Here is a 115,343-nt window from a genome sequence, read left to right as displayed (position 1 = left end):
AGTTGAGCGGAGACTGGAAAACTTATTGGCGATCGCCGGGCGAGGGTGGTGTCGCGCCATCGATAGATTGGCAAAACTCGCAAAACCTGAGCAAGGTTGATTGGCAATGGCCATATCCGCAAAAGTTCGAGTTATTGGGCATTGAGACTCTCGGTTACAAAGGCGACACTTTGTTCCCAATGACGCTGCATATCGACGATATGTCGAAACCCGTCACGATTGATGCAGTGCTCACGCTTTCTTCCTGTACGACGATTTGTGTGCTGACGGACTACCAAATTCAATTGACGTTCTTACCTTCTGAGCTGAAAGTGGACGAAGACGTGATGTTCAGTTACGCCCAAGCGGTGAGTAATGTTCCTCAATCTTCGCCTTTTGTTGAGGTCACGCAAACAAATTGGGATGCGACTCAATCCAAATTACAAATCAAACTAAAGAACACGCAAGGTTGGCAAAATCCTCAAGTGTTGGTAGATGGTGTTGGTGATGCGATTCGTGACTACAGCTTCAAGTTGGATGGACTTCAGCAAGAAGGTGATATCGTCACAGCAAATTACTCGGTTAATACCTGGCTGGGTGAGGTAGAGCTTAATGAACAATCGTTATATGTTTCTATCAAAGATGATAATTTGCTGGTCGAAGAGGTAACACAAGCACAAGCAGGAGCGGTTACATCGTCACTGCCAACTACCTCTTTAGCGAGTATTTTCTTATTTGCATTGTTAGGCGGTTTGATTTTGAACATCATGCCGTGTGTGCTGCCTGTATTGGGGATGAAGCTCAGCAGTATTGTGGCTGCGCATGGTGTAGAGCGCCGTCAAATTCGTACCCAGTTTATCGCTTCTTCTCTGGGGATTCTCACTTCGTTCTGGCTGATAGCTGGATTCATTTTGGTGTTGAAGCTTACGGGTAACGCGATCGGTTGGGGCGTGCAGTTCCAAAGCCCTTGGTTCCTAGGATTGATGGTACTAGTCACTGCTTTGTTCGGCGCCAATATGTTGGGGTTATTTGAAATCCGTCTGTCATCGGGTACTAATACATGGCTCGCATCGAAAGGTGATAACTCTCTAGTGGGTCACTACGTTCAAGGTATGTTCGCCACTTTGCTTGCGACACCTTGTTCCGCACCGTTTTTAGGCACTGCCGTTGCTTTTGCCTTGGGCGCGGACGTATTAACGTTATTTGCAACCTTTACAGCATTAGCATTGGGTATGGCACTGCCTTGGATCTTAGTCGCTGTGTTTCCAAGTATCGCGCTAAAACTACCAAAGCCCGGTCCATGGATGAATGTCGTTAAGATCGTGTTTGGCATAATGATGTTGGCAACCAGCGTTTGGCTACTTTCATTAATGGCAAATCATGTACCGATGTTATGGATTGCACTCATCGCTGTGGTTGCTTTTGTCGTCATGATGGCAAGAATTAAGCGTGTGTATGGTGAGAAAGCACTTGCTGTATCGGGGACCGCATCGTTAGTGTTAATAGCTGGCGGCTTACTACTTGGCAGTGTCACTGCTGACCAATGGGCAACGCCACTTCCGGATGATCTAGCTTGGCAAAAGCTTTCTAATTCAGCGATTGAAGAGCACGTCTATAATGGGCGAGTGGTGTTTGTGGATGTGACTGCGGATTGGTGTGTCACGTGTAAAGCGAACAAGATCGGCGTGATCTGGCAAGATCCTGTCTACTCATTGCTGCAAAGCCCTAATGTGGCGACGTTAAAAGGGGATTGGACGCATCCGGACGGCTCGGTAACGGACTTTTTACGAGCTCATGGGCGTTACGGTGTGCCGTTTAACATCGTCTATGGCCCGGCGGCGCCACAAGGTATCCCGTTACCTGTGATTCTGACTGATGATGTTGTTTTAAGCGCGGTGAAACAAGCGAGTGGGGGATCCATTCAATGAGTTCGACAAAGCAGCGTAGAACAGTCCGATATTGGCTCGTTCAAATCGTACAGATGGTGCTCATTGTCACCGTTATTTCTATCGCGATGGATTGGTATCGCACCAAAGATATTCCCAAACAGGAGGCACCACCATTGAGCTCCGTATTGAGCGATGGTGAATACTTCGATGCAATCGCACAAAGTCATGAACAACCTGTCGTTGTTTATTTTTGGGCGACTTGGTGTCCCGCTTGTAAATTTGTAAGCCCAAGCGTGAGCTGGCTGAGTGATGACTATGCCGTAGTTGGCGTTTCTGGCTCATCGGGACCGAATGAGCGCGTGGCGCAGTTTATGCAGGCAAAAGAATATCGTTTTGAAAACATAAACGATCCTTCAAGCGATATTATGCGTGAATGGAAAATTAGCGTGACTCCAACCATTTATATTTTAAGAAATGGTGAAGTGACCTCTATTACGACAGGCATCACAACGCCGATAGGAATATTGGCGAGAATTTGGTTGGCTCGATAACGAAATAAAAATCCGATATTCAAAATACTGAATATCGGATTTTTTCTTTTTATTTTCTCGCTCCAACGGGAATCATAATGTGTGCGTATGGAGTGCCTTTCCACATTACGTATGGGCCACCATAACTTGGGTCGGTTGGTAGAGAGTCCAGCAACGCTTGGTCTGGGGTAATAATCATCAAGTGTGGTCCTTCCACAATCCATTGATTATCGTCCGTCATCCCTTCTGCAAATGGGTCGGTGTTACTGGCACCGCCATCACCCGCTAACATGTAAGAAATACCTAATGCTTTGGCTTGGAAAGGTTTTTTGTTCATCCAAGCGTCTGCCCATTCCATCCAAGGACCATCCATACACATTGGCGCTGTGCCTTCCAATTGAGGAGGCGTTGGGAAGCAAGTGTATTGGCTAGAACCTTCTTGCAGAACATTATTGTTCCAGTCCATCACTGTTACTTTATCGCGAATAGTCGGTGGTGCAGCACTCAGTGCATCTTCTAAAAGTGCTTTTGAATCATCGGCTGCGAATGCGCCAAAAGCGCAGCTGACCGAAACAACAGCAGTTAAATAAGGAGTTAGTTTCATAAATTAAACCTCAAGTTAATACAACATGAGAATTTGAGCACTTTAATTATAGAATGATATTAAAAGTAAGAATCATTATTTAAATGGAAAATAATAAGCGATAGGTTTGTTATGTTAATTTAAATATTGTTTTTATATACAGCGAATAGAATGATGGAAATAAGATTCGCTGAATAATCGAAGCAGATTATCAGGACATATTTTTCTTTATGCACTTAAAAATTCCATCGGAATCACAGGCCAATACTTTTCAAAATTTCATCTATTTCTACTGGTTAGCGCTGAATAACCAGTCGGTTACGTTTCATAAAAAATTAGCCATTTAATAAGTGCTTAGGTGCGTATTGCGTGTTACATTCGAGCATCGTTCTGGTTATCAAGGAGGAAACGATGAACGTAGCAAAAATGTATGATGATGTGTCGGAGCGCTATCAAAAGTTGGTGGATGACAGCCATTACGTCGGCCCACGTTGGATTTCTGGGAAGTTAAAAACCTTTCCCATCGAGCAAGGCTCGGCACTCGACCTAGCCTGTGCGACAGGCAGTATCGGTCATGTCGTAAAAAATCACTATCCAGATCTCACCATCCATGGCTTAGACATCTCGTCCAAAATGGTTGATAAAGCGCGCCAAACTAACCTCTATCAAAGCGTCGCGGTTCATAACCTCGATGAGCCATTTTCCCCTTTGTTTGAGCAAACCTTCGACCTTATCACCGCACTTGGTTTTACTGAGTTTCTAGCAGAGCCTCAACAACTGCTGGAGTGCATTTCGCGTAAGCTAAGTGCGAATGGACGATGTTTTATCAGCTTTCAATACCACGATCCGGATGGACAAGATTTGCCTCGAAATACTTATAGTGGATCGGTCGTGCATACGGCATATACCGAAAGTGAAGTTGAGCAACTCTGTCAGCAGGCGGGGTTGGAAGTGGTTTCCTTAGAAAATGTGATTGGTTACGTATCTGGTGTTGGTTATGTGTGTCGATACTTGATGCTAGAGCTGAAAAAGTCACACCGCTGAAATAAGTAACAAACAAGGACTGTTTTTGAAAACACAAGATTTAACCGAGTTCGGTTCGGGCATTGAATACGATGCCCAATACGACCAGCATTACCATCACGACATTACTTTCATCACAAGGTTAATCGAAGAAACCAATGCTCGAAGTGTACTGGATGTCTGTTGTGGTTCCGGCATTGTCACGATTCCAGTCTCTGAGCAACTCAACGAAGCCATTGGCATTGATATTTCTGAAGGGATGCTCAAACACGCAAAGGACAAAGCCAAAAGCAGGAGTAACTTGCGTTTTCTTCATCTCGACGCAACCCAGTTTTCGTTAGGTAAGAAGTTTGACCTAGCCATAATGACAGGGAATGCATTTCAGGCCTTTTTAAGTGACGACATGCTGGCAGGCGCACTGAGCTCAATATCAAAGCACCTAGAAAAAGGTGGGCGATTTGTCTTCGATACGCGGTTACCAACGCCAGAGAATCTAGAATTGGATCATGAGATGGCGCTGTGGCAAACCTATGTTTCTCCAACTTATGGTGAAGTGAATTATTTCGGTATGAAGGCCGAGTATGACTTGCAAACGTCCATCATGTATTTGAACAAAGAGCGCCATTTTGAAAGTGGAACGATTGAGCATTCCAACATTGATTTAAAATATCGCCCGCTGGAAGACATAGAGGTTTTCCTTGAACAAGCGGGATTCAGAATTATAGAGAAGTACCAATCTTGGTCAGCGCAAGTATTTGAGGCGAATGCCAACTCGCTTGTCTGTGTGGCTGAGAAAATATAAACCAATGTTGAGGGATACAATGCAAGGGTTTCGAATTACTACATTGTTAGATGACATGGATTTAGGCGTTATCTACGAGTTCATTTCAAACAGTTATTGGGGAAAGGGCATTCCAAGAGAACGCCTTGAGAAGTCATTGCGCCATTCGTTCTGTTTCGCGGTTTTGGATGACGAAAATCAACTCGTCGCTTTTGCTCGGTTAATTACCGATCGCACCACGTTTGCGTATCTTGCCGATGTGTTTGTAGTGGAGGCACACCGTAGTAAAGGCATCAGTAAGTGGTTGATCTCAGAAATTGTTGCTCATCCAGAACTACAAGGCTTACGCCGTATGATGCTTGCAACCCGCGATGCTCATGGGTTGTACGAACAGTTTGGGTTCACTCCTATTGCTCCAGTAGAAAACTTCATGCAAATCTGGAAACCGAATGTTTATCAGAGCTAAACCATGATGAGAGTTGAATCTCAACAAGTGGCAATCAGACACCTCAAAACAACAGACGCTGCTCCTCTGTTTGAAAACTATTTAGGCGATGAGCAAGCATGCCGCTTCCTCAATCGCCAAGCCCACCAAAATGTTAATCAAACCCTTGAAGCTATCGAAAGATGGCGTGCTCAATATGATCAAAAGTCTCCCAATCTATTAGTCTTCACCATTGAAGAACTTACTTCTCAAACTCCTAATAGGCTGTCTGGTGCTGATACCTGAGCAAGACAGCAGTGAAATCCATTTTGGTATTTCTGCTCGCTATCAGGGAAAAGGCTATGCAACCCAAGCCTGCAAACTTGGCGTTGTTTACTTGCAAAGCTTAGGTATAACGCGCATTCGCACTGCCCCGCATATTGGCAACCACGCAAGTATTCGTGTGTTGGAGAAATGTGGCTTTATCAGCCGAGGCATTTTAAAAGCGCATGCGGTTTTTCCTGCTTTAGGACGTGAGGCGCAAGACTGTATGGATATGCGATTGGAGGATACAGAACTGCGCCATTTTGCACGTTGTTCAGAATGAAAAGGGGGGCGGTTGAAACGAGCGGTTACAGAGCTTGTTAGTCGCCATCGTAGACAGCGTCTTTGCTGAATGATTCGTCGAGATTTTTTAGTCTTTGATTGTCAGAGGCGACTGACAAAGCCTTACCAACTGTGACAACCAAACCGCTATTAAAGCAGGATATTATTCCTTCAACTTTGTGTTTTAGGAGTAGTCATTAGACTACCTAATAATTGTTGGAATAAATAATGACGAAACGTTGGCTTGTCTCCGCTGTGAGCATTGCGCTGCTCGGCGGTGGTACGTATTTCTATCTCCAATCTGCCGCTCAACCAGAATTGCTGCCTACATTGATTGTGGAAAAAGGCACGATTGAAAAACAAGCGGTGGCTGTTGGTAAAATTGTCCCTGCACACTCCGTGTCTATCAAGTCACAAATCGACGGTATCGTCGGTGAAATTTACGCGAAAGTTGGTGAAAAGGTGAAGCAAGGCCAGCCGCTGATCAAAGTGCGTCCAAACCCAACCCCCCAAGCATTAACGGATGCATCGGCAGAACTCATGCGTAGTGAAGCCGATCTGGAATCCGCCAAACAAAAACTGTCCAACTTAGAAAGCTTGGTCAAGCAGGACATTATTCCAAGTAACTACGACGAATACGTAAGTGCGCGCTCGGCAGTCAAATCTGCGCAAGCGGACGTATTGCAAAAGCGCCAGAATCTCGAACTCATCCGCAGTGGTGAGGCGTCTATCGGTGATGCGCGTTTAACGTCGACGATCTACGCGCCTATTGATGGCACGGTACTCAACCAGAAAGTTGAGGTCGGAGAGCCGATCATCTCGACTCAATCAAGCCAAGCCGCGACTGAAATGATGTCATTGGCCGACATGAACAGTCTGATTTTTAAAGGTAGCGTCAGTGAGCATGATGCTGCGCAGTTGTCTCCGGGAATGCCCGTTATGTTGACGGTTGCGCCTTATCCTGATGTGGCGATTTCTGGTGTGCTAACCAAAGTGGCGATTCAATCTGAGAACCTTAACTCACCAGAGGGCAATGCTTCTGCAAAAAGTTTTGATAACGGTTTTGAGGTTGAAGTGGGAGAACTCAAGATCCCACAAGATGTGTTGCTTCGTTCTGGTTTTTCATCGACGGCTCAAATCATTCTGAAGAAGTCTGAAAACGTGCTCACTCTACCGGAGCGCGCTCTGCAATTTGATGGTGACGCACCGAATGTTCTGATCCCCGACAGCTCAGAACAAGGGTTTCATAAACAACCTGTGAAACTCGGTCTGTCAGATGGCATCAATGTCGAAGTGCTTGACGGCGTGGAGCTTGATGAAGAGGTTATCGACAACAGCATGATGGGAGCGGCGCATGGTTAAGCTGCAACGATCAACAATCGCCTATGCATTGTTGGCTGCCACGCTCAGTTTGCCGACCTACGCAATTTCTATTGAACAAGCTTGGCAACAAGCAAAGCAGAACGATCCAAATTACGAAAAAGCGAAAATCGGCGTCCAGCTTGGCGAGGTTGGCGTACAGAGTAACCGTAGTGCGTTATTGCCGGGCTTAAGTGCCAGTGCGTCAGCGGATTGGAATGAGTCCTCAAGCCATTCCAACAGTTACGGCGCTACCTTAACTCAAACTATTTGGGATAGCAGTTTGTGGTCGGAACTGGATCAAGCGAATGCCAATTATCTCAAAGTACAGTTAGAGTTATCTCAAGCGCATAACGAGCTTGCGCAAAAGTTGCTCACCGCTTACCTAGATGTGGCAAGCGCACAGGGCGACCTCAAATTGGCGCAGTCCAAGCTGGAGGAGGGGAAAGAACTTCTCAACATCATCGAGAAACGCTATCGAGCAGGCAAAGTGAAGTCGGTTGATGTCGAAGAGATGCGAGCGAATCAAGTCTCTGAGCAAGCAAGTATCCTCAATGCAAAAGCCGATCTCGAAGTGAAAAAAGCAGAGCTTGCGGCGTTAATCAATCAAATGCCGGAGAGTGTCGACCAAATTCGAACGGATTCTTTGATTCAGCCGCCGATGCTGGTGGACTCTCAGGAGCAATGGCTAAAACTGGCGAAAGACAGCAGTCCAGAGCTGTTGGTGGCGGCGCAGATGGTGAAAGCGAGCGAGTTCGCGAAAGATTCAGCTAAAGGTGGATACTACCCAACCGTCAAAGGCAGTGTGGGCTACAGCGATGGTGACAATCGTTCAAACGGCGAGTTTAACGCTGGGATTAGTTTGAGTTTGCCGATTGACCTCAATGGTGCAATGCGAGCGAAAGTGGACGAAGCATCGTTGAACATTTTAAGCGCCAAGCAAGATATGCGTAGAGTGGAAATTGATATTCAGAAACGAGTTATTCAGCAGTTTACGCAGGTCGATATCAATTGGAATCAAGTTTTAATAGCGAACGAGCTGGTTGAGTCGCGCGCCAGAGTGTTGCAAAGCAAAGAGAAACTTTACGACGCTGGTCTGCTTGAAGTGTCGGAAGTTATCAGTGCACACAACAGCTTGTTTGAGGCGAAAAACAGTCTGCAAACCAACTTGTACAGCTATTGGCGTAAGAGAATCGGCTTACTGCAAACCGCAGGGAAACTCGATGACGATACCATGGCGTTGATCTCTCGGGCTTTTCATTCATGAGCAGCCTGTTGCAACAAACTTGGCAAACGTTGATGGCGCACCGCATGAAGAGTGTGCTAGCCATTATCGCGATTGCTTGGGGCGTGATCTCTGTGGTGGTGTTAATCGCACTTGGCGAAGGCTTTTATCGCCATCAGACCCAGTCGTTTTCATTTATGATCAACAATGTGCAAGTGGTGTTTCCGTCGAGTACCAGTAAACCGTGGCAAGGGTTAGCTTCAAGACGACAAATTGATATTCCACAAGAAAAAGTCGACATGATCAAACAGTCAGGCTTCGTGCAACAGGCGTCAAGCGTTTACGCCAAATGGGATGCGAATATCACCAATCTCAAAGGACAGAACTTATCGAGTACGGTCAGCGGTATTGATACGTCTTACTTTCCTTTAGTGCAACGCAAGCTGCAATCCGGTTCGAGAAACCTGTCACCAAGTGATATGAACAACCACACTCGCGTGGCAGTGTTAGGCGATCAAATTGCGCAAATGGGCGGAATCCAAATCGGGGATAGGCTCAAAGTCAATGGCATTCCGTTCTTGGTTATTGGGATAACCGTCGCTGAGGACACTGGCATTTCATTCGGCGATAGCCGCACGGTTTTCATTCCTCAAACAACGTACCGCGATTTGTGGGATGCGAAACCTTGGATGGTATTGATGAAGCCGAGAGACGGGATGGATGCACCGTCGTTTCGACAAAATATCGTGAACTTTTTCGCCAAGCAGCTTCATTTTGACCCAAGTGATAAAGATGCGGTCGAATTACCCGATTTTAGTGAAGGTGCGGCGGTCATCAGTGGAATTTTGCGTGGCATTCAGATTTTTCTCGGAGCGAGTGGCGCGATGACCATGGCGGTCGGTGCGCTTGGCGTTGCCAACATCATGTTTTTATCTGTCACGGAGCGCACGCGTGAAATCGGTTTGCGTTTGGCGATCGGGGCGACTCAAAAATCCATACTCAGTCAGTTTATTCTTGAAGGGTTTATTCTGGTAGCCGTGGGCACGGCATTAGGTCTGATGTTTTCGTATGCAGTGGTGTCTGTCCTAAGCAGCATGGCATTACCGGAATGGATTGGTTTGCCTGTGATCACGCCAGATTCCATTGCTTGGTCTTTACTTGTGACGCTTATCTTGGCATTGATGGCATCGTATTTCCCAGCAAGGCGAGCATCGCGTCTCACGCCAGTCATTGCTTTGAGCGCGAGGGCTTAGTCATGTTGTTACCGATGAGACAAATTTTCCAAGAAATGGCCGCAGAAAAGTTGAGATTGGGTTTGACCATTCTGGCTGTAGCGTGGGCGACCCTCTGTATCGCTGCCATGTTGGCGGTAGGTGAGGGTATTCGTCAGGGCGTATTGAAAACCGCACAAAATGGTAACGGCAACTTGATCTATTTGACCGGAGGGATGGCCACCGTCGACCACGGTGCTTTTCACCAAGGTAAGTTTCTGACATTAAAAATGGACGATTCAGAGATTGTTCGAGCATTACCCGATGTAAAAAGCGTTGCGCCAACTGCGAAGTGGAAAGAGCGCATCACCGTTGGTGACAGAAGCTCGTGGCAAGAGCCGTTAGCGGTCACGAGCGAGTTTCAATCCATGACCAATTTGGTGCCGATGGCGGGGGGACGATGGTTAAATCCACTCGATCAAAAAGAGACGCGCAAAGTCGTTGTACTGGGTTATGAACTGGCAGCCGACTTATTCAACCCGAATGAGGACTTTAGTTGGTTTGCGACAGTCACATTGCAAGTCAACCCTGTGGGGCAAAAGGTAAAAATCGGCAATGAGGAGTTCACCGTTGTGGGCGTATTGGAGAAAAACAGCGCTCAAATAGAACTGGGGGATCTTATCAACTATTCCAGCTTTGTGCCGTTAGCGACGTGGAAGCGATTTCATGTCAACGGTGAAATTAGTGGCATCAATGTGCAGCCACAAGCGGATGTAGACCGAGAAGCCTTAGCAAAGACGATCAGGCAAGTGATTGCCCGTAAACACGGGGCAGGTGTCAGTGATGAACAGGTCGTCCAAGTTGACGATATGTTCCTTAAACAAAAGAGTATGCAGCAGTTTCTGATAGGTTTGCAGAGTTTCCTTGGCATTATCGGCTTCGTGACGTTAGCTGTTGCTGGCGTCGGCATTGCCAATGTGATGTATGCCACCGTAAAGCGATCTACGCGTGATATCGGCGTGCGCATGGCAGTCGGTGCAACCCCAACGGCCATTCGCATGCACTATTTAGTGCAGTCTTTATTGACAATGTTGATGGGGGGCGCGCTTGGGTTAGCCGTGACGTACGCGCTGGTGTCTGCCATCAGTTCCATTCCTTTAGAGGGCAATGCCTTTTATGAACAACTGGGTAAACCTGTCCCTGAGTTGTCGTGGGTCGTTGTCGCGATTGTCATCCTCACCTTAGTGCTCATAGGTGTGGCATCTGCATGGTTACCTGCAAACCGAGCCGCAAAAGTCAGCCCGTTGGAGGCGCTACAAAGTGAATAACAATAATAACTCTGGAGAGAACATGTCGAACAAGCCGCTTGTTGAGCTGACCAACATCTGTAAATACTACTCAAGCGGGGAGGCGGAAGTTCGCGCGCTAGACGGCGTTGACTTAACCATTAATCAAGGCGAGTTTCTTTCGATTCTTGGCCCGTCCGGTTCGGGTAAGTCAACGTTGATGAACATGCTCGGCTGTTTAGATAAGCCCACCGATGGCGAGTACCAACTTGGCGGCCAAAACGTCGCAAGTTTAAGTGCGAATGAGCTGGCTGGCATTCGTAACCAAAAGATCGGATTTGTCTTCCAAAGCTTTAACTTATTGGAATACGCGACGGCGCTCGATAACGTGGCACTGCCGTTGGTTTACTCTGGTATCAAAGCCAAAGAACGTCGCCAGCGCGCCGCTAAATTGCTAGAGCAAGTCGGGCTAGGGGATCGTTTAGATCATAAACCAAACCAGCTTTCTGGTGGTCAAAAGCAAAGAGTTGCGATTGCAAGAGCCTTGGTCAACGATCCGCAAATCATCTTAGCGGATGAACCAACGGGTGCATTGGATTCAAAATCCGGCGCAGAGATTGAAGCCTTGTTCAATCAACTTCACTCCGAAGGTAGAACGCTGATCATCGTTACCCATGATAATGCGTTAGCAGAGCGCACCAAACGCATCATCACCATCAAAGATGGCAAGGTGATTTCGGATAGGGCTCCGGAGGGAAGATAAATGAATTTTTCTTGATTGAGACTGGAGTTACTTTAAGGAAGATAGCCATGGAATAGGAGAAGCTATCTTCCTTTATTTTTATTCGCGATGTTCGCTTTGTCTCTCTTTTATCAAGTCATGCTTCTGTTCTTTAAGTAGAGTGATTGCGAGCTTAGTGTCCTCAATCAATTTACTGTTATCGTTGAGATCTTTGCTCTTCAAAGGCAAAACCAGATAATGAATGCTGCCATCCTCATTCTGTACTCCGGTAGCAATGATGACATCACCTTCAGACGCCGTACCAAAATACTCTGAAACCACTTTGGTTTCGCTGACACCGTAACTATCCAAATAGGATGATTCCGTGTTGTCAAACAAGATAGGAACCCCTTGCTTCGCTAATGTTCGTAATTGTTTTTGCTTTTGCTCGTCGAATGGATAGTCGGTTGTACTGATATAACTTACCTGTTCAGCTTCAATAAAATCGTACAGTTCATTGCTCAATTCATTTAATGGGGCAGATATCCAAGGTGTAGCTGGAATGACGTCGGAAGTAGCGTCATTGTCATTCTGTGGTGTTGGAACGGTAACCACCTCTTGAGCAGCATCGCTCTCAGGAGGGGGTACATTCATTGTCGCAGCATCTTCTGTCTTGATTTGCTCGTCTAGGCTTGCAACAGGTTCGGTCTGGGTATTCTTGTTATTTGAATTAATTAGAAATATGGCGAGTACTGCACCAAGTGCTAGCGCCGATCCAGTCAAGAGTTTTTTATTACTTGTCATGTCTTACCGTTTATTTCATTAGTAAATACGGCGGCCACTTATTCATTCCGTGGCCGCAGGCTAATAAGTTAGTGGTAGAGCGCGTCATTCCAAGAGATAGTTACGGCTCGGCTAGTCTCTGTCCATTGACTGCTATCACGATTTTTCTTCCAGGTATTTTCTGGGGTGGTATACCAGCTACACCAGTCACGACCAAAGTAGTAATTGGTTTTTCGCCAACCTGCAACCAGCTTGACTTCTGACGTATCTAGGCCATCTTGAATATCATTTTTTCGATATACAACACCGACTTGCGGTTTAAAGTCAGAGCGCATCACGACAGGTAATTCGCTATAGTCAATTAGGTTGCCCATGTCACAGCTGGTCCAACGGTACAATAACCAGTCTTTAGGTGGAGTATTGTGGCGGATAGTCTGGTTTTCGATAAGCCAATTAATGCTCTCATTGGTCTGATCAAAATCAGCCACCGTCTGAAATTCTGGTTGATCGTAAGTTACGCGGTTACTCCAGGAGATACCACCGCTAATATTTGGAGAATCAGAAGCACTGAAGCCAAGATTAAAGTCCAGAGACTCACTTACGGATGCTGTTGCAATAGTGTTTTCTGGAGCATGGCTCATATGACGTAAAGGGGCACCATTTAAATAACTCAGTGCCAGTTTAAAGGCGGTTGGGATTGTGTAACGGTAGTCTCCACCGGTGGCAAAACCATAGATCTGCTCTTTATTCGGTACATTAGTCATGTCGAAACCAGAACCTCCGTTTAGAAGCAACTTGGCTTCCTTAGCTCCATTCGGTAGCAAAGATTGATTCCAGACATTTTCTAAGGAGTAAATTAAGCGGATTTTCTTCGAGCGTGCATCGCTATCATCGAGCTGTAGCAAGGTCGAAGTGTAAGCTTTTAATGTATCTTCAGCATGTGCTGGAGCTAGAGAACCAAGTAATGCGAGCGCGATAATACTCGCGGAAAGATGCTGTTTTTCCATTGTTGTTTCCTATTAGTCAGCCCATAAAGGTTATTATTGGGTTTTAACAATAACTCTATGGGTGTTTTATAATTATGGACTGGTTATTAATTAGTGCTCAATAATTGAGCGGTGAAATATTGCATCTTGTTTTTTAATAAAAAAAGGAAAAGTATAGATTCGTGGGATTAATGTCTCATAGTTTTTAAATTCATTACTCAACTATAATAAATAAGAATGTAGTTATTAAGTCTTACCTTTTTAAGTTATTACTTAATTTTTATTTTCTAATGTTATGTTTGAATTTTCTTATTGATAGAAGTGAAATTTATAAGAATTAACCATGCTATTGATGGGGGGGGGTTGTTGTGCCAAACTAAGTAAAGTGTCGTTATGTGGTCATTACAGCTTCCTGAATTTAATTTAAATTAAAACAGTGGTTTATGTTTGTTTTATTATTGGTTTTTTTAGAGATTAATGTAATGGTTGGGTGACAAAGTCCGTCAATGAATTTGTCATATTCGTGTATGAGGATATATGTTCTTTTAAAACAGAAAAATTAAACTTTACGTTTGAGATGGTGAATATAGGAAAAGAAATAAATAAGATGATTAAATAATCATGTTTCCGAGGATATAAAGTATAAGGTACTTTTAATTACACGAATGCTTGAATAATTGATGGAGTGTAAAAAGTGCTATTTAAGCTACGCTGTCCTATATTCCAGGTAGCGTCTTGTTTATACAATGCGTTTTCTAGGCTTAAAACTGGTTTACGTACTGTTAATCCCTTATCAGTTTCTTAATTACACATGTTGGCAATATGCTCGCCAAGTTACGTGTATTGGTGTCAATGAAAAACAGTATCTACGATAGTGCCCTCTGGGTTGGAACTCCCTCTATGAATTTCTTTCATGTTCAATGTGAAGCAATACCAATATTACTCAACTCGTGAAGCAAGTATAAAAAAAGGACTGCTCTGGTGTTAGGCAATGCGACCGTCATTTTTAGAACGAACTGTTCGTCGTAAGTGCTGTTCAACCTAACGATTGGGAAAACCAAAAAACAAAAATGTCCCCATGCACAGAGTTAGGAAAAGTCTGCTTTATCTAAGGAAATAGGATACCAACTCACGATGAATAACGATTTCACATTTACTATCAAAAGCATTCGCTTTGATGAGAATTACCAACCATCAGACAACACGCGAATCACTACCAACTTTGCTAATCTGGCTCGTGGAAACTACCGCCGAGAGAATCTGCGCAATGCACTCCGAATGATCGACAATCGTTTTAATGCGTTGGCATATTGGGATAACGCGCAAGGTGACCGCTACTCAGTAGAGCTTGAAATCATCTCTGTTGATATGGATATCCAAGGCAGTGGCGAAGCCTTCCCTTCGATTGAAGTGCTCAAAACTAACATTGTTGACCACAACACTAACGAGCGCATCGAAGGTATTGTGGGTAACAACTTCTCTTCATACGTTCGTGATTACGACTTTAGCGTTTTGCTGTTGGACCACAACAAAAATCAGCCCCGTTTCAGCATCCCAGCTAACTTCGGTGATTTGCATGGCAAACTGTTCAAAGCTTTCGTTAATTCTGAGTCTTACAAACAGCATTTCAAAAAGCTGCCGGTGATTTGTCTGAGCGTATCGGACAACAAGGTATACCGACGCACCGAAAACCAACATCCTGTTTTGGGCTTTGAATATCAGCCGAACGAATCTTCGTTGACGGAGCAGTACTTCAAAAAGATGGGCTTACAAGTGCGCTACTTTATGCCACCAAACAGTGTCGCACCATTGGCATTCTACTTCTTCGGTGACTTGTTGAACGATTATTCAAACCTAGAGCTTATCAGTACGATTAGCACGATGGAGACATTCCAGAAGATTTACCGACCTGAGATTTACAATGCCAACGCGGTTGCCGGTAATTGCTACCAGCCAAGCCTAAAAAACCTAGACCACTCGCTAACTCAAATCGTTTACGACCGAGAAGAGCGCAGCCAACTGGCGATTGAACAAGGGAAATTTGCCGAGGAGCATTTCATCAAACCTTATCAATCTGTGCTTGAACAATGGTCTGCAAACTACGCGTAATCGACAACGAGAATCTAGAAAGGAATGACGATGAAAACACTATTACCGACTTCAACGGCTGGCAGCTTACCGAAACCTTCTTGGCTGGCCGAACCAGAAAAACTTTGGTCACCGTGGAAACTGCAAGGTGAAGAACTGATTGATGGCAAACGCGATGCGCTACGTGTCGCTTTGCAAGAACAAGAACTAGCAGGCGTTGATATCGTCAGTGATGGCGAGCAAACTCGCCAACATTTTGTGACGACCTTTATTGAGCATTTAAGCGGTGTAGATTTTGAAAACCGTAAAACGGTGACCATCCGCAACCGTTATGAAGCAAGTGTTCCGACTGTGGTTGGCCCAGTAAGCCGCACAAAGCCCGTGTTTGTTGAAGATGCAAAGTTCTTGCGTGAGCAAACTAAGCAACCTATCAAGTGGGCGCTGCCAGGCCCTATGACGATGATCGACACGCTTTATGATGATCATTACGGTAGCCGTGAAAAGCTGGCTTGGGAATTTGCAAAGATCCTCAATCAAGAAGCGAAAGAGCTTGAAGCGGCAGGTGTCGACATCATTCAGTTTGATGAGCCTGCGTTCAATGTGTTTTTCGATGATGTGAACGAGTGGGGCATTGCATGTTTAGAGCGTGCGATTGAAGGGCTGAAATGTGAAACGGCGGTGCATATCTGCTATGGCTACGGCATCAAAGCGAACACGGATTGGAAGCAAACGCTAGGCACTGAATGGCGACAATACGAAGAAGTATTCCCTAAATTGCAGCAATCGAATATCGATATTATCTCGCTTGAGTGTCATAACTCGCGAGTGCCTATTGAGTTGCTTGAGTTGATTCGCGGTAAGAAAGTGATGGTTGGTGCGATTGACGTTGCAACCAACGAAATTGAAACACCAGAAGAAGTGGCGAACACACTGCGAGAGGCATTGAAGTACGTTGATGCCGACAAGCTTTACCCATGTACCAACTGCGGTATGGCACCTTTGTCTCGTGAAGTATCAACCGCTAAGCTCAATGCGCTAAGTGCAGGCGCAGAGATTATTCGTAAAGAGCTTTCTGCTTAAGTTATTCAAAAATTTCCCCCTTAGATAAACAAAAAAACCAAGAGCTCGGTTCTTGGTTTTTTCTTAAAACAGAAGTCGTAACTTCGCGCTAGTTCATTTCTAGCTGTCGAACTTCAGGATGCTTTAGCAACATCACACGAATCCAGTGATGCACTACCCACATCACCATCGCGGTGAGCAAAACCGCGACGAAAATCGAGCTGAAACGGTACAAGATCGAAAAGAACGCGTCTTTTTGTTCTGGCACCAATGAGGTCGTCAGCGGAACCGATAGGGCAGACATGGCAGAAAACGCGATAGCCGCTTTAATTTGCCCCTTTGTGAGCCACAAGCAGAATGGCCCCATAGCAATGGTAAAGGCGAGCCAAAAGAGTAGCCCATGCCCATACCAACTGCCCAATATGAGCTGAACAACCATCCCTGCGATGCAGCCTAGTGCGGTGCCGATGATGCGAATTTTTGCCATGGCGAGCGAGCCCGCTAAAGTCATTGGGGTTAGGATGATCAAAATGGAAGCTTGTGCGGATAGCGAGTCATATAAGTCCGCTACTTGGAATACGATAAACGCCGCCATCGCTACTACCCAACCCATGGCAACTTGGCTGATGTAGTCAATATCGCTTTTCACTGGGGTCGACATTTCAATGTGCTCGGCGGGGGATTTTGGCTCCGGGAACAACCAATACGCGAATGCGCAAACAAAAATATTGCTGAACGCCATCACCCACATGTTAACGTTGAACTCTTCAATATCCATGAAGTTATAGCTGGCAAAGTTCAACACAATTGAACCCACCAACAGCCCCATGTAACCAAACAAATAGGTTTTCTGGTTCATCATTGCAATGCACTTAAACAGCATCATGATTCCGACGGCAACGGTCATTAATGTTGGATGAAACTGCAAGTATTCCAGTAAAAATGTGGCTTGTATGGTTGTCCACACCGCAGAGAAAAACACAATCAATAAAGCCGAAAGATTAAAGTGGTCCATTCTGCCCAAAATAAACAGCGGCATCATGATGGCAAAAAATCCGTAAGACCAACCGAAGATCATGCTTAGCGCGAGCCCTAAAGAGCAGCCGAACCAAATTCGTAAGGTTTTCATTGTCGCCACCTAGTAAATGAAGTGGAACCAGCTTGCGAGGTGAATCTGTGCTTGCGCCATCCACTGCCAGAAAATGTTGTTGTCTGGGTACAAAACAATGGTAGCGCGAGAGCCGACAAACAGTGCTGGTGGTAACTCTTCGCTGCTGGTTAGGTTCACTCGTGTACGCTGCGCATCACGTACCCAGCGGTTGTTTACTTCCACTTTGGTTAGTGCGCCATTAGGCGTTTGTTGTGCGGCTGCTACACCGTAATCGCGGCTAGCTAAATCAAAGTCGTACACCGAACCTGGGTTGGCATCAAATGTGACCAAGGCGTGGAAAGTCTTGTCTACGTTCGCGACGGACTTTTCACGAAAATCAGCGGCTACCCAGAGTGATCCTGTTGGTACAAATGTCAGCAATGGCATGTTGGTGTTTGCCATCGTGCCAACTTCTAGTTGCAGGTTGGTCACGACACCATCACTGGGAGCGAGTACTGCGGTATTTGCCAAATCAAGTTGCGCCTTTTCGATGCCGTTTTTGGCAATTCGAACGGCGGTGCTTTGACCTTTTTGATCGCCTAATTGCGCTTCAATGACTTTTAAGTTTTGTCTTTCCGCTTTAAGCGCTGCATGTGATACCTGATTTTGGGCAAAGGCATTATCGAGTGTCGATTGAGAGATGACTTTCTGCTTCGATAGTGTCAGTAAGCGGTTGTATTCGCGGTGTGCATTATCAAATGTCGCTTGTGCGCGGGCAATATTGGCAAGAGCGGCTTCGCGTTGAGAATACAGCGTTGCTTCTTTTTCATAAGCGGATTGCAGAGACAGCTCCGCCTGTTCAAGTGCTATTTTGTATTTACGATCATCAATCGTAAACAACACATCGCCTTTTTGAACGGACTGGTTATTCTCGATGAGAACGTCGGTCACTTTACCAGATACCTCGGGCGCGACTTGGACAACGTATCCTTGCACTCGTCCTTCGGTCGTTAAGGGGGCGTGGCGGTCAGCAATGATAATGTACAAAAATAGTACGATGAACAGGACAATCAAAGTTCGCATCCAGTGTTTGAATTTTTGGTCAGCCGTCATTACAAGTTCCGTTAAACATATTGGATAGCGGATTATAGAGAAGTCACTCACAATTCAGTAGAATGATAATACGAACATAAATGACCTAAAAATAGGACAATGAACGTTAGTTTTGATGATATTTACCTATTCACTCAGACGGTGGTTCACGGCGGTATAAGTGCAGCGGCAGAGGCGAATCAACTACAACGCTCAAAAGTGAGTCGTCGCCTGCAAGAATTAGAGAAATCGCTCGGGGTACAGCTTTTGATCCGCACAACACGCAGCATTGAGTTGACGGAGCACGGGAAACGCTTGTTTGAGTTGGTGGGGCAGCCTATTGACCATATTCAGCAAGGTTTAAATGCCATGCACGAATATCAACAAGAGCTGACGGGCAAGGTGCGTTTAGCCATTCCTTCCGCATTGATGAGCTCTGCCGCGTTTAACGCGATCATCACCGAGTACACAACGCGGTATCCGGATATTTCGGTCGAGATTGAAAACCATCAAGAGAGTGTCGATCTCAAGCGTCAATCGTTTGATTTGCAGCTTCTTCCTAGCGTGGTCAAAGTCACCGATGACAGCTATGTGCAGTTCAGTCTTTTGCCTTATCGTAGTCACTTTGTTGCGTCAAAAGCCTATCTAGAATCGCATCCGCCAGTAAAAACGGTGGAAGATCTTAAGCAGCATCGCCTTTTAACTAATCGTTACAATGCCGATTTGCTCGATTCAGATCTGCATGTGGCGTTGCGCTCGGATGACCTCAACTTGCTGCGTTCGATGGCGATAGCAGGAAACGGCATCGCGTTTATTCCTCAAATTCATTCCAAGCCTGCACTGAGAGACGGTTTGTTGGTCGAGGTGCTGCCTCAATTTGCGCATCCGAAGCAGCATCTTACTCTGATTTATCCCTCGGCCTTATTTCTGCCTAATAAAGTCAAAGCCTTGATTGAACTAATTCGAGAGAAATTTAAATAGTCAGTTCAAACCACACTTAACTAAGGGCAAATGTGTGAGCGAAGGTCATCTTTCTAGGTTTTATTGCTCTAACATGAAAGGGTTCTGATACATTAACTATTGCTCAACTTGTTGAGTATGGTTTGTGGTCGCGCAATATAGGAGATGGAAATGTTATCGAAAGGAAACACGGGCCTGATTGTGGTGGATGTTCAGGGCAAACTCGCTACATTAATGCATGAAAGCGACGCACTGATTGAAAATATCACGAAACTGGTAAAGGGCGCCAAAGCACTAGATTTGCCTATTCTGTGGCTAGAACAGAATCCAGAAAGGTTGGGCCCAACCGCGGAGCCGATTCGTGAAGTGCTTGAAAGCACGCATTTACCTGTTACCAAGTACACGTTTGATGGTTGCAAAGAGGCGACGTTTAAGGTCGCGGTGGAGAACGCGAAAGTTGATACCTGGTTGGTTTGCGGTATTGAATCCCACATTTGCGTCTATCAAACCGCGGTTTCTCTGCGCCAGTCCGGTTATCGCGTTGAATTAGTCACGGATTGTGTATCTTCCCGAACCGCTGCCAATAAAGCGCTCGCTCTTGCGAAGCTAACCGCTAACGGTGTGGTGCTCACTGGGCTAGAAATGTGTTTGTATGAAATGGTCGAAGATTGCCGAGCACCTGAATTCAAAGAAATTCTGGCGCTCATCAAATAGTGGAATCATTGTAATCAGCAACAACTTTATTTGAACACGCTATTCAAATTCTCGTTGATATCTTGGCAACATCGACTCGTTGCCAAGTAACCCGCCTTGGTGAATGTAAATCACCGTTTTATCTGTGTTCTCTTCCAACCAAGGGGTGAGGCATTGCCACATATACGGGTCGTATAACAGGTCAAATTCGAGGTCGGTTTGCTCAAAGAGTGCTTTCCATGTGATGTAATCTTCTTCGTACAAGCGACCAAAATGGTGTTTGTTGCGCACGGTTAAAATGGTTGGGTGGCTGTTTTCACCGAGCTGGTTGAACTGCTCAGTTAAGTAATCTGCATCGCCTACGCAAGGGCAAGTTAGCACTTCTATGCCGTGTGGGCTTAAATGTTTATGAAGATATAAAGCCGTCGTGCCGGTGCCTGATGGCAGGGCGACGGTAAACTGCTCTTTACCTCTCAATCGCGTCCAATCAAGAATTTCTCGTGCTAACTGTTTGATGCCAGCTTCAGCGAGGTGGGAACGTCCACCCTCTGGAATCAGCAATGTCGACTCATCTAATCTTCGTACCTGGTGGATGTATTCACTAGGGTGGAGTTCGCTACCGATGTCTTGCATGGCGGTGATTTTCATACCCAAATCGAGAGCGCCGCGATAGTTTCCGATGGGGGAGCTTTTTAGCCAAGATGGAATGTGATGAACATAAAACTCAAATGCCCAACCTTTAATCTGGGCGAGAGCCGCTAGCGAGTACATGGCATTAGATTGAGCGGAGCCAAAGCTTATTAACGTGGTGATGTCGGGATTTTGCTCTTCCATTAACTTCATAAACTTACGTGCTTTGTTCCCAGAAAAGTGGGAGTGGAGCATGTCGTCACGTTTAAGAAAAAATTTGTGCCCATTAAAGCTATGTTGGGTGATAGGACTTTCTGAGAGTTTCATGTCGATGCTGACGGAATAAACCGTGTCACCTTTGCCATTTAAAAAGGGCGCGTAGTGTAACGCCATTAAACCCAGATAAAAAGTCTGTGTTTCAGTACAACCATTTCGGTTGTTCCTGATGTTTTTACTCGTGCTCACTGCTGCTGTAATACCATTGCGATGGTTTCACTTCTATCCTTTGGTTGCTTTGATTCCATGGTATTCCATCCCATGACTCGCCTTTCTACCTCAAGCAACGTACACTACGCCGCCTATTTCCATTCAATCAGAAGGCTTGGTTTTGCAGACTCTAGAACAATTAAAAAAAGGACAATTAGTAGGAATTAAACAACTGAAGTTGGCGGAAGGGCTAACTGAGTTCCCTATGGAAATTTTAGAGCTTGCAGACTCGCTTGAAGTGTTAGATTTATCCAGCAACGCACTGTCAGATTTGCCACAAGAGCTGGAACAGTTGACCAAACTAAAAATCATTTTTGCTTCCAATAATCAGTTCACCCATTTACCGGAGGTATTGGGCAAGCTGCCAAACCTTGAGATGGTTGGATTTAAAACCAACAAGATCAAAGTGGTGAGTGAAGCCTCACTACCAAGTCAGTTACGTTGGCTGATCCTGACTGACAACGAGATTGAAACGCTACCAAACAGTCTGGGTGAAAGACCGCGCTTAAGAAAGCTTGCACTGGCGGGGAATCGCATCAAACGACTGCCAAGTAGCATGGAAAACTTAGTTGATTTGGAACTGATTCGTCTCTCGGCGAACCAGCTAGAGCACTTTCCGGATGTGCTGATGAAGCTACCTAAATTGGCATGGTTTGCTTTTGCAGGTAATCCATTCTGCAAACACCCATCTTCGCTAAACAGTGTGCCGAAAGTGACCACAAACAGTTACTCGCTTAATCATGTTCTCGGCCAAGGGGCAAGTGGCGTGATTTCTCATGCTAACTGGACTGACGCTCAATACAACTTCCCGAGAGAAGTTGCGGTAAAAGTGTTCAAGGGAGAGGTCACCAGTGACGGCTATCCTCATGATGAACTTGAAGCGTGTTTGCAAGCTGGGCATCACAACAACCTAGTGAAATCCATCGCGCAAGTGGATGACGGTAAAGAGCTTGCTTTGGTGATGGAGCTAATTCCAAACAGTTACTACAACTTAGGTTTGCCACCAACGTTGGAAACCTGCACCCGAGATACGTTCGCACAAGGGTTTACGCTGACAGTCGAGCAAATGAATTCTATTGTTGAGCAGATGGTGGACGTATTTAATCACCTACACGACAACAAGGTGTGTCATGGTGATTTGTATGCGCACAATACGTTGGTGAACGAGCAAGGGGAGATGATCTTCGGTGACTTTGGCGCGGCGAGCATTTACGGCTATTTATCGGACGAGCAGCAAGCTGCAATCAGAGCCATTGAATCCAGAGCGTTGAAGTACTTTATCGAAGATGTGTTTTCTGTGTGCGAAGCGTCGGAGTCGGCATCGCAAACATTCGAACGACTAGTTGCGCTTGCTGCATAAGATTTCATTCAATCGAATAAGAAAGAGGTATCGAACTGCCCGTTTTGATACTGAGTAAATGAGATACCTCTTGATTGAATCTAGTGCTGAGGAAGTTACTCTGAGCAAGCCTCATGATGCTCTGACGAAAGGTCAATCACTGCCTCACATCCCCCCTCAGGATGTGTATCAATAGTGAATTGCCAGCCATAGCGTCGGCATAAGTCGTCCACAATCATTAGCCCCAAACCATGGCCTTCGGCATCTGGCACGGAAGAGAAACCTTCGCCTTCATCTCTCACCGACAGCGTGGTATCGGTCATGGTGATATGAATTGTTCCCGCTGACGTGGCTGCAATGCCGTTGCGAATTAAATTACTCAATGTAATGTTGAGTACCGCGGTGGTCGCTTTGGTTTGCGGGTGACCCCATATCTGTACATTAAATTCCAGGGATTTTTCATCGGCTTGCGCTTGGCTAAGAGCCAAGATGTTGTGAAGCTCTTGCTCTGAGAGGGTTCGAACGGGGCTGTCGTCGGTATTGCGTTCATATCGAACCAAACCCAACAAAGCATCAACCATGGTCGACATCTGCTGAGTTGCATCTTGAATACGGCCAATCTGACGTTCTTGAAATGACGTACTTGGGCTTCTGGCTAGCAAGCTGCTTGAACCTTTCATCACTGTGAGCGGAGTTCTCAGTTCATGACTGGCATATCGTGCAAAAGCTTGTTCACGTTTAATCACTTGATTGATTTGATGTCGATATTCATTAAGCTGATTTGCGAGCGTTTGGAATTCATTTGCAGAGCCTTCAGGGACAACAAATTTTTGTGTGGTGTCACCTTGATGGCGGTCCAGTTGCGTTTTTAGGGCACTAACAGGTTCAATGAGACGCAGAGAAAGTCTCGATAATAGGCTGCCAAAAATCAAAAGTAACCCGATTACAACCGCAAGCACCATAACGAGAACAAACATGAACTCGTTAGATGTAATTTCTATCTCATCAATCAGAGAGATCAGAATAATAGGATGTTCCTCTCCATCTTGCGTGTAGGTGCTCATGTAAATCATGCGAGTGTCTGGTTCGTCAGCAACTTCAGCGAGAAAGTACTTTTTATCTTGAATGAAGGGTTGATAGAGCTCAGGGACGAGATTGATGTCGTTGTATGCCGTTGTCAGTAAATCGAGTTTGATGATTCCGCTATCAGGATGGTTTCGAAAGTGCTCAATCGCCTCTTTTTTATCGATCATAATACGTCGTTCACCGACGCGATCTTCCGACCATAATAGCGCTCCGCTAACCAATGCGAAGCATAGCAAGCCAATCACAACCGACACTAGAAGGAAGAAGAGTTCAAGGCGTCCGGTTAAGCTTTGTGTATTGTTAAATAAGCGGCGAATCATGCCCCGGGCTCCAATCGGAAGCCGACTTTTGGAATGGTTTTCAAAACGTGCTCTTTGAATGGTTTGTCGAGCTGCCCACGCAATTGATAAATATGGCTACGCAACACATCGTTATTTGGCTCATCTTCTTGCCATAATCGGAAAGCAATCTCCTCACGTGTGACCACTTCTGGCGCGTTTTTCACCAGCATTTCTAGAATCGTGTACGTGGTTGGATTCAACGCCAACAGCTTATCTTGACGGTAGGCTTGATGCGTTTTTTGATCGATAGACACTTCGCCATACTGGAGTTTGGTTGATGCAACCGTACCGCGGTAGCGTTTAATCAATGCAGTCATGCGTGCTTCAAGAATATCGAGATCAAACGGTTTGGTGAGGTAGTCGTCGGCGCCGTGTTGGAAGCCTTTGAGCATGTCGTCTCGGCTATCAAGTGCTGTCAGCATCAACACCGGAGTGTTATTACCTGCATCGCGTAGCTTGTTGCACAGTGTTAGGCCATCCATGCGCGGCAGCATGAGGTCGAGCAAAATGATGTCAAACGCATTATCCATCGCCAGTTTTAAGCCTAGCTCACCGTTGTCGGCATAATCCAGCTGCATGCCAGCACACTCAAAATAATCAAACAACATTCCCGCTATTTCACGATTATCTTCTACCAAAAGTACACGCTTCATTTATTCTTATCCAATCTCGATAAATTCGAATGTTGATCTTAACGAACATTATTCACTATAGGTGTGAAAAAGTTGTCGACGATGATTTTCTCACCTTTGTGTCGGTTTTCAATGTCTAGCTTGAATACCGTCTTATTATCCAAGTAAATCTACGATCTCTTGTTCATATCTATCAATTTCTCTTGATGTATAAATGGGGTGGATTATTTGATTCTGTTAACTCTATATAAAACATGAAGATACTAAATTATTTATGTGACCTTGAGCACATTGTTAGTAATTACTGATTTTTACTGACTCACTCATAGAAAAAGTTCTTACTTCTCTTAAGTCCCTTTTTTAATTATGGTTATTGCTTTTAAATACAAACGCTTAGATTCTCCTTTTTGAGATAATTCAATTAAATCAATGGCTTCATGTATAAGCGAAAACCTGCATTATTTTATTTTTATTAATAAAACTACATTTTCTGTTCTTGCTCTGTTCATAAATGAAAGCCTTCCATTAACTTTACTTGTTTAAAATCCATGATCCTTCCAATGCTTAATGCCAGATAAAAATCAATTTGTGAGGCGATCATGTTTAACAGTATACGCACTCGAATTGCTGTCAGTGCGGGTGGGGCAATGGCCTTCACTCTATTGATTGCAATGGGTATGACAACCAATGCGTTCACGCAAGTGAATGAACAAATCACTACAAAAGTAAAATCTCAACTGACCGAAGCCACCACGACCGACCTGAGCAATACGGCGATTCAGCAAGGGCTGAATATTTCCAACCAGTTAGAGCCAGTGTTGGCGAACTTAAAGCAAGCGCGTTCAATTATCGAATTAAGCGCAGAGACGGCCGCAACGCCAGACATTATTGTTAAACAGTTTATTGCGTCGCTAGAAGCTCAGAACAAAGCTGTGTTTGCTGGTTACATGGTATGGGAAAAGCCATCGTGGGTTGAGCCAACGATTCAAGACAAAAGCCTTGGCTTTAATAGCGAAGGCTACTTAGCGCCATTCTTTTCGCCAAATTCGCACAACAGTTTTGATGTCGTGGCGATGGATAGCTTTAGCAATACTGAATTAAACAACAACGGTGAGCGTAAAGACGATTGGCACTTGATGCCTTACGAAACGGGCAAAACGTTCGTGATGGAACCGTACATGTATCCGGTTCGCGGCAAACAAGAACTGATCACGACCATTAGCCAACCAATCAAGTTACGTGGCGAGATCATTGGTTCTCTCGGTTTTGATTTGTCATTGAACGAGTTACAAAGCCAAAGTGAAGATTACGCGAGCGACTTATTTGATGGACAAGGCCGTATTCTGATTTCTTCGTGGAAAGGCATCACGCTGGCGAACAGCAGCCAAGCGGATCAAGTGGGTAAGAAAGTCTCTCATGAGTTGGCGTCTCAATGGGCACGTATTCAATCCATTGCGAAACAAAAAGGCGCAGGCCTTGTGACGTTTGGCGGGGATGAGTATGCGATTACTGCAATTGAAACCAGCGATGCGCCTTGGATCGTTATGGTGTCGGTTCCCAGTAGCTTCCTTAAAAAGAACGTGGATGACTACGAGCGATGGAGTGAAGAACAAAGTGCAGAAGCTCTTGAAAAGGGAGTGTGGGCAGGGATTATTGCGGCTCTGATTGGTATTGTTGCGATGACGATGATCGCGACCTCGTTGGGTAAAGTGTTAACTAACTTAGTGGAGCGTTTTAAAGACGCAGCGCAAGGCGAGGGCGACCTAACTTACCGCATTGAGGTGAAAGGTAAGGACGAAACTGCCCAACTGGCGCACTGGTTTAATACCTTCCTCGCTCGCATTCAGGAAATGCTTTTAACCGTAATGGCGACGGCAGACCAAGTTGATAAAAACGCAAGTGAAGGCCAAGCTCGCGCGGCGGCTTCGAGAGATCAACTGAACGTTCAAGTGAACGAAGTCAACTCGCTAGCAACGGCGATTAATGAGATGAGCGCAACCGCACAAGAAGTGGCAAATTCTGCGGTACAAGCAGCAGCGGCGGCAAGCCAAGTTCAAAGCAATAGTGCGAATGGCATGTCGCGTATGGACAATGCTGCAAGCGCGGTGGATAACCTCGCTTCGCAAGTGAATGATGCACAGCACCAGACGCAGAATTTGGTGGCTTCAAGCACGGCGATTCAGGGTATTCTGAGTGAGATTGGTGGCATTGCCGATCAAACCAACTTGTTGGCTCTGAACGCTGCGATTGAAGCTGCGCGTGCTGGTGAAGCGGGTCGTGGTTTTGCTGTGGTAGCCGATGAAGTCCGCAACCTTGCAACGCGGACACAAGGCTCGACAGAAGAAATTCGTGCAATGTTGGCTCGTTTGGAGCAAGAAACGCAATCAATCGTCGTGTTAATGGAGCAAAGCCAGAAGCAAGCGGTGGATACCAAAGAAGAAACACAAGCAGCGCAGTTGGCGTTGGCCGAAATAAACCAAGCTATTGAAGTGATTAATGATATGAATAATCAGATCGCTTCAGCGGCAGAAGAGCAAAGTTCGGTGTCGGAAGAGATCAACCGTAATGTGGTTGTGATTAATGATACGGCGATGGAAGTGATGGATACCATGTCATCTTCTGTAGCGATCAGTAACGAACTGACAGTAAAAGCCAGTGATCTTCACGGCGAGTTGAGTAAGTTCAAGTTGTCTTAATCAAGTAAGTGAGAGAGTTTAACCCAACTTAAAACGTTTACTTCTCACAAAACAAAAGGCTCCAGAGTTACCTCTGGAGCCTTTTTTAATGCTTGCTGCAAACTATGAAGCGGGACTTGCTGGCTGTTCACCAGCCGCTTTTAAGCGTTCGATTTCCGATTCGGTTTGCCACTTGCCGTTGTAAAGGTATTCACGCTCAGGAAGCGGGGCTTTTGAAGCCCTTAAATCAAATACCTCATCGGTTTGATATTCTCTACTACAAACCGGAATACTAAAGAGCCTTGATTCTGGCTTTGCTTCAAACAACTTTTTATGGTCATCGACCTCGGTACAATTCAGTTTGTAGACCTTTGACAGTTGCGCGACCATGGATTCTAAATCCGCTTCAGTTTTAAAGAAAACATAACAATCGAATCGATCTTGTGAGCGAAAGATAGTCTTATGAGCAGTATCTCGATATCTGCATATGTCATGCTTAAAATAGAACTGGATCACTTTCCTTTTCTTGTTGTAGTCCGCAAAAAGCCAATCTTCTCGTTCGCCCACTTTAACTTCTGTTCGTTCATCAGGCTGGCGTTTTAACATACCAAATGAAAGCAAAATGAATGCACCTGCTCCAGCTAATGCCATCGGACCAACCAGTGCTACCATAATCACACACACCACTGCACCTATCCTGCCAACAGCTTGCGTAGCGGTATTTACCCATTTAGGCATATTGCGACGCTTTTTCATCACAAAGCCTTTGCTAGAAAAAATATAGTCATAGCGATAATCGAGGCCAAACAAAAGGTAGCTGAGTCCGTACCCCATTATTAGTACACCAACAGCAACATACCCCATCAGAGGGTCTTGGCCTAAGGTATACCAAAACAAGAAAAGAACCACTGACATGATGGCAATTGGAACTAAGCTGTCAAATATATATGCAAAACGATTCGCTTCCTCGATATCATATTTACGCCATGTTGTTAAATTGTCTCCTGAGAGGATCTCTTGCTCTTGCGCCTCTTGATAAACCGCCAACTCTTCTGGGGTGATATAAAATGGTGAATATGCCAAGGGTTACTCCTGAAAACCTAATGTACCAACAGCGGGTGTGAGTGATTTTTTAATGATGTTTTGTTTGGTATTGTCTGAAATCACGCTATGAGTTGCACTCTGTTTTACGCTGTTTTGGAACCAATACTCACGCTTTGATGGGGCATCATCTTCCATATCATACGCTACTTGCATGGCAAGGTATTGATCGGTCTCTTTAATCGGCAACGTTACCTTATACACCAGTAACTCTTTGCTAGCTTGGCTCTGCGTTTCTAGCGTGACTAAATCTGCGTTTTGATGCCAAGAACCTGACGTCAAATCATCTTCTGTTGCCTTGGTGTTGGTACGCACTGTAACACCATTCGTTGCAGCACGACGTGGCAGCTGAATATGCACTTCCAAGCCAACTAACTCACGATGTGTATAGCCTGGATAAGCCTGAATTTTTTCAATCGGCTGATGGTATACCGTTGGCTGTTGAATAATAGATTGTAAGTCAAACAGTGCTTGCTGCACCAATGCTGAATTGTGCTTCTCTCTTTCGGGCAAACTTACAGATTGGCTCCACTGAGTACGACTCGGGTGATAACCCCAAGGCAGTTTATCTAACCATTTTTGGAAGTCATCTTGTTTCAGTTTGTTGAGTTTATAATTGATGGCTAGGTATGCTAACGTGAGAACAGCTAAAACTGCGGTAACAGGTCCACCAAAGGTTAAGTTTAGTGTTAATTTCCCTGTGAATCCTCCGTACGCTTGGATTATACCGACTATCGACATACCGGTTAATGCAGCAGCATTTGCTACATGCAGATATTTTTCTTGACCATAAGCGTCATCAGCACTCTGCCAAGAACGATATGCCTCAATACCCGCAGCCAACGCTCCTAAAGCCCCAGTAATCGCGAGCCATTTATTAAATACTTTTAAGTCATCAAGAATCAGGTTTTCAAAGCCTTTTGTATTTCGTTCTACTAACTTTTTAAGAGTTTTTAGCGAGTGCTCTCTGAGTTCGTCATTTCCCTTAACTTTATCCCATAACTTCCCTGTTCGAATGCCCGTCCAAGCACCGGCCGTGTAAAACAGCTTTTGTTGAATATCTAAGAAATCATCTTGGGTAATGAGCCCAGTTTTTTGAATACTGTTCATTGCATCAGCAAGTGCGAGGCAGTTAAAAATCAGAGCTAAGAAGCCCAAACCGCCTACATCTTCAAACCGTTTCTTGAGGTTGTTTAATCGGTTATCCCATATGTCTTTACGCATTTGAATTGTTGCCTCAAGTACGTCATCTGGAAGTTCTATGTACTGAGGGTATTCCAACGTCGCAACGGCCAAGCTTTTTTGAAGGTGCCGCTGTTGCTGGAGAACCTTCTTATACTCCGTGTTTGATATAGTTTTATCACCCTTGTTGAAGGCTGCTAACACTTCCTTGTTTTGGTTCGATGCGATGAGTTTTTTATCATGATTGGATTTCCAAGAACCAAAATTTTGTGCGTAGCCTTTGTTGATATTGATTGGAGTGTCTATCGACAAACGTTCTACAACGGCAGCTCTTAGGTAAAAACTTGTTCGGGTGAGCGGTTTTGACAATAGAGATATCATTAAGATAGACGCTTGGGCTGTTAGGCTAACGCCAACCTCTATTACCCCCTTGAGTAAAGCGCTGTTAGTCGCTTTGAATATGCTATCTAGCCCATCGAATCCTTTTGCTATATCTCTTAGAAATTCGGTTTCTGCAGTATTTGGGTTAGAAATAAAGTCCATTACTTTTGCATACATACCCACACGGTTACTTGCTACCGAAACGTAGTCCATAAACTGTTTGTCTGAGCTTTCAGTGTCTGGAACAATTTTGGCGACGTCTACTTCACCTACCTGATTTGAAACTTGTTCAGGAATTAATTTCTCCACTTGTTTAAAGAGACTACGACTAAATCCGGAAGTGTAGAGAGCGAGTAAACTGGTTGGTTTCTCCCATTGGCTTTCTGCCCATTGGCGGTCTTCTTCTTGCACCACCAAAGTAAATGACTCAACCGCTTGCTTATGAAGTTGATACAAGCTGTATTGCGTGTCTTCACTGTATAGGTCGAAGGTTCTTTCGAGATGATGCGGTGTCAAAGACTCCATTACAGCGATAAAGTCGGTTTTTACTGAAACAACTTCGGCAAGCATGGTTTCTTTTTGTTCTGACAGCTCTTGCATCTCGCTCAGCATTTGCTTCCAGTTCAGCTGCTTGCGCCAGCGTTCAGTCGCTATCCATTGTTCGTATTTACCAAATCGGTTTGCTGAAATTCGATATTTGTCCTGTATCGCTTTGGCAATGTCACTTTGAGTATGTTGGTGTGATTCAATCGCTCCGGCAGAAAACTTGGCAGGATAGCCGGACTGAACTGAGTTTTTGTTTTGTTCTGCTAAATCAAGTTGGTGGGAGGAATCATAATACTCAGCCATGTCGGTATAAAACGATAGCTCTTCGCCGTTACGCTTAACGCTAGCTGGCATGTCTATCTCGTCACTTGCCCCGAACATGCACAGTTGCATGGCGGTCTGCATTAAGTTCCACTGGTTTGAAAACTGATCAATGAAAAGGCGGTAGGGGCTTGCTGCGCCAACAAAATGCAGCGACATGTCTTGAATGTCTGCGGCGTAATCTTTTATCGCGACGAAGTAGCCCGATTCTTCTTCTGGAATCGCAGAGGTTAAGTCACTCTCGGCTGCGACAGGTTTAAAGGTAGAACCATCTTCGTCAGCTTTGGTAGCGATGCCAGAATCTGCAAAACGCCCATCATCAACTGCAGAAGGTTCAATATCAGCCACTTGAGTTAACTTATCGATTGGTGCAATGTTGTGCTGATTCTCGTTTGCAGACAGAACAATGGTTTGCATGCGATCGATATGATTACTCGGATTGTTAAGGACGCGCATGAACGTGTGCCATGTCCACCGGTGCTCAGAGAAACAAATCGATAGTACGCTTCCGTTGACGTAAGTAAGGAAAGGCCTTGCATCTTGTGGTGTCCCACGCTGTTCTGATTTTGGGCTTTCTGATTCTCCCAACTTATAGAGCGTGAATTGCGTTCCTTTGATTTCGTATTCGTCTAAGCTTTTGTTAATTGCATCATAGACATACAGCCAACCATCGCGTAGTTGACGCAGGGTGTAGCCAACGGTATTGAGTTTGGCTGGGCCTTGGCCTTTCCATTCTTCAGGCAAACCAAAAGATTGTGTTTCTTCCGTTTCTAGCTGATCGATGGCGTAGCGAACAGGGATGAAGTGTGCCGGTAAAGCCTCTGTTGGTTCTTTCTCGTTTTTTAAATTGAGAGGTTCTGGTTCTGACGGCGGTGGCGGATCGATTTTTTTTGTTTCTCCCTCCCAAAACATACTGCGCTCTGGGGGTGAGCCAGCAAGATCATCGGATTCCGTGGTTGGAACGATATTCAGCGATTTCAGCGTACCATCGCTTTCAAATGCCTGAACGGCCTCCTCATAGGTATAGCTGTTGTCGTGCCAGAACATCGAAGTTTTTGGAGGAAGTGGATTACTCATCGTTAGCCCATGTTTAAGAGTTTTACTCTATTACGCAAATATCGCACCAAAATAAAGTAATTCAAAATCAATGAGTTAGTTTTTTATTATTTTTCTTCAATCAAATAATTGTTTGTTTTTCCAATAAGTTGGTTGGTGTTTACCATTTTTTGTATTGATTGAATCAAAGTTTGAGTTGTGAGTGATACCTCAATGAACCGACAAAACAAAAGGGCTCCAGAGTTACCTCTGGAGCCCTTTCTAGTATTTAAGTGCTGAAGAATTAACGACGCTTTGGTTTACGTTGGCCAGCTGGTTTGCCTTGTCCTTGTGGGCGACCTTGACCTTGTGGCTTGCTACCTGCCGGGCGGTTTGCACCGTTGCCGCTAGGACGTTGGCCGTTGCTTGCAGGGCGTTGACCACCTTTTGCTTTGTCAGAGCCGTTACGGTTGCCAGATGGTTTACCATCTTTTGAACCGCCTTCAGAGCGTTTGTTCAAATGACCACCGAAGCCCGGTTGGTTTTTGGTATGTTTCGTAGCAAAGCGGTTTGCCCCGTGACGACCAGATTTACGACGTTGTGCAGGTGTTTGTGCTTCAATGTCTTCCGCAGGAACGAGACAGCCTTGTTTGTCACCAATCAGATGTTTTTTACCCATGCTGATTAGGGCTTCTCGGATCATTGGCCAGTTTGCTGGATCGTGGTAACGCAACAGCGCTTTATGTAGGCGACGTTGACGCTCACCTTTTGCTACAGGTACATCTTCACGTTTTTTATACTTCACTCGTTTCAGAGGGTTTGTCTCTGAGTAGTACATCGACGTTGCGTTACACATTGGCGAAGGGTAGAAGTTTTGTACTTGGTCACACTCGAAGTTGTTTTTCTTCAGCCACAGAGCAAGGTTCAGCATGTCTTCGTCTTCTGTGCCTGGGTGCGCAGAGATAAAGTAAGGGATTAAGTACTGCTTCTTACCCGCTTCTGCGCTGTACTTCTCGAACATCTCTTTAAAGCGATCATACGTGCCCATGCCAGGTTTCATCATCAGATCAAGAGGGCCTTTCTCTGTATGTTCCGGTGCAATCTTCAAGTAACCACCTACGTGATGAGTTACGAGCTCTTTCACGTATTCTGGTGATTCAATCGCAAGGTCGTAACGTACGCCAGATGCGACCATCACTTTCTTCACGCCTTCAACTTTACGCGCTTCGCGGTATAGATCGATGGTGTGTTTATGGTCTGTATTTAACTTGTTACAGATGCCCGGGAATACACAGGATGGACGACGACAGTTCGCTTCCGCTTTTGGATCTTTACAGCCCAGACGGTACATGTTTGCAGTCGGCCCACCAAGATCGGAAATTGTGCCAGTAAAGCCCGGAACTTTGTCGCGAATTTCTTCAATCTCGTTAATGATTGACTCTTTCGAGCGGTTTTGAATGATTCGGCCTTCGTGCTCGGTAATCGAACAGAAAGAACAGCCACCAAAACAACCACGCATGATGTTCACAGACGTTTTGATCATGTCATACGCTGGAATTTTCGCTTTGCCGTACATAGGATGAGGAACACGCGCGTAAGGCAAGCCAAACACAAAGTCCATCTCTTCGGTCGTCAATGGGATTGGGGCTTGGTTTACCCAAAGTTCACGATCACCATGGCTTTGAAGTAACGCTCGGCCAGAGTACGGGTTTGTTTCTAAATGCAATACACGACTTGCATGAGCATAAAGAATGCGATCGTTTCTTAGTTTTTCAAACGAAGGTAAGCGAACCGCAGTTGTCGCAGCATCGTGGCGTGATGGGCGAATCGTGATTGGTTGTGCAACTGGCTCATCTTTTTTAGTTTCACACTGAGTTTCTACTTCGTATGGGTTCTTTGGTACGAACGCTTCTTTACGAGGTTTTTCAATGCGAGAAGAATCGATAACCGTGTAGCCTTCTGGCGCGGCTGGCAAGTTCACGGCAGTACCACGAATATTGGTCATGGTGCTGATGTCTTCACCATTTGCGATGCGATGCGCCACTTCTACAAGTGCGCGTTCTGCGTTACCGAAAAGTAGGATGTCTGCTTTTGCATCAAACAGTACCGAACGGCGAACTTTGTCTGACCAGTAATCGTAGTGCGCAACACGGCGTAGGCTGGCTTCGATACCACCTAAAACAATAGGCACTTCTTTATAGGCTTCACGACAACGCTGAGAGTAAACCAAAGTCGCTCGGTCTGGGCGTTTGCCACCTTCGTTATTGGGGGTGTACGCGTCATCGTGACGAAGTTTTTTATCCGCGGTGTAACGGTTGATCATGGAGTCCATGTTACCCGCAGTGATCCCGAAGAACAGATTTGGCTTACCTAGCTGCATGAACGCATCTTTGTTTTGCCATTCTGGTTGAGCAATGATACCGACACGGAAACCCTGCGCTTCTAGCAGACGGCCAATGATAGCCATACCAAAGCTCGGGTGATCTACGTAAGCGTCACCGGTTACGATGATAATGTCACAGCTATCCCATCCTAGGGCGTCCATTTCTTTGCGACTGGTCGGCAAGAAAGGTGCCGTACCAAAACACTCTGCCCAGTATTTTTTGTACTCATGAATAGGAGTGATGTTATTGGTCATATTTTGCTCTCTGTTCCAGGGAGCGCGAATTATAGCGATTTGAGGATCAGGTATCTATACCAAACTCATCTATTCAAGCTTAGTTCATCGAGTTTTATTTGGTTTGCAAAAATATCAAGGCTATATCGGCGATTTTATGTCTAATATCACCTTGAAAGCCTCATGGTTATAGGTCGAGTCGTGAAAAATGTCGCAATGTTAATACAACCAATAAGCAATGGTGTGCTTATTAAAAACAACGCCTATAATCAAATTAATGCATAGGAAAATGCAAAAAGCCGAACAAGCTCTGAAAAGGTTCTAAGTCGATTGGCTTACGTTGCCAGAATCTATTTTACAAGAGGATCAGCAGGTCCCAAATGGAATAAGGCACGTTGACTACGAACCCTGAGCATGAGGCTAATTAAAAAGGGGGCTAGGGAATGAGTGACTCAACAACAATAGCACATGAAAAAGTGCAACCGACATCCAATCCGACTCCAGTGATTGAATGGTCTTACAAGATTGATACTCGCGAGTTCGAATGCGATCAGCTAGGAATGGCAAATGCTTTTGGGTTAAATACGCCAGTCACCTGCTTAGATGATTTGTTTGAGCACATGCTGATGGGGCAACAGGAAACACTAAGACAACGAATTTTAGAAGTGGAGCTCCTAGGTGGGCAAGGTCGTTTTTCTTGTTGCATGATGCTTAATGAAGCTCGCTTAATACATGTCACAATTAGCTTTGAAAAACTCAATGAGCGTATTGTTCAAGGCTCTATCATCCCGCAATTGACGATCACTGGCTGCGAAGAGTTAGCGAAAATTCTCGAAACGATTTTTGATTTACCGAATGTAGGGGTTTTAGTCGCGGACGAAGACACCCGAATCTTGGGTTGTAACCGCGCCTTTGAATTGCAAATGGGTTATCAAAACCGTGATTTGGTTGGACTTAAAACCTATATCTTTAGCACATCTCACCATAGTCAGGCGTTTTACGACCAACTCTGGCAACATATTGATGATGAAGGATACTGGAGCGGTAATTTATTGAGTAGAACTGCAAATGGTAGTAATCAGGCACATCATCTTTGTATCTATCGGCTAACGTTTCATTCTGGACGGATTCTTTATCTCGGCTTCTCTACTGACATTTCGGCTTCCTTGTTGTGGATGAAAAATCGCTGTGAACAACAACATGATTGGTCAGCGTTTTTGCCTTCTAGAGAAGAGTTCGAACTGCAATTAGCTAATTTGGCGAACGAAAGTGGGAGTAAAGAACTCAATATCGTCATGACTCTCAGACCAAATTTTTCTGAAAAATGCTTACTTGAACAGCAATTAGGCTTCGCCGATTTTATTATGCGAAGCCGCTACACCAGTATAGCGGGTCAACTTTCTAGGGATGTGTTTGTTGTCTGTTTACAAACTCCTCACTGTCAATGGCTAAGTCCTTTACGTTTGATTCAAATTGCAATGAAAGGGTTCTTCACTGAGCTTAGGAATGAAATGGGAACAAAAATGCATACCACTATCGTCGAGGGACAAACGGGTGTGTCAATCCTCGGCTATGATACAAACAGGCCAAAGCAAGCGTTAGCGCATGCAGCCCAGGCGATGTTGTCCTCACTTTCTGGAGAAGGTGGCTATTTTAATTTTTATAATAGTGAGCTTCATTCTGAGTTAGTCAAACGCCAGCATTTAGAGGCGTTTTTGGAAGCGCAAATCGACAGTGGGCTGGTGGATGTTCATTTTCAACCAATAATTGACAGCCGAACTGGTAAAGTCGTTAAGTTCGAGGCCTTAGCCCGCTTTTATCATGAAAGTGATGCCTATAGCACTCAAGAGATGATTACTGTTATTGAAGATTTAGAGTTGATTGCGGCTCTGGATGATGAGGTTTGTCAAGCCGCGCTCAAACACTTTCCGCGCTTGCAAGACATATATGGAGAGGAAATAGGGTTAACCATCAATCGCTCACTGAATACTAAATTGGATTCGCTCCAGGTTCTTCAGCGTTCGCATGACCTAATTAAAGCCAGTGGTGTCGATCCTAAACGAGTCACGATTGAGCTGACGGAAACAGCGTATTTTGAGCAAGACGAAGAGCATACGCAAGCGCTAGAGCAAGTGCGCAAAGAGGGCATTAAAATTGCGATTGATGACTTCGGTACAGGGTATTCTTCTTTTTCTTACCTAGAGAAAGGGCAGTTTGATTTACTGAAAATCGACCGAAAATTCGTTAAGAACATTCAGCATGGCAATACCAGTTATAATATTGTCAAAATGGTCACTGATCTTGCTCAGCAAATGAATGTAAAAGTGGTTGCCGAGGGCGTGGAGTCAGAACAGGAGCTTCAAACATTGGCTGAAATAGGTGTGGATTACATGCAAGGCTTTTTGTTCTCTCGTGCTCGGCCTGTCGATTTGATGGAGAAAGCGGAAAGTTACGAACATTTGTTTTCGGGTGTTGCTGTCAAACCAAAACAAGATGATGTATTGCAATCACTGAGCCATGAAGAGGTCAGGCACCTTGATCCCGGGGAGCCATTATCGTTGGCGGTGGAATATATGAATTTAAGTCCAAGTTCGCCGTTGGTTGTCATTAACGAAAAGCGCTGTGTTGGCTTAGTTACCAAAGAGCAAGTTAACTTACACCTAACGCCTTCCATGGGGACAGAATTAGAGACTGAGCGAGAAAATTGGATTTGGAAACGCCCGGTGAACCAGATAATGAGCACGGAGTTTGTGCTCGTCAATGCGCACTTATCTGTCGCTGCTATTCGAGAGCTAATCAAAACAGGCATTCGCTTCCCGTGGGTTTTATGTGATGAAAAAGAAGAATACAGAGGCGTGTTAACTCAAGAAGATGCGTTGAAGTATCTCGCTTCTTGTTGAATAAAAAGTCTCGCTGTTCTAGTACATTTGGGGATAGACTTTCGGTGGTTTGACGATCGGTGATTTGATATTATCGCCACCCCAAAATGACTTTTGAGCGTGCATTTAACATGATTCAACAATTGCTGGTTACTTTTCCTCCGATGCTATTTGGCGCGCAAGCGCTACTGACTTTACTTCTCATCAAGGGCGATATTTGTCCGGGTCAGAGAGGCCGTCTTCATAAAATGTTGCCAGCAGTGGCGTTATTGTGGCTTGCGGTTGCTTCTCTTCGCATTGAAGCATTTATGATCGTGTTCGCTATTTTCTATTTCTACTCTCAGGTTCAAACCAAGAAAACGCGTGAAAAAGGCCCTCTTTGGGCGATGCATTTAGCGAATGGTTTGGCTTTTGCGTATGTAAGTATTCAAGCATTTGAACAGCCAAGCTGGCCTGCGTCTATTGCGATGGCAATAATGATATTTTTCCTTGGGGCGTCATTTTCTCAATTGCTTCTGACTATCGCTCGTAGCAGATTGCAGGCATTTCACCGCATTTTGCCAGTTACGGGCATTGTGTCTGGAATGCTGCTGGTAATCGCAACGCTATTTGCTTCTTACCAGTTAAATGAAGCGACATTGAGCGCCGCAACACAACCAATTTTATTGTCTTTAGCCATGCTCATTTCTTCAATCATTGTTTGGTGCTGGCATATCTTCACACATAAAAAACCGGAAAAGGTTCAACTGAGCGTCGCCCTGTTGCTCGCGCTTGCGTCAATGACGAGCCTACAAGGTTTATTCTCTCTGGCGGCTTAATCGCGAGTCGAGAAACAGAGCAATACTGCTTGTACTCAAGTCCTTTCTAGGTTGCTTGAGTACAAGGCACTCACGTTTTGGATCGCGCTCACTTTAAATTCACGTGATTACGTCTACGCTTGTTTATATACCTTGTCGAAGAGGAGAGTCGCGATGGATTTAAGCAATGTAGGTAATTTGGACAGCATTATTTTGCTAGGTATCGTCAATGAAAAGCTACGTTTAGAGTGCGACAGTTTTGACGAGTTAGTATCGGTGTATGAAATGGATGTAGAGTCCGTTGTAGGCAAGCTTGATATGCTTGGTTATCAGTACGATCCATTGACCAACCAATTTAAAGCATATCAACGCTAAACCTTTCTTTATCCATATCCCTAAGCCATCTTGATTCCGTCAAGGTGGCTTTTACATTGTAGCCTTGCGGTTGCGAAAAAGGCTTGTAAGTAACGTTTATCTTTCTCTGAGTGACGCGTTGCAGCAAATAAGCGACGCCATAAGCCTTGGCCAAAAGGTTTACTGGTAATAAGGCCTTGGCGCGAAAATTCAGAAATCGCCCAATTTGGCAGTGCTGCAACCCCTAATCCTGCGGAGACCATTTGCACTAACATCAGAGTATTGTCGGCTTGCTTCCATTTGGCGGGCTCTACACCCGCTGGCTGCAAGAAGTGTTTTACGACGTCTAGCCTTTGTTTTTGAACCGGATAAGAGAGCATGGTTTGATCTGCGAGATCTTGCGGATCAATAACTTCTTTTTCCGCCAGTGGGTGGTTGGTCGCGGTAATTAAGCGCATTTCAAAGTCGAATAAAGGTTCATAATGCACTTCAGAACGAGGTTGAATATCTGACGTGATAACGAGATCCAACTCGCCAGCTAACAGTGCAGGAAGTGGTTCAAAGCCAAAACCTGATGAAAAATCCAGTGTTACGCTAGGCCAGGCAAGTTGATATTCCCTAAGAGCAGGCATGAGCCATTGGAAACATGAGTGACATTCAATCGCCATATGCAACCGACCATTGACGTCTTCTTTCAAGCTTGCCAAATCATTTTCTGCTCTTGCGAGTTTGGGAAGAATATCTTCTGCAAGACGCAATAGGATTTCTCCCTCTGAAGTGAACTTCACCGGACGAGTTTTTCTAAGGAATAATTGTCCCCCAATCCGTGCCTCTAAATCTTTGATCTGGTGAGACAAGGCCGATTGAGTGAGATGCAACGCGGTCGCGGTCGCGGTTAGAGAGCCGGTGTCTCGAAGCGAAGTGAGTGTCCGCAAATGTTTTAGCTCTATCATGAATTCCTTTCATCCTTTGTTGCTCGCTATGAACAGAATAGCAATCGTATAAATAACTTAACGACAAAAAATGGATATGTAAACGTCTAGACGTCTGTTTGTTGTGTTTATTTGCGAATCATGTCGCCTCATGATGAATTTTTTTAATAAACAAGTTGAATAAATGGACGTTGTTCAAACCGCAGATGAGAGCGATAGTTTAGCCATCCAGACATCTTTAATGACGAAAGATGCTCTGACTTAAACAAATTGAACAAGATTGAAAAAGGAATAGGGACATGGCTACAACAACGCACGTACTAGGTTATCCACGCATCGGTGAAAAACGAGAATTAAAATTCGCTCAGGAAAAATACTGGCGCGGAGAAATTGATCAAGCAGAGCTTAAAAAGGTTGGAGCAGATCTGCGCGCTAAAAACTGGCAAACGCAAACAGATGCTGGCTTGAGTTTTACCACCGCTGGCGATTTTGCTTGGTACGATCATGTACTGACGACCACGTTGTTACTGGGTCACGTGCCAAAACGTCACGCAGACGGTTTCCCTGATTTGGATACGCTATTCAAAGTGGGTCGCGGTCAATCTCAAGCGGGTTGCGGCTGCGCAGGAGCAGCAGCATCGGATATGACCAAGTGGTTCAACACAAACTACCACTACATCGTACCTGAATTTAGCAAGGACGATACATTTGAAGTGAGCTGGCCTCAACTGTTTGAAGAAGTCAACGAAGCAACCCAAGCTGGGCATAAAGTGAAGCCAGTTTTGCTTGGCCCAGTCAGTTATCTTTACTTAGGTAAAGAGGTAGAAGAAGGGTTCGATCGCCTGACGCTACTGCCACGATTGCTTACGGCTTACCAAGCTATTTTGGCAAAGCTCGCGAGTCAAGGTGTTGAGTGGGTTCAGATTGATGAGCCAATTTTGTCACTAGAGCTTGAAAGTCAGTGGGCTGATGCGTTCAAGCTAGCGTACCAAGTGATTCGAAGCGATGTAAAAGTGCTGCTAACGACGTACTTTGACTCTATAAGCGATACGCTAGACAAAATTGTAAAGCTACCAGTGGATGGTTTACATATCGATTTATCTGCCGCGCCTCAGCAGCTTGACGACGTGGTTGCCAAACTACCGGAGGGTTGGGTGCTGTCTGCTGGCGTGGTCAACGGTCGTAACGTGTGGCGCTCGGATTTGAGTGCGCAACTTGAACGCCTACAGCCAGTAAAAGAAAAACTGGGCGACAACCTTTGGGTGGCGAGCTCATGCTCTTTGCTACATAGCCCGGTTGATCTGGAACTGGAAACAGAACTAAGTGAGGAAGTGAAAAGCTGGTTTGCGTTCGCAAAACAAAAAGTAACAGAAGTCGCCTTGCTTGGCCGCGCACTCGATGGTGATCAAGATGCGATTCTCGCTTGTGATACCTACAGCCAGCCAATCAAAGCACGTAAAACGGCAACGCATGTGAATAAGCCACAAGTTCAAGCACGTTTAAACAGTATTACTGCGTCACTTGCCGAGCGCAGCGCACCTTACGCGGAGCGTGCTGCGCATCAATCTGAAGTATTGGGCTTGCCTCTGTTGCCAACCACGACAATCGGTTCTTTCCCTCAAACGGGTGAAATTCGTGTTCAGCGCAGTGCTTATCGCACTGGCCAGTTATCTGAGTCCGACTATATCCAAGCACTAAAAGGACATATTGCGGATGCCGTAAAACGTCAAGAAGCCCTTGACCTAGATGTGCTTGTGCATGGTGAAGCAGAACGTAACGACATGGTGGAATACTTCGCGGAGAACTTGGCGGGCTTCCAAACGACGAAATTTGGTTGGGTACAGAGTTATGGCTCTCGCTGTGTGAAACCAGCCATTGTGGTTGCCGACATTGAGCGTGAAAAGCCGATTACGGTGGAATGGTCGACGTACGCACAATCACTAACCAGCAAGCAGATGAAAGGTATGCTGACGGGCCCGGTAACGATTTTATGTTGGACGTTCCCGCGTGAAGACATCACACGTCAAGAAATCGCCCAGCAACTGGCACTGGCACTGCGTGATGAGGTTTCTGATTTGCAAGATGCTGGCATCAATATCATTCAAATCGATGAGCCTGCGATTCGTGAAGGTCTGCCGTTGAAAAAGCGCGATCACAAAGCGTATTTAGAATGGGCGGTGGATGCATTTAAGATCTCGGCAGCGAGTGCAAAACCAGAGACTCAGATTCACACTCACATGTGTTACAGCGAGTTCAATGAAATCATCGATTCAGTCGCGGCGCTCGATGCGGATGTGATTACCATTGAAACATCACGCTCAAATATGGAACTGCTTAAAGCGTTTGAAGAGTTCAATTACCCGAACGAAATCGGTCCAGGTGTTTATGACATTCACTCACCAAACATTCCGACGGAAGAGTGGATTGAAGGCTTAATCAAGAAAGCGGCAGAAAAGATTCCGGTACAACGTTTGTGGGTGAACCCAGACTGTGGTCTGAAAACACGTAACTGGGCAGAGACAGAAGCGGCATTGGCGAACCTCGTGTCAGCGGCGAAGAAACTTCGTGCTGAGCTGGCGTAAGGCAACTTTTTTAGCCAATAAAAACGGAGACCGTTGTCTCCGTTTTTCTATTCTTAGCCGTTCATTTTCGTCGTGATACTATCCCGCAATAGCGGATTAATTGCTCGTATCGAAAACAACGCACTCACTGTGACTATTTCATTTGAGTACAAGTTTGCGCGGAAACCAACTCATCTGCCATCAACTGACCGCGAGAGTTACGCACTTTAATACGGTACATTAAGCCCATATCAATTTGCTTACGAACTTCCGGGTTATTGCAATAGGTGTAGATACTAGTATTCAGTACTTGATTTAACGGCTTTGCACCGAGTGCGTCATCGTTATAAATCATCATCATTTCAACAACATTTTTGTTGGATGAGACACGCATTATCTGCAGTGGACCGTATTCCAAAGGGAGACCTGCGGACAAGACTCCCGCTCGGTTTGATGCCAATAGCTCAAGCTGGCGTTGATTATCATCGGTAGATGAACAGCCCGCTAACGCACCAAATGCCAAGAAAAGACACAGTAATTTTTTCATAAATTAAAACACTTTTTTGAACGGTTTCACGATTACATTATCGTAAACACCAGCCGCTACGTAAGGATCGGCTTCTGCCCACGCTTTAGCGTCTTCTAGAGAGGCGAACTCAGCGATGACAGTCGAGCCCGTAAATCCAGCTTCTCCTGGGTTGTCAGAGTCTATCGCAGGCATAGGGCCAGCAGTAAGAAGGCGACCTTCGTCTTGAAGCTTTTGTAAGCGCTCCAAGTGTTGCGGGCGAACGCTCATGCGTTTTTCCAGCGAGTTCTCGACGTCCTGAGAAAAGATGACATACCACATAGCATAGTTCCTTAATTGGTAGGGTAAAGTGTTAATTTAACGCCTTTTTTGTGTCTCTCACAAGTGAACAACAGAAAATGTGAGATCCTTTCTAACAGTTAGCGCTGTAGGTTGACTAATTCTGAACCGGGCGTGGTTTGCCTTCACTGTCAATGGCTACGTAGTTGAAAGTCGCATCACAAACCATGAAGCGCTCGCCGACACCGTGTGCTTTTACCGGCTTGACCCATACTTCCAGATCGACACTCATTGAGGTGCGACCAATCTTAGTGCATTCGCCATAGCAGCAAACGACATCGCCAACACCTACAGGCTTCTTGAAGGTAATGCTGGACACTGAAACGGTAACAACGCGACCAGAAGAGATCTCTTTGGCTAGAATCGCACCTGCTAGGTCGAGCTGAGACATAATCCAACCACCAAAAATATCGCCATTGGCATTAGTATCGGCAGGCATTGCAAGGGTACGAAGCAGCAGTTGACCTCTCGGAGAGCTAATTTCTTGACTCATTGTGACATCCTAAATCTTAAAGGCGCTCAAACTAAGCGCCAACATAGTAAATACCTAGAACCAAAGGTCCTTAAAAAAACCGCAGACACCGGACCAGAGAAAGTTGGTTTACAGCAGCAAGAATGGTCTGATTCCGGTATGCCGTTTGATCGGTTTAGTGATACATGGAGCAAAACAGCGACCCGAAGGTCGCTGCAAAGTGCGCGGATTATAGCAAAACTGAGTTTTTAATCATCAGTCGACACATCGGATGAGTTATTTTTTTGTTCTTTTGGCATGTGTTTGTAAATGTAGAAGCCAGTCGCAATCATGTAGGCAAATGTCGCAATCAACATTCCGAATACTTTGAAGTTGACCCAAACATCCAGTGGTAGCTCGTAAGCGATATAAATGTTCAGACCAGCAAAGAATGAGAAGAAGCCGACCCAAGCCCAGTTGATCTTCGCCCAAATAGCATCAGGTAGTGAAATTTCTTTGCCCAACATGCCTTTGATGGCTGATTTCCCCATTGCGTGACTCGCTGCTAAACCGATAGCGAGAATCACATAAATGATGGTGACTTTCCATTTTATGAAATTGTCGTCGTGGAAGAAAAGGGTCATGCTGCCGAGTATCGTCACGATAACGAACGTAATTAGCTGCATTTTCTCGACTTTTTTATACAGAGCATAGGTGACGACAAGCTGAATTGCCGTTGCAACGATCAGCGCTCCTGTTGCTGCGTAGATGTCGTACATCTTGTACAAAGCGAAGAAGACGATGAGTGGGATAAAATCTAGGATTTGCTTCATGGTGGCAAAATCTACCTAATTAGTGAATTGAAGACAGTCTAACGGAATCTGACAAGATGTGAATACCGTCAAGGTTAGAGGTAAGAGGTAAGAGAAGTAATCCCCTGACTGAATGATACAACAAGCAACATTTCGCAAAGATGAAGTAGTAAATCGAAGGCATAAAAATTGCCGCGATAGAGCGGCAATTGAGTTGATAGAATTTAAGATTCAAGCAACACGTTGATATTGAGAAATAAGCGTTTTGACATCTTCCAAATAGCCTTCACGTAACAGGTTATCAACGGTTGCTTCAAGCTCTTCGAGAGACATCGTAAAGCAAGTGGATTTGCCGGTCATCAGGCTCAAATACTGATGGTATTCTTCTTCTGTATAGTGGCCTAAGCGATCGAGTAGTAGTGCTTTGATTCCATGATGAATCAAGCCGTAGTATGTGTGTCGATGAAGTAACATGGCGATCTCCTTATCAAGCTCATCCGCTAACCATTTGCAGCTTGCTTGACCCTCTGGATAATTCGATTTACTTCAGTAATGCACATCTAGTGCCAGTTTTATCTTCGCAAATTAGAAAGTGTTGGAAGTAGCAAAACTCTCATGTTGCAACCAGCGCTTGATGACGGTTTGGAGCGCATTTAACGTGGTTGGCTTTTCAAGTCTGTCATCCATGAGTTTCGCAATGAGCTCCAGCTCTTTGGCTCCAGACTCTCCAGATAGTGCGATGATCGGAACGGAAGACGCAATTTGCTTAATTCGTTGGCTTGCGTCAAATCCATTCATCACTGGCATCTGTACATCCATAAGCACCAAATCAATCTTGTGCGACTGAAATAGCTCCACCGCGGAAGCGCCATTATTTGCTTGTAAGCTGTTGACTCCCAGCCTTTTTAAGTACATTTGAACCAAAGTACGCTGCACCTCTTTGTCATCAACAATGAGCACTGTTGGTGCATCGTTACTTACTTGTACGTGTTGGTCTGTGCGAGGTTCAGAATGTGGTGCATTTACTTTCCAGCCATTGAAGTCCGGTGTTCTCAAAGTCTCTGGTTTGGGTGCGTTTGGGACGACCGGGAAATACAAGTAGAACTCAGTAAATTCGCCCAATTCAGACTGGCACTCAATTCGTCCGCCAAAAGAGCGCATCACGCGTTGACAGTAGCCCAAGCCAAGGCCGCTGCCGCCACTTTTTTGATACGAGAAGAAGTCGTCAAATATCTTGTGTAAGATACTGCTATCTATGCCAGGGCCACTATCTCTGAAGACCAGAATGTTTTCGTAGGCCCCCGTTTGGCTACGAATCTCAATTTGACTATCGGGATAAGAATCAAAATAGTAGATAGCATTGCGAATCAAATTGAAAATGACAAAGTTAAATAGAGTTTCGTTTAATTTGGCGACAAAATCGTGCTCTTGGGGCAGATTGATCCTTTCAATTATTTGATCGTTTTCAAAGCCATAACGACTGACCGCTTGATCGACAGCTTTATGTATAGACGTAATAGTTAAGGGTTCGTGCTCAGGTGAGCTGTCGCTGACTTCTCGCAAAATAATGTCGATAAGTTGGCGACCACGCTGAATCGCTGCTTCTCCTTTATCAATCTCACCCTTTAACGTCTCAAGTGAAGCGTTTGATTCGATATGCTGTTTTAAAGCTTCAAATCGTAATTGCACTTGAGCGAGAGGGTTACGCATTTCATGCGCAATAGAGTTAGCGAGCGCACGGCTTTGGCGTACTTTTCTATCGGCCTCTATGGTGCTCTGGATGCGAACTAATAAGGTTTGCAATGCTGAAATTTCTTCATTAGAAAACAGCTTATTATCCATTTTGTGTGAAGAAATCAGTAAGTGCGTAACGGACTTTCCACGACCAAAAAGAGGCATTACGAGCGCCGTATTGCTGGATCGCATACGCTCGTAGAGCTTGCGCATTGAGCCTTTAGACGAGGAGGCATAATCAATTTCTTCAGACAGCTCATCAAGCACGAGAACAGACTTGCTTGACGGCAGATAATCTTCATAAAACGTTTCGGTGTAACTGCTGGTGACGAGCTGCAATTTATTATTTGGTATATTCAGTAACGCTGCTAACTGGCGCATTGCATCATCTATTGAGCGTTTAAATTCCTCTTCTAATCCAAGAATTTGTTGAACGGGTGTATGTCGTTTCCCATAAATAAAATAGGACGCGAAACGACTGACGCGTTTGTAAAGCAAGTGCCAAGTGATACCGATGAGTGCGCATAAAGGCACCGCTACAAGCCATTGGTTATCTTCCGAGATAGGAATAAATATTGCGCCCAGCGGGAGGACGAAAATGGCACAGACAAACAGCGCGCTAACGGTTAAGTATGTGAGGTATTTAGCGCTATAAAAGCGAGAGGTAAGCAGGGCATAGCCTACAAACAACATTTCACTAATTGAAAGTGCTGGTGGTAACCAGGTTAAGGAAAAGTCACCAAGGAAGTAAGTCATTCCAAGGTGTATCACTGCAGTTGATAACATGAAGACCAAAATGCCGGCGATCATATAGTTACTTTTTGCCAGCGTGAGTTTGCTGCTGTTCGCTCGCATGGTAATCAAGTTCAGCAGTGTTAATACCACAAATGTCAGCAAACTAATAAAGAAATATGAGGTATGGGGACCAAACTCGATCACGAACTGGCTTGGACCGCTAATGGTGACATTTTCGACAGTAAGGTTTGGTACTAAGTTGATGTAAAGCGAGTACGTTGCTAGTGCCACAAAGACGATTTTTTGCCAGGCTTTGACCGCAGTTTTTTTGATATCAGCCGCTAGCTGGCAAGAAAAATAGAACGCGAATGCAAAGGCAAAGAATGACGCCAAGTTCGCCAACTTAGCCATAAAAATACCGCCAGCGGAGCCCAACTCCGGCAATAAGTCGGTATGGAAGTATGCGTTGCTGCTGATCCAAACGATGATGCAACTAGAATAAGCAATGTACGGCGCATGATGCGAGCCTAAAATCGTTTCACTCTTCTGTTTTAGGCGATAGCAGTAATATAACAACCAAGCGAACACCACCAGTACAGTGGCGTATAGCGTCATTGCTTTTGGATAAAAAAGGCCGTGAAGATGAATATCAAGCATGTTCATTCACCTTTTCATCAATTCTTTTTGTTCGTACGCGGTGTTTGTAGTCGCGAAACTGTATGTCTTGAAATGCTTCAACCATCATACCTAAATTCCAGAAACCGCGGTATGTCTTGGTACCGTCACCGTTAATGTCGCGGTATCCTGAGTGAAAGTAGGCCTCTAAATCAATAGATTGATAGAAATTTAACATAAATATTTGTTCAATAATGGTAAAGCTGAGCTTATAGCCTGCTTTATATAGCTCACTCATCAATGCTTTTTGTGCCAAATACAAAAAGTACAGTTTTTGTTGGATGTTGCCACCCACTGTCAGACGCAGCACTTCGCAAACCGCTTCAGTGTTTTTCAAGTGAGATTGGAACTGCGTATCAAATTCAATAAGAGCCCGTTGGCGAGTTAGATCGTTACCTCCAAAAAGGCCTAATTGATTAAGAGTCATGTAGCCATAATCAGGAAGGCAAAACTGCCATTGCTCACTACTAAATGGTGATGAATAACTGAGCCAGGTATTTCTTTGGTGCCAGTTTTGCACCAAAGCGGAGGAGACCATGATTGGTGTAGATGACTGCTTGAACAATAGCACAAAGTGTTGACCTTTCTGCGAGAGTGATAATAGAGGCAATATCTCAAACCATTGTTCAGTTTGGACGAAGAGCTCAAGATTGCTCAGTGTGATTGCTGCGGAAATCGGCATTAATGCAGCGTGATTTGGCAGTGTTACCTTTAGGTCGCATTCGGCAATATCTTCGATCAATATGCTTGAATAGTCGCGGTCGTCAAACGAGAGCTGAGTTGGTCTTGTCGCTTCATTTAAAGGGTGCTTTTGCTTGATCGCAGCAATCTCACATTCACACCAGAAAACCATCCAATGCGGGTAACAATCTGCGGCAACTTGTTCAAGTAAGAGCGCCTCTTCGGAGAAAGGCGTTGGATACTGCTGTACTAAATTTCGATAATCCATTAATTCAAACAGTACGGACAGACTCTTAGATGCGTATTTAGGAAAGAGGGACTTGAGAAGCTTTATTCTATACAAAGCAACTTGTTGAAAAAGAGAAGACCTTTCTTGCGGTGTAAGAGTAAGAAGAACCGTGTCAACCAGCGCCTGTTGTTTTGACTCGATCGGCAAATCTGTACTGGCGAGGGGCTCCAAAGACAGCTTAAGACTCATGATATAACCTAGTTCTGACGTTTTTTATATTTTGTAATGGTTTATATCATTTTGATAAATTTATGCTATTGGTTTCTATTTATATAGTTACGTAATGCAAGAAAAGACAAAAAAACCGCTCATAGTGAGCGGTTTTTAGTTCATTCGAGAAAGGACTAAGCTTCTTGCTTTTTAAGCTCAGCTTCTGCCGCTTCCTCTTCAATTAGCGCATCAACGATAACTGCACATGCTGCATCACCAGTGATGTTTAGTGCTGTACGAATCATATCGAAAATACGGTCAAGAGCGAATAGCAGTGGTAAACCTTCGATTGGAATACCAGCGGCAAGAAGCACGGCAACCACTAGGAAAGAAGGACCAGGAACACCCGCTTGACCAACCGCACCCAATGTAGACGTTACGATAATTGCAATGTAAGCGCCCATACCTAAATCGATATTGAACAGTTGAGCAAAGAAGATAGCAACCAAGCCATAGTAAATCGCATTACCTGACATGTTGATCGTTGCGCCTAGAGGCAGAACAAATGACGCGGTTGAATTTTTTACGCCCAGTTCTTTTTCACAGGTGTCCATTGTGACAGGCAGTGTTGCCATAGAAGAGGCCGTTGAAAGCGCAACAGCTTGTGGCTTTTTCATTGAAGACAGGAACTTCTTCGCTGATGTCTTGGTGAAAATATGCACCATTGCTGGGTAAACAACGAAACCGAAGATTAGGATTGCGGCAACGTAAACAACGAACAGTTTGAATACCACCATTAGTGCGCCAAAACCGAATGTACCGACTGCTTCTGCCATCAGACCGAACACGCCGATAGGGGCAATGATCATCACTTTGTTGATCATCCAAACCATTGCGTCAACGATGCAGTTAACACCATTAATGATTGGCTCACGACGCTCTTTTGCTTGCTTAGAAATTGCAATACCAAAGAACATACAGAAAACGAGGATCTGTAGGATGTTTGCTTCATTTAGTGATTGGAAAACGTTGGTTGGGATCATGCCAGTGATGGTTGCCCAGAAAGTAGGTAGTTCACCTTTTGAAGCGTATTCTGCTGAGAACATTCCTTCAACGCCAGAGACGTCGATACCCATGCCTGGTTGGAATACTTCACCCATAAATAGTGCAAGCGCAACGGCTAGGGCGGATGTTAAACCAAAATAACCTAGAGTGACGATGCCAACTTTACCTGCTGACTGGCTGTTCCCAAGACCAGCTGCACCAGAAATCAAGGCTACAGCGACCAAAGGAATAACCAACATTTTGATTAAGTTGATAAAGATAGCACCTAAAGGAGCGAACACTGTCGCATCATGACCCATCATGGCACCAACGGCTGTGCCCACGATCATGGCGATTACGACTTGTACGCCAATGTTGTTTAGCAAACTCTTTTCTTTTAACACTTCCATAACCTCTGTGCTAATAAAATGTAAAATCCTAAAATTACCCACTAACCATAAATGGTTTTATGGATAATTATCTCGCCTTGCTTTTTACACTTATCGTTTACAATTGGCAATATGCAGCAAGGTATTATTGATGGATTAATCGATATTTTATTGACGAACGATAAAGTTTTGTTCAATAGCAAACGTTTGCTATTGATTTTTGTTATGACTTTTAGCTGTGTAATTGTTTTTGTTTATTTCTTTTTCTTGTTTGTTTTTTGTTAACTGAGATGAGTTTTGTGTTTGCGAGCGTAGTCTGCGTCTTGCGTGACTTGGATTGATATTTATAACAATTAATTTCTTTCAAGCTCACACTTTTACCAATTAGCTTTGTGAAATGTTAATTGTTTTACATTCTTAGTTTTGATTGCATTGTAAACATAATGTTAATCAGAAATGGGCGAGACAAATATTAAGTACCAACATTTTAGTGTAGGGGAGTGCTCTCTCTGTTAATGCTCCCGAGCCGATAAAACGAAAATCAACAAGTAAGAGGTGAAGCGATTATGATGAATCTTGCTGCTGCATTACAAAGAAATGCTGCGAGTAAACCAGATAAGACGGCGTTGATATGTGGTGATGTCGAGATAACTTATGCGCAGTTTGATGCGATTACCGGAAAGATCGCGGCATCTTTAATCAACAAAGGGGTCGTTCCGGGCGATCGTATTGCGCTCTCATGCCCAAACATTCCTTTTTTCGCGTTTGTTTATTATGCGATACAAAAAGCTGGCGCGGTTGCTGTCCCATTAAATGTGCTTTTGAAAGCGCGAGAAATTAAGTATCACTTAGAAGATTCAAAAGCGAAGTTTTACTTCTGTTTTGAAGGGACAGCAGAACTGCCAATGGCAAAAGAGGGGGTTAAAGCGTTTGAGCAGGCTGATATATGTGAAAATATGGTCGTGATGACTCAATCTCAAAGTGAAAACGAATGGAATGGTGTGCCAACTCTCAATGCGTTTATAGCGGATGCAGAACCATTGTCAGATTATGTACCGCGTAATGCAGATGATACTTGTGTTATTTTGTATACATCAGGGACGACAGGCTTACCAAAAGGAGCTGAACTGACGCAGCAGAACATCATAATGAATGCTCTGGTGGCACAAAACATTATGGGCAGCCAGGCCGATGATATTCACTTAGTAACTTTGCCTTTATTTCATACCTTTGGTCAAACCGTCCACTTAAATGCTAGTGTTTTGGGCGGGGCAACCTTGGTGTTAGTGCCTAGGTTTGAGCCTAAACATGTTCTTGAGCTGATGGAAAAACACAAAGTGACGTTGTTTGCTGGAGTGCCAACGATGTATATCGGCTTGCTTCATGTCCAGCACCAATTTGATACCTCGTCATTGCGTGTTGCAGTAAGCGGTGGTGCGCCATTGCCAACCGAAATCTTTCGAACCTTTGAAGAAACATTTAATGTGCCGATCTTAGAAGGATACGGGTTATCAGAAACAAGTCCTATTGCATGTTTTAATCATTTAGATCAGGAACGTATACCAGGATCGGTAGGTCAACCGATTCAAGGCGTTGAAGTAAAAGTTGTCGACATTGAAGGCAATGCGCTACCGATCGGTGAAGAAGGTGAGATTGTTGTGCGTGGGCATAATGTTATGAAGGGATACCTTGACCGCCCGGAAGTCACTGAATCCGCGCTACAAAATGGCTGGTTCCATACTGGTGATGTTGGCCGTTTTGACAGTTCAGGTAATCTATTTATCGTCGATAGAATGAAAGATCTGATCATTCGAGGTGGATTTAACGTTTACCCTAGAGAAATTGAAGAAGTGTTTATGACTCATCCTGCAATCTCAATGGTAGCGGTGATAGGGATTCCAAATGAAGAGTATGGCGAAGAGATAAAGGCTTATGTTGTGCTTAAACCGGGAGAGTACATTGACGCGGAAACATTACAAAAGTGGGGCAAAGAGCAGTTAGCCTCTTTTAAATATCCTCGTCATGTTGAAATTCGTGAGCATCTCCCGATGAGTGCAACAGGAAAGATTTTAAAGCGTGAATTGAAATCTGAATTGAATGTGGCTTAGTCAATTCAATGAACTTCGGGTCACAGCGCCACTTGTCTGGAGCGAGTGGTGTTGTGCACGTTACTCAAGAACAGAAGATGGCAATCTCTCGCTAGCGTGTACACATGAACTATCTGTTTACTCTATTGTTCGAGTTGTTTTATGTGCGCTTCTAAGCGTTTTGGATTGGTAATGGTCACTGAACCATATTTCAGTTCTAGCATCCCAATACTCTCTAAGTTTTTTAGTACTTTATGAACACTTTGACGCGTTAGCCCCATCATGTTAGCGATATGTTCTCTAGTCACTCTCACGACACACGGCTGAGTATTGATAGCTTGGTTGTGTTGGTATTCAGCAAGCAACAGCAATCTTCTTGCAATCCGCTCTTCGATTCCTCTAATCGCATCATCTTCGATAACAGAAATGGCAGACCATAAGCGGCGGCTAAGTAAGTCGAGAATCGTAGGGTAACTTTGAGGATATTTGGCGAGTAATTGGCGAAATTTATCACCAGGTAGTTCCAGTAAGGTCACGCCCGAATGCGCGGTTGCGCCAAAAATACGGGGCATGCCGGGAGAAAAAACATTGTCTCCAAACCAGCCTCCTGCCTCGAAAATCATTAATGTGACTTCTTTGCCTTTTGAACTCATCGAATTAATTCGTACGGCACCCTGTGCAATGACCATAAGAGAAGATTGAGGTTCCCCTTTATTGCAAATCAGTGCTTTTTCGTCGAAACAGCGAACCTTAGCTATTTGTGCTGCTTCACTAAGTCCTTTCTCGGACAGCCCTGATAATACAGGACATTTGGCTAATAATGCTTTGACTTCTTCCATGTGCAACCTTACTGCATCCTGCTCTAGTTATTATTTGTGCTGGTTAAGTGGCAAAGTTTATCACTCTTTTATTGCTCTGCTTTAGATTGGTTTGGAAAGTGCGGTCGTTGAATAAAAAATGATATGGCATAAACGCCATACAAGAAAACGCCCGCTAAACAGAATGTTAAGCGGGCGCTATAGCGTTACATCAAATGGAAATTATTTCTGAGTGGCAGCTTTCATCGCTGACACAAAATCACCAAGTTTATCGAGCATAATTTGTGGTTGCTCAACGTTCGCTTCGATAATTTTTACAACGGCTGAACCGGAAATTGCACCAGCGGCACCAGACTCTATTGCTTGTTTCACCTGTGCTGGTTCAGAAATACCGAAGCCAAGCAGCGCTGGTGGTGCATCGAACTGGTTTAATCTATCTAACATGTGACCAACTGGCATATTTGCTTTTGTCTCTACGCCTGTCACGCCAGCACGAGAAAGCAAGTAAGTGTAGCCACCACCCAGTTCTGATACTTGCTTCAGTGTTTCGTCACTTGCCGTTGGCGGTGCGATGAAGATTGGGTGAATACCAAACTTCTCTGCTGCTGCAACAAACTCTGCACTTTCATTGGTTGGTACGTCTGCAATCAAAACAGAATCGATGCCTGCTTTTGCACAGCGCTCGTAGAAGTTTTCGACACCGCGTGAGTAAACTAGGTTCGCGTACATCAGAAGGCCAATAGGCAGATCTGGGTATTTAGCACGAATCTTACCAATTTGTTCAAAGCAGATATCTGGTGTAGCGCCTGAATCTAGCGCACGAATGTTAGCGCCTTGGATGGTTGGGCCATCTGCAAGCGGATCTGAAAATGGAATACCAAGTTCAAGGGCGTCTGCGCCAGACTCAACGAGGGTTTCCATGATCTTGTAAGATTGTTCTGCGTCTGGATCGCAAACCGTTACGAACGGTACAAATGCGCCTTGTTTTTTTTCGTTTAGACGCGCAAACATCTTCTCATAACGGCTCATTAAATCACTCCTTTTTCTTCTAGGATGGCGTGTACGGTGAAGATGTCTTTGTCACCACGACCAGATAGGTTTACGACCAATAGTTGTTCTTTCTCAGGATTCTCACGAGCCATGCGCAATGCATGAGCTAGAGCGTGAGAAGACTCTAGAGCTGGGATGATCCCTTCGCTGCGAGCCAGTTCTTGGAATGCCTCGAGCGCTTCGTCGTCAGTTACGTTGTCGTATTCTGCACGGTCAATTGCGTTTAGGTGTGCGTGCTGTGGACCTACTGAAGGGAAATCAAGGCCAGCGGATACCGAGTAAGACTCTTCTACTTGGCCGTTTGGATCTTGCATCAATGGCGCTTTCATACCAAAGAAGATACCCGTTTTACCATGTTTAAGCGGTGCGCCGTGTTGGTCGGTATCGATACCTTTACCTGCTGGCTCAACACCAATTAGGCGAACGCTTTCTTCTTCGATGAAGTCAGCAAACATACCAATCGCGTTTGAACCACCGCCCACACACGCGATAACGGCGTCAGGAAGACGACCTTCACGTGCCAAAATCTGATTCTTCGTTTCTTCACCAATCATGCGTTGGAAGTCACGCACGATGGTTGGGAATGGGTGAGGGCCTGCCGCTGTACCTAGTAGGTAGTGCGCATCTTCATAAGTTGCAGACCAGTCGCGCAGCGCTTCGTTACATGCGTCTTTAAGCGTTGCTGAACCCGAGTGGACAGGAATGACTTCTGCACCCATTAGTTTCATACGGAATACGTTCGGGCTTTGACGTTCAACGTCTTTTGCACCCATGTAAACGCGACACTTAAGACCAAGCAGTGCACACGCTAGTGCGGTTGCAACACCGTGTTGACCTGCGCCAGTTTCAGCGATGATTTCGTTTTTGCCCATGCGTTTCGCAAGTAGCGCTTGACCCAACACTTGGTTAGTCTTGTGGGCACCACCGTGAAGCAGGTCTTCACGTTTTAGGTACAGTTTGGTTTTCGTACCTTTAGTTAGGTTACGAGTTAGAGTCAAAGCCGTTGGACGGCCCGCATACTCTTGAAGAAGTGTCATGAATTCGCTGCGGAATTCTGGATCTTCTTGCGCGTCGATAAACGCTTGCTCTAGTTGCTCCAGTGCTGGAACTAGAATTTGCGGAACGTACTGACCGCCGTATTCGCCAAAGTAGGCATTCAGTTTTGCCATCGTTATATTCCTTCTCGTATTTTTCTCTACGAATAGCTTTAAATTTTTTAGCTGATATCCAGCTTTAGTAGTTGCGAATGGCGGTGAATGCCGCGAGCAACTTCTGTGAATCTTTTTTGCCTGGCGCACTTTCTACACCAGAGTTTAAATCTAATCCCAAGCAACCTAGTGTCGCTGCTTGTTGAGCATTTTCTGGCGACAGTCCGCCTGCTAGCATAATTTGACTTGGGTCACCGATCAGTGACCAGTCGAACACTTGACCAGTTCCGCCAGTTTGGGTGCCAACTTGAGCATCTAATAGATGGCGGTCGATGTGGTCTGCAAGTAGTTCTGGCTTCGCATCAGTCACGCCGTAAGCTTTCCAAATTTCTACTGTTGTTGGCAGTTCGGCTTTGAGTTGGTTTACGTAAGCTTGGTCTTCTTGACCATGCAGTTGCACCGCTTTCAAACCCAGAGAGGTCACGACAGAAGCAACAAAATCGATATCGTGATTTTGGAACACGCCTACATAGTTCAGTGGAGCACCGCTCATGGTTAAGCGCGCACCTTCAAGGTCAACCGCACGCTTAGACTTCTCGACAAAAATCAGGCCACCAAATACCGCACCAGCTTGATAGGCTTTCGCTGCGTCATCTGGGTGCGTTAAGCCACACACTTTGTTTTCGCCTAACGTCACTTTACGTACAGCAAGTTCTAGGTTGTCTTCCGCCATCAGTGAACTACCAATCAAGAAGCCGTCTGCGTATTCCGCTAAATCACGAACTTGTTGATGTGTATAAATGCCAGATTCTGAAATCACGGTCGCGTTTGGTGCTAATTCGCGAATTGTCGGTGCCAGTTCTTTCGTACGATTCAAATCGGTACTTAGGTCGCGCAAGTTACGGTTATTGATGCCGATAACGCGTGCTCCTAGATTAACGGCACGATGAAGCTCGTCTTCGTTGCTGACTTCGGTCAGAATGCCCATGTTCAGGCTGTGTGCTGCTTCTTCTAGGGCTTTGTACTCTTCATCATTGAGGACAGACAGCATTAGCAAGACAGCATCAGCACTGTAATGACGCGCTAGGTAAACTTGGTAGGTGTCTACCATGAAGTCTTTGCACAGAACGGGTTGTTTGACTTGACCACGCACTTGAGGAAGAAAGTCAAAGTTACCTTGGAAGTATTTCTCGTCTGTTAATACTGAAATTGCATCAGCATGGTTGTTGTAAACCGATGCAATGTAATCCAAGTCGAAGTGACCACGAATCAAACCTTTGGAAGGAGACGCCTTCTTACATTCGGTGATGAATGCTGTCTTTTCGCCACTCAGTGCATCGTAGAAGCTGCGGTCCGATGGCAGCAAATCAGACTGAAATGTGCTTAGCGGTTGAGATACCTTACGGTCTGCTACCCACTGATATTTGTCGCGGACAATTTTTGCCAGTACTTCTGCCATTTCTGCTTCTTTCTTAGAAACGTGTTCAGACAGGTTGTCAGCTTGCTGAGTGTTGAAGTCAGTCATCTTCTTCAATTCCTTAAGCGTGTGCGGCAAGTTGTTGTACCAATTGGTACGCCTTGCCTGAATTCATTGCCTCAATCGCTTGTTGCGTGTTGGCTTTTAAATCTTCGTGGCCGAATAGACGCATTAGCAGCGCAACGTTCACCGCCACTGCGCCCAATTGTGCGTCTGTACCTTTACCCGTCAGGATATTGGTAATGATCGCCTTGTTTTCTTCAGGAACGCCACCTTTGATTGCTTCTAACGGGTGCGCTTCTAGACCGAAGTCTGCTGGTGTTAGCGTGTACTCAGTGATCTTGCCGTCTTTGATTTCTGCAACCGTTGTTTCGCCATGAATCGCGACTTCGTCCAAACCACTTCCGTGTACCACTGCGGCGCGCTTCATACCCATTTGTAGCATGGTTTCCGCGATAGGACGAACCAGTTCTTCACTGTAAACACCCATCAATTCGATGTTTGGACGAGCTGGGTTAATCAGTGGACCAAGAATGTTAAAGATGGTGCGTGTTTTCATAGTTTGACGCACAGGCATCGCATGGCGCACACCACCGTGGTATTGAGGTGCAAATAGGAAAGCAACACCGATATCGTCGACCGCTTTGCGCGTATCTTCTGCGCTCATGGCTAGGTTGATACCAAATGAATCAAGAAGGTCAGAAGAACCCGATTTGCTTGAAACGCTGCGGTTGCCGTGCTTTGCCACTTTTAGACCACATGCTGCAGCAACAAATGCCGCGGTGGTTGAAATATTGATGGTGTTGTGACCGTCTCCACCAGTACCTACGATATCTGCGAAATCGTAATCTGGGCGAGGAAATGGGTTTGCGTTTGCCAGCAGTGCTTTTGCCGCACCCGCAATTTCATCCGGTGTTTCGCCTTTGATTTTTAGTGCAGTCAGTGCTGATGCCATCAAAATTGGGTCTAGTTCACCACGGATGATGATGTCAAACAGCTGTTGGCTCTCTTCCTGAGTAAGCGATTCTTGCTCGTACAGTTTGGTAATAATAGGGTTGATGATTGCGTCCATATTTCCTCTCCTAAATTTCTTATGTGCCAAGTGCTTTTTAAGCAGTGAGTGGGTTCACTGAAGTTTGTTCTTCAAGTGCCCATTCAATGGCATTGGCCAACAGTGTTGCTCCGTAGGTCGTCATAATAGATTCCGGGTGGAACTGGAACCCGCAAACTTTATCTTCTTCATGTACAACAGACATCACCAAGTCATCCACTTCTGCCGTGATGGTTAGACTCTCAGGAACTTTGGTCGCAACCAGCGAGTGGTAACGTGCAATCGCAAGTGGTGATGGTAGGTTTTGGTAAATCGCATGGTTTTGGTGCTCCATCATAGACACCTTACCGTGAATGATTTCACCCGCGCCAGCGACGGTGCCGCCGTATGCTTCAACAATCGCTTGGTGACCAAGACAAATACCGATCATCGGAACTTTGCCTTTCATGCGTAGGATAAGTTCTGGCATTGAGCCTGCCTCTGACGGTGCACCAGGGCCCGGCGATAGCAGAACCACTGGGTTTTCAAGCTCGTTTACCGCTTGTTCGATGGTTTCTGCTGGGATGTTGTTTCGGTAAATCTTGACTGAGTGGCCTAGCGAGCGGAACTGATCCACAAGGTTGTAGGTGAACGAGTCAAAGTTATCGATGAATACGATGTTCGCCATGTCTGCTACTCCTTGTTCGTAGGTTGAGAATGCGCTGCTTGAATAGCAGAGATTACCGCTTGTGCTTTACCGCGCGTTTCGTCTGCTTCCGCTTGTGGTTCAGAGTCGAACACAACGCCTGCACCAGCTTGAACTTGAGCAATGCCGTTCTCAACGTAAGCTGAGCGAATTACGATACATGTGTCGAGTGTACCTTCGCCGGTAAGGTAACCCACAGCACCGCCGTAGCTACCGCGTCGTGCGCCTTCTACATCGCGAATCAACTGCATCGCACGAATCTTTGGTGCACCAGTGAGCGTACCCATGTTCATACATGCTTGGTATGCGTGCAGGGCGTCTAGGTCTTCACGCAGTTGACCAACCACACGAGATACTAAGTGCATTACGTGGCTGTAGCGGTCGACTTTTAGTAGGTCTGCTACGTGGCGAGTGCCAGCTTGAGCAATACGAGCGACGTCGTTACGTGCTAAGTCAACCAACATCATGTGTTCTGCGTTTTCTTTCATGTCGGTGCGCAGTTCAAGTTCGATGCGGCTATCTAGGTCGAAATCGATCTCGCCGTTAGGGCGCTTACCACGGCGACGAGTGCCTGCGATTGGGTAGATTTCAATTTGGTTGGTGTCGGTTTCGTACTTAAGCGCGCTTTCTGGTGATGCGCCAAACAAAGTGAACAGCTCATCTTGCATGTAGAACATGTAAGGGCTTGGGTTACTTTGTTTCAGTTCTTTGTAAGCAGCGAGTGGAGAAGGGCAAGGTAGAGTGAATCGGCGAGATGGTACGACTTGGAACACATCGCCTTTCACTACGAACTCTTTTAAGTCGCGAACGATTTGACAGAAGTCATCATCAGATACGCTAGGTTCTACCGTTACGTCGGCGATTTGCTCTGCATTTGGAAGTAACTTTGGCGCCGCACATTGAGCGCTGATTTCTGCGATGCGAGTCTCTAGCGCTAGTTTTTCTGAATCATCCACAAACAATGTAGCTTGAAGCTGGCAAGATTCCGTTTGATGGTCGACAACAAGCAATGTTTCCGCTACGTAGAAAACGTAATCTGGACATTGATTGGTTGCTTTTGCATTACCAAGCGGCTCGAAGTTTGCGACTAAGTCGTAGGCAAACAGACCGCCAAGGAAAATCGCGTGTTTGTCTTGCTGTGAAACATCGAAGCTGTGTTGCACTAAACGTAGCGCGTCAAAAGAAGAAGCTTCACGTAGTCGAGAGTCTTCATCTAACGTGTCGTATGGCTGGCTAAACTCCAAAGTCAGCGTTTCGCCATCGAACTTACTCTCAACGTCACCACGGATGTTCTGGTTTAGGTGAGACAGTAGGTTTTTACCGTTGTTGGTTAACGCCTGCATGTTTACAGTGTGGCCGTAACAAACGATGCGCACCGCTGAATCGACGATTAAAAGTGATTTTAGATTCTGTTTCGAATCAATTTCAGCGGATTCGAGAAGCAAGCTATCTCTTTTGTTCTCACAAATGGTATGGAACAAACGTGTTGGGTCTTGAGTGTAAGGAACCGAAGTCTTTAATACTTCTAGGCATCCAAGTTTCTTGATTTCTATGGCCTTATTCACAAGACCTCCTTGTAGCTGTCTAAATCTTCCTGCCGTACATAGTCGCATAAAGCAAACGTTCCCCCAATCTAGAGTTAGCCATATTCGATTAATGTTTAGGCAGTTGAATGTGAAATGAGCAACAAAACAAAAAAGCCCGCTTAAGTAGCGGGCTTTACAACGTTTGGTTCTATAAACTAGAAGTATACGTTTGCCCACCAAGAACTAGTCCAAGTGCGCCACCAAGCAAGATCTGATGAGTTTGCCTTATTAAGACAAACCGCAACTTTCGCTTTTTGGTTTTGGTTAAATTCTTGTAACATGGTGAACCTTAAATTACGTACTTTGTATTTGTGTACTAGTTAACTAGTGTGAGAGTAAAAAGTCAACCCCAAAACAGCATTAAAACGATAAAAATATGAGAATTGATTTACATAGTCACACCACTGCATCGGACGGTCGGTTAGAGCCTAAAGATTTAGTGGAAAGGGCGCTGAGTTTTGATATCGAGGTTTTGGCGATCACTGATCACGATACGGTTGACGGCTTGGCGTTAGCCAAGCAATACGTTCAAGACAATAATTTGCCGATCAAAATCATCAACGGCATTGAGATATCGACTGTCTGGCAAAACAAAGACATTCATATTGTCGGCTTGAATATCGATCCGGAAAATGAACAATTATCCGCCCTCATCGAGCAGCAGAAGCAGCACCGCATAACAAGGTCAGAGTTGATTGCAGAGCGACTACAAAAAGCAACTCGGGAAGGTGTGCTCGAAGAGGTAAGGCAGATCGCCGGTGATGCGCCTGTCACGAGAGCGCACTTCGCGAAATGGTTGGTGGATAATGGTTACGCAAAAACCATGCAAGTGGTGTTTAAAAAATACCTAACGCGTAATAACCCAGGTTATGTACCACCGAATTGGTGCTCGATGAAAGATGCGGTTGATGCTATCCATGCTGCTGGTGGTTTGGCGGTATTAGCGCATCCTGGAAGATATAAGTTGACAGCGAAGTGGATTAAGCGTCTTCTAGCAGCGTTTGTAGAAGCAAACGGCGATGCGATGGAAGTTGCACAGCCACAGCAAGCGCAACAAGAAAGGCGCAACTTGGCTGATTATGCTATACAATACAAACTATTAGCGTCTCAAGGCAGTGATTTTCACTACCCATCCCCTTGGATGGAGCTAGGAAGGAACCTTTGGTTGCCTGCTGGCGTCGAACCAGTTTGGAAAGATTGGGGTATTGATCCTTCGTTGGATATATCAAAGTAACCTCAAGGTGTGGGTTTCAGCGTCAAACAACTGGAAAGTGTATATATTGCGTCTCAATGTGGCTTTCCTTGTCGTTGGAACTGAACAACACTTTGAATCTTGAAGTCACTTGATAAAGCACAACAAGGCGGCATTCAAGCTCCACATAAGAATATAGAGCCGAGAGGCTCGATAATGAGGAATTACAATGAGCCAGTTTTTTTACGTTCACCCAGAAAACCCACAGGCTCGCTTGATTAATCAAGCAGTAGCAATCATTCGTAACGGCGGCGTTGTGGTGTACCCTACCGATTCAGGGTACGCACTTGGCTGTCAGTTGGAGAACAAACAGGCACTGGAACGAATCTGTCAGATCCGTCGTCTCGATGATAAGCATAACTTTACTTTATTGTGTCGTGATTTGTCGGAACTTTCTCTATATGCGCGAGTGGATAACTCTGCATTCCGACTACTGAAAAACAACACACCAGGTCCTTACACCTTCATCTTCAAAGGCACGAAAGAAGTGCCGCGTCGTTTGATGAACGCGAAACGTAAGACCATCGGTATCCGTGTTCCAGACAATCAAATTGCCTTGGACTTGTTGGAAGCATTAGGTGAACCGATGATGTCTACGTCGTTGATCCTACCTGGCAGTGACGTAACAGAGTCTGATCCGGAAGATATTCGCGATAAACTAGAACATGCGGTTGATGTGATTCTTAATGGCGGTTACTTAGGTGAACAACCTACGACCGTCATTGACTTTAGCGAAGGTGAACCTGTTGTGGTGCGTTTGGGGTCAGGTGACCCGGCACCATTCGAATAATTCGATTAATAGACGTACACCACCGTCAAACAAAATAGGAGGCATCGCGCCTCCTATTTTAGTTTCTTATTATTGAGTATCTCAGCGAACTTCGCTGATTGAGATTAAGCGAAATCGAAAATGTCGATACCATTTTGTTCAGCATAGTTGATGTATGCAGAGCTCACGCCGTTTAGTGTCACTTCAACATTGTATTCATCACTAGAGAATACCGCCCAACCACACTCGTTGTAAGATAAAGTAAGATCATCCGCTGAATCTAAGAACGTATCGCGAATGCCATCATTGTCGGTGTCTCTGCCCATATCGAAGACAAGTTTGTCATGAAAAATATTAAAATCGACAATATCGGCTTTAATATCAATATCGTTGGAAGATACAGGTTGATCGGGTACACCAATAGCCAGGCGGTTTGTAAGCACGAAAGTGTCGTCTCCACAGCCGCCGCTCAGTACTGATTCACCATCGCCAACGACGAGCGTGTCGTTACCCCAACCCCCACTCAAGTAGTTGTTGCCTGAGTAATCAAAAATTGTATCATCGCCACAACCACCAAAGAGCTTGTCACTTCCTAATCCGCCCGATAGGAAGTCGTTGCCAAAGCCGCCAGAAACAAAGTCGTTCCCTCGGCCACCGAGCAAGGTATCGTCTCCCCAGCCCCCGAAGACAACATCATTGCCTCCGTATCCTACGAACTTATCATCACCACAGAAGCCGAAGAAAATATCGGTTGTTTCAGACCCTTTTGTACCGGTCATATCGTCATCTTGAGATGTCCCAAAAATCCAATTTAGGTCTAGATTTAGCATAGACATTGTTCTATTCCTTTTTGTCTGATTTATGCCAATCGCCGAAAATGCAGAGCTAATCTAGCTAGTTAAAATACACGATAACGTTAGTGTCATTTTTAATAGTAAATAGTGACTTACCGATGCTTCTTTCTTGCTATGAGTGCTCATTTATCCACGATGATTGGTATTACTTAGCAGCAAACAGGGACGGCTTATTCTTCGTTGTTTTTAAAGCAACACGAACAGTAAACACACCCCAAGTGGTTATCGTTGTAACCCTGACAATTTTATCAGGTACTGCACGGTTAAAGTGGCTCGGGAAGACCGATATTAGTGGGATTCTCGCTGGGCAATATCAGCATTAAGTAGGAAAAAAGTTGCAGAATAGAGTAAATATTTTCGATGTTTTAAAGTGAATTTTGGGTGTGGAGAATGGCGCCGATTTAGCTTACATTAACTGAGAAAGTTACGTATAATGTCGGACCGAAAAATCCCACTGAAATGGGTAATTAGCAAAATACAGACCAATTCTGGTCTAGACGTCTGTGAAGACGACACATAGGTAGATAAATGAGCGAAAAGTTACAAAAAGTATTAGCACGTGCTGGTCACGGTTCTCGTCGTGAGATTGAATCGTTAATTAAATCTGGTCGCGTTAGCGTGAACGGTGTAGTCGCTAAGCTTGGTGAAAGACTTGAAGACGAGAGCAGCGTAGTTCGTATCGATGGTCACATTGTCTCTGCAAAGATTCAAGAAGAAGTGATTTGTCGTGTACTTGCGTACTACAAACCTGAAGGTGAACTGTGTACTCGTCACGATCCAGAAGGTCGTCGTACTGTTTTTGATCGTCTGCCAAAAATTCGTGGCTCTCGTTGGATTTCAGTTGGTCGTCTGGATGCGAACACTTCTGGTCTTCTGCTTTTCACAACGGATGGTGAACTGGCGAACCGCTTAATGCACCCAAGCCGCCAAGTTGAACGTGAATACCTAGTACGTGTGTTCGGTGAAGTAACTGAACAGAAAGTTCGTAATCTAGTAAAAGGTGTTGAACTGGAAGACGGTTTAGCTCGTTTCGAAGATGTTGTTTACGCGGGTGGTGAAGGCATGAACCACACGTTTTACGTTGTTATCAACGAAGGTCGTAACCGCGAAGTTCGTCGACTATGGGAATCGCAAGAGTGTACCGTTAGTCGTCTGAAACGTGTTCGTTACGGCGACATCTTCTTAGACAAGAAACTGCCTCGTGGTGGTTGGATGGAGCTTGACCTGAAAGAAGTAAACTACTTGCGTGAGCTTGTAGAGCTTCGTCCAGAAAAAGAAACCATGCTTGATCTGAACAAAGACAACACGTCACGCAAACGTGAGCGTGCACGCAGCCAAAAAATTCGTCGCGCAGTTAAGCGCCATGAAGAGCGTGTTAACACGCCAAAAGGTCGCAGTAACAACCCTTCTCGTCGTAAGCCGAAGAAGACTGCTGGTGACCAAGGCGCACGTAACAAGCATCGTTAATCGATAGCAAAACATCAGAAAGGCTTGCCAATTCGGCAAGCCTTTTTCTTATCTGTTACATAGCGAAAGGATCTAAAGCCGATATAGAGAAGGGTGTTTGGATAAACAAATATCGCAGCTAAACAAAAACAGCAGATAAAAAAATACCAGCGCTAGGCTGGTATTTTTTATCATGATGAAGAAACGTTAATCGCGTTTCCAAAGCATATGGCAGAACTTATGTTCAGGGTCTCGGCTGATTAGCATACGAGCAAATACGTCATCAAGAACGTCATTTTCCTCATTTACTAGGCCGATACGAACCTCTGCATATACTTCTTTGTCGATCTCGAAGCCAACATGTTCAACCCAGTCATCACCAGTTTCAACAAGTTCTGCGGCACCACGATCTTCAAATTGCGCAGTAAACAGAATCACGTCAGCAGGCTCTAGATTATCTGGAGCCATTTCAAGGAAAATGTCGTACGCTGCGTCGATGACGTCGTCGTAAGAAATCAAATCAGACATGCTTATGCTCGGCTCATGTATTTACGTTCAGCTGTGTTAATGATAACACGGTCACCAGTTGCAATGTACTCAGGAACCTGGATGACAAGACCTGAAGCGAAGCGTGCTGGTTTAGTACGAGCAGATGCAGAAGCACCTTTGATTGACGGGTCAGTTTCTTCAATCACTAGCTCAACAGAAGATGGTAGTTCAATACCCACAGCAGCACCGTTAACAAGGATAATGTGGATACCTTGTGTATCTTCGTTGATGAACAGCATGTCGTCTTCAACTTCATTGTGCTTGAATGTGTATTGTGAGTAGTCTTCGTTATCCATGAAGATGTGCTCATCGCCGTCAGCGTATGAGTACACAACTGCACGTTTGTTCATTTCTACCGTTTCAACAACGTCATCAGACTTGTAACGCTCATCTACACGTGCGCCCGTGTTTAGATCTGTACAACGCATTTTGTAGATTTTAGCGCCGCCACGACCGCCAGGAGTCGTTACTTCGATGTCTTTAACTAGAAGAGTTTTACCATTAGACTCGATTGCGAAGCCTTTTTTGATTTCACTTGCCTTTGGCATTGTATATTCCTATTCATACTTATTAAGCAAAACTCGGTGATTATAGCGCTAAGTTAGCCGCCTAGCATTAAAATTCATTGCAGAAATTTGTTGTTACTCCCATGACTAAACACCTGAATGGACTTGATTCAGTGAGTCGGCTAAGAGAACATATAGCTCAACTTCTTGAACCATCTGAGATCACGTTTTAAGTCATGTCTCTGCCTGTTATCGATCCTAAACAACCATTTCAACCAGAGTTTGCGCCTTTAATTAGAGAAGTTACCGCTTGTCTCAAAGGTGGACTGGGGCAAAACTTACACAGCGTGTATGTGTATGGTAGCGTCGCTCGCAAAACAGCGGTCGCAGGAAGGTCGAACTTAGACCTGGTTGTCGTTACTCAATCATCCTTTGAGCACAATCGCGCGACTTTACTCAACACGATTAAGTGGCGCGCGCAGCAAAGTCATCCTCAAGTTAGTGGCGTATCGGTCCGCACAGCGTTAGTGAGTGAAGTGGCTAACTTAGATAGCATTTTCACTTGGGGCTTTATGCTTAAGCATTGCTGTGTCTGTGTCTATGGTGATGATCTGGCAGACTGTTTTGGTGATTACGTTCCAAGTTGGGAAATTGCTAAGCACTGGAATATGGATGTGGAAGATTGGATTACGGTGTATCGCAAAAAAATCGTCCAAGCGAAGACGATAGAAGAGCAGGTGGTCGCTCAACGCGTGATTGCTAAAAAGCTACTAAGGGCGTCATACTCTTTGGTGATGTATCGAGATAAACGTTGGTTTGATGACCCTATACAATGTGGCAAGGTATTCTTAACTTATCATCCTGAAAAGCAGCTTGAGATCGAGCGGCTAGAAATTTTACTTTCTGGCCGGGGTATTCCCAAGCGTTCTGTTATCGGGCTAATTGATGCGTTTGGTGATTGGTTAGTCAAACAGTACCAGAAAACAGAGTTTCGTATCGGTTAAAACAACCCCATTTGAGGTGCTGAAAGCCTGTCAAAATCCGTCCCAATGAAAGGGAGAATCGCATCTGCAACGGGTTTGAGTTGTTTATCAATGTAATGTTGATAATCAATCGGGCTATTGAGGTACTCATAAGGTTCAGGACCGTTCACGGTTATAATGTATTCAATTCGTCCTTTGTTTTGATACTGTAATGGGCGTCCAAGCTTGGCATTTATCTCATCCGCTAAACGAGCTGCACGCACTTGTGGCGGGACGTTCTTCTGATACTCATGCAGTTTTCTGCGCAGTCGCTTTTGATACACCAACTGTTCATCAAATTCACCGTTGTTAGTTTTCTCAACCATCTCTCGGACATAGTCGCTTGGATCTTCACCATGGAAAATCATGCTATAGAGTGTATTTTGAAATTTCTGTGCTAACGAGGTCCAGTCAGTACGGGCACTTTCTAACCCTTTAAATACAATCCGTTCTTGCTCTCCTTCACCGATTAAACCCGCATAGCGCTTTTTCGAGCCAGTTTCTGCGCCACGAATCGTTGGCATAAGGAATCTGCGATAATGGGTTTCATATTCGATTTCCAACATAGATGTTAGGTTGTACTCAGAACGCAGGTGTTCTTGCCACCAAGAGTTGATGTAATCAACTAATTGATTTCCAACAGCGTCGGCTTCTACTTGACTGTATGGTCGATTCAACGACACAAATGTGGAATCCGTATCGCCGTAAATCACTTGATAGCCTTGTTCCTCAATCAGCACTTTAGTTTGCTTCATGATCTCATGTCCGCGCATGGTAATACTAGAAGCTAATCGAGTATCAAAGAAACGACATCCCGATGAGCCCAGTACGCCATAAAAGGAGTTCATGATGATTTTGATTGCCTGAGAAAAAGCTTTTTCATTGTTCTTTTTCGCGACATCACGTGCTGCCCAAAGCTTTTCAATCATTTCTGGCAAAAAGTGTTTCGTACGATGGAACTGACCACCGCGAAAGCCAGGTACTGCCTGATCATCTTCTTTACCAATATCGAGTAATAACCCCTCAACCAAACCCATAGGATCAATCAAGAAAGAGCGAATAATCGATGGGTATAGACTCTTAAAATCCAATACTAAAACAGAATCATATAGGTTAGGAATGGAGTCCATCACGTAACCGCCGGGGCTCGCAATCCAATTTTCTGGGTGTAGATTCGGGGCAACATAGCCTGCGCGGTGTATTTGCGGCATGTATAAGTTAGTGAATGCCGCTACCGAGCCACCGACACGATCCAGTTCTACACCAGTGAGGCGAGAGCGTTCAATTGCAAAGTCGAGCAGGTGAGTGTGATTGAAAATCTTGTTCACCAACACGCAGTCTTGTAAGTTATATTTAGCCAGCGATGGTTTGTCGGAGCGGTACATACGATTGATCTCATCCATACGGTCATGAACGTTGTGGATTTCTTTACCTTCCCCCAAGAGTTCTTGAGATACAGACTCTAATGACCAAGATCGAAAGTGGTAAGTAGCCGTTTTTAGCGTATCGATACCATCCATCACAACTCGCCCGGGAATGGAGATAAACCCTTGTTGGCTTTGAGATGAACTTCTAAAAAAGCTGGCTTGGTCTGCTCTGCCAAGCATTAGCTTCATGTTGTGCCATTCTGCTCGTTTGTGTAGCAGACGAAAGTCAAAATCAATGACATTCCAACCGACAATGACATCGGGGTCGAATTTTTTAAACCAATCGATGAGTGCTTCTAGAAGCGCCTTTTCATCCTGGACCCATTGTATCGGTGTATCCGAAGGTTCTGGTTCTCCGATCATGATAACGCGGGAATCCATGACGCTGTCTAATCCGATGGAGTAAAGAATGCCTTTCTCAGAGCATTCTAGATCTAACGAGACAACGTTTAACTTCGGCTCATATTGCCCCGTACGGCATTTTGCGTTCTGGACGCGTTGGTAGCCATTGGTACGAGTCACATTGCCTGTAAACTCAATACTGCCTTTAATAAAACGCTCCATGAGGTAGCGATCGGTGAGGCGAATATCACTTTCGTACGTGGTGATATCTTTTTGAGCGAATGTGTCTTTGAGTGCGAGAGCGTCTCTGGTTACATTGGTATAGCAGGCAGCAAGAGGCGTATGTTCAAACGTTTTGAGATCCAAAAGGCGGATGTCGACGGGTATGTTTTTTTCTCGCGCGAGTGTTTTTGCTTGCTCTGAGTGTTTCTGAGCGATAAAAAATACTGGCTTCTCACCATTAATAAGTAACTGAGTAGGACCTGCTTCTGTCGAAAGCCACAGCTCGATTTGAGTTTGACCTTTGATGTCTCGTGCCTGTCGAGTAAGCAGAAAGCCTTGTTGGATATTCAAATGTGAGAAACCTTAGAAAACTTGAAGAACGCTAGTTTAACATTAAGAACTGTAAAAATAACCAGTAAAGAAAACGGTTCAAATTTTTGCTGGAATTAGTGATTACAAGTTAGCCTTTGGTGCAAGAGGGGCAGTGTCATTTTAAGTTATAGCGTGTTTCTCTGGGCAATATGAAACCTAGTTACTTGATTTATTGTACTTAATGTTGTTAATTGTCTTTTCTTAGATTTCGGTTCTGCTCATCACGCTCTAAAATAATAGAGTGGTTTATGAATAAGTTCTTGCTAAAGTTTGCGTTTCAGCACATATTCATAGAAAGCAATTTTTTGTCGATTACGTTAGTATATAGGCAGTCATACTGATATCCACATTTAACAAATAATGGTTATGTGGGTGCAGAACCAATACAAAGTGTGGAGATACAAGTTTGATAAATGTTTTCCTTGTAGATGATCACGAGCTGGTTCGCACAGGGATACGACGTATTATTGAAGACGTCCGTGGAATGAACGTAGCAGGAGAAGCTGACAGCGGTGAAGATGCAGTAAAATGGTGTCGCAGTAATCATGCTGACGTCGTTTTAATGGACATGAACATGCCAGGAATTGGTGGCTTGGAAGCCACTAAAAAAATTCTTCGCGTGAATCCTGATGTGAAAATCATCGTACTTACCGTTCATACAGAAAACCCGTTTCCAACCAAGGTGATGCAGGCAGGTGCGTCTGGTTATTTAACCAAAGGTGCTGGCCCTGATGAAATGGTGAATGCGATTCGTGTAGTTAATAGTGGGCAGCGTTACATCTCACCAGAGATTGCGCAGCAGATGGCATTGAGTCAATTTTCTCCAGCCTCTGAGAACCCTTTTAAAGACTTATCCGAACGTGAATTGCAGATCATGCTTATGATCACCAAAGGCCAAAAGGTAACGGATATTTCTGAGCAACTTAATTTAAGTCCAAAGACAGTCAACAGCTATCGCTACCGACTCTTTAGTAAATTGGACATTAATGGTGACGTTGAGTTAACTCACTTAGCGATTCGCCACGGAATGCTGGACACCGAGACCCTTTAGCGTGAATCCTCCCTTCGATTCGGCTTCCTTTCTCAAGACAGTAACTCATCAGCCCGGCGTTTACAGAATGTACAACGCCGAAGCTGTTGTCATCTATGTAGGTAAAGCCAAAGACCTAAAAAAGCGCCTTTCAAGCTACTTTCGAAAAAAAGTAGACAGTGAGAAAACTCGCGCGCTTGTCAGTAATATCGCCAAAATTGACGTCACAGTGACTCACACTGAGACAGAAGCGCTCATCTTAGAGCATAACTACATCAAGCAGTATTTACCGAAATACAATGTTTTGCTGCGAGATGATAAGTCTTACCCTTATATCTTTATTAGCGGTCATAAGCACCCACGGCTTTCTATCCACCGTGGCGCCAAGAAGCGCAAAGGTGAATATTTTGGCCCCTACCCAGATTCTGGTGCAGTAAGAGAAACATTGCATTTGCTGCAAAAGATATTTCCTGTGCGTCAGTGTGAAGACACCGTCTATTCCAACCGAACGCGCCCATGTTTGATGTACCAAATTGGCCGTTGTGCAGGGCCATGCGTTGATACCATCATTTCTGATGAAGAATACGCAGAGTTGGTTGGCTTTGTGCGCATGTTTTTGCAAGGCAAAGACCAGCAAGTACTCAAACAACTGATCGAGAAAATGGAAGTTGCCAGTCAGCAACTGCGCTTTGAAGATGCCGCTAAATTTCGCGATCAAATCCAAGCGATTAGACGTGTTCAAGAGCAGCAGTATGTCTCAGAAGACAGCATGGATGATATGGATGTACTAGGGTTTGCTCAGGAGAATGGTATTGCGTGTATTCATATCCTAATGATACGCCAAGGTAAAGTGCTTGGTAGCCGTAGCCATTTTCCGAAAATCCCACAAAATACAAGCCAGCAGGAAGTGTTCGATAGTTTTCTGACTCAATACTATTTGAGCCATAACGAAGCGCGCACGATTCCTTCTCGTATTATTTTGAATCAAGAGTTGGCAGAAGATATTGCGCCAATACAGAAAGCGTTAAGTGAAGTGGCAGGTCGTAAGGTTCATTTCCATACCTCGCCAACTGGCTCTCGAGCAAGGTATCTCAAGCTTTCGAACACGAATGCACTAACGGCGATTACCACCAAAATCAATCACAAGATGACGATTAATCAGCGTTTTCATGCGCTTCGCGAAACATTGAAGTTGGAGTCTATTGCTCGGATGGAGTGTTTTGATATCTCCCATACCATGGGGGAAAGTACGATTGCATCGTGTGTGGTGTTCAACAATGAAGGCCCCGTTAAGCAGGAGTATCGTCGCTATAACATCACTGGGATTACTGGTGGTGACGATTACGCTGCAATGGGACAAGCGTTGGAGCGCCGTTATTCGAAGCAATTGGACGTAGAGAAAATTCCCGACATCATCTTTATCGATGGTGGTAAAGGCCAGTTAAATCGTGCGCATGACATCATTTCGCAATATTGGGGAGATTGGCCAAAGCGTCCCATCATGATTGGTATTGCAAAAGGCGTTACTCGCAAACCAGGTTTAGAAACGCTGATTACAGTCGATGGGGACGAGTTTCATTTACCAAGCGATGATCCAGCGCTGCACCTTATTCAACATATTCGTGATGAAAGCCATAACCATGCTATAGCGGGGCATCGTGCTAAGCGAGGTAAAACCAGACGTACTAGTGCACTTGAAGGGATTGAGGGAATTGGCCCTAAACGACGTCAGGCGTTACTCAAGTACATGGGTGGGTTACAAGAACTTAAACGTGCAAGTGTCGAAGAAATCGCCAAAGTACCGGGAATAAGTCACTCTTTAGCAGAAATTATTTTCCAAGCATTGAAACAATAAGGAAAATCGCGCAACATTAAGCCGCAATGTGTAAGAGAATAATAAAATGCGTTTGAATATCCCGAACATTCTGTCTCTTCTTAGACTGTTCCTAATCCCTGTTTTTGTGGTTGTCTTTTATCTACCTTATTCATGGGCACCGTTTGCAGCAGCAATGGTGTTTTGGGTAGCGGGTTTTACTGACTGGCTTGACGGTATGTTGGCCCGTAAACTTGGCCAAACTTCTCGTTTTGGTGCGTTTATTGATCCTGTTGCTGATAAAGTGCTAGTGGCAACGGCATTGATTTTAATCACGGAACATTACCATTCAATTTGGGTGACCATTCCTGCGGTAACGATGATTGCGCGAGAAATCATTATCTCAGCATTGCGAGAATGGATGGCTGAAATCGGTAAGCGAGCGAGTGTTGCGGTATCTTGGGTTGGCAAAGTAAAAACTGTTTCGCAAATGTTCGCCTTATGGGTGTTGATATGGCGTTACGATGAATGGATGGTTTGGCTAGGCTTTGCGGCCTTGTATGTGGCAACTTTCTTGACATATTGGTCAATGATTCAATATTTAGCTGCTGCGAAAGATGATCTGTTGAATGAAGAGCATCATTAAATTCTGATATTAGAAAGCAGGCTTAATAGCCTGCTTTTTTGTATCTAAGATAATCTACAGCATTTCTTTGCTTCTCACGTTTTTTAATGCTTGCTAACGGTCATGCTTGAAATTTCTATCTGAGTTCCTGTTTCGATAGAATTCCATATGTGATCTAAGTCTTATTTTTGCCCTTGGAGAGTCTCAGAGAAGCGAGTCTCCTGATTGTTAACGCTTCAATACACGTAACGCACGGCCAGCAGTGTAAGGCGTAGCCAAAGTTTTATGATAAACAAGTGTATTTAAGCGATTTTTAGTATTAAAACTAAGCAATCTACCGTCTTTCGCACAAATTCTAGTCAAACGATTTAAAAAAATAAAAATAGTGTTGACTCGATCGCTCGAATCCGTAGAATGCATCCCGTACCCAAGAGAGCGCAGCTCAAAAGGGTGGTGAAAAAGCTTAGCTTTATTCACAAATGAGGCGCCTTGGCAGAGTGGCTATGCAGCGGATTGCAAATCCGTGGACCTCGGTTCGACTCCGGGAGGCGCCTCCATTATTCTTTTGAGAGTGAATGGCTTTCGAGAATAAATGCGACACTAGCTCAGTTGGTAGAGCGCAACCTTGCCAAGGTTGAGGTCACGAGTTCGAACTTCGTGTGTCGCTCCAAATTTTATTGATATGGCGTTAGCGGTATCAGATGGTGTTTTACTTTTCTGTAAAGGCATCACAAAGAATATTTGTGTGCCCTGGTGGTGGAATTGGTAGACACAAGGGATTTAAAATCCCTCGACGTTCGCGTTGTGCCGGTTCAAGTCCGGCCCGGGGCACCATCTCATATTAAACGCGACACTAGCTCAGTTGGTAGAGCGCAACCTTGCCAAGGTTGAGGTCACGAGTTCGAACCTCGTGTGTCGCTCCAGATTTAAGGCCCAGCATGAAAATGTTGGGCCTTTTTTGTATTTCTTCAAATCTTAAATTTCTTCTCTGTGATGGATTTCGTTAAGCACTGAGCTCCTTCAGCTTACTAACTTAACTTCTTGTTAATTTTAGCCATAGCAACGTCACTTCATGGCCATACCCATCCAGCTAGTTTAAGTTTAGTCAATCAAAGTTCTGTGAATAAAGACTCATCGATTTAGGCTGAGCAGTAACGTAAATACTAGCTCTGTTAAATGCCTTGGATACTGAAAATAATGTTCTACGATTAAAGAGTGGTATGTTCATAAACCGTTTTGGTTCATGGCGCTGATATTGTAAGGATATTTGTTTAAATAACAGGTATTTGAGAAAAGAAGAAAAGCGTTGTAGATGAGTATGAATGTACAAATATCACTAGGGGGAACTTTGTTGTGATTTGCGTCACTGTTACTAATATGAAAAATCGTTGCCAGAAGATTTTATTTTGTGATAAATTCGCGCGCAATCTCGGAGCGTAATTAACAACGTTTGATCTCTGGGGGATACGCGTAGTGACCATTCAAGCTGATTGTGACACTGCGTAGGGTAGGTATCGGCAAAGCCTTTTGTCGATAGACGGGATACTAATGCTGTAAAAGCGGCATATTAATGGGAAACCCAACATTGAAACCTTTGAATAAACACACACTAATCAGCTTCATACTGCCGAAATGTCCTGTTTTACAAAACGGGTGCATTACGGAACCTTGATTAATCCCTTTTACATATAAAGTCACGAATATCGTGGCAGATGATCTGTATTTGTCATTTTGCACTGACAAATGCGGAGGGGTATACACACCTCCTGTAACTTCATTCCAATGATTATTAATACAGGATATAGAATTATTATAATTCAAGGGATTATGTAGTATGAGCACTGCCTTTGAAGTCGATAGCAATATCGCAAACATTTTTTCGTCTCAGGTTCCTATCGTTGAGGGAACGTATGACTTAACGCCAGATCAAGTATTGATTGATCAGGCTGAGCATGAATCTGAAGTACGTTCTTATCCACGTCGCTTGCCAATCGCAATCAAACAAGCTTTTGGTTGCTTGGTTGAAGATACACGTGGACAGATCTTTTTAGACTGCCTTGCGGGGGCGGGCACTCTAGCTTTAGGGTATAACCATCCTGAAATCAACCAAGCTCTGAAAGAGCAATTAGATTCGGGTCTGCCATATCAGACGCTAGATATTGCAACATCAGCAAAAACGACGTTTATTCAATCTGTTAAATCTTTTCTTCCTCAAGAGTTAAGTGAGAACAGCGTTATCCAATTTTGTGGTCCGTCAGGAGCCGATGCAGTTGAAGCCGCGATCAAACTCGCGAAGCAGACTACTGGTCGCAACACCATGTTTGCTTTTCGTGGCGCATATCATGGTATGACTAACGGCACAATGGGCATGATGGGCAACTTAGGTACGAAAGCGCGTCGAACTGGTTTAATGTCAGACGTGCACTTTATGCCTTTCCCATACAATCTGCGTTGTCCATTTGGGCTTGGCGGTGATGAAGGTGCGAAAGCAAGCATTCGCTATATCGATCGTCTTTTAAACGATGATGAATCGGGCATTATGAAGCCTGCTGCGATCATCGTTGAGCCAGTGCAAGGTGAGGGTGGTGTTGTTCCTGCGCCAGCATTCTGGCTGCGAGAGTTACGTCGTATTTGTGATGAACACGGTATCTTACTAATCTTCGATGAGATCCAGTGTGGTGTTGGTAAAACTGGCTACAATTTCGCATTTGAAGAGTCGGGAATTGTTCCAGATATCCTGTGTTTATCAAAAGCTATTGGCGGTGGCTTACCAATGTCGCTATTGGTTATCAACAAGCAGCATGATACTTGGAAGCCGGGCGAACACACAGGTACGTTTCGTGGCAATCAGTTAGCCATGGTCTCTGGTGCGAAAGCATTAGAAATCATCCAGCGTGACAATCTGGTTGAGCACGCCAATATTGCGGGCCAGTATTTGCGCTATGGTCTTGAAAGCATTCAAAAGCGCGTGAACTGTATCGCAGAAGTACGTGGCAAAGGCTTGATGCTTGGTGTGGAGATTAAAAATCCAAACGGTGAGCTCAATAAATTTGGCGAACCTCAAGCGGATAGTGAACTCACTCTTTCCATTCAACGCGCAGCACTTGAGCGTGGCTTGATCGTTGAGAAAGGCGGACGTGAAGGCGCAGTAATTCGCTTCCTTCCTCCTCTTATCATCTCGTTTGAGCAAATCGACTTTGCTTTACGTGTATTTGAAGACGCGATTTTAGCCGCCGGCGGTAGTCACATCGAAACTCAGCCACAAGATGAATGGAAGAAGCATTTCATCCACACTGGAGAGTTGGGCAGCAATGAGTTTGCTTCGGTGATGAATCACACTACGACAGCAATGAAATCAGTGTTTGAACAGGTTGCTGCACCATACTCAGGTATGGATCCAAAAGCATTGGAAGCAGCGATCCATGCTGTTGATCTTGACAATAAAAATGCGCCTCTCAAAACGGTTATTGATGATGCAGCCGAGTTGGTCGCGAAAAACGCGATTTTTACTCAACATCCAGATTGTATCGCTCACCTTCATACTCCACCGTTGATGCCTGCTATTGCCGCAGAGGCAATGATTGCGGCTTTGAACCAATCAATGGACTCATGGGATCAAGCTTCATCAGCGACTTATGTTGAACAGAAAGTTGTGAACTGGCTATGCGATAAATACAAGTTAGGTGAAAAAGCGGACGGTATCTTCACGAGCGGCGGCACGCAAAGTAATCAAATGGGTTTGATGATTGCGCGTGATTGGATTGCTGACAAACTCAGTGCGCACTCAATTCAAAAGCTTGGCCTTCCTGAATACGCAGACAAGCTGCGTATTGTATGTTCGAAAAAATCCCACTTCACGGTTCAAAAATCAGCGTCTTGGATGGGATTGGGTGAAAAAGCGGTTATGACCGTCGATGCTAATGCCGATGGAACGATGGATGTCACTAAGTTAGACGAAGTTCTAAATCAGGCAAAAGCAGAAGGTTTGATCCCATTTGCAATTGTTGGCACAGCGGGCACAACGGATCACGGTGCTATTGATGACCTAGACTTTATCGCCGATATGGCAGCGAAACATGACATGTGGATGCACGTCGACGGTGCATACGGTGGAGCTCTGATTTTAAGTAGCCAAAAAGCCCGTCTGAAAGGTTGTGAGCGTGCACACTCCATCAGCGTAGACTTCCACAAGTTATTTTACCAAACCATCAGTTGTGGTGCGCTGTTGGTGAATGACAAGTCTAACTTTAAATTCCTGCTTCATCATGCAGATTACTTGAACCGCGAACACGACGAACTACCGAACTTGGTGGATAAGTCTATTGCTACAACTAAGCGTTTTGATGCGCTAAAAGTGTTTATGACGATGCAAAGCGTGGGGCCAAAAGCCCTAGGCGATATGTACGATCATTTACTTGATCAGACGCTTGAAGTTGCGGACATGATTCGAGATAACAAACACTTTGAGTTGTTGGCTGAACCATCACTATCTACGGTTCTGTTCCGCGCGACACATGAATCAGCGGATCTTGACGAACTGAACAAAACGTTGCGCTTAGAAGCGTTAACACGCGGTATCGCGGTATTGGGTGAAACCATTGTCGACGATAAAACCGCATTGAAATTTACGATTTTGAACCCGTGTCTGACGACGGCGGACTTTGAATCTTTGCTCTCAAAAATCAATACGCTAGCGGCAGAGCTAGTTTAACAAAGGTAACGGAAAACTATGGCAATTCTACAGATTGGTGCAGGCGGCGTTGGCTGGGTAGTTGCACATAAAGCAGCACAAAACAACGACGTTCTGGGTGATATCACAATCGCATCACGTACCGTAGGTAAGTGTGAGAAAATCATCGAATCGATTCAGAAGAAAAACAATCTGAAAGATTCAACTAAGAAACTAGAAGCTCGTGCGGTAAACGCGGACGACGTAGATTCTTTAGTTGCTTTAATTAAAGAAGTGCAGCCTGACTTAGTGATCAACGCGGGTCCTCCTTGGGTGAACATGTCTATTATGGAAGCATGTTACCAAGCTAAAGTGTCATACCTTGATACATCTGTTGCGGTTGATTTGTGCTCTGAAGGCCAACAAGTACCTCAAGCTTACGATTGGCAGTGGGGCTACCGTGAGAAGTTTGAAGAGGCGGGTATCACAGGTATTCTTGGTGCCGGTTTCGATCCGGGCGTAGTATCGGTGTTTGCTGCATACGCGGTGAAACATCTGTTCGATGAAATCGATACTATCGACGTAATGGATGTAAACGCAGGTGACCACGGTAAGAAGTTCGCAACTAACTTTGACCCAGAAACGAACATGCTTGAGATTCAAGGTGATTCCTTCTACTGGGAAAACGGCGAGTGGAAACAAGTACCTTGTCACTCACGTATGCTTGAGTTTGAATTCCCGAACTGTGGTTCACATAAAGTGTACTCAATGGCGCACGACGAAGTTCGATCTATGCAAGAGTTCATCCCGGCGAAACGCATTGAGTTTTGGATGGGGTTCGGTGACCGTTACCTGAACTATTTCAACGTAATGCGCGATATTGGTCTACTCAGCCCAGACCCACTGACGCTGCACGACGGCACGGTAGTCCAACCTCTACACGTATTGAAAGCGCTACTGCCGGACCCAACATCTCTCGCACCAGGCTACACTGGCCTAACGTGTATCGGTACTTGGGTTCAAGGTAAGAAAGATGGTAAAGAGCGCAGTGTATTTATTTACAACAACGCTGATCACGAAGTCGCATACGAAGATGTTGAACACCAAGCTATCTCATACACCACTGGCGTACCTGCGATCACTGCTGCTTTGCAGTTCTTCCGTGGCAAATGGGCAGACAAAGGCGTGTTCAACATGGAGCAGCTAGATCCTGACCCATTCCTAGAAACCATGCCATCTATTGGTCTAGATTGGCATGTTCAAGAACTGGAGCCAGGACAACCTGTTATCCATAAATTGAAGTAAGAATCTAGCGACTCTTATTTGTACGTTTAAGCCGATGCACTTGTGTCGGCTTTGTTCGATTTTATAGTGCCTTTGCTAAGGCGAAGGGACGTAAGGTATCAAAATGCAACAAAACGAACTAAAAACGCCATACTTCATGATCAATGAAGACAAGCTGATTGAGAACCTAGAGAAAGCAAAACAGCTAAAAGACATCTCTGGTGTGAAGCTTGTATTAGCACTGAAGTGCTTCTCAACATGGGGTGTATTCGACATCATCAAGCCTTACCTAGACGGAACAACCAGCTCTGGCCCGTTTGAAGTGAAGCTTGGCTACGAAACGTTCGGTGGTGAGACACACGCATACAGTGTGGGTTACAGCGAAGATGACGTTCGCGACGTGGCGGACATCTGTGACAAGATGATCTTTAACTCTCAGTCACAGCTAGCGGCTTATCGTCATATTGTCGAAGGTAAAGCATCGATTGGCTTGCGACTAAACCCAGGTGTGAGCTACGCAGGGCAAGACTTAGCAAACCCAGCTCGTCAATTCTCTCGTCTTGGTGTTCAGGCTGATCACATCAAACCGGAAATTTTTGATGGTATTGATGGCGTAATGTTCCACATGAACTGTGAGAACAAAGACGTGGATGCGTTTATCGGCTTACTCGATGCTATTTCAGAGCAGTTTGGCGAGTACCTAGATAAGCTGGACTGGGTAAGCATGGGTGGCGGCGTTTTCTTCACATGGCCGGGGTACGACATCGAGAAGTTGGGTTTAGCGCTTAAAGCATTCTCAGAGAAACACGGCGTACAAATGTATCTAGAGCCGGGTGAAGCGATCATCACTAAGACAACCGATCTTGTTGTAACAGTGGTTGATATTGTGGAGAACGTGAAGAAGACGGCGATTGTCGATTCAGCAACAGAAGCTCACCGTTTGGATACGCTTATCTACAACGAGCCAGCGTCCATTCTTGAAGCATCTGAAAACGGTGAACATGAATACGTGATTGGATCGTGCTCTTGTTTAGCTGGTGACCAGTTTTGCGTGGCGAACTTCGAACAGCCTCTCGAGATCGGACAGCGTCTGCACATTCTAGATAGTGCAGGTTACACCATGGTGAAACTGAACTGGTTTAACGGTCTACGTATGCCTTCGGTTTACTGTGAACGCTCGAATGGTGACATTCAAAAACTGAATGAATTTGACTACTCTGATTTCAAACGTTCACTATCTCAGTGGTCGGTGAAATAAAACGTATTGAGTATTAGAACGACAAAGAGCAGCTGAATTGCTGCTCTTTTTTATTGGGGAAGCGTTAAAGGTATGCAGTTAGCTTTCTACAATTACACGAGTGTCTTCACTCAGAGATTCTAACTCATTAGCCACGTCCTCTATCTCTAGCTCGCTAGGCAATTTAATCGCCATTTTTGCGCTGAATAAGCTGGAGCTTACCCCACCGCCGCCTGCAATGAATACGCGTTGGCAATCCATATCTAGAATTGAAATGCCTTGATTATCGAGAACGTGAGTAATTTCATTCACAATACCTGCTCTATCGTTGGCATCTAAGCGAAGCTGAAAGATAGCGTCTTCACGATGCGAGTGAGGATCCGAGTCAACGAACCTAACCACAAGAGTTTGACATGAAGAGAACGCCTCTTTAACGATGTCGGCATTTTCTCTTGGAAGCTCTACTTTGATGACACCTGCAACTTGATCTTCGATAAAGTTTACTTTGCTTATCAGCCATTTACCGCCATTTTCATGAGTAATTGCTGCGAGTTCTTTGATAGTTGCGGGTGACGCTTGTCCGACAAAATTAACAATAAATACGGTGTTCATAATGTCCCCTCCTGGAATAAGGTTTGGACGCAGTACGAATAAACGTGCTACTTAAGTTATTGGAATAAATCCTTTTATTTAGTGTAGGTGCTAGGAGAGGGTTATGTTTGATGAAAGTCAATTTTTGACACGAATTCGTGAAGCAAATAATTAAAACGATGTTTAGGGCACAAAAAAGCAGCCATCATAAGGCTGCTTTTCTACCGAGTATCAACTCAAGTCAAGGCTAAAATGTTACTTTTAGTTCGACACCGTAAAATTGGCTATCGTAGTTGGCACCTGCGTCCATTGCGAATTTTGCGACGTCTTGATTACCAAACCAAGGTGATGAATTAAATTGTAGTTCTGCACTACCGCCCCACGCATCGGTTACCCAATAATGGATATGCCCAACAGGGTTTAGGAAGAAGAGTGATACATCACCGACGGTTTCAGAGCCCATGACTTCGCCGCCGTTTGCTACAATATCTTGCTCAGCAGTGAGCATCATTTCGCCAACCACAGCACCAAAGAATGGTGTGATAAAAATATCCTGCCAAGATGGCACTTCTGCAAATGCCTCTACTCCGTACTCCCAAAAGAATGTTGACATGGTTGCGGAGTACAAGAATGACTGAAACTCGTTATAGCCAGCGTGGCGTGCGGCTGTGTAGTAAACGCCGCCAAAATAAGGGTGCATGATGTAGTTGAGGACATGTTCATCACGATCCCAAACAGGCCCATCAGAGACATTATCTTTCCATTTTTGACCCAGCTTACTCATGTCTCGGTCTTCTTCGTCCCACTTAGTGATACTTTCTGGAAGGAAAGTCATCATACCAACGGTTGCGATACTCAGGCCAAGAATGGTGTAGGTTTGACCCATGAGGTAATCCCAGTCTTTATCTTGAGGGATTATGAGATGTTTAGGCTGAAGCCCTGCATCAAGATTTAATGAATCATCATTATTCTGCTCATACATAACACCGCGATTTTGAGACTCGAAGGTGTACAGAGTCGTCGTTTCGCAGTAACCTGACAAGCAATCAGGTGTGTAAGAAAACTCCGTATGACTGGTCATATCGTACTGACTTGCGTGCGCAAGCGCTGACGAAGTCAAGCAAAGGCCAGTTAGAGTTTTCTTGAACATGGATGATTTTGACACAAAGGTCTCCGAGTTGATGGTGTGATGATCGGGCTCGCAATTATCCCTCAAAACATCAACCATTTAAATACTTGATCCTTATTTAGTCCCAATATATCTCGTCGAGATTCGTCCAAATAAAAAGAAAAATAAGCACTATAACGAATAATAGGATTGTGCTTATGTTCAGGAGTCAGTTGTGAAAATAGCAATGCTTAGTACCGGTGAGGAAGTGCTCCACGGTGATATTGTTGATACTAATGCGGCATGGTTATCTAGCCTGTTTTATCAACATGGATTTGGCTTAACAAAGCGCTCAACGGTTGGTGATAGCCTGTCGAGCTTGGTTGAAGAGTTTTTAATGTTGAGCTTCAACAATGACGTGGTGATCGTGAATGGTGGTTTAGGGCCAACGACCGATGATATGAGTGCGGCCGCCGCAGCGAGAGCTGCTGAGTGTAAACTCGTGCTTTTCAAAGAGTGGTTGCAGCATCTAGAAAGTTTGTATGCTCGACGTGGCATCCCAATGCCAGACAGTAACTTAAAACAAGCCATGCTACCAGAAACGGCTGAGATTCTGGATAACCCGATAGGCACGGCCTGTGGTTTCAAGATGCTGATTAATGATGCCATTTTTTATTTTACGCCGGGTGTGCCAAGTGAATTTAAGCTTATGGCAGAGACGCAAATTTTGCCTGATCTGAGAAGAGCTTTTCCAGAGGTGCAAGGTTCATGTTGTAGTCGAATCTATACGTTTGGCCTTTCCGAATCCGGCATCTCGGACAAGCTTGATCAGCTAAAACTTCCTCAAGGGTATGAGCTTGGTTATCGCTCTTACTTACCTTTTATTGAAGTGAAACTCTTTGGCCCTTCTGACCAGCTTGAACAGCGTTTGAAGTTGGTACAGATGATCAATAAGCATCTTGAAAGCAATACCGTTAGTATTGATTTACCTATGGTTGAAAATGTCGGCCAGCTGTTGGTGGATAAAGAGTTAACCGTGTCGGTTTCCGAAAAAAGCAGTGGTGGATACTTAACTTATTGGTTAAATAGTGATGAAAACGCTGAAAGGCAACTTGGACATGGTTGGGTACTACCAAGCCAGACTCAAGCGATGAGCAACAGCGGAGACCCATTAGCAGAAACGTTTGCTCTGGCAGGAGCGACGCGAGAGAAGTGTGGGACGGATTTATCACTCGTCACTGGCGATATTGAAGAGGGTGTTTTTTCCGTCGCTTTATCGACACCGTCAGGCGAGTGGGGAGCGTTATATAAACTCTCGAAAAAGTATCCGCGCAACGATCAAGTTAAAGTGATCAGCACGGCAGCACTAGACTTGTTGCGTCGTTACCTAGAACGTAAACCGATGTTTGCACATTATGCATTTTTAGAGAAAGTTAAAGAGATGCATCTCCCAGGTAGTGCTTTATAACCAGAGACCTATAACAGCCTGAGAGATAAAACACGTAGATACAAAAAAGCCAAGGTAATCACCTTGGCTTTTGCGTTTTATACCGTCGAGTCACGTTATGCGCGCTGCTTTTCTTTCATCGCGTAGTTAACGCCACTGAGTGACAAATCCGATTTTGCTTTACAGATACAAGGTAATATCTCATCACTTTGCGTGTAAGCCATGGCAAAACCAACATACTCCACTTCACCAGATTCCAACTTGCAGCGACAAGCGCCACAGTGCCCATCACGACAGTTGTATTCTGGTAATAAGCCAGCTTGCTCCATTGTTTCCAAAATTGTATTGGAAGGGTTGGATTCAATACTGATGAGTTTGTTGATTTTGAGTGTTGCCATTACAGCTCGAATCCTTCGAAGTCGTCTGCGCGAACTTCATTGTCAATTTGACCCACAAGGTAAGAAGAAATTTCCGCTTCTTGAGGTGCAACTTGAACGTTATCTGAAGACAACCAAGCGTTAATCCATGGGATTGGGTTGGTTGTTGCCTCTGGATAAGCTGCAGGTAGACCTACTGCTTGCATACGGATGTTGGTGATGTATTCAACATATTGGCTTAGGATGTCTTTGTTTAGACCGATCATAGAGCCATCTTTGAATAGATACTCTGCCCACTCTTTTTCTTGCTCAGCCGCTTCTTTGAATAGGTCAAAACAGTCTTGTTTTGCTTCTTCTGCGATTTGCATGAAAGTGAAATCATCCTGACCGTTACGTAGCAAGTTGATCATGTGTTGCGTACCGTTCAGGTGAAGCGCTTCATCGCGTGCAATCAGTTTGATGATTTTCGCGTTACCTTCCATTAGTTCGCGTTCTGCGAAAGCGAAAGAACATGCGAAACTTACGTAAAAACGAATCGCTTCTAGAGCGTTCACAGACATCAGACAGATGTACAGTTTCTTCTTAAGGTCGTACAGACTAACCTTAACTGTTTCACCGTTAAGGACATGCTCACCTTCACCGTAGCGATGGTAATCATTCGTCGCTTGAATCAAATCGTCGTAGTAGTGCGCGATGTCTTTTGCACGCTTCAGGATGTGCTCGTTCTCAACGATATCATCAAATACCACAGCAGGGTCGTTCACGATGTTACGAATAATGTGCGTGTAAGAACGAGAGTGAATCGTTTCAGAGAAAGACCAAGTCTCAATCCAAGTCTCTAATTCCGGCAGAGACACAAGCGGCAGCAGTGCCACGTTAGGGCTACGACCTTGGATAGAGTCTAGAAGCGTTTGGTACTTCAAGTTAGAGATGAAGATGTGCTTCTCGTGATCTGGCAGTTTGTTGTAATCGATACGGTCGCTAGATACGTCTACTTCTTCTGGACGCCAGAAGAAAGAAAGTTGTTTCTCGATAAGCTTTTCGAAAATCTCAAACTTTTGTTGGTCGTAGCGTGCAACGTTTACTGATTGACCTAGGAACATTGGTTCCTTCAATTGGTCATTCTTTTTTTGGTTAAAAGTACTGTAAGCCATAATGCCTCAATTCCTTTTAAACCTCCCCATAAGGGGAGGTTATCGATAGTCTGTCTTTACGGAGTGTTAGGTGCGGGTAGATTAAATCTTACAACCGCCGCCAGCACAATCGTCATCTTGTGGTTGAACAGCGTCTTTCTGTTCATCTTTTGCGCCATCACGAGTGTTATGGTAGTAAAGCGTTTTCACACCAAACTTGTACGCTGTTAGCAGGTCTTGAAGTAGTTTCTTCATTGGTACCTTGCCAGTCTCGTAACGTGACGGGTCGTAGTTAGTATTAGCAGAGATAGCTTGGTCAACAAACTTCTGCATAATACCCACAAGATGTAGGTAACCGTCGTTCGAACCGATGTTCCAAAGCAGTTCATAGTTGTCTTTAAGTTCAGTGAACTCAGGTACAACTTGCTTCAGAATACCGTCTTTCGAAGCTTTTACTGAAACATAACCACGTGGTGGCTCAATACCGTTAGTTGCGTTTGAAATCTGAGAAGAGGTCTCAGAAGGCATTAGCGCAGTCAGTGTTGAGTTACGTAGGCCGTGCTCCATAATTTCTTTACGTAGGCTGTCCCAGTCGTAGTGCAGCGCTTCGTCACAAATTAGGTCGATATCTTTCTTGTACGTATCAATCGGCAGTAAGCCTTTCGCGTAGTTCGTTTCGTCGAATGAAGGGCACTTGCCTTGCTCTTTCGCCAGTTCTACCGATGCTTTTAGTAGGTAGTACTGCATTGCTTCGAACGTACGGTGAGTCAGGCCATTTGCGCTACCGTCAGAGTATTTCACGCCATGCTTCGCTAAGTAGTAAGCGAAGTTGATCACACCAACACCTAGCGTACGACGGTTCATCGTCGATTTGTATGCCGCTGGTAGAGGGTAATCTTGATAATCAAGCAGTGCATCTAGCGCACGAACAACAAGATCAGATAGCTCTTCGAAATCATCTAGAGACTTGATAGCACCAAGGTTGAAGGCAGAAAGCGTACATAGTGCGATCTCGCCCGAGTCATCTTCAACGTTAGTTAATGGCTTCGTTGGCAGTGCGATTTCTAGACATAGGTTCGATTGACGAACTGGCGCTACTTCAGAATCAAATGGGCTGTGAGTATTACAGTGGTCCACGTTCTGAATGTAGATACGACCTGTTGATGCACGCTCTTGCATTAGCAGAGTGAACATTTCAATCGCTTTAACCGTTTCTTTCTTGATTGAAGGATCGTTCTCGTACTTCACGTATAGACGCTCAAACTCTTCTTGGTTTTCGAAGAATGCGTCGTATAGACCTGGTACGTCTGAAGGTGAGAATAGTGTGATGTTGCCACCCTCAACCAAACGTTGGTACATCAGTTTGTTCAGTTGTACACCGTAGTCCATGTGACGAACACGGTTCTCTTCAACACCACGGTTGTTTTTAAGCACCATTAGAGAGCGAGCTTCGCCGTGCCACATTGGGTAGAATACAGTCGCTGCGCCACCACGAACACCACCTTGCGAACAACATTTGACTGCGGTTTGGAAGTATTTGTAGAACGGGATACAGCCAGTGTGGAACGCTTCACCACCGCGAATCTCTGAACCTAATGCACGGATACGACCAGCGTTGATACCAATACCAGCGCGCTGAGATACGTAACGAACAATCGAGCTTGCTGTTGCGTTGATAGAATCAAGACTGTCGCCACACTCGATCAGAACACATGAGCTGAACTGGCGAGTAGGGGTACGTACGCCAGACATAATTGGCGTAGGTAGAGAAATCTTAAATGTCGATGTCGCATCGTAGAAACGCTTGATGTAATCAAGACGCGTTGCTTTTGGATATTTCGCAAATAGGCACGCTGCTACAAGGATATATAAGAACTGAGCACTTTCGTAAATTTGGCCCGTTACACGGTTTTGTACGAAGTACTTGCCCTCTAGCTGCTTAACTGCCGCGTATGAGAAGTTTAGGTCGCGTTTATGGTCGATGTACGCATCAAGTTCGTCGAGTTCTGCTTTTGTGTAGTCTTCTAGAATATGTTGATCGTACTTACCCATATCGACGAGGCGAGACACGTGATCATAAAGCGTTGGTGGCTCGTATTGGCCATACGCTTTTTTACGCAGATGGAATACCGCTAGGCGAGCAGCTAGGTATTGGTAATCCGGAGTCTCTTCAGAGATCAGGTCTGCCGCAGACTTGATGATTGTCTCGTGAATATCTGTCGTTGTGATGCCGTCGTAAAACTGGATGTGAGCGCGAAGTTCTACTTGAGAAACCGAAACATTATCTAGACCTTCTGCAGCCCAAGTGATAACGCGGTGGATTTTATCCAGATCGATACTTTCTTTACGGCCATCACGCTTGGTGACGGTAAGTTGTTGGTTCATTCTGCTTTATTTCCCTAAGAAAACTGATAAAAGCCGTATTTTTGTTTGTTTATGTGCAATATGAGTAAAGCTTGCGGCGGCTTTGTGATCAAAGTCTATCTATATATTGTCGCTTAAACACAACATATAGGGGTTCATTTGTTTGCGGGTTACAAGATAGTGCTATTACACTGATTTATCAAGGTACAGATCGGGGATGACTTGTGGATAACTGACAAAATGAAAAAAATCAGTAAGTGAACACTAACCGATGAGAAAAGGGCAGACTTGAATGGTTAAAAGCACGGTTTTGAGATCGGTTTAGAAATAACCGCATGCAAAAATATTTTCCTTGATCTTTGGCCGTTTTTATCTACGAAAAATAGGTTGGTTAAAATGGAATCTAGAGCACGAATTTTAGGCATAAAAAGACAAAAAAAGCGGCAACTTTGTGCTACCGCTTTCGATACATTTTCTACAAAAAATGTCAATCACAAAACGCATTTTTTAACATAACGGCGTTCAGTATTTTTTAGTATGAACGATGTAGTTTACATCTACATTACGGCCGAGTTTGTAACTGTCATTAAGAGGGTTGTAATGCAGGCCTGTAATGCCCATTTCTGTTAGGTCTGTTTGGTCTATCATCTTCATCATTTCGGCAGGCTTGATAAACTTCTCGTGCTCGTGAGTCCCCTCAGGAACAATCTTAAGAAGTTTCTCTGCACCGACAATAGCAAACAAGTATGACTTGATGTTTCTGTTCAAGGTTGAGAAAAACACGTGACCACCAGGTTTTACTAGCGCAGCACAAGAGCGGATAACGGAGAGAGGATCTGGAACGTGTTCAAGCATCTCCATACAAGTCACGACATCGTAAGTCCCTGCGTTTTCTATAGCGTGGTCTTCTATTGTGCTCTGAATGTAGGTCAGTTGAGTACCTGTTTCTAATGCATGTAGTCGCGCGACTTCTAAAGGTTCTTTGCCCATATCAAGTCCAGTCACAATAGCGCCTTCTTTCGCCATGCTTTCAGCAAGAATGCCACCACCACAGCCGACATCAAGTGCGCGCTTGCCAAACAAGCCATTTGCTTTTTCAAGTACATAGTTCAAACGAAGGGGGTTAATTTGATGAAGTGGCTTAAACTCGCCTTCTAAATCCCACCATCGAGAAGCCATGTCCTCGAATTTCTTAATTTCACTTGGGTCGACGTTTTGTGCTTTAGTCATAATTGGTTTTATTGCATTCAATCTGAGTCCTTTAGAGGGCGTCAGTATACTCCAACGTTTTATAACCAAACAACCTCGATGTGCTTAGTGAAGGGACATGACAGAGTTCACTGGCGCGGCAACAACAGGTTTCTGTAACTTTGAAAACGCTTGCATTATTTTCGGTTCACCCTTGAACTAGTGCCAGTGACAATACTCTAAAACCTGCATTTTTGACGTTGTGTGGATATATTGGGATTAACGATTTCACCTCGGTTTTATACGTACAGAGTCCGATTTTGCTCAATGTTGACCGAAATATAACCACTAATCAGAAAGATATGGGATGAGTGTGCAAATTCTCGACATTTGATTCATAACCAAGCTCACAACCTGATAAAAGGAGAGGGAAAGTGATGCCGAAGTGATGAATTGTGTGTTATATTTTTGCACCTTACACGTATCGTAATTACGATCAGATAATAGAGGGATAATGGCTCTATGAGCGATTTAGCTAAAGAGATCACGCCCGTAAACATTGAAGATGAGCTTAGAGGTTCATATCTAGACTATGCGATGTCAGTCATCGTGGGTCGTGCTCTTCCAGATGTGCGTGATGGCCTAAAACCAGTACACCGCCGCGTTTTATTCGCGATGAACGTACTAGGCAACGATTGGAACAAACCATATAAAAAATCAGCCCGTGTTGTCGGCGACGTAATCGGTAAATATCACCCACACGGTGATAGTGCTGTGTACGACACAATCGTACGTATGGCTCAACCGTTCTCGCTTCGTTACATGCTGGTCGATGGTCAAGGTAACTTTGGCTCTATCGATGGCGACTCTGCTGCGGCAATGCGTTACACCGAAGTTCGAATGGCAAAAATTGCCCACGAACTATTGGCTGACCTAGACAAAGAGACCGTAGACTACGTACCAAACTACGACGGTACTGAGCAGATCCCAGCGGTTCTTCCAACTAAAATTCCAAACCTATTGGTTAACGGTGCTTCTGGTATCGCAGTAGGTATGGCAACCAACATCCCGCCTCATAACCTTGGCGAAGTGATCGATGGCTGTCTTGCATACATCAATAATGAAGAAATCACTATTGATGAACTAATGGATTACATTCCTGGTCCTGATTTCCCAACGGCGGCGCTGATCAGCGGTCGTAAAGGCATTGTAGACGCGTACAAAACAGGTCGCGGCAAAATCTACATGCGTTCGAAAGCGGACATCGAAGTGGAGAAGAATGGTAAAGAAACCATCATCGTCACTGAGATCCCATACCAGGTAAACAAAGCTCGCTTGATCGAAAAGATCGCTGAGCTAGTTAAAGATAAGAAAGTTGAAGGCATCAGTGCACTGCGCGACGAGTCAGATAAAGACGGTATGCGTATTGTTATTGAATGTAAGCGCGACGCTGTGGGCGAAGTGGTTCTAAACAACCTATACGCTCAGACTCAGTTGCAAACCACTTTCGGTATCAACATGGTGGCCCTAAACAATGGCCAACCACAGCTATTCAACCTGAAAGATATGTTGAAGTGCTTCGTTGATCACCGTCGTGAAGTTGTGACTCGTCGTACTATTTTCGAACTACGTAAAGCGCGTGAACGTGCCCACATCCTTGAAGGTTTAGCGCTAGCGCTTGCCAACATTGATGAAATCATTGAGCTTATCCGTAAGGCGCCAACACCGGCTGAAGCAAAAGCGGGTCTTATCGCTCGTGGTTGGGATTTAGGCAACGTTTCAGCAATGCTAGAGCGTGCTGGTACAGATGCAGCACGCCCTGAATGGCTAGAACCTCAATACGGCATTCGCGATGGTCAGTACTTCCTGACTGAGCAACAAGCACAAGCTATCCTAGATCTTCGTCTACACAAACTAACAGGTCTAGAACACGAGAAGATTCTTGGCGAATACAAAACACTTCTAGAAGAAATCGCTGAGCTCATGCATATCCTTGCAAGCACTGAGCGTTTGATGGAAGTGATCCGCGAAGAACTTGAAGCGGTTCGTGACGGCTTTGGTGATGCTCGTCGTACAGAAATCACAGCTGCGAGCCATGATATCGACATGGAAGAGCTGATCGCACGTGAAGACGTTGTGGTTACTCTATCGCACGGTGGTTACGTTAAGTACCAAGTACTGAGCGACTACGAGTCACAGCGCCGTGGTGGTAAAGGTAAGAGTGCGACCAAGATGAAAGATGAAGACCATATCGAGCGTCTTCTAGTGGCGAATACCCACGATAACATCTTGTGTTTCTCTACTCGCGGTAAAACATACCGTCTGAAAGTTTACCAATTGCCTCTAGCGAGCCGCACTGCTCGTGGTAAGCCAATTGTGAACATCCTTCCACTAGAAGAAGGTGAGCGTATTACCGCGATTCTGCGTGTTGATGAATTCTCTGAAGACAAATTCATCTTCATGGCAACAGGTGACGGTACGGTTAAGAAAACGCCGTTGAACCAGTTTGCAAATGTTCGTTCAAATGGTCTGATTGCGGTAAACCTACGTGAAGACGATTCGTTAATCGGTGTGGATATCACTAACGGCGAAAACGAAATCATGCTGTTCTCTAAAGCGGGTAAAGTGGTTCGCTTTAAAGAAGCAGAAGAAATTCCAGTACTTGACGAAAATGGTAAGCCAGTTCTTGATGAGAATGGTCAGCCAGAGATCAAGTTTAAAGGTGTTCGTCCTATGGGTCGTACCGCCTCTGGTGTTCGTGGTATGAAACTGGCTGAAAATGACCAAGTTGTATCACTTATCGTTCCTTCGCACGAAGGCGACATCCTAACAGTTACAGAAAACGGTTACGGTAAACGTACAGCGCTGAGTGAGTACCCGACAAAAGGTCGTGGCACTCAAGGTGTCGTTTCTATCAAAGTTTCTGAGCGAAACGGCCCGGTAGTTGGTGCTATCCAGGTTGTTGAAGGTGATGAAATGATGATGATCACCGACGCTGGTACACTAGTACGTACTCGTGTGGGTGAAGTTAGCCAGGTTGGTCGTAACACGCAAGGTGTAACGCTTATCCGTACTGCGGAAGACGAATCTGTTGTTGGTTTGCAACGTATTGAAGAAGTTGATGAAGAAGAGCTGCCTGCTGGTGAAGAAGCAGAAGCGTTAGAGTCAACAGACGAAAATACGCAGCAAGATACTCCAGAAGCGCCAGCCGCTGATGATGCAGAGGAAGGTAACGAAGAGTAATCTTTCGTCACTATTCTAATGTAAAAAGCCGAGCCTCAGTTGCTCGGCTTTTTTGTACCTCTATCAACGCAATACAAGCATTAAACCAGTACACTAATACTCAGTTTGTCTAGGGAGCGCGTTATGTCTGTTTGGTTTTTCATTGCCATCACTTTGATGGGATTATTCGTCGTCGTATTATCGCTCAGCGCTTCAAGAGTAAGAGCGGCACAATGGTTCGGTTTTTGTGCTTTGGTACTAGTGTTAACCAGCGCTAGCTTCTTATTGTTGCGTCAATCTCCTCCACAACCTATTCAAGCTGAAGTCTCTCGAATGATGACTGCTCGCGATATCATGCAGGAAATTCAAGACCAATTGCGTGAAGACCCAAACAATGCCGAATTGTGGTTTCAGCTAGGGCAGGGCTACCTGCTAGAGGGAGAATTGGATGGCGCACTGATTTGTTTTGATTACGCCATCCAACTAACTGAGCCAGTCGGTGCCACGCAACTTGCTGCGAAAGCGACGACCTTATACTACATTCACCAGCAATCAATGACGCAAGAAGTCAGTTTGCTTCTAGAACAAGCTTTGCAGATAGAACCGCACAATGAAGCGGCTTTGTCTTTGATCGCCAACGACCACTTTGTTTCATTCCGCTTTCAGGAAGCCATTGATACTTGGGTGCTATTGCTCGACTCGAACGATCCAAGCTTGGATCGAGTACAAATTATTAACTCGATCAATAAAGCGAAAGAGCTGTTGTAGGCGTAGAATCTAATAAGTAATAGAAGAAAGGTGGGGGACGAATGAAGAATAAAGCGTTCGGAATATTGGTGGTGCTGTGCGGCTCCGTGTTAGTGGGTTGTAGCTCTTCCGAACATTCTGGCACCTCATCTACGGTTTATTACTCTTCCGGTTATTACGACCCTTGGTGGTACGATCATGACGACTACTGGATTTATTACTATCCGGGTTGTTGCGACAACGACGATGAATACAAAGAGAAACTAGAAGAGTGGTGGAATGGCTTGGATGAAGAGCAACAGCAATCCATCAAAGACAAAGTCGAAGATTGGAAAGACGATGATATGTCCGCCAATATCGATAACATGAAGCGACAGCTTGACGATCATTGGCAATCGCTGCCTGACGAGCAAAAGCAGGAGATTCAAACCAAGTGGGAGAACCGCCCCGAGCGCATCGAGCCTACGGCTTTACAAGACAAAGCCGTGGCAGAAAAGCTTCAACAAAGAAAAGCATTGCCGGAAACGAAGATTCAGCGCCCAGTTACACGCCCAAATGTGCAGATGCCTAAAACACGTCCACATATTCAGCCTAGGCCGAGACTTCCTCGTCGCTAATCTGTTTTCCTCTGCCTTCTATCAAACAAAAAGGGCGCAACGTGCGCCCTTCGTTTTATCCATTTAAGCTAGTGTAATCGATACTGATCAGTACGTTGCCTCGCGCTCAGCAGCTGCTTTATCCCATTCTGGTGCCACCGTTTCTAAGAAGTGCTTCTTATCTGCATTCATCTTTTCCATATCCATACCTAGTGCTTGTTGCGCTTTTGCTTTGGTCGAGATATCTGGAATTTGAACAGGGTCAGTAATGCCTTTGGTTGCCAGTAAACGAACCAATTTGGTACGGGCGTCAGCAGCGCGATCAACTGCAGTACCTAGCACTTCAAGTGCTACCTCAGGAGCATGCATGTGGACACCGTGAGAAGCAATCGCGTAGTCCCAACGCCATTGTGCATGGCGAATATCTTGTAGGATAGGTTGCATCTCTTCTTCTGTTGCTCCTGCTTCCCATGCTGCACCTGCTTCAAAGTGCGCCGCTACGATTTGCTTCTCGGCGGTTAGCTTCATGTTTAGTACTTGCGCTTTGCGAGTCGAAACGATGCCTTGTAGCTGCTCTTTGGTTTGAGTATGGCATTGCGCACAGGTGTCTTCAAAACGATCAAACGGGTTACCCACTTTGTGGTCGGTGTATACCGTACCGTCTTCTTTGGTTACTTTAGGCATGTGACAGTCCACACACACCACTTTGTTTTTGCCATGAATACCCGCTCTCCAAGTTTCGAAACCTGGGTGTTGTGCCTTGAGCATTGGTGCTTTTGAAACGGCGTGCGTCCAATCTTTAAAGTTCAACGCGTCGTAGTATTTCTCCATATCAGCGACGTTGGTCCCCATGTCCCACGGGAATTTGACTGCTTTAGTCGGACCTGTGAAGTAGTACTCGACATGACATTGAGCGCAGGCTGACGCTTGTTTATCTAAGCGAGATTGTTGGTCAAAATTTTTGCCGATGGTGTCAAAAGCACGCTCGACGTATGGGCGAGTCAGTGCCAGTGCGGGTTCGCCCTTCTTGAAGGCTTCAGAACCCGTATTGTGGCAGTCGGAACAACCGATAGGGTTGACGATTTCTGAGCCCAAGCGCGCCCATTTACCTTCAAAATAGCCGTCTTCACCGCGCTCTTCAATTACGCGGGCGACATCTGGGCTTTTACAACTCCAACAAGCCATCGGCATTGGCCCGGAGTTTTCGTCTACTGGTGCGCCAGTTCTGAGGGTTTGCCTCACATCATCAAGCGCGTAAAAGTGACCGCGCGCTTTGTTGTAGTCTTTAGCAAAACCATAACCAGCCCACAAGATCACCATGTTTGGGTCTTCACTTAAGGCATCTTCAATATGCTCGCTTTCCGATGTGGCTTTCCAAGAGTGATATTGGTCAGGATGGTTTTGTTCAAAGGTATCATTGCGAGGCTCTATGAGACCAGTATCCTCTGCCGCCAAAGGAGCACCAACCAAAAATAATTGGCTGGCGAATAAGGTCGCAACCGCGATAGGTGCGCTCATCCAGTGTTTTATGCTCACGGTGTTATCTCCATATTCGTTTTTATTAGCAGCGTTGTGAGGAGCTATTCCAAATAAGAATCGGAGATCTATCGTTAATATTAATAGTGAATTGAATAGATGAAATAGTGACCGAAATTGGCCTTGTTTTAGATCAATTTATGATAGTGATCTTAATCATGTTTAAGTTCATATACCCCTAAAGTGGTATGCTGTAATCCCCTTTAATCACAGTGTGTTATGGGTATAACCATTCTAAAAATAAGGTGATTAAGGTCGCTTTTTGAACATGTGATTCTACCTCTTAGGAATTATAGAGGTATTATAAATACAGGTTTAGCGTTGTGGCTTTCCAAAATAAGAATTGATGTCATTTGAAGGTGTAAAAATATCTTCAGAGGAAATTAATTGTTGCTCAAATAATAGTTGATAACAGTTATCAATTATTATCGAGCTAAGGAAAGAAAAATATGGGCAATATAAAATTGACCATAGAGACAATGCTGAAATTTCTCTTCATCTTTGCCATCTATGGTTTTTTCATCGCCGCCCATGCGACTTCTTCAGAGCCAGTTGAAGGTGCTCAAGCTGAGCGTCATCAAGTCGAGTTGATCCGTGACCGAGACTATAAATGTCTTCAATGTCATAAGGATGGTAAAGATACTCTGAATCTATCGCATGATTCGCAAGCGTTATTGAGTCAAGGTAAGCAGCTCAATTGCACTAACTGCCATAGCAACATTGGTCCCGACCATCGTGAAGGGGCACCTGATGTGATTAAGTTTTCTGCCGCGCAATCGAAAGAGGTACACGACAAAGTGTTCCTTGATCCAAGCATGATTCTTAAAGCCAACAGCCAATGTGCGGATTGCCATGCACCGACACAACTGAGAGAAAGCCACTGGACGCACGATGTGCACGCCAAAAACCTCACTTGTTCAAATTGCCACGATGTACACGCAGCGAAAACCAAAGCGTTGTCGTACGACAGAAAACAACTGATCAAGCAGTGTGTGGATTGTCACTCTGAATTTGCCGTCGAACCTGAACTTGCCAAAGAAGAGGAGAGATAGCATGAAATGTTCGAGAAGAAACTTTCTAGCCGGTAGCGGCGCGTTGATTTTAACTACAGGCGTTGCAGGCACTTCCGTTGTTAGCTCCTCTCTTTATGCCAGCAACAGTGAACAAGCGAAGCGCATGGGTATGGTTCATGATGAAAATGCCTGCATTGGCTGTACCGCTTGTACCGATGCTTGTCGCGAAGTAAATAAAGTCCCTGAAGGCGTGACGCGACTTAAAATTCATCGCAGTGAACCGATTGGCGAATTCCCAGATGTGGAATACCAGTTTACTCGCGAATCCTGTCAGCATTGCGATAACCCACCATGTGTGTACGTATGCCCAACAGGCGCAGCATACAAAGATGAAGCGACGGGCATTGTGGATGTACACAAAGAGAAATGTGTCGGATGTGGTTATTGCTTAGCGGCTTGCCCTTACCAAGTGCGTTTCTTTAATCCAGTCGATCACTCTGCGGATAAATGTAACTTCTGCCGTGATACCAATCTAGCACAAGGTAAGCAGCCAGCTTGCGTGGAATCTTGCCCAACAAAAGCTCTCATTTTTGGTGATTTGAATGACCCAACTAGTGAGGTGAGCAAAGCCATTGAAAGCCATGTTGTCTATCGCGATAAATCGCATTTAGGTACGAAGCCTAAACTGTACAAAATTCCGCATAGCAAAGGGGAGGTGTCATCATGAACGGCTTCGAAAGTGCATTCCACTTTGACTCGTTAGTCTGGGATTGGATTATTGCGATTTACTTATTCCTCGCAGGGATGTCAGCAGGTGCGGTGATGATTTCTATCTATTTAAAACGCAAAGTGATTGAAGGTGATCCCGCAAACAACGGCATCATGAAAGCGATGGCTTGGCTCGCACCATTTGGCATCATTGCTGGGTTGGTAATTTTGATTTTCCATTTAACCAAGCCTTTAGAGTTTTGGAAGATCATGATCTACTACAACCCAACGTCGGTAATGTCGATGGGCGTGATCTTGTTCCAAGTGTACATGCTAGTGCTGTTTGTTTGGATCGGCGTTATCTTCCGCCATCAAATCATCAGCTTTTGTGAAGGGAAGTTACCAAGCAAACTGCTGGATTTTGCTGATGGCATTTTGATTAAGGCGGGGAAAGCCAACAACGCAATTGAATTATTCTTGGGCTTCTTAGCCATCGTGCTTGCGGCATACACCGGCTTTTTATTGTCTGCATTGAAGACTTACCCAATGCTAAACAATCCAGTACTGCCAATCTTATTCCTATTCTCTAGTTTGTCATCTGGCGCAGCAGCATGTTTGATGTTCGGCATCTTGGTGTTTGAAGAGTCGACCAGCAGCCCTAGCGTATCGTGGGTGCACGGGTTTGAGCGTCCGGTCGTACTGTTTGAGCTGTTTGTCCTAGTGACCTTCTTTACTGGGCTTATCTTTAGTGGTGGGCAAAATGAAGCCGCGGCTTGGAATGCCATTTCGAGTGGATTCTGGGCTCAGTGGTTCTGGGTTGGGGTGGTGCTCATCGGCATGATAACGCCTTTGACTCTTAATTGGTTGACGCCTTCTGAAGTTCGTCATAGGGGAAGTTACGTTTTTGCGGTCACAACGTTGAGTTTGGTTGGCGTACTCATGCTGCGTACTTTCATTCTCTATGCCGGTCAAATGACCATCGTGTAAGGAGGCAAAATGGAGGCTGAGCTCGGTTTCTTTTTGTTGATATTGGTGGCTGTCGCATCGACATGTGCGACGCTGCTGCATTGGGTTTGCTTTACGCTGCGGAAGAAGGGAGTGTTGCCACACCAAACCGCAACGTCTCATATTATCAGCTTAGCCTCCTTAGTTTGTTTGGCGCTTTTGATAGTCTGTTTTATTCAGGATAATTTTGCGCTTGAGTATGTGGTTACACACTCGAACAGCCAGTTACCTATCGCGTTTAAGATTGCAGCTGCTTGGGGCGGCCATCAAGGGTCTATGTTGTTTTGGGTGGTTACGTTGAGCTTATGGGCGTCTTTTATTGCTATCAAGTCGCCAGTTTGCACTCAATATACAGGCGATTGCTTGGGTATCATGAACTTACTTATTGCTATTTTCGCTTGGTTTACCCTCACCACGTCCAATCCTTTTGAGTATGCTCAGACACTAGCGTTGGAGGGACGAGATCTCAATCCGATGTTGCAAGATATCGGGCTTATTATTCATCCACCGCTGTTGTATTTGGGTTACGTTGGTTATGCCGCGATACTGGCGTTCGCCTTAGCTGCGTTATTAGCGAAACGACCTATAAATGAATGGTATGGTGTTGCCCGTAGTGCCGCTTTCTTTGCTTGGGGTACGCTAACAATTGGAATTTTGATCGGTTCTTGGTGGGCATACAATGAGTTAGGTTGGGGCGGGTGGTGGTTTTGGGACCCGGTAGAAAACGCGTCTTTGCTGCCTTGGTTAATGGGTACCGCACTACTGCATAGCGGTGTGTTGTCGAAGCGTAATAAAGGAGCAATTTGGAGCACCTACGCATTGGCTTTTGCGACGTTCAGTTTGAGTATTCTCGGCACATTTGTGGTGAGATCGGGTGTATTAACCTCAGTACACGCGTTTGCGGTTGATCCAACCAAAGGTGTAGTACTTCTTGCTGTTCTCAGCATTTTGGTGATTGTCACCTTTGGTGTGCTCATTATGCGAGGGCTACATATTCCTCGTTTTACGCTCGATTCGTTAATAAGTCGTGCCTACATGGTATACATCGCTATTGGACTTCTCGTTGTTTGTATGGCGATTGTTTTCCTCGGTACCTTTTACCCAATGCTTTATCAACTGCTTGGCTTGGGTAATATATCCGTTGGGGCACCTTACTTTAACAGCCTCGTTTTTCCCCTTACATTACTTGCTCTGACCTTTCTCGCCTTTATGCCCGTGTTGAAGTGGACGAAAGGAGCCAGTCCTCATGCCGTTAAAACCATTGGGTTTGTCGGTATTCATGTTATTGCGGTTAGCGCTATTTTCGTTTTTGCTACTAAAGAGCTTCATATAACGACTTTGATTACTCTGGTATTAGCGACGTGGGTAGTGGTTTCTCATGTGCTATTGCTGTTTTGTGCAGAAAACAAGAGCAAATTAATGCCTATGTTTCTTGCTCATGTTGGCTTTGCGTTGGCTGCAAGCGGGGCAGTATTTAATAGTGACTATTCGTATGAATACAACTTACGGGCAGGGCCTGGTAGCTCGTATCAAAAAGCGGGTATCACCGTTGATTACCACGGGATTGAATGGTTAGTTGGGCCGAACTACACCGCAGAACAGGGGAGTGTTGATCTTTATTTGGAGAGCGGTAAGGCGCTGAACTTTCAACCCGAGAAACGGCATTACCCTGTGCGCGTGATGAATATGACCGAGCCCGCTATTCGATCACTATGGCATGGAGACTACTACATCACTTTGGGTGACAAGCTCGACAACAGCGCCTACGCAATTAAAGTGCAATATCGGGCGGGTATCTGGTGGATATGGTTTGGTGGCGCTTTAATCGTAATAAGTGCTTTGGGGAGTATGACGAATCGAAGGGGAAAAGGTAATGAGATCGAAAAATACGCTTAAACTGATCGTTCTCATATTGTTAGTTGCGATTTTTGTTGTCACCGCGACAATGGCATTGTCCGATAGACCAAACGTGGAGATACAACAAAATCGTGTGTTATCTATCCCGGATTTTACCGCTTACTCACTTATTTCAGGCAATCGAATTACTGATGCAGTACTAGAAAATCAAGGTTATGTGCTATTGAATGTTTGGGCGTCTTGGTGTGGGGTTTGTAAACAAGAACATGATGATTTGCTCAACTTAGCTCGACAAGATGTGCCCATCGTTGGTCTTAACTATCGAGATAAAGAGAGCGCGGCTAAACGCTATTTGAGCTCTTCACACAATCCATATACCGAAGTTATATCCGATCCTAATGGGCAACTGGCGGTTGAACTTGGTGTAATAGGAACACCTGAAACTTACTTAATTGATCAAAATGGCAATGTTTTGATCAAATATAGAGGTAAGTTAACAATAGACAAATGGAACTCGTTATTTTCGGGGTATTTTAATGTCTCACTTTAAATATGCTTACTTCATTATTGTTTTGTTTTCTTTGTGTTCTTCTTGGGTCAAAGCAGAGCAAATTACGCAGCATGTTGATCTGTTTGAATTTCATTCCGTTGAACTGCAACAAAGAGCAAATGCATTAGCTAAGGCTTTACGATGCCCACAATGTCAAAACCAAAACCTTGTTGAATCTAATGCACAAGCCGCTAAAGATTTAAGATTGAAAGTGTACTCGATGGTAAACGAAGGAAGTACGGATCAAGAGGTAAAAGATTATTTGGTTCAGAGATATGGGAATATCGTTTTGTATCAGCCACCATTTAATTATTCGACAGCAGCGTTGTGGATCTTTCCTCTATTACTTTTGATCTTTTTTATCCTATTTTCGATCAAAATGATAAAGCGTCAATAATGTGACCACTATTCCACTATGGGAAATAAATCGTGCAGATAACAAACAGAATGTTATCATTTTTCCGAATTTATGAAGATTCCAGTATAAAGAAAATCAACGATTTGAGCTGGAGGAGTAATAAAAGAACTAAGTAGGTGCACGCAGTGGATTCAGTTATATTACAGTTAAAAAAAGACTTTTATTCGCAGATTCGTGCATTGCAAACCTCGAAACTGCCTCAAGTTACATCGTCTCTTGCCGTATTAACCGAAGAAGAAATTCAAGAACTCGAAGCGGTATGGATAGAGCTTACGGTTTGGAAACGTAGCCAAACACATTAAATCATCACCCCTACATACAACTCATTATCAACCCCAGACAAAATTTGTCTGGGGTTTTTTATTGTAGTTTTTCAAAATTGTTATACTATAACAATTCGTCAGCGCGGGGAGTTGTTCTCTTTGGCTGTCTTTAGGGGATAACTGCTCTCAATTGTGATCTCTATATTGAAAAATGCGGTATCAATCCCCATAGTTGAAGAGCAATGAGTGAATCCCATGAATGCAATAACGAAAACGCATCAAGCGCATCAAGCAATAAATCGAGTGAGTATAGATATGGCGGAAGTACGTGCCAGAGTAGATTTTAAAGTCGGGGCTAAAAGTAATATCGATGCTGAAATCCTGTCTTTTCGTGGCCTGAAGACAGATAAAGAGCATGTAGCAGTTATCTTTAGGCAAGCGGATCAAACGCAAGAAACGCCTTTGGTGCGTATGCATTCAGAATGTCTTACTGGTGATGTTTTTCACTCATCCCGTTGTGATTGCGGCGAGCAATTAGAAGAAACCATTCAACGCATGGGCGAATCTGGCGGTATTATTTTGTACCTACGTCAGGAAGGTCGTGGTATTGGTCTATACAACAAGATTGATGCGTACCGTTTGCAAAGCCAAGGTATGAATACCTATGAAGCAAACAACCATTTGGGCTTTGACGATGACCTTCGTGATTTCACTGAAGCAGCGCAAATGCTCGAAGCATTAGGTGTAAGTAAAATTCGCCTTGTGACCAACAACCCTAAGAAAATCCGTGAATTAGCAGAATACGGCATCGAGATTGTTGAGGTTGTCAATACCTCTGCACATATTAAAGATGGTAATGAAAGCTACCTAAAAGCAAAAGTTTCTCATGGTAAGCACAATCTAAAATTCTGATTTTATTTATTAAATTATCAGTTTTGCATGTTAAAAGCCTCACAATGATGAGGCTTTTTTTGTATCTAGAGTTGAAAATAAATTGTAAATTTGTATTATCTCGTGACTAATAGTGCAAATAAGAATAATTAGCACTACGAATAAAACAAATAAATTGCTCAACAAGGATGCTTCAGATGAATGCAAAAACAGTTTTAGTCCAATCTATTGCTGCATCACTCCTCATTGCCAGTGGTTCTACCGTTGCTGCCCAAGTAACGAAACAACAAGTCGTTGAACATTATGCAGACGTTGCACATGCAGTCTTTGCTGACTCAGTGACAACGGCGAAAACGCTCGACGTAAAAATCGACGAATTCCTAAAATCGCCATCAGCGGATAAGCTTGAAGAAGTAAAACAAGCGTGGCTAGACTCTCGCGTTCCGTACCAACAATCTGAAGTATTCCGTTTTGGTAACGCGATTGTTGATGACTGGGAAGGGCAGTTAAATGCATGGCCACTTGATGAAGGCCTAATTGACTACGTGGCGACAGATTACCAATATGAACTCGGTAACGAAGGCGCAGCTGCAAACATCATCGCAAACACCAGTTTACAGATTGGTGCTTCTAAACTAGACGTTGCAAAAATTACTCCAGAATTGCTAGCGGATCTCAACGAAGTAGGTGGTTCTGAGGCAAACGTTGCGTCAGGTTACCACGCGATTGAATTCTTACTTTGGGGTCAAGACCTAAACGGCACAAACGCAGGCGCAGGTCAGCGCGCTTACACAGACTTCGTTGTCGGTCCTGAGTGTACGAATGGTCACTGTGACCGTCGTGGTGAGTACTTAAAAGCGGCAGCCGATCTACTGGTTCAAGATCTTGAGTGGATGGAAAAACAGTGGTCTGCGGAAGTGAAAGGCAACTACCGTGAAACGCTTCTTAATGATTCTGCGGATAATGGCCTACGTAAAATGTTGTTCGGTATGGGTTCATTGTCTTTAGGTGAGCTTGCTGGTGAGCGCATGAAGGTGGCGTTGGAAGCAAACTCGACAGAAGATGAGCACGATTGTTTCTCAGACAATACGCACAACTCTCATTACTACAACGAGCAGGGCATCTATAACGTTTACACAGGTCTTTACAAGCGTGAAGACGGCACATTACTTTCTGGTCCGAGTATTGCTGACCTAGTGGCTCAAAAAGACAAACAAGCAGCTAAAGAGATCCAGAAGCAGTTTGATGTTACGCGTAATCAAGTTGGTAAATTGGTTACGTCTGCGGAGAAGAACAACCAACACTTCGACCAGTTAATTGCAGCGGGTAATGCACAAGGCAACACGTTAGTGAATGACACCATCATGTCATTGGTTGCTCAAACCGGTTCAATTGAGCGTGCTGCGGGTATCATTGGCATTGATAGCCTAAGCCCTGATACTGCTGACCACGAGTTTTAATCAAAGTACAAAAAATAATTGAAAGGGCTCGTTTGAGCCCTTTACCGTTTTAACTCGCTGTTATCCCACCCCTCTTGTTGTGTTTTAGAGCAATGATATGAAGCCTTACTTAATTTCGGCCTTGGCCGTGATCTTTTCTTCTACTGCTATCGCGTATGATGTGAAATCTGGTGGACAAACGAGCGTCAAAAAAGAAGGCGCCAACGCGTATTCTCTTCCTGCCGCGAACCTTCCTATGAGTAAACGTCTTGATTTTAGCGTGGGCAATAGTTTTTTCCGCAACCCTTGGGTACAAGCGCCAGCGTCTACCGATGCCAGAGATGGTTTGGGACCTCTTTTCAATACAAATGGTTGTCAAAACTGCCACATCAAAGATGGTCGTGGTCATCCTCCAGAGCAAAATGATTTGCATGCGGTGTCCATGTTAGTGCGTTTGAGCATCCCTGCGATGACGTCAGAACAAAAAACAGCGTACATCATAGACGGCGTTATACCTGAGCCGACTTATGGCGGCCAGCTCCAAGACTTTGCCCTGCAAGATCAAACGCCAGAAGGAAAAATCGAAATCACGTACACCGATGTGCCAGTGAAGTTTAAAGACGGCGCGACGGTGACACTAAGAAAACCTCATTTGAATATTACCGATCTAGGTTACGGCGATATGCACCCTGATACAGAATTTTCAGCGCGTGTTGCACCGCCAATGATCGGCCTTGGTTTGTTAGAGAGTATTCCTGACGAAACGCTACTTGCATGGGCTGATGCACAAGATGCAAATAAAGACGGTATCTCAGGTAAAGTAAACAAGGTTTGGGATATTGAGAAGGACGACTTCTCGATTGGTCGTTTTGGCTGGAAAGCCGGGCAACCGACGTTAATGCAGCAAAATGCAGCAGCATTCAATGGTGATGTGGGTCTGACGAGCCATTTATTCCCCAATGAAAACTGTACCTCGAAACAAAGTATTTGTGACGACATGCCAAATGGCGGCAAACCAGAAGTGAGTGAAAATATTCTCGACTTCGTTGAGTTTTACAGCCAGCACTTAGCCGTACCTATTCGCCGAAATATTAACGATCCTAGCGTGAAACTCGGTCAGAAAATCTTTGCTGCAGCTGGCTGTGAAAGCTGCCATAAGACCAGTGTCAAAACGGCGAAGCGACCAGAGTTACCAGCGCTTTCTGAGCAGCTTATCCATCCATATACAGACATGCTTCTGCACGATATGGGTGAAGGTTTAGCCGATAACCGTCCTGAGTACTTAGCAAACGGCCGTGAATGGCGAACGGCACCCCTATGGGGCATTGGTTATACCGAAGAAGTAAACGGGCATACTTACTTCTTACATGATGGCCGCGCCCGTAATCTGATGGAAGCGGTACTGTGGCACGGCGGTGAAGCGGAAACGGCGAAACAAAACGTCTTAGCACTGAATAAAAAAGAACGTGACGCATTGATTGCGTTTCTGAATTCTTTATAAGGAAGCAACCATGAAAAAAACACTGTTAGTGAGTGCGATTGCCGCAACGTTAAGTTTGGTTGGTTGCCAATCGACAGTCGGTTCGAGCTCTGCCAAGCCTGAGAGTACAAGTCATATTTCTCAAGCGGTCTACGAAGTTGAGTTTCAATCTGCGCAGACGTTTTTAGCGCAAACCACAGAACTTGAACAAAGCTTCGCGGATTACTGCACATCAGAGACGAAAGATGATGCGCAAGTAAAACAGCAATGGCACCAAACTATGCTGACGTGGATGGCATTACAAGGTCAAGAGCGTGGCCCTGCTACGGCGTTGGAGCAAAGTTGGAATGTCCAGTTTTGGCCAGATAAAAAGAACACCACCGGCCGAAAAATGTCTGTGCTGACGAAATCTGACCAAGTTTGGAGTGCGGAAAAGATCTCCACGCAAAGTGTTACTGTGCAAGGCCTAGGTGCACTAGAATGGCTGCTTTACGATAAAGCGTCGACCTTATCTAGCAACAGCAATACCTGTGCGACAGGTGTTGCAATTGCTGAAAACCTAGAGAACAAAGCGCAGATCATCGCAGATTCTTGGGCACAAAATCCTTGGAAGTCGTTAGAGATGACGGAATGGAAATCCGAGTACATTTCGCTGCTCTCTAATCAGCTTGACTACAGCATGAAAAAGCTGAGCAGACCGTTAGCTAAAATTGGTCAGCCTCGTCCTTACTTTTCTGAATCTTGGCGTTCAGAGACGTCGCTTTCAAACTTAAAAGCAAACCTTGAAGCAATGGAAGCGCTGTATCTTGCCAACGGTAATGGTCTAGATACTCTACTAAGAGAGCAAGGCCATGCAGGTCTCGCAGACCGTGTTGTTCACCAGTTTGAAATGGCGTTGGAAACATGGCCGGAAGATAAGAGTTTGTTCACGGCTTTACAAAGTAAAGAAGGCTACCGCATGGTACTCGCTCAATATAATAAGCTAGAGCAATTGAAGTACTTGATCCATGAAGAGGTGGCGATCGAGCTTGGCGTGGTTATAGGATTTAATGCAACCGATGGTGACTGATCAAACCCGCCGAACCTTACTGAAAGCCGCACTCTTTGGCGCGGCCGCACCTATGATGCCATTTGGTTGTGCTTCAACACGTTCACGTCAACCAGCGTTGATTGGCTGCTCAATCATCGGCCGAGATAAATACGCAGCGGTAGTGGCCGATGAGCATGGTATGCCGCTATCTTCGTTGCCGATTCCTGAGCGTGGTCATGGTGTGGCGACCAACCCACAAGGTCACGCTGTGGTCTTTGGTCGTCGACCAGGAACTTTCTTCATGGTGTTTGATTATCGCTCTGAGCAGATGATCAAGCTGCAGCTAGCAAAACCGGATCGCCATTTCTATGGTCATGGTGTTTACTCCCATGATGGCACGTTGCTATTTGCTACAGAAGGGGAAAGGGGCACAAGCCGTGGGATCATTGGTGTTTATGATGTGCAGAAGCAATATCAAAAAATCGATGAGTTAACGGGTTTTGGTCTAGGTCCTCATGAAGTGATCATGATGCCTGATGGCGCATTAGCGATTGGCGTCGGTGGCGTACACACCAACGGGCGTGAACCGCTCAATCTTGATAGCATGAGACCAAGCCTGAGTTACCTTTCACAAGAAGGTGAGCTGTTGGATCAAGTCTCTTTACCAGATCATAAGTTGAGCATCCGTCATTTAGCGCATGATGGTGCAGAGACGGTACTGTGTGGTCAGCAATATCGTGGAGAGCCGGATGAATACCCAGCTTTACTTGCGATGCACACTCGTGGAGGCGTGATGCAATCTTTGCATGCGGAACCCGAAGAGTGGGCGAGATTTAATCACTATGTCGCGAGTATCGCGGCGACGGATGAATGGATCCTTGCGACTTCTCCTCCGGGCAGTTGTTATGGGATATGGTCCAAAGCTACAGGGAAGTTGGTTGAGTTAAGTGCTTTGCCAGATGCATCGGGAGTGGTGACGTATGGAAAGGAATTCAGGGTCAGCTCTGGTGCTGGCAAAGTGGTTGAGCAAAGGCCAACAACACATAAAAGCGCTTCTTTTAGTGGTGTTCAATGGGATAACCATTGGTCAAAGATTGTTTGAACCCAAATAGATAAAGAAACTTGATGTTAATTTCGACATCAGATTCTTAATTTTAAACCTGCAAGCTGTGAGATATTTGCCATACTTTTCATTATGGCAAGTAGCGCAAGGATCGTTTCAGTGTTTGCTAGGGTTTTAATCATGACGGCACTTATGGTGCCGTTTTTCAGCTTTTCTACCGTCGTTTCTCTCGAAGCTTCTGCACAAACAGAGCAAGAGGGAGCGGTACAAAAGCTGTCTGTCGAAAAAATGATCCATTATCCAGAGGTGATTGACCAGCTTTATCAAAGTACCAATTACCGTTTGAACTGGGAAAATGAAAGCGATATTGAGCAGTTTCTTTTTCAAGTAAACTTGCTTGCTCTTGCTGGCGTCACGGACGAATTCGAGAATCAACTCCATCGTATAAACCAAGTTCGATGGCAGGGAGATAACCTCGACTTTGATTTGGTGATGACAGATTCACTGTTGATGTATCTCAGCTATCTCGAGCAGCTCCCTGAAGAAGGTATCAATTGGTTATTTGCTAACAAAGCCCACGTGATTTTACCTGCTCCTAGCATCGATACTTTGTCCGTACTGAGTAACGAAATTACGGTTGGCAAACTTGGTCAATTCTTAGCAAGTCTTCGTTCTCCTTTACAAACGGACGAAGCTTTTTATTCCGCTTACTCCTCTTTATCCGAGCATGCTCAGTATCAATACCCACTCTATGAACAAACGGGCCTCGCCCGTGTTGGTGACCAATTAGAAAATAAACCGCTTCTGATTGAGCGTATGGAAGTGGTTGGTGTGGATGTATCGTATTTAGATATCACGACCCAACAGTATGATGAAGAATTAGAGTTAGCGGTGAAAGAGTTTCAGCGTATTCATGGCTTGAAAGAGGACGGGGTGATTGGCCCGAATACCATTCGATGGATCAACTTTTCTCCTCAAGAACGATTGCATCTATTGGCGCTGAACTCAGAACGTTCAAGGATTTGGTCCAAAGACAGAGATAATGTTGTCTTTGTAAATGTACCTGGATACGAAGTAACGTATTGGCACGATGGTCAACCGTTGTTCGAGTCTAAAGTTGTGGTTGGCAGAGCCTCAAGAAAAACACCAATCATGTCGGGGACTCTTGACTCCGTCATTCTCAACCCCACATGGAATGTGCCATGGACCATAATGGTGAAAGACATCATTCCTAAAGTGAAACGTAATCCGATGTATTTGATTAACCACAATATTCAAATCATCCGGTCTTGGACTTCAAACGAAATTATTGACCCTACAACCATCAATTGGGCGACGGTGAATCCGAGAACATTTCCTTATCGTATGCGACAGGCATCGGGCTTACACAATGCATTGGGATTGTATAAGTTTAATATGCCAAACCCCCAAGCTATCTATTTGCATGATACGCCAAGTAAAAACTTGTTCGAACGAGATAGACGCGCATTCAGTTCCGGGTGTGTCCGCGTTGAACATGCCGACCAACTGGCGGAGCTCTTATTCAAAACTCAGGGATTAGAAGAACGCCTAGCGAAAAAACGGGAAAGTACGCGTCGCTCTAACACGTCGGTCCCTTTAGGAGAACGCATCCAAGTGCACATTATTTATCAAACCGCATGGCTAGAAGAGGGAACACTTTACTACCGAGATGATATCTATAAATACGATCACCGTAGTTGAAATCTTTAAGTAAAATTTACAAAACTAAGAATCTTCTGTTTGTTCAATAATTAAGCGTTAATCGCCACATCTTAAAATTAGGGTGGAGCGATTTATGCATTTGACGTGACAAATGTGTTTGGGTAATGTCCGCGACTTGTTTAGTTGTTGAGCATTGTTTTTTGAAATGGTAAGTCGTAATTTTTCCCGCCGAGATTTCCTTAAAATGACCGCTGGTGGCGTAGTATTGGCATCTGCCTTGCCATCGATTTCATGGGCTTCATTCCCTGACGAGCCACGTGAGTTGGCGATGAACAACCTTAATACTGGAGAGCTCCTCGAAACATGCTATTTCGATGGTAGACGCTATCTTGATGATGAACTAAAAAAGCTGAATGAGTTTTGTCGTGATCACCGTCGAAACGAAGTTCATCCGATGGATCGACGCTTGTTCGATCAAATCAGCCAGATTCAAAAGCTGATCGGTACAGATGCAGAAGTCATTGTAATTTCTGGTTACCGTTCGCCTTTGACCAATGCGTCCCTGCGTAAAGGGGCTAGCGGAGTGGCGAAGAAAAGTCTTCATATGGAAGGTAAGGCCATAGACTTCCGTCTTGATGGAGTGAAATTGTCTACTGTACGCGATGCAGCAATTAGCTTGAAAGCTGGTGGTGTTGGGTATTATCCAAGTAGTAACTTCGTCCATATCGATACAGGTGCTGTGCGTTCTTGGTAAGTCAATAGCAAGCCTCAGCAGGTCTTGAAGTCGCATGGGGTTAGTGTCATAGTTGCGCCAGTTTTAACGCAAATTTGTTTGGTAATAGGTTTTCTATGGCTATGAAATACCAAGTTGTCCCAGTGACATCTTTTTCTCAAAACTGTTCTATCGTGTGGTGTGATGAAACGATGAAAGGCATCGTTATTGACCCAGGCGGTGACGAAAAGCAACTTGCTATGCTCATTAAAGAGCTTGGCATCGAGATCGTCAACTTGGTGCTAACTCATGGTCACCTAGATCATGTTGGCGGAACAGAGCCGCTGGCTGCAATGCTTGGTGGTATTGAGATCATTGGTCCTCATAAAGCGGATAATTTTTGGCTACAAGGTCTAGAAGGGCAAAGCCAAATGTTTGGTTTCCCATTGACTGAAGCCTTTGAACCGCATCAATGGTTAAATGAGGGTGACACTGTCACGTTTGGTAATCAAGTATTAAAGGTATTCCACACACCAGGTCATACCCCTGGTCACGTTGTTCTTTATAGTGAAGAAGCGCGATTGGCGTTTGTGGGCGACGTATTGTTTAACGGTAGCATTGGCCGAACTGACTTCCCACAAGGTGATTTCAATACCTTGATTAGCTCTATCAAAGAGAAATTGTGGCCTTTAGGCAATGATGTCACGTTTGTCCCAGGTCACGGCCCTCAATCGACTTTCGGTCACGAGCGTAAAACTAACCCGTTCGTTGCTGACGAGATGCCGCTTTACTAAAAGCGCGTGTACTAAGCATTATTCTGGCTCGGCGGCAGCTAAGTATCGCCGAGTCAGTCCCACAAAATCCTCTGCTTCACGATCTAGGTCACTGGCTGATATAAACAGATCGTAGCCGTAAAATCCTCTTTGATATTTCATACGGTTGGCGAGCATCGCCAGTAAGCCTTTATACTCAATCCCATTGCTGTTTATGTATGGCTTAGGATCAAGCACCATATCTTCAAACTTTTCTTCACACTGATTCTGCTTCGCACCTAAATAAAGTAGTGCGCGTTGGCTAAGGAGAATTTCTGTCGCTATACGAGGGCAGATCGAATCCAAATAAGGTGAGTAGTGTTTTAGACGAATACCAATCCAAGGTAGCGGCTGATGCCACCCTTCCTGCTGGTAGCTACAAATCCCTATTGACTCAATATTTCGCCATCGGACGACCCATCCGCCTTTAAAAAGATGTTGTTGGAAGTGAGAAGCTGTCAGCGTAAAAGTGACTTGGCTTTTTTTGATCATCAAGATGGCGAAACCAACAATTGCAGACATCAAAATGACCGACAACATGGCTTGCTTCCATCCCGGAGAAATGACAACCAAAAACAGGGTTATCAGTGCAACGAGCAACAAAAGTATTCTGTTGATAGGGGAGTCGGGTTTGAAATGTGAATTTGTTAGGTGCAGCGTTTCCATGCTTATAACCTCATCGAATACTTGATCAAAAATGCGTGGATGACTAAATGTGCATTGACTTGCATTTGAAATAAAAGAAACCTCTGTTTTTATACCCAGTATTCAATAAATCCGTTCATAAAATATCTGATTAAATAGTAGACGTTCTATGCTTTGAGCGCATTTTTCATCGCGTTTCGCCGCTAAAACCTACAAATTGCTTGTGAATTTTGGTATAAAACGCGCTTCAAATTTTCATCCCTGCTGAGATGCAGTGAACTGGAGAAATATTCAATGAGACTTGCTCATAAGCGTAAAGTGCAGATGAAACTGCAAAAACGCATTAAAGCGACAGTAGCAAACTTAGCTGCAGCACCTAAAGCAGTGAAGCCTGTTGCCGAAAAAGCAGTAGCACCTTCTGTTGCTGAAAAAGCTGTTGCGGAGAAAGTAGTAGCTGAGAAAAAAGTAGCTGCAGTGAAAACAGTTGATGTTGCCCTTACTCCTAAGCAACAACAAGTATTAGACATCGTTGTAGCAAATGCTGAAGGTATTAACCCTAAAGGCATTGGTCTAGCTGCAGGTCAAGAAGATACTAAAGCGGCATCATGGGCTACTGGCGCACTGAAGAAGCTTCTTGAAGAAAACCTAGTTCAAAAAGAGCAGTTAGCAGGTAACAAAGTTATCTACAAAGCAGTTTAATTACCGCTACCGTTCTAGATTGAATACCTCGGCCAATGCCGGGGTATTTTTTTATCTTCGTATTGAAAGTAATCCATTAGGTATTGATTTTAACGCTGCCAATAAGTGCTTTGTCACATTTTCTTAAATACTATGTAAATTTTTTGGCAGAGAAGTACGTACGTATCATTTTTCTTTTTACATCGTTAAGGGAAAAGTAACTCATTAATTTTATGATGGTTAAACTTGTTGTATAACAGCTGTCCTACGTAGTTATACGTAATACTTAAGGCTAATGTCTTATTGATGAATTACTCGCTTCCGTGTTCATGCCCATTTCGCATTCGACAACATTGTTACATCTTTTATACCGAATACAGCCAATCCTAATGAAATGGATGACAACAATAACCTTGGTGATAAAGGACGTGAACGATGAGTCTAATCCAAAAATCTTTAAAACGAGTGCTCAAAACAACCGCTGTCGTTGCCGCGATGACATTCGTTGTGACTTCTGCAAATGCTGCTGAAAAAGTCTATCGTTTAAAGCTTGCTGAAACTTGGGGACCTAACTTCCCGATTTTTGGTGATGCGACAAAAAACATGGCAAAAATGGCAGAGGAGATGTCCAACGGGCGTCTACAAATCCGTATTGATTCCGCAAACAAGCACAAAGCGCCTTTTGGGGTGTTTGATATGGTTAAGTCTGGCCAATACGACATGGGCCACTCGGCGTCTTACTACTGGAAGGGCAAGGTTCCAAACACACTTTACTTCACTTCTATGCCTTTCGGTATGTTACCAACTGAGCAGTATGCGTGGTTTTACTACGGCGGTGGTATGGAGCTGATGGAGAAGGTGTACTCTCCACATAATTTGATGTCTTTCCCTGGCGGTAATACCGATACTCAGATGGGCGGGTGGTTCCAGAGAGAGATCAAGTCCGTCGAGGATTTGCAGGGTTTGAAAATGCGTATCCCAGGTTTTGCTGGTGAGATCTTGGCAGAGCTAGGTGCAAAACCAACGAATATCGCCCCTGGTGAACTATATACCTCTCTAGAGCGTCGCACAATTGATGCCTTGGAGTGGGTTGGTCCATCATTGGACTTGCGCATGGGCTTCCACAAAATCGCGCCATACTACTACACAGGTTGGCATGAGCCAGCAACTGAGCTTCAGTTCCTTGTTAATAAGCGTACTTGGAACCGTCTACCTGATGATCTAAAAGCGATTTTACAAGTAGCAATGAAAACCGCCGCTTACGATATGTACACGCAATCGAAACACGAAAGTGGCAAAAACTGGGCATCTATCAAATCTGAATACCCAAATGTTGAAGTCAAAGACTTCCCGCCTGAAGTAGTGGCTGCGTTGCGAGAAGCAAACGATCGTTTGTTGAAAGAGCACGCAGAAAAAGATGCTTTGGCGAAAGAGATTCAAGAGTCGCAAGCGAACTACATGAATCAAGTTCGACCTTGGTCAGACATTTCACACCGAGCTTACTTAAACAGTCAAGCTCAACAATAACGTTATGACGCAGGCGACGCCGAGAGGTTTAGCCTGCGAACGAAGCCCAAGAAAACTTCATAATGAATGCTCCGCACCATAGCGGAGCGTATCCAAACGTTCCACGGAGTTCGGAATGAGAAGTCTTATTTATATTGAGCGATTATTTAACCGCTTTAGCGATTTTCTCGGATGGTTGTCCAGCATCCTGTTTATTTTATTGTTGGTGAATGTGGTTTACGACGTTGTGATGCGATATGTATTCAACGATGTATCCATTGCATTCCAAGAAATGGAATGGCATCTATTCTCCGCCGTATTTCTGCTTGGTGTGCCTTACGCGATTAAGTCTGGTGGCCATGTTCGCGTCGACATTTTTTATGAACGCTTATCTTACAAAGCACAATCCATCATCGACATCATAGGCACGCTATTTTTCTTATTCCCTTTTTGCCTACTGGTGGCTTGGTTTGGTGTCGATTTCGCCAAAGAAAGTTACGCGCTAGGCGAGACGTCTGGTGATCCAGGCGGATTGCCATATCGTTGGATCATCAAGGCGATGATTCCGCTGTCATTTTTCTTTATGGCAGTTAGTGGCATTGGACTGCTGCTGCATTCGATCAACAAGATTGTTAACCCTCATCTTATCTATGCCGGTAATAACGGTAAGTCGTAAAAGGAAGTCATTATGATCGGTATAGTGATGTTTTTTGTCGCGCTCTTTGCGCTTTTATTGGGATTCCCCGTTGCCTTTACTTTTGGCGGTATTGCACTGATTTTTGGTGTTTGGGCTGAAGGCATCGAGATGTTTGCTTTCATGCCATATCGTATTCAATCCATTATGGAAAATACGGTGCTAATGGCCGTACCATTGTTTGTCTTCATGGGACTAGTACTTCAGAAGACGAAGCTTGCAGAGCAACTGCTTGAGTCGATGGGACGTCTGTTTGGCGGCGTCCGTGGTGGTATTGCTATTTCGACAGTATTAGTTGGCGCATTACTTGCCGCGTCAACGGGCGTAGTCGGCGCATCGGTTGTTGCGATGGGGCTGATCTCACTGCCTGTGATGCTTAAATACAATTACGACAAAGGCTTGGCGTGCGGGACTATTTGTGCGTCTGGTACCTTGGGACAAATTATCCCGCCTTCTATCGTGTTGATCTTGTTAGGGGATGTACTCGGTGTTCCGGTCGGGGACTTATTCCAAGCTGCAATCTGGCCCGGTATCACGCTCGTCGGCGCCTATGTTATCTACATTCTTATTTATGCGAAGTTGAATCCTCAAGCCGCACAGGCGATAGAGCGCGATGAGTCGATTAGTCGAAAGCAAGAAGTGTTCACCGCGCTGAAAGCCGTTTTACCGCCACTAGCACTGATCATTGTGGTATTGGGCTCCATCTTTGCTGGGATTGCAACGCCAACAGAGTCAGCGGCTCTGGGCGGCGCTGGTGCGATAGTTCTGTCGTTACTGTATAAGCAGTTTAGTTGGTCGATGATTTATGATGCATCGAAAGAAACCGTTAAAGTAACCGCAATGGTCTTTGCTATTTTGCTAGGGGCAACCGCCTTCTCAATGGCATTTACCTACACCGGCGGTGATTATCTAGTCGAAGAGTGGATGTTAGAATTGCCTGGAGAAAAGTGGGGCTTCCTCATCATTACCATGGTGGTGATTCTGGTTTTAGGCTTCTTTATCGATTTCGTTGAAATCTGCTTTATCATCGTGCCAATTATTGCGCCGGTCGCTGAGTTGATGGGTATCAACATGACGTGGTTTGCGATTCTTATCGCAATGAACTTACAGACATCATTCCTAACACCGCCATTTGGTTTTAGTTTGTTCTATCTAAAAGGCGTCGCACCTGCAGGTGTCACTACGCGAGATATTTACAAAGGTGTGATGCCGTTTATCGCGATTCAAATTGTCGTGTTGGCTTCTTTGCTGTTCTTCCCTGGCTTTTATGGCATGAGTTGAACACTCGATAATAAAAGAGATTTTGTGAACTGAGAGTTTTTACCTTTTGAGGCAAGTTGTTAAGCTGCTATTTATGTCTAGGCGGACGAAGTCGAGTTATTTGTGCTGCTAAGATAGTGAGCTGTAAAGCAGCGTTTCATGGAGGAAAGGGATGCCTCTCAAAGCAAAGTTAATTCTGCTGACATTGATACCCGTGGTATTGGTGTCAGCGAGTATCAGTTGGATTTCTATCTATCAAACCAAGACTCTTGGCAAAAGAGAGGTAGAGATCTTTCATCAAAACCTGATCCAATCAAAAGAGGCGGCGTTGAAAGATACGGTCGACGTCGCCTTTGACTCCATTTCTTATATCTACAACGATCCAACCTTAGAAGAGGGCGTTGCTAAAACACGCGTGAAAGCGATTTTAAACCGTTTAAGCTACGGAGCAGACGGCTACTTTTTCGCTTACGATAAATACGGTACCAACCTTGTACATCCTGTTCTCCCAGAGCTAGTCGGGGAGAACTTACTCTATCTTGAAGACGAGAATGGCGATCGTCTAATCGAAGCTTTGTTGTATCAAGCTCAATCAGGTGGTGGATTTCATCAGTACCTGTGGCAAAAGCCATCTACGGGTGAGGTCGTCCCAAAGCTTAGCTACGCCGCATGGCTCGATAAGTGGGAATGGATGATAGGGACAGGGCTCTATATTGAGGACGTCAGTCAAGAAGTCGCCAATATGCGTGCTGCGGTGAACAAAAATATCGAAACGACTTTTTTCTCGGTCGTCGTGATCTTAGCGGTGACCGTTGCTGTAATTATCGTTCTCACTTTAGCGATCAATCTGCATGAACACCGTCTTGCTGATAAAAACCTTAAAGAGTTGGCGCATAAAACCGTCATGTTTCAAGAGGATGAGAAAAAGCATCTAGCGAGAGAGTTGCATGATGGAATCAACCAGTTGTTAGTTTCTAGTAAATGTCATTTGGATTTAATGAGTCATAGACTGGAAGACGAAAAACTCAAATCCCACTTAGATAAATCGCAACGCTCATTGGTCACCGCGATAAATGAAGTAAGGCATATTTCTCATCAACTTCGCCCTAGCGCCCTTGATGATATCGGCTTAGAGGCGGCACTGACCACTTTACTGCAAGACTTTCACTCTCACTCTGGGATTGATATAGAAAGTAATTTTGATACTCAGCAGTACAAACTGACGTCGGAAGTCGCGACGACCTTGTATCGTGTTGCTCAAGAGTCTTTGAACAACATCGAAAAACACGCAAGAGCGAAAAAAGTGACGGTTACTTTGCAAAAAATGGGCAATATGCTGCAATTACTCATACGTGACGACGGTGTTGGCTTTGTGATTAATCAAGCAGTGCACCAACAAGGGATTGGGTTAAGGAACATGCAAGAGCGTGTAGAGTTCATTGGTGGTGAGTTTGAACTGATGAGTGAGCTTGGTTTAGGAACAGAGATTACCGTGCTGCTTAATTTGGATGAATTAGTTTATGGATAAACCGATTAGTGTGGTGATTGTTGATGATCATCAAGTGGTCTTAGATGGCTTCATGGCTCGCTTGGAGTTAGAGCCTGACATTGAAGTGGTCGGTACGGCAAGCAATGGGCTGGAAGCGATAGAAGTCGCAAAGCACCTTCAGCCTGATGTCATCTTGATGGACATTAGCATGCCGATAATGAACGGTATTGAAGCGACTGGGGTAATTAAAGAAGAGCGACCAGAGAGCAAAATACTTATGCTGACCATGCACGATAACCGTGAATACATCATGAAGGTCATGCAAGCTCGCTTACACGTCAGATATCCAACCTATGTAGACAACTAAAAAAACCTTTACTATCCAGTCGATTACTCACAATAATCAACAACTCAGATGTCCATAAAAAA

95 protein-coding genes, 4 tRNA genes, 2 pseudogenes and 1 other annotated feature (1 of these 102 running past the window's edge) are annotated in these 115,343 nt (G+C 44.8%); of the genes and pseudogenes, 61 read left to right on the top strand and 40 right to left on the bottom strand.

The window, feature by feature from the left end; translation table 11 throughout:
• Positions 1 to 1,907, top strand: the 3' portion of a protein-coding gene (locus B7360_RS11245; protein ID WP_085343526.1) for a protein-disulfide reductase DsbD. Its footprint begins 205 nt before the window's first position; only the last 1,907 of its 2,112 coding nucleotides appear in the window; the start codon falls outside the window, past its left edge; it ends in the stop codon at positions 1,905 to 1,907.
• A complete protein-coding gene (locus B7360_RS11240; RefSeq protein ID WP_041852915.1) occupies positions 1,904 to 2,419 on the top strand; it encodes a protein disulfide oxidoreductase in 516 nt (171 codons plus the stop codon). Before B7360_RS11245 ends, B7360_RS11240 begins: the two co-directional genes overlap by 4 nt.
• A 49-nt stretch (positions 2,420 to 2,468) precedes the next feature.
• On the opposite strand, the gene B7360_RS11235 is transcribed toward B7360_RS11240, so the two are convergent.
• The gene (locus B7360_RS11235; protein ID WP_012841605.1) at positions 2,469 to 3,002 is read right to left on the bottom strand and encodes a hypothetical protein; all 534 of its coding nucleotides are present in this window, start codon (positions 3,000 to 3,002) and stop codon (positions 2,469 to 2,471) included.
• A gap of 390 nt (positions 3,003 to 3,392) precedes the next feature.
• Between B7360_RS11235 and B7360_RS11230 the strand changes: the two genes are divergently transcribed.
• From B7360_RS11230 to B7360_RS11190, 9 genes and pseudogenes are all read left to right on the top strand, one after another.
• Complete coding sequence (locus B7360_RS11230) at positions 3,393 to 4,025, top strand: class I SAM-dependent methyltransferase (protein ID WP_025499952.1); 633 nt, start codon at positions 3,393 to 3,395, stop codon at positions 4,023 to 4,025.
• 25 nt (positions 4,026 to 4,050) lie between these two features.
• Positions 4,051 to 4,806, top strand: a complete 756-nt coding sequence (locus B7360_RS11225; protein ID WP_085343525.1) for a class I SAM-dependent methyltransferase — start codon at positions 4,051 to 4,053, stop codon at positions 4,804 to 4,806.
• Positions 4,807 to 4,825: 19 nt separating this feature from the next.
• Positions 4,826 to 5,251, top strand: a complete 426-nt coding sequence (locus tag B7360_RS11220; RefSeq protein WP_085343524.1) for a GNAT family N-acetyltransferase — start codon at positions 4,826 to 4,828, stop codon at positions 5,249 to 5,251.
• Between the two features lie 3 nt (positions 5,252 to 5,254).
• Positions 5,255 to 5,816, top strand: a pseudogene (locus tag B7360_RS11215) (GNAT family N-acetyltransferase).
• 227 nt (positions 5,817 to 6,043) lie between these two features.
• Complete coding sequence (locus B7360_RS11210) at positions 6,044 to 7,177, top strand: efflux RND transporter periplasmic adaptor subunit (RefSeq protein WP_005376722.1); 1,134 nt, start codon at positions 6,044 to 6,046, stop codon at positions 7,175 to 7,177.
• The gene (locus tag B7360_RS11205) at positions 7,170 to 8,441 is read left to right on the top strand and encodes a TolC family protein (RefSeq protein ID WP_085343523.1); all 1,272 of its coding nucleotides are present in this window, start codon (positions 7,170 to 7,172) and stop codon (positions 8,439 to 8,441) included. The genes B7360_RS11210 and B7360_RS11205 overlap by 8 nt, the downstream gene beginning before the upstream one ends.
• The gene (locus B7360_RS11200) at positions 8,438 to 9,652 is read left to right on the top strand and encodes an ABC transporter permease (RefSeq protein WP_085343522.1); all 1,215 of its coding nucleotides are present in this window, start codon (positions 8,438 to 8,440) and stop codon (positions 9,650 to 9,652) included. The genes B7360_RS11205 and B7360_RS11200 overlap by 4 nt, the downstream gene beginning before the upstream one ends.
• Before the next feature lie 2 nt (positions 9,653 to 9,654).
• The gene (locus B7360_RS11195; protein ID WP_085343521.1) at positions 9,655 to 10,938 is read left to right on the top strand and encodes an ABC transporter permease; all 1,284 of its coding nucleotides are present in this window, start codon (positions 9,655 to 9,657) and stop codon (positions 10,936 to 10,938) included.
• Positions 10,939 to 10,960: 22 nt separating this feature from the next.
• Complete coding sequence (locus tag B7360_RS11190; protein WP_101911857.1) at positions 10,961 to 11,659, top strand: ABC transporter ATP-binding protein; 699 nt, start codon at positions 10,961 to 10,963, stop codon at positions 11,657 to 11,659.
• Between the two features lie 78 nt (positions 11,660 to 11,737).
• Here the strand turns inward: B7360_RS11190 and B7360_RS11185 are convergent, their stop codons facing one another.
• Together B7360_RS11185 and B7360_RS11180 are read right to left on the bottom strand one after the other, a co-directional pair.
• Positions 11,738 to 12,421, bottom strand: coding sequence for a topoisomerase I (locus B7360_RS11185; RefSeq protein WP_085343519.1), 684 nt, complete (start codon positions 12,419 to 12,421; stop codon positions 11,738 to 11,740).
• 68 nt (positions 12,422 to 12,489) lie between these two features.
• Positions 12,490 to 13,407 carry a leukocidin family pore-forming toxin gene (locus tag B7360_RS11180; protein ID WP_053809756.1) on the bottom strand — a complete coding sequence of 306 codons (918 nt, stop codon included), beginning with the start codon at positions 13,405 to 13,407 and terminating at the stop codon, positions 12,490 to 12,492.
• Between the two features lie 1,113 nt (positions 13,408 to 14,520).
• On the opposite strand from B7360_RS11180, the gene B7360_RS11175 reads away from it, so the two are divergent.
• Positions 14,521 to 15,495, top strand: a complete 975-nt coding sequence (locus B7360_RS11175) for a DUF1852 domain-containing protein (protein WP_085343518.1) — start codon at positions 14,521 to 14,523, stop codon at positions 15,493 to 15,495.
• A 30-nt stretch (positions 15,496 to 15,525) separates the two neighbouring features.
• Positions 15,526 to 16,554: a methionine synthase gene (locus B7360_RS11170; protein ID WP_085343517.1), complete on the top strand. Its 1,029-nt coding sequence runs from the start codon at positions 15,526 to 15,528 to the stop codon at positions 16,552 to 16,554.
• A gap of 88 nt (positions 16,555 to 16,642) precedes the next feature.
• Here B7360_RS11170 and B7360_RS11165 read toward each other — a convergent pair whose 3' ends face one another.
• Together B7360_RS11165 and B7360_RS11160 are read right to left on the bottom strand one after the other, a co-directional pair.
• Positions 16,643 to 17,662 carry a DUF2955 domain-containing protein gene (locus B7360_RS11165; RefSeq protein ID WP_085343516.1) on the bottom strand — a complete coding sequence of 340 codons (1,020 nt, stop codon included), beginning with the start codon at positions 17,660 to 17,662 and terminating at the stop codon, positions 16,643 to 16,645.
• 9 nt (positions 17,663 to 17,671) lie between these two features.
• Positions 17,672 to 18,736 (bottom strand): HlyD family secretion protein, encoded by a 1,065-nt coding sequence (locus B7360_RS11160; RefSeq protein WP_085343515.1) that lies wholly within the window; start codon positions 18,734 to 18,736, stop codon positions 17,672 to 17,674.
• A 99-nt stretch (positions 18,737 to 18,835) separates the two neighbouring features.
• Here B7360_RS11160 and B7360_RS11155 point away from each other — a divergent pair, with 99 nt between their 5' ends.
• Both B7360_RS11155 and B7360_RS11150 read left to right on the top strand, forming a co-directional pair.
• A complete protein-coding gene (locus tag B7360_RS11155; RefSeq protein ID WP_005494676.1) occupies positions 18,836 to 19,696 on the top strand; it encodes a LysR family transcriptional regulator in 861 nt (286 codons plus the stop codon).
• Between the two features lie 150 nt (positions 19,697 to 19,846).
• Positions 19,847 to 20,389, top strand: a complete 543-nt coding sequence (locus B7360_RS11150) for an isochorismatase family protein (RefSeq protein WP_085343514.1) — start codon at positions 19,847 to 19,849, stop codon at positions 20,387 to 20,389.
• A gap of 39 nt (positions 20,390 to 20,428) precedes the next feature.
• Here the strand turns inward: B7360_RS11150 and B7360_RS11145 are convergent, their stop codons facing one another.
• Positions 20,429 to 21,325: a 1-aminocyclopropane-1-carboxylate deaminase/D-cysteine desulfhydrase gene (locus B7360_RS11145; RefSeq protein ID WP_085343548.1), complete on the bottom strand. Its 897-nt coding sequence runs from the start codon at positions 21,323 to 21,325 to the stop codon at positions 20,429 to 20,431.
• A gap of 280 nt (positions 21,326 to 21,605) precedes the next feature.
• On the opposite strand from B7360_RS11145, the gene B7360_RS11140 reads away from it, so the two are divergent.
• Entirely contained in the window at positions 21,606 to 22,844 is a 1,239-nt protein-coding gene (locus B7360_RS11140; RefSeq protein ID WP_085343513.1) for a leucine-rich repeat-containing protein kinase family protein, read from the top strand.
• A 95-nt stretch (positions 22,845 to 22,939) separates the two neighbouring features.
• Here B7360_RS11140 and B7360_RS11135 read toward each other — a convergent pair whose 3' ends face one another.
• Both B7360_RS11135 and B7360_RS11130 read right to left on the bottom strand, forming a co-directional pair.
• The gene (locus tag B7360_RS11135) at positions 22,940 to 24,229 is read right to left on the bottom strand and encodes a HAMP domain-containing sensor histidine kinase (RefSeq protein ID WP_085343512.1); all 1,290 of its coding nucleotides are present in this window, start codon (positions 24,227 to 24,229) and stop codon (positions 22,940 to 22,942) included.
• Complete coding sequence (locus B7360_RS11130; protein ID WP_048625732.1) at positions 24,226 to 24,903, bottom strand: response regulator transcription factor; 678 nt, start codon at positions 24,901 to 24,903, stop codon at positions 24,226 to 24,228. The genes B7360_RS11135 and B7360_RS11130 overlap by 4 nt, the downstream gene beginning before the upstream one ends.
• Positions 24,904 to 25,481: 578 nt before the next feature.
• Here B7360_RS11130 and B7360_RS11125 point away from each other — a divergent pair.
• Positions 25,482 to 27,578, top strand: coding sequence for a methyl-accepting chemotaxis protein (locus tag B7360_RS11125; RefSeq protein ID WP_024702992.1), 2,097 nt, complete (start codon positions 25,482 to 25,484; stop codon positions 27,576 to 27,578).
• A 102-nt stretch (positions 27,579 to 27,680) separates the two neighbouring features.
• Here B7360_RS11125 and B7360_RS11120 read toward each other — a convergent pair whose 3' ends face one another.
• The 3 genes from B7360_RS11120 to B7360_RS11110 all read right to left on the bottom strand — a co-directional run bounded on the left by B7360_RS11120 (position 27,681) and on the right by B7360_RS11110 (position 34,761).
• Positions 27,681 to 28,640: a hypothetical protein gene (locus B7360_RS11120; protein WP_085343511.1), complete on the bottom strand. Its 960-nt coding sequence runs from the start codon at positions 28,638 to 28,640 to the stop codon at positions 27,681 to 27,683.
• Between the two features lie 3 nt (positions 28,641 to 28,643).
• A complete protein-coding gene (locus B7360_RS11115; protein ID WP_085343510.1) occupies positions 28,644 to 32,165 on the bottom strand; it encodes a T6SS effector BTH_I2691 family protein in 3,522 nt (1,173 codons plus the stop codon).
• A gap of 262 nt (positions 32,166 to 32,427) precedes the next feature.
• Positions 32,428 to 34,761, bottom strand: a complete 2,334-nt coding sequence (locus B7360_RS11110; protein ID WP_048625729.1) for a YgiQ family radical SAM protein — start codon at positions 34,759 to 34,761, stop codon at positions 32,428 to 32,430.
• Positions 34,762 to 35,183: 422 nt separating this feature from the next.
• On the opposite strand from B7360_RS11110, the gene B7360_RS11105 reads away from it, so the two are divergent.
• The 3 genes from B7360_RS11105 to B7360_RS11095 all read left to right on the top strand — a co-directional run bounded on the left by B7360_RS11105 (position 35,184) and on the right by B7360_RS11095 (position 38,791).
• The gene (locus B7360_RS11105) at positions 35,184 to 37,640 is read left to right on the top strand and encodes an EAL domain-containing protein (protein WP_006742639.1); all 2,457 of its coding nucleotides are present in this window, start codon (positions 35,184 to 35,186) and stop codon (positions 37,638 to 37,640) included.
• Positions 37,641 to 37,726: 86 nt separating this feature from the next.
• Positions 37,727 to 38,437 (top strand): hypothetical protein, encoded by a 711-nt coding sequence (locus tag B7360_RS11100; RefSeq protein WP_012841615.1) that lies wholly within the window; start codon positions 37,727 to 37,729, stop codon positions 38,435 to 38,437.
• Between the two features lie 153 nt (positions 38,438 to 38,590).
• On the top strand, positions 38,591 to 38,791 hold the full coding sequence (locus B7360_RS11095) for a DUF4250 domain-containing protein (protein ID WP_005392843.1): 201 nt from the start codon (positions 38,591 to 38,593) through the stop codon (positions 38,789 to 38,791).
• A gap of 20 nt (positions 38,792 to 38,811) precedes the next feature.
• On the opposite strand, the gene metR is transcribed toward B7360_RS11095, so the two are convergent.
• The gene (gene metR, locus B7360_RS11090; RefSeq protein WP_005392844.1) at positions 38,812 to 39,723 is read right to left on the bottom strand and encodes an HTH-type transcriptional regulator MetR; all 912 of its coding nucleotides are present in this window, start codon (positions 39,721 to 39,723) and stop codon (positions 38,812 to 38,814) included.
• A gap of 278 nt (positions 39,724 to 40,001) precedes the next feature.
• On the opposite strand from metR, the gene metE reads away from it, so the two are divergent.
• Positions 40,002 to 42,284, top strand: coding sequence for a 5-methyltetrahydropteroyltriglutamate--homocysteine S-methyltransferase (gene metE, locus B7360_RS11085; protein WP_085343509.1), 2,283 nt, complete (start codon positions 40,002 to 40,004; stop codon positions 42,282 to 42,284).
• A gap of 133 nt (positions 42,285 to 42,417) precedes the next feature.
• On the opposite strand, the gene gspS2 is transcribed toward metE, so the two are convergent.
• From gspS2 to B7360_RS11040, 8 genes are all read right to left on the bottom strand, one after another.
• On the bottom strand, positions 42,418 to 42,810 hold the full coding sequence (gspS2, locus tag B7360_RS11080) for a GspS/AspS pilotin family protein (RefSeq protein ID WP_048625727.1): 393 nt from the start codon (positions 42,808 to 42,810) through the stop codon (positions 42,418 to 42,420).
• A gap of 3 nt (positions 42,811 to 42,813) precedes the next feature.
• Entirely contained in the window at positions 42,814 to 43,110 is a 297-nt protein-coding gene (locus B7360_RS11075) for a YciI family protein (RefSeq protein WP_005392847.1), read from the bottom strand.
• Between the two features lie 115 nt (positions 43,111 to 43,225).
• A complete protein-coding gene (gene yciA, locus B7360_RS11070; protein ID WP_005392848.1) occupies positions 43,226 to 43,621 on the bottom strand; it encodes an acyl-CoA thioester hydrolase YciA in 396 nt (131 codons plus the stop codon).
• Positions 43,622 to 43,848: 227 nt separating this feature from the next.
• A complete protein-coding gene (locus tag B7360_RS11060) occupies positions 43,849 to 44,412 on the bottom strand; it encodes a septation protein A (RefSeq protein WP_085343508.1) in 564 nt (187 codons plus the stop codon).
• Positions 44,413 to 44,622: 210 nt separating this feature from the next.
• Positions 44,623 to 44,865, bottom strand: coding sequence for a hypothetical protein (locus tag B7360_RS11055; protein ID WP_005392851.1), 243 nt, complete (start codon positions 44,863 to 44,865; stop codon positions 44,623 to 44,625).
• A 111-nt stretch (positions 44,866 to 44,976) separates the two neighbouring features.
• Positions 44,977 to 47,517: a hybrid sensor histidine kinase/response regulator gene (locus B7360_RS11050; protein ID WP_085343507.1), complete on the bottom strand. Its 2,541-nt coding sequence runs from the start codon at positions 47,515 to 47,517 to the stop codon at positions 44,977 to 44,979.
• Positions 47,510 to 48,694 carry an acyl-homoserine-lactone synthase gene (locus B7360_RS11045; RefSeq protein ID WP_085343506.1) on the bottom strand — a complete coding sequence of 395 codons (1,185 nt, stop codon included), beginning with the start codon at positions 48,692 to 48,694 and terminating at the stop codon, positions 47,510 to 47,512. The genes B7360_RS11050 and B7360_RS11045 overlap by 8 nt, the downstream gene beginning before the upstream one ends.
• A 155-nt stretch (positions 48,695 to 48,849) precedes the next feature.
• Positions 48,850 to 50,109, bottom strand: coding sequence for a dicarboxylate/amino acid:cation symporter (locus B7360_RS11040; protein ID WP_012841620.1), 1,260 nt, complete (start codon positions 50,107 to 50,109; stop codon positions 48,850 to 48,852).
• A 545-nt stretch (positions 50,110 to 50,654) separates the two neighbouring features.
• Between B7360_RS11040 and B7360_RS11030 the strand changes: the two genes are divergently transcribed.
• Positions 50,655 to 52,196: a long-chain fatty acid--CoA ligase gene (locus B7360_RS11030; protein WP_085343505.1), complete on the top strand. Its 1,542-nt coding sequence runs from the start codon at positions 50,655 to 50,657 to the stop codon at positions 52,194 to 52,196.
• 122 nt (positions 52,197 to 52,318) lie between these two features.
• On the opposite strand, the gene B7360_RS11025 is transcribed toward B7360_RS11030, so the two are convergent.
• From B7360_RS11025 to B7360_RS10990, 8 genes are all read right to left on the bottom strand, one after another.
• Positions 52,319 to 53,014, bottom strand: a complete 696-nt coding sequence (locus B7360_RS11025) for a Crp/Fnr family transcriptional regulator (protein WP_085343504.1) — start codon at positions 53,012 to 53,014, stop codon at positions 52,319 to 52,321.
• Between the two features lie 201 nt (positions 53,015 to 53,215).
• Positions 53,216 to 54,022, bottom strand: coding sequence for a tryptophan synthase subunit alpha (trpA, locus tag B7360_RS11020; RefSeq protein WP_085343503.1), 807 nt, complete (start codon positions 54,020 to 54,022; stop codon positions 53,216 to 53,218).
• Positions 54,022 to 55,212: a tryptophan synthase subunit beta gene (gene trpB / locus B7360_RS11015; RefSeq protein ID WP_085343502.1), complete on the bottom strand. Its 1,191-nt coding sequence runs from the start codon at positions 55,210 to 55,212 to the stop codon at positions 54,022 to 54,024. Before trpB ends, trpA begins: the two co-directional genes overlap by 1 nt.
• A 64-nt stretch (positions 55,213 to 55,276) precedes the next feature.
• Positions 55,277 to 56,716, bottom strand: a complete 1,440-nt coding sequence (gene trpCF, locus B7360_RS11010) for a bifunctional indole-3-glycerol-phosphate synthase TrpC/phosphoribosylanthranilate isomerase TrpF (RefSeq protein ID WP_085343501.1) — start codon at positions 56,714 to 56,716, stop codon at positions 55,277 to 55,279.
• A 13-nt stretch (positions 56,717 to 56,729) separates the two neighbouring features.
• Positions 56,730 to 57,740 carry an anthranilate phosphoribosyltransferase gene (gene trpD / locus B7360_RS11005; RefSeq protein WP_085343500.1) on the bottom strand — a complete coding sequence of 337 codons (1,011 nt, stop codon included), beginning with the start codon at positions 57,738 to 57,740 and terminating at the stop codon, positions 56,730 to 56,732.
• 37 nt (positions 57,741 to 57,777) lie between these two features.
• Positions 57,778 to 58,386: an aminodeoxychorismate/anthranilate synthase component II gene (locus B7360_RS11000; RefSeq protein WP_074191540.1), complete on the bottom strand. Its 609-nt coding sequence runs from the start codon at positions 58,384 to 58,386 to the stop codon at positions 57,778 to 57,780.
• Positions 58,387 to 58,391: 5 nt separating this feature from the next.
• Positions 58,392 to 59,969, bottom strand: coding sequence for an anthranilate synthase component 1 (locus B7360_RS10995; RefSeq protein ID WP_085343499.1), 1,578 nt, complete (start codon positions 59,967 to 59,969; stop codon positions 58,392 to 58,394).
• 126 nt (positions 59,970 to 60,095) lie between these two features.
• Positions 60,096 to 60,199: a sequence feature (Trp leader region), on the bottom strand.
• Entirely contained in the window at positions 60,146 to 60,271 is a 126-nt protein-coding gene (locus B7360_RS10990; RefSeq protein ID WP_005376787.1) for a trp operon leader peptide, read from the bottom strand. Its footprint overlaps the feature before it by 54 nt.
• A 95-nt stretch (positions 60,272 to 60,366) precedes the next feature.
• Here B7360_RS10990 and B7360_RS10985 point away from each other — a divergent pair, with 95 nt between their 5' ends.
• Together B7360_RS10985 and B7360_RS10980 are read left to right on the top strand one after the other, a co-directional pair.
• Positions 60,367 to 61,224: a PHP domain-containing protein gene (locus B7360_RS10985; protein WP_085343498.1), complete on the top strand. Its 858-nt coding sequence runs from the start codon at positions 60,367 to 60,369 to the stop codon at positions 61,222 to 61,224.
• 187 nt (positions 61,225 to 61,411) lie between these two features.
• The gene (locus B7360_RS10980; RefSeq protein WP_005376791.1) at positions 61,412 to 62,032 is read left to right on the top strand and encodes an L-threonylcarbamoyladenylate synthase; all 621 of its coding nucleotides are present in this window, start codon (positions 61,412 to 61,414) and stop codon (positions 62,030 to 62,032) included.
• Between the two features lie 104 nt (positions 62,033 to 62,136).
• On the opposite strand, the gene B7360_RS10975 is transcribed toward B7360_RS10980, so the two are convergent.
• Positions 62,137 to 62,847, bottom strand: coding sequence for a calcium-binding protein (locus tag B7360_RS10975; protein WP_085343497.1), 711 nt, complete (start codon positions 62,845 to 62,847; stop codon positions 62,137 to 62,139).
• A gap of 546 nt (positions 62,848 to 63,393) precedes the next feature.
• On the opposite strand from B7360_RS10975, the gene rluB reads away from it, so the two are divergent.
• Positions 63,394 to 64,332, top strand: coding sequence for a 23S rRNA pseudouridine(2605) synthase RluB (gene rluB / locus B7360_RS10970; RefSeq protein ID WP_005376798.1), 939 nt, complete (start codon positions 63,394 to 63,396; stop codon positions 64,330 to 64,332).
• A 186-nt stretch (positions 64,333 to 64,518) separates the two neighbouring features.
• Here the strand turns inward: rluB and B7360_RS10965 are convergent, their stop codons facing one another.
• Entirely contained in the window at positions 64,519 to 64,839 is a 321-nt protein-coding gene (locus B7360_RS10965) for an HI1450 family dsDNA-mimic protein (protein ID WP_005376800.1), read from the bottom strand.
• Between the two features lie 2 nt (positions 64,840 to 64,841).
• A complete protein-coding gene (gene yeiP, locus B7360_RS10960) occupies positions 64,842 to 65,408 on the bottom strand; it encodes an elongation factor P-like protein YeiP (RefSeq protein ID WP_005376801.1) in 567 nt (188 codons plus the stop codon).
• 194 nt (positions 65,409 to 65,602) lie between these two features.
• On the opposite strand from yeiP, the gene B7360_RS10955 reads away from it, so the two are divergent.
• Positions 65,603 to 66,370 (top strand): nucleotidyltransferase, encoded by a 768-nt coding sequence (locus tag B7360_RS10955; RefSeq protein ID WP_074191536.1) that lies wholly within the window; start codon positions 65,603 to 65,605, stop codon positions 66,368 to 66,370.
• Here the strand turns inward: B7360_RS10955 and B7360_RS10950 are convergent.
• On the bottom strand, positions 66,367 to 68,730 hold the full coding sequence (locus tag B7360_RS10950; RefSeq protein ID WP_085343496.1) for a DNA polymerase II: 2,364 nt from the start codon (positions 68,728 to 68,730) through the stop codon (positions 66,367 to 66,369). The genes B7360_RS10955 and B7360_RS10950 overlap by 4 nt on opposite strands.
• Before the next feature lie 427 nt (positions 68,731 to 69,157).
• Between B7360_RS10950 and uvrY the strand changes: the two genes are divergently transcribed.
• The 10 genes from uvrY (at position 69,158) to nspC (ending at position 79,430) form a co-directional block, all read left to right on the top strand.
• Positions 69,158 to 69,802, top strand: a complete 645-nt coding sequence (gene uvrY / locus B7360_RS10945) for a UvrY/SirA/GacA family response regulator transcription factor (protein WP_005386783.1) — start codon at positions 69,158 to 69,160, stop codon at positions 69,800 to 69,802.
• A 1-nt stretch (position 69,803) separates the two neighbouring features.
• The gene (uvrC, locus tag B7360_RS10940; protein ID WP_085343495.1) at positions 69,804 to 71,636 is read left to right on the top strand and encodes an excinuclease ABC subunit UvrC; all 1,833 of its coding nucleotides are present in this window, start codon (positions 69,804 to 69,806) and stop codon (positions 71,634 to 71,636) included.
• A gap of 46 nt (positions 71,637 to 71,682) precedes the next feature.
• The gene (gene pgsA, locus B7360_RS10935; protein WP_005394805.1) at positions 71,683 to 72,240 is read left to right on the top strand and encodes a CDP-diacylglycerol--glycerol-3-phosphate 3-phosphatidyltransferase; all 558 of its coding nucleotides are present in this window, start codon (positions 71,683 to 71,685) and stop codon (positions 72,238 to 72,240) included.
• Positions 72,241 to 72,702: 462 nt separating this feature from the next.
• A tRNA-Cys gene (locus B7360_RS10925) sits at positions 72,703 to 72,776 on the top strand.
• A gap of 37 nt (positions 72,777 to 72,813) precedes the next feature.
• A tRNA-Gly gene (locus B7360_RS10920) sits at positions 72,814 to 72,889 on the top strand.
• 77 nt (positions 72,890 to 72,966) lie between these two features.
• Positions 72,967 to 73,053, top strand: a tRNA-Leu gene (locus B7360_RS10915).
• A gap of 13 nt (positions 73,054 to 73,066) precedes the next feature.
• A tRNA-Gly gene (locus B7360_RS10910) sits at positions 73,067 to 73,142 on the top strand.
• A gap of 911 nt (positions 73,143 to 74,053) precedes the next feature.
• Positions 74,054 to 76,930, top strand: coding sequence for a pyridoxal phosphate-dependent class III aminotransferase (locus tag B7360_RS10900; protein ID WP_085343494.1), 2,877 nt, complete (start codon positions 74,054 to 74,056; stop codon positions 76,928 to 76,930).
• An 18-nt stretch (positions 76,931 to 76,948) separates the two neighbouring features.
• On the top strand, positions 76,949 to 78,193 hold the full coding sequence (locus B7360_RS10895; RefSeq protein WP_012841628.1) for a carboxynorspermidine synthase: 1,245 nt from the start codon (positions 76,949 to 76,951) through the stop codon (positions 78,191 to 78,193).
• 103 nt (positions 78,194 to 78,296) lie between these two features.
• Entirely contained in the window at positions 78,297 to 79,430 is a 1,134-nt protein-coding gene (gene nspC / locus B7360_RS10890) for a carboxynorspermidine decarboxylase (RefSeq protein WP_005394797.1), read from the top strand.
• A gap of 78 nt (positions 79,431 to 79,508) precedes the next feature.
• Here nspC and B7360_RS10885 read toward each other — a convergent pair whose 3' ends face one another.
• Together B7360_RS10885 and B7360_RS10880 are read right to left on the bottom strand one after the other, a co-directional pair.
• Positions 79,509 to 80,021, bottom strand: coding sequence for a glycine cleavage system protein R (locus B7360_RS10885; RefSeq protein WP_085343493.1), 513 nt, complete (start codon positions 80,019 to 80,021; stop codon positions 79,509 to 79,511).
• A 226-nt stretch (positions 80,022 to 80,247) separates the two neighbouring features.
• Positions 80,248 to 81,150 carry a DUF3943 domain-containing protein gene (locus B7360_RS10880; RefSeq protein ID WP_085343547.1) on the bottom strand — a complete coding sequence of 301 codons (903 nt, stop codon included), beginning with the start codon at positions 81,148 to 81,150 and terminating at the stop codon, positions 80,248 to 80,250.
• Positions 81,151 to 81,343: 193 nt separating this feature from the next.
• Here B7360_RS10880 and B7360_RS10875 point away from each other — a divergent pair, with 193 nt between their 5' ends.
• Entirely contained in the window at positions 81,344 to 82,576 is a 1,233-nt protein-coding gene (locus B7360_RS10875) for a CinA family nicotinamide mononucleotide deamidase-related protein (protein WP_053808905.1), read from the top strand.
• 95 nt (positions 82,577 to 82,671) lie between these two features.
• Here the strand turns inward: B7360_RS10875 and yfaE are convergent, their stop codons facing one another.
• From yfaE to ubiG, 4 genes are all read right to left on the bottom strand, one after another.
• Entirely contained in the window at positions 82,672 to 82,953 is a 282-nt protein-coding gene (gene yfaE / locus B7360_RS10870) for a class I ribonucleotide reductase maintenance protein YfaE (protein ID WP_005376817.1), read from the bottom strand.
• The gene (nrdB, locus tag B7360_RS10865; protein WP_005376818.1) at positions 82,953 to 84,086 is read right to left on the bottom strand and encodes a class Ia ribonucleoside-diphosphate reductase subunit beta; all 1,134 of its coding nucleotides are present in this window, start codon (positions 84,084 to 84,086) and stop codon (positions 82,953 to 82,955) included. The genes yfaE and nrdB overlap by 1 nt, the downstream gene beginning before the upstream one ends.
• A gap of 81 nt (positions 84,087 to 84,167) precedes the next feature.
• Entirely contained in the window at positions 84,168 to 86,450 is a 2,283-nt protein-coding gene (gene nrdA, locus B7360_RS10860) for a class 1a ribonucleoside-diphosphate reductase subunit alpha (protein WP_005394788.1), read from the bottom strand.
• A 501-nt stretch (positions 86,451 to 86,951) separates the two neighbouring features.
• Positions 86,952 to 87,659 (bottom strand): bifunctional 2-polyprenyl-6-hydroxyphenol methylase/3-demethylubiquinol 3-O-methyltransferase UbiG, encoded by a 708-nt coding sequence (gene ubiG / locus B7360_RS10855; protein WP_031780424.1) that lies wholly within the window; start codon positions 87,657 to 87,659, stop codon positions 86,952 to 86,954.
• Between the two features lie 480 nt (positions 87,660 to 88,139).
• Here ubiG and gyrA point away from each other — a divergent pair, with 480 nt between their 5' ends.
• The 3 genes from gyrA to B7360_RS10840 all read left to right on the top strand — a co-directional run bounded on the left by gyrA (position 88,140) and on the right by B7360_RS10840 (position 92,203).
• On the top strand, positions 88,140 to 90,860 hold the full coding sequence (gene gyrA, locus B7360_RS10850) for a DNA topoisomerase (ATP-hydrolyzing) subunit A (protein ID WP_085343492.1): 2,721 nt from the start codon (positions 88,140 to 88,142) through the stop codon (positions 90,858 to 90,860).
• Between the two features lie 123 nt (positions 90,861 to 90,983).
• Positions 90,984 to 91,607: a hypothetical protein gene (locus tag B7360_RS10845; protein ID WP_085343491.1), complete on the top strand. Its 624-nt coding sequence runs from the start codon at positions 90,984 to 90,986 to the stop codon at positions 91,605 to 91,607.
• A gap of 41 nt (positions 91,608 to 91,648) precedes the next feature.
• Positions 91,649 to 92,203 (top strand): hypothetical protein, encoded by a 555-nt coding sequence (locus B7360_RS10840; RefSeq protein WP_085343490.1) that lies wholly within the window; start codon positions 91,649 to 91,651, stop codon positions 92,201 to 92,203.
• An 87-nt stretch (positions 92,204 to 92,290) separates the two neighbouring features.
• On the opposite strand, the gene nrfA is transcribed toward B7360_RS10840, so the two are convergent.
• On the bottom strand, positions 92,291 to 93,700 hold the full coding sequence (gene nrfA, locus B7360_RS10835; RefSeq protein WP_274615225.1) for an ammonia-forming nitrite reductase cytochrome c552 subunit: 1,410 nt from the start codon (positions 93,698 to 93,700) through the stop codon (positions 92,291 to 92,293).
• Between the two features lie 467 nt (positions 93,701 to 94,167).
• Between nrfA and nrfB the strand changes: the two genes are divergently transcribed.
• The 15 genes from nrfB (at position 94,168) to B7360_RS10760 (ending at position 108,624) form a co-directional block, all read left to right on the top strand.
• Positions 94,168 to 94,770 (top strand): cytochrome c nitrite reductase pentaheme subunit, encoded by a 603-nt coding sequence (gene nrfB / locus B7360_RS10830; protein ID WP_085343488.1) that lies wholly within the window; start codon positions 94,168 to 94,170, stop codon positions 94,768 to 94,770.
• Position 94,771: 1 nt separating this feature from the next.
• A complete protein-coding gene (nrfC, locus tag B7360_RS10825) occupies positions 94,772 to 95,458 on the top strand; it encodes a cytochrome c nitrite reductase Fe-S protein (protein ID WP_085343487.1) in 687 nt (228 codons plus the stop codon).
• Positions 95,455 to 96,426, top strand: a complete 972-nt coding sequence (gene nrfD / locus B7360_RS10820; RefSeq protein WP_085343486.1) for a cytochrome c nitrite reductase subunit NrfD — start codon at positions 95,455 to 95,457, stop codon at positions 96,424 to 96,426. Before nrfC ends, nrfD begins: the two co-directional genes overlap by 4 nt.
• 9 nt (positions 96,427 to 96,435) lie before the next feature.
• The gene (locus B7360_RS10815; protein WP_085343485.1) at positions 96,436 to 98,340 is read left to right on the top strand and encodes a heme lyase CcmF/NrfE family subunit; all 1,905 of its coding nucleotides are present in this window, start codon (positions 96,436 to 96,438) and stop codon (positions 98,338 to 98,340) included.
• Positions 98,318 to 98,851 (top strand): DsbE family thiol:disulfide interchange protein, encoded by a 534-nt coding sequence (locus B7360_RS10810; protein WP_085343484.1) that lies wholly within the window; start codon positions 98,318 to 98,320, stop codon positions 98,849 to 98,851. Before B7360_RS10815 ends, B7360_RS10810 begins: the two co-directional genes overlap by 23 nt.
• Complete coding sequence (nrfF, locus tag B7360_RS10805; protein WP_005394762.1) at positions 98,838 to 99,248, top strand: heme lyase NrfEFG subunit NrfF; 411 nt, start codon at positions 98,838 to 98,840, stop codon at positions 99,246 to 99,248. The genes B7360_RS10810 and nrfF overlap by 14 nt, the downstream gene beginning before the upstream one ends.
• 146 nt (positions 99,249 to 99,394) lie before the next feature.
• On the top strand, positions 99,395 to 99,571 hold the full coding sequence (locus tag B7360_RS10800) for a hypothetical protein (RefSeq protein WP_005394761.1): 177 nt from the start codon (positions 99,395 to 99,397) through the stop codon (positions 99,569 to 99,571).
• Positions 99,572 to 99,787: 216 nt separating this feature from the next.
• The gene (ribA, locus tag B7360_RS10795; RefSeq protein WP_005394759.1) at positions 99,788 to 100,444 is read left to right on the top strand and encodes a GTP cyclohydrolase II; all 657 of its coding nucleotides are present in this window, start codon (positions 99,788 to 99,790) and stop codon (positions 100,442 to 100,444) included.
• Positions 100,445 to 100,620: 176 nt separating this feature from the next.
• On the top strand, positions 100,621 to 101,883 hold the full coding sequence (locus B7360_RS10790; protein WP_005394757.1) for an imelysin family protein: 1,263 nt from the start codon (positions 100,621 to 100,623) through the stop codon (positions 101,881 to 101,883).
• Between the two features lie 97 nt (positions 101,884 to 101,980).
• Positions 101,981 to 103,363 carry a di-heme oxidoredictase family protein gene (locus B7360_RS10785; RefSeq protein ID WP_085343483.1) on the top strand — a complete coding sequence of 461 codons (1,383 nt, stop codon included), beginning with the start codon at positions 101,981 to 101,983 and terminating at the stop codon, positions 103,361 to 103,363.
• A gap of 10 nt (positions 103,364 to 103,373) precedes the next feature.
• Entirely contained in the window at positions 103,374 to 104,411 is a 1,038-nt protein-coding gene (locus B7360_RS10780) for an imelysin family protein (RefSeq protein WP_085343482.1), read from the top strand.
• A complete protein-coding gene (locus B7360_RS10775) occupies positions 104,392 to 105,474 on the top strand; it encodes a DUF1513 domain-containing protein (protein ID WP_085343481.1) in 1,083 nt (360 codons plus the stop codon). Before B7360_RS10780 ends, B7360_RS10775 begins: the two co-directional genes overlap by 20 nt.
• Positions 105,475 to 105,615: 141 nt before the next feature.
• The gene (locus B7360_RS10770; protein WP_173669999.1) at positions 105,616 to 107,157 is read left to right on the top strand and encodes a murein L,D-transpeptidase; all 1,542 of its coding nucleotides are present in this window, start codon (positions 105,616 to 105,618) and stop codon (positions 107,155 to 107,157) included.
• 166 nt (positions 107,158 to 107,323) lie between these two features.
• Positions 107,324 to 107,872 carry a DUF882 domain-containing protein gene (locus B7360_RS10765; RefSeq protein ID WP_048625700.1) on the top strand — a complete coding sequence of 183 codons (549 nt, stop codon included), beginning with the start codon at positions 107,324 to 107,326 and terminating at the stop codon, positions 107,870 to 107,872.
• A 95-nt stretch (positions 107,873 to 107,967) separates the two neighbouring features.
• Positions 107,968 to 108,624, top strand: coding sequence for an MBL fold metallo-hydrolase (locus tag B7360_RS10760; RefSeq protein ID WP_006743374.1), 657 nt, complete (start codon positions 107,968 to 107,970; stop codon positions 108,622 to 108,624).
• Between the two features lie 18 nt (positions 108,625 to 108,642).
• On the opposite strand, the gene B7360_RS10755 is transcribed toward B7360_RS10760, so the two are convergent.
• The gene (locus B7360_RS10755) at positions 108,643 to 109,308 is read right to left on the bottom strand and encodes a DUF2982 domain-containing protein (protein WP_012841641.1); all 666 of its coding nucleotides are present in this window, start codon (positions 109,306 to 109,308) and stop codon (positions 108,643 to 108,645) included.
• 273 nt (positions 109,309 to 109,581) lie between these two features.
• Between B7360_RS10755 and B7360_RS10750 the strand changes: the two genes are divergently transcribed.
• The 6 genes and pseudogenes from B7360_RS10750 to B7360_RS10725 form a co-directional block, all read left to right on the top strand.
• On the top strand, positions 109,582 to 109,986 hold the full coding sequence (locus tag B7360_RS10750) for a hypothetical protein (RefSeq protein ID WP_005394736.1): 405 nt from the start codon (positions 109,582 to 109,584) through the stop codon (positions 109,984 to 109,986).
• A gap of 414 nt (positions 109,987 to 110,400) precedes the next feature.
• The gene (locus B7360_RS10745; protein WP_085343479.1) at positions 110,401 to 111,492 is read left to right on the top strand and encodes a TRAP transporter substrate-binding protein; all 1,092 of its coding nucleotides are present in this window, start codon (positions 110,401 to 110,403) and stop codon (positions 111,490 to 111,492) included.
• A 115-nt stretch (positions 111,493 to 111,607) separates the two neighbouring features.
• Positions 111,608 to 112,147, top strand: a complete 540-nt coding sequence (locus B7360_RS10740) for a TRAP transporter small permease subunit (protein WP_047009966.1) — start codon at positions 111,608 to 111,610, stop codon at positions 112,145 to 112,147.
• Positions 112,148 to 112,159: 12 nt separating this feature from the next.
• Entirely contained in the window at positions 112,160 to 113,446 is a 1,287-nt protein-coding gene (locus tag B7360_RS10735; RefSeq protein ID WP_085343478.1) for a TRAP transporter large permease subunit, read from the top strand.
• Between the two features lie 151 nt (positions 113,447 to 113,597).
• Positions 113,598 to 114,953, top strand: coding sequence for a cache domain-containing protein (locus tag B7360_RS10730; RefSeq protein WP_085343477.1), 1,356 nt, complete (start codon positions 113,598 to 113,600; stop codon positions 114,951 to 114,953).
• A pseudogene (locus B7360_RS10725) lies at positions 114,946 to 115,242 on the top strand (response regulator transcription factor); the annotation flags it as partial. The gene B7360_RS10730 and the pseudogene B7360_RS10725, both read left to right, overlap by 8 nt.
• Positions 115,243 to 115,343: the final 101 nt, after the last annotated feature.

Source organism: Vibrio sp. ArtGut-C1, assembly GCF_002105475.1.
In the GTDB taxonomy this organism is placed as follows: domain Bacteria; phylum Pseudomonadota; class Gammaproteobacteria; order Enterobacterales; family Vibrionaceae; genus Vibrio; species Vibrio diabolicus.
The sequence above is the reverse complement of the archived record's forward strand: the minus strand, read 5'-3'. Positions and strand labels throughout refer to the sequence as shown.

Bases quoted from the DNA above. Each gene is read 5' to 3' on its own strand.
- B7360_RS10985 (WP_085343498.1), top strand. From the start codon at position 60,367: ATGAGAATTGATTTACATAGTCACACCACTGCATCGGACGGTCGGTTA.
- B7360_RS10885 (WP_085343493.1), bottom strand. From the start codon at position 80,021: ATGAACACCGTATTTATTGTTAATTTTGTCGGACAAGCGTCACCCGCA.
- yfaE (WP_005376817.1), bottom strand. From the start codon at position 82,953: ATGGCAACACTCAAAATCAACAAACTCATCAGTATTGAATCCAACCCT.
- B7360_RS10750 (WP_005394736.1), top strand. From the start codon at position 109,582: ATGAGACTTGCTCATAAGCGTAAAGTGCAGATGAAACTGCAAAAACGC.
- B7360_RS10895 (WP_012841628.1), top strand. From the start codon at position 76,949: ATGGCAATTCTACAGATTGGTGCAGGCGGCGTTGGCTGGGTAGTTGCA.
- gspS2 (WP_048625727.1), bottom strand. From the start codon at position 42,810: ATGAAAAAATTACTGTGTCTTTTCTTGGCATTTGGTGCGTTAGCGGGC.
- B7360_RS11045 (WP_085343506.1), bottom strand. From the start codon at position 48,694: ATGAGTCTTAAGCTGTCTTTGGAGCCCCTCGCCAGTACAGATTTGCCG.
- B7360_RS10900 (WP_085343494.1), top strand. From the start codon at position 74,054: ATGAGCACTGCCTTTGAAGTCGATAGCAATATCGCAAACATTTTTTCG.
- B7360_RS11235 (WP_012841605.1), bottom strand. From the start codon at position 3,002: ATGAAACTAACTCCTTATTTAACTGCTGTTGTTTCGGTCAGCTGCGCT.
- nrfA (WP_274615225.1), bottom strand. From the start codon at position 93,700: ATGAGCGCACCTATCGCGGTTGCGACCTTATTCGCCAGCCAATTATTT.
- B7360_RS11030 (WP_085343505.1), top strand. From the start codon at position 50,655: ATGATGAATCTTGCTGCTGCATTACAAAGAAATGCTGCGAGTAAACCA.
- B7360_RS11170 (WP_085343517.1), top strand. From the start codon at position 15,526: ATGAAAACACTATTACCGACTTCAACGGCTGGCAGCTTACCGAAACCT.
- nrfB (WP_085343488.1), top strand. From the start codon at position 94,168: ATGGGCAATATAAAATTGACCATAGAGACAATGCTGAAATTTCTCTTC.
- B7360_RS11110 (WP_048625729.1), bottom strand. From the start codon at position 34,761: ATGACCAATAACATCACTCCTATTCATGAGTACAAAAAATACTGGGCA.
- ribA (WP_005394759.1), top strand. From the start codon at position 99,788: ATGAATGCAATAACGAAAACGCATCAAGCGCATCAAGCAATAAATCGA.
- B7360_RS11195 (WP_085343521.1), top strand. From the start codon at position 9,655: ATGTTGTTACCGATGAGACAAATTTTCCAAGAAATGGCCGCAGAAAAG.
- trpB (WP_085343502.1), bottom strand. From the start codon at position 55,212: ATGGCAAAACTGAATGCCTACTTTGGCGAATACGGCGGTCAGTACGTT.
- B7360_RS11025 (WP_085343504.1), bottom strand. From the start codon at position 53,014: ATGGAAGAAGTCAAAGCATTATTAGCCAAATGTCCTGTATTATCAGGG.
- B7360_RS11075 (WP_005392847.1), bottom strand. From the start codon at position 43,110: ATGTGGTATGTCATCTTTTCTCAGGACGTCGAGAACTCGCTGGAAAAA.
- B7360_RS11210 (WP_005376722.1), top strand. From the start codon at position 6,044: ATGACGAAACGTTGGCTTGTCTCCGCTGTGAGCATTGCGCTGCTCGGC.
- nrdA (WP_005394788.1), bottom strand. From the start codon at position 86,450: ATGAACCAACAACTTACCGTCACCAAGCGTGATGGCCGTAAAGAAAGT.
- B7360_RS11125 (WP_024702992.1), top strand. From the start codon at position 25,482: ATGTTTAACAGTATACGCACTCGAATTGCTGTCAGTGCGGGTGGGGCA.
- B7360_RS11185 (WP_085343519.1), bottom strand. From the start codon at position 12,421: ATGACAAGTAATAAAAAACTCTTGACTGGATCGGCGCTAGCACTTGGT.
- B7360_RS11105 (WP_006742639.1), top strand. From the start codon at position 35,184: ATGAGTGACTCAACAACAATAGCACATGAAAAAGTGCAACCGACATCC.
- B7360_RS11100 (WP_012841615.1), top strand. From the start codon at position 37,727: ATGACTTTTGAGCGTGCATTTAACATGATTCAACAATTGCTGGTTACT.
- B7360_RS11175 (WP_085343518.1), top strand. From the start codon at position 14,521: ATGAATAACGATTTCACATTTACTATCAAAAGCATTCGCTTTGATGAG.
- B7360_RS10765 (WP_048625700.1), top strand. From the start codon at position 107,324: ATGGTAAGTCGTAATTTTTCCCGCCGAGATTTCCTTAAAATGACCGCT.
- metE (WP_085343509.1), top strand. From the start codon at position 40,002: ATGGCTACAACAACGCACGTACTAGGTTATCCACGCATCGGTGAAAAA.
- ubiG (WP_031780424.1), bottom strand. From the start codon at position 87,659: ATGACTAAAGCACAAAACGTCGACCCAAGTGAAATTAAGAAATTCGAG.
- trpD (WP_085343500.1), bottom strand. From the start codon at position 57,740: ATGGACGCAATCATCAACCCTATTATTACCAAACTGTACGAGCAAGAA.
- B7360_RS11000 (WP_074191540.1), bottom strand. From the start codon at position 58,386: ATGGCGAACATCGTATTCATCGATAACTTTGACTCGTTCACCTACAAC.
- B7360_RS11190 (WP_101911857.1), top strand. From the start codon at position 10,961: ATGTCGAACAAGCCGCTTGTTGAGCTGACCAACATCTGTAAATACTAC.
- pgsA (WP_005394805.1), top strand. From the start codon at position 71,683: ATGCGTTTGAATATCCCGAACATTCTGTCTCTTCTTAGACTGTTCCTA.
- rluB (WP_005376798.1), top strand. From the start codon at position 63,394: ATGAGCGAAAAGTTACAAAAAGTATTAGCACGTGCTGGTCACGGTTCT.
- B7360_RS10990 (WP_005376787.1), bottom strand. From the start codon at position 60,271: ATGTTACAAGAATTTAACCAAAACCAAAAAGCGAAAGTTGCGGTTTGT.
- B7360_RS10845 (WP_085343491.1), top strand. From the start codon at position 90,984: ATGTCTGTTTGGTTTTTCATTGCCATCACTTTGATGGGATTATTCGTC.
- B7360_RS11135 (WP_085343512.1), bottom strand. From the start codon at position 24,229: ATGATTCGCCGCTTATTTAACAATACACAAAGCTTAACCGGACGCCTT.
- B7360_RS11165 (WP_085343516.1), bottom strand. From the start codon at position 17,662: ATGAAAACCTTACGAATTTGGTTCGGCTGCTCTTTAGGGCTCGCGCTA.
- B7360_RS11050 (WP_085343507.1), bottom strand. From the start codon at position 47,517: ATGCTTGATATTCATCTTCACGGCCTTTTTTATCCAAAAGCAATGACG.
- B7360_RS10775 (WP_085343481.1), top strand. From the start codon at position 104,392: ATGCAACCGATGGTGACTGATCAAACCCGCCGAACCTTACTGAAAGCC.
- B7360_RS10955 (WP_074191536.1), top strand. From the start codon at position 65,603: ATGTCTCTGCCTGTTATCGATCCTAAACAACCATTTCAACCAGAGTTT.
- nrdB (WP_005376818.1), bottom strand. From the start codon at position 84,086: ATGGCTTACAGTACTTTTAACCAAAAAAAGAATGACCAATTGAAGGAA.
- B7360_RS10965 (WP_005376800.1), bottom strand. From the start codon at position 64,839: ATGTCTGATTTGATTTCTTACGACGACGTCATCGACGCAGCGTACGAC.
- B7360_RS10840 (WP_085343490.1), top strand. From the start codon at position 91,649: ATGAAGAATAAAGCGTTCGGAATATTGGTGGTGCTGTGCGGCTCCGTG.
- B7360_RS11055 (WP_005392851.1), bottom strand. From the start codon at position 44,865: ATGTTACTTCATCGACACACATACTACGGCTTGATTCATCATGGAATC.
- yciA (WP_005392848.1), bottom strand. From the start codon at position 43,621: ATGAGTCAAGAAATTAGCTCTCCGAGAGGTCAACTGCTGCTTCGTACC.
- yeiP (WP_005376801.1), bottom strand. From the start codon at position 65,408: ATGCCAAAGGCAAGTGAAATCAAAAAAGGCTTCGCAATCGAGTCTAAT.
- B7360_RS11145 (WP_085343548.1), bottom strand. From the start codon at position 21,325: ATGAAACTCTCAGAAAGTCCTATCACCCAACATAGCTTTAATGGGCAC.
- B7360_RS11115 (WP_085343510.1), bottom strand. From the start codon at position 32,165: ATGAGTAATCCACTTCCTCCAAAAACTTCGATGTTCTGGCACGACAAC.
- metR (WP_005392844.1), bottom strand. From the start codon at position 39,723: ATGATAGAGCTAAAACATTTGCGGACACTCACTTCGCTTCGAGACACC.
- B7360_RS10815 (WP_085343485.1), top strand. From the start codon at position 96,436: ATGGAGGCTGAGCTCGGTTTCTTTTTGTTGATATTGGTGGCTGTCGCA.
- B7360_RS11200 (WP_085343522.1), top strand. From the start codon at position 8,438: ATGAGCAGCCTGTTGCAACAAACTTGGCAAACGTTGATGGCGCACCGC.
- B7360_RS10770 (WP_173669999.1), top strand. From the start codon at position 105,616: ATGACGGCACTTATGGTGCCGTTTTTCAGCTTTTCTACCGTCGTTTCT.
- B7360_RS10975 (WP_085343497.1), bottom strand. From the start codon at position 62,847: ATGTCTATGCTAAATCTAGACCTAAATTGGATTTTTGGGACATCTCAA.
- B7360_RS10780 (WP_085343482.1), top strand. From the start codon at position 103,374: ATGAAAAAAACACTGTTAGTGAGTGCGATTGCCGCAACGTTAAGTTTG.
- B7360_RS11160 (WP_085343515.1), bottom strand. From the start codon at position 18,736: ATGACGGCTGACCAAAAATTCAAACACTGGATGCGAACTTTGATTGTC.
- B7360_RS10730 (WP_085343477.1), top strand. From the start codon at position 113,598: ATGCCTCTCAAAGCAAAGTTAATTCTGCTGACATTGATACCCGTGGTA.
- B7360_RS11130 (WP_048625732.1), bottom strand. From the start codon at position 24,903: ATGAAGCGTGTACTTTTGGTAGAAGATAATCGTGAAATAGCGGGAATG.
- B7360_RS10810 (WP_085343484.1), top strand. From the start codon at position 98,318: ATGAGATCGAAAAATACGCTTAAACTGATCGTTCTCATATTGTTAGTT.
- B7360_RS11220 (WP_085343524.1), top strand. From the start codon at position 4,826: ATGCAAGGGTTTCGAATTACTACATTGTTAGATGACATGGATTTAGGC.
- B7360_RS10790 (WP_005394757.1), top strand. From the start codon at position 100,621: ATGAATGCAAAAACAGTTTTAGTCCAATCTATTGCTGCATCACTCCTC.
- B7360_RS10740 (WP_047009966.1), top strand. From the start codon at position 111,608: ATGAGAAGTCTTATTTATATTGAGCGATTATTTAACCGCTTTAGCGAT.
- B7360_RS11155 (WP_005494676.1), top strand. From the start codon at position 18,836: ATGAACGTTAGTTTTGATGATATTTACCTATTCACTCAGACGGTGGTT.
- B7360_RS11230 (WP_025499952.1), top strand. From the start codon at position 3,393: ATGAACGTAGCAAAAATGTATGATGATGTGTCGGAGCGCTATCAAAAG.
- nrfD (WP_085343486.1), top strand. From the start codon at position 95,455: ATGAACGGCTTCGAAAGTGCATTCCACTTTGACTCGTTAGTCTGGGAT.
- B7360_RS11040 (WP_012841620.1), bottom strand. From the start codon at position 50,109: ATGGAAGTGTTAAAAGAAAAGAGTTTGCTAAACAACATTGGCGTACAA.
- trpA (WP_085343503.1), bottom strand. From the start codon at position 54,022: ATGAGCCGTTATGAGAAGATGTTTGCGCGTCTAAACGAAAAAAAACAA.
- B7360_RS11240 (WP_041852915.1), top strand. From the start codon at position 1,904: ATGAGTTCGACAAAGCAGCGTAGAACAGTCCGATATTGGCTCGTTCAA.
- B7360_RS11205 (WP_085343523.1), top strand. From the start codon at position 7,170: ATGGTTAAGCTGCAACGATCAACAATCGCCTATGCATTGTTGGCTGCC.
- nspC (WP_005394797.1), top strand. From the start codon at position 78,297: ATGCAACAAAACGAACTAAAAACGCCATACTTCATGATCAATGAAGAC.
- gyrA (WP_085343492.1), top strand. From the start codon at position 88,140: ATGAGCGATTTAGCTAAAGAGATCACGCCCGTAAACATTGAAGATGAG.
- B7360_RS10745 (WP_085343479.1), top strand. From the start codon at position 110,401: ATGAGTCTAATCCAAAAATCTTTAAAACGAGTGCTCAAAACAACCGCT.
- B7360_RS11150 (WP_085343514.1), top strand. From the start codon at position 19,847: ATGTTATCGAAAGGAAACACGGGCCTGATTGTGGTGGATGTTCAGGGC.
- B7360_RS11095 (WP_005392843.1), top strand. From the start codon at position 38,591: ATGGATTTAAGCAATGTAGGTAATTTGGACAGCATTATTTTGCTAGGT.
- B7360_RS11060 (WP_085343508.1), bottom strand. From the start codon at position 44,412: ATGAAGCAAATCCTAGATTTTATCCCACTCATCGTCTTCTTCGCTTTG.
- trpCF (WP_085343501.1), bottom strand. From the start codon at position 56,716: ATGACTGACTTCAACACTCAGCAAGCTGACAACCTGTCTGAACACGTT.
- B7360_RS10735 (WP_085343478.1), top strand. From the start codon at position 112,160: ATGATCGGTATAGTGATGTTTTTTGTCGCGCTCTTTGCGCTTTTATTG.
- B7360_RS10880 (WP_085343547.1), bottom strand. From the start codon at position 81,150: ATGTTCAAGAAAACTCTAACTGGCCTTTGCTTGACTTCGTCAGCGCTT.
- B7360_RS10760 (WP_006743374.1), top strand. From the start codon at position 107,968: ATGGCTATGAAATACCAAGTTGTCCCAGTGACATCTTTTTCTCAAAAC.
- B7360_RS10785 (WP_085343483.1), top strand. From the start codon at position 101,981: ATGAAGCCTTACTTAATTTCGGCCTTGGCCGTGATCTTTTCTTCTACT.
- B7360_RS10980 (WP_005376791.1), top strand. From the start codon at position 61,412: ATGAGCCAGTTTTTTTACGTTCACCCAGAAAACCCACAGGCTCGCTTG.
- nrfC (WP_085343487.1), top strand. From the start codon at position 94,772: ATGAAATGTTCGAGAAGAAACTTTCTAGCCGGTAGCGGCGCGTTGATT.
- nrfF (WP_005394762.1), top strand. From the start codon at position 98,838: ATGTCTCACTTTAAATATGCTTACTTCATTATTGTTTTGTTTTCTTTG.
- B7360_RS11180 (WP_053809756.1), bottom strand. From the start codon at position 13,407: ATGGAAAAACAGCATCTTTCCGCGAGTATTATCGCGCTCGCATTACTT.
- B7360_RS10755 (WP_012841641.1), bottom strand. From the start codon at position 109,308: ATGGAAACGCTGCACCTAACAAATTCACATTTCAAACCCGACTCCCCT.